General features: G+C 68.3%; 71 protein-coding genes (2 of these 71 running past the window's edge). 42 read left to right on the top strand and 29 right to left on the bottom strand.

The window, feature by feature from the left end; translation table 11 throughout:
• From iolE to FBZ88_RS06570, 4 genes are all read right to left on the bottom strand, one after another.
• A protein-coding gene (gene iolE / locus FBZ88_RS06585; protein WP_145615965.1) for a myo-inosose-2 dehydratase crosses the window boundary here: on the bottom strand, positions 1–286 show its start. Its footprint begins 629 nt before the window's first position; the window shows 286 of its 915 coding nt (coding positions 1–286); its start codon is at positions 284–286; its stop codon lies off the left edge, out of view.
• Between the two features lie 15 nt (positions 287–301).
• Entirely contained in the window at positions 302–2164 is a 1863-nt protein-coding gene (gene iolD / locus FBZ88_RS06580) for a 3D-(3,5/4)-trihydroxycyclohexane-1,2-dione acylhydrolase (decyclizing) (protein ID WP_211102556.1), read from the bottom strand.
• Positions 2161–4116, bottom strand: a complete 1956-nt coding sequence (locus FBZ88_RS06575; RefSeq protein WP_145615964.1) for a bifunctional 5-dehydro-2-deoxygluconokinase/5-dehydro-2-deoxyphosphogluconate aldolase — start codon at positions 4114–4116, stop codon at positions 2161–2163. Before FBZ88_RS06575 ends, iolD begins: the two co-directional genes overlap by 4 nt.
• A gap of 97 nt (positions 4117–4213) precedes the next feature.
• Complete coding sequence (locus FBZ88_RS06570) at positions 4214–5101, bottom strand: MurR/RpiR family transcriptional regulator (RefSeq protein ID WP_145615963.1); 888 nt, start codon at positions 5099–5101, stop codon at positions 4214–4216.
• 186 nt (positions 5102–5287) lie between these two features.
• On the opposite strand from FBZ88_RS06570, the gene iolG reads away from it, so the two are divergent.
• Genes iolG through FBZ88_RS06550 form a run of 4 tightly spaced genes read left to right on the top strand, consistent with a single transcriptional unit; the run spans position 5288 to position 9951 of the window.
• The gene (gene iolG, locus FBZ88_RS06565; RefSeq protein WP_145615962.1) at positions 5288–6283 is read left to right on the top strand and encodes an inositol 2-dehydrogenase; all 996 of its coding nucleotides are present in this window, start codon (positions 5288–5290) and stop codon (positions 6281–6283) included.
• Complete coding sequence (locus FBZ88_RS06560; RefSeq protein ID WP_145615961.1) at positions 6280–7662, top strand: APC family permease; 1383 nt, start codon at positions 6280–6282, stop codon at positions 7660–7662. The genes iolG and FBZ88_RS06560 overlap by 4 nt, the downstream gene beginning before the upstream one ends.
• Entirely contained in the window at positions 7659–8597 is a 939-nt protein-coding gene (locus tag FBZ88_RS06555; protein ID WP_145615960.1) for a carbohydrate kinase family protein, read from the top strand. Before FBZ88_RS06560 ends, FBZ88_RS06555 begins: the two co-directional genes overlap by 4 nt.
• Positions 8575–9951: a family 4 glycosyl hydrolase gene (locus tag FBZ88_RS06550; protein WP_145615959.1), complete on the top strand. Its 1377-nt coding sequence runs from the start codon at positions 8575–8577 to the stop codon at positions 9949–9951. Before FBZ88_RS06555 ends, FBZ88_RS06550 begins: the two co-directional genes overlap by 23 nt.
• A gap of 59 nt (positions 9952–10010) precedes the next feature.
• Here the strand turns inward: FBZ88_RS06550 and galA are convergent, their stop codons facing one another.
• From galA to FBZ88_RS06535, 3 genes are all read right to left on the bottom strand, one after another.
• Positions 10011–12890, bottom strand: coding sequence for a beta-galactosidase GalA (galA, locus tag FBZ88_RS06545; RefSeq protein ID WP_145615958.1), 2880 nt, complete (start codon positions 12888–12890; stop codon positions 10011–10013).
• 109 nt (positions 12891–12999) lie between these two features.
• Positions 13000–14304, bottom strand: coding sequence for an MFS transporter (locus FBZ88_RS06540; RefSeq protein WP_145615957.1), 1305 nt, complete (start codon positions 14302–14304; stop codon positions 13000–13002).
• Positions 14305–14371: 67 nt separating this feature from the next.
• Positions 14372–15487: an ROK family transcriptional regulator gene (locus tag FBZ88_RS06535; RefSeq protein WP_145615956.1), complete on the bottom strand. Its 1116-nt coding sequence runs from the start codon at positions 15485–15487 to the stop codon at positions 14372–14374.
• A 221-nt stretch (positions 15488–15708) separates the two neighbouring features.
• On the opposite strand from FBZ88_RS06535, the gene FBZ88_RS06530 reads away from it, so the two are divergent.
• From FBZ88_RS06530 to FBZ88_RS06520, 3 genes are all read left to right on the top strand, one after another.
• Positions 15709–18492, top strand: a complete 2784-nt coding sequence (locus FBZ88_RS06530) for a TonB-dependent receptor (RefSeq protein WP_246138535.1) — start codon at positions 15709–15711, stop codon at positions 18490–18492.
• A 64-nt stretch (positions 18493–18556) separates the two neighbouring features.
• Positions 18557–20629, top strand: coding sequence for a phosphocholine-specific phospholipase C (locus FBZ88_RS06525; protein ID WP_145615954.1), 2073 nt, complete (start codon positions 18557–18559; stop codon positions 20627–20629).
• Between the two features lie 57 nt (positions 20630–20686).
• Positions 20687–21859 (top strand): ROK family transcriptional regulator, encoded by a 1173-nt coding sequence (locus tag FBZ88_RS06520; RefSeq protein ID WP_145615953.1) that lies wholly within the window; start codon positions 20687–20689, stop codon positions 21857–21859.
• Here the strand turns inward: FBZ88_RS06520 and trhA are convergent, their stop codons facing one another.
• The 3 genes from trhA to FBZ88_RS06505 form a co-directional block, all read right to left on the bottom strand.
• A complete protein-coding gene (gene trhA / locus FBZ88_RS06515) occupies positions 21860–22513 on the bottom strand; it encodes a PAQR family membrane homeostasis protein TrhA (RefSeq protein WP_145615952.1) in 654 nt (217 codons plus the stop codon).
• Between the two features lie 27 nt (positions 22514–22540).
• Positions 22541–22813 carry a translation initiation factor IF-1 gene (gene infA / locus FBZ88_RS06510; protein WP_040849877.1) on the bottom strand — a complete coding sequence of 91 codons (273 nt, stop codon included), beginning with the start codon at positions 22811–22813 and terminating at the stop codon, positions 22541–22543.
• A gap of 75 nt (positions 22814–22888) precedes the next feature.
• Entirely contained in the window at positions 22889–23098 is a 210-nt protein-coding gene (locus FBZ88_RS06505; protein WP_040849878.1) for a cold-shock protein, read from the bottom strand.
• A 330-nt stretch (positions 23099–23428) separates the two neighbouring features.
• Between FBZ88_RS06505 and FBZ88_RS06500 the strand changes: the two genes are divergently transcribed.
• Genes FBZ88_RS06500 through FBZ88_RS06490 form a run of 3 tightly spaced genes read left to right on the top strand, consistent with a single transcriptional unit; the run spans position 23429 to position 26930 of the window.
• Positions 23429–25168, top strand: a complete 1740-nt coding sequence (locus FBZ88_RS06500; protein ID WP_145615951.1) for a TonB-dependent receptor plug domain-containing protein — start codon at positions 23429–23431, stop codon at positions 25166–25168.
• Positions 25126–26076, top strand: coding sequence for a TonB-dependent receptor domain-containing protein (locus FBZ88_RS06495; protein ID WP_186464238.1), 951 nt, complete (start codon positions 25126–25128; stop codon positions 26074–26076). The genes FBZ88_RS06500 and FBZ88_RS06495 overlap by 43 nt, the downstream gene beginning before the upstream one ends.
• Positions 26077–26117: 41 nt before the next feature.
• Positions 26118–26930 carry a DUF1868 domain-containing protein gene (locus FBZ88_RS06490; RefSeq protein ID WP_211102555.1) on the top strand — a complete coding sequence of 271 codons (813 nt, stop codon included), beginning with the start codon at positions 26118–26120 and terminating at the stop codon, positions 26928–26930.
• 58 nt (positions 26931–26988) lie between these two features.
• Here FBZ88_RS06490 and FBZ88_RS06485 read toward each other — a convergent pair whose 3' ends face one another.
• The gene (locus tag FBZ88_RS06485) at positions 26989–27792 is read right to left on the bottom strand and encodes a fructosamine kinase family protein (protein ID WP_145615949.1); all 804 of its coding nucleotides are present in this window, start codon (positions 27790–27792) and stop codon (positions 26989–26991) included.
• 15 nt (positions 27793–27807) lie between these two features.
• Entirely contained in the window at positions 27808–28575 is a 768-nt protein-coding gene (locus FBZ88_RS06480) for a prepilin peptidase (protein ID WP_246138533.1), read from the bottom strand.
• 606 nt (positions 28576–29181) lie between these two features.
• On the opposite strand from FBZ88_RS06480, the gene FBZ88_RS06475 reads away from it, so the two are divergent.
• From FBZ88_RS06475 to FBZ88_RS06405, 13 genes are all read left to right on the top strand, one after another.
• The gene (locus FBZ88_RS06475) at positions 29182–37710 is read left to right on the top strand and encodes a discoidin domain-containing protein (RefSeq protein WP_211102554.1); all 8529 of its coding nucleotides are present in this window, start codon (positions 29182–29184) and stop codon (positions 37708–37710) included.
• A 93-nt stretch (positions 37711–37803) separates the two neighbouring features.
• Positions 37804–38232, top strand: a complete 429-nt coding sequence (gene gspG, locus FBZ88_RS06460) for a type II secretion system major pseudopilin GspG (RefSeq protein WP_145615948.1) — start codon at positions 37804–37806, stop codon at positions 38230–38232.
• A 24-nt stretch (positions 38233–38256) separates the two neighbouring features.
• A complete protein-coding gene (locus tag FBZ88_RS06455; protein ID WP_145615947.1) occupies positions 38257–39456 on the top strand; it encodes a type II secretion system F family protein in 1200 nt (399 codons plus the stop codon).
• Complete coding sequence (locus tag FBZ88_RS06450) at positions 39453–41141, top strand: GspE/PulE family protein (RefSeq protein WP_145615946.1); 1689 nt, start codon at positions 39453–39455, stop codon at positions 41139–41141. The genes FBZ88_RS06455 and FBZ88_RS06450 overlap by 4 nt, the downstream gene beginning before the upstream one ends.
• On the top strand, positions 41134–41976 hold the full coding sequence (locus FBZ88_RS31275) for a hypothetical protein (protein ID WP_145615945.1): 843 nt from the start codon (positions 41134–41136) through the stop codon (positions 41974–41976). The genes FBZ88_RS06450 and FBZ88_RS31275 overlap by 8 nt, the downstream gene beginning before the upstream one ends.
• Positions 41973–42539, top strand: a complete 567-nt coding sequence (locus tag FBZ88_RS06440) for a hypothetical protein (RefSeq protein WP_145615944.1) — start codon at positions 41973–41975, stop codon at positions 42537–42539. Before FBZ88_RS31275 ends, FBZ88_RS06440 begins: the two co-directional genes overlap by 4 nt.
• Positions 42536–43156, top strand: coding sequence for a hypothetical protein (locus FBZ88_RS06435; RefSeq protein WP_145615943.1), 621 nt, complete (start codon positions 42536–42538; stop codon positions 43154–43156). Before FBZ88_RS06440 ends, FBZ88_RS06435 begins: the two co-directional genes overlap by 4 nt.
• Positions 43153–43680: a hypothetical protein gene (locus tag FBZ88_RS06430; protein ID WP_145615942.1), complete on the top strand. Its 528-nt coding sequence runs from the start codon at positions 43153–43155 to the stop codon at positions 43678–43680. The genes FBZ88_RS06435 and FBZ88_RS06430 overlap by 4 nt, the downstream gene beginning before the upstream one ends.
• Positions 43680–46151 (top strand): secretin N-terminal domain-containing protein, encoded by a 2472-nt coding sequence (locus FBZ88_RS06425; protein ID WP_246138532.1) that lies wholly within the window; start codon positions 43680–43682, stop codon positions 46149–46151. Before FBZ88_RS06430 ends, FBZ88_RS06425 begins: the two co-directional genes overlap by 1 nt.
• A complete protein-coding gene (locus FBZ88_RS06420; protein WP_145615941.1) occupies positions 46148–46633 on the top strand; it encodes a type II secretion system protein in 486 nt (161 codons plus the stop codon). The genes FBZ88_RS06425 and FBZ88_RS06420 overlap by 4 nt, the downstream gene beginning before the upstream one ends.
• Positions 46634–46638: 5 nt before the next feature.
• On the top strand, positions 46639–47031 hold the full coding sequence (locus tag FBZ88_RS06415) for a type II secretion system protein (protein ID WP_211102553.1): 393 nt from the start codon (positions 46639–46641) through the stop codon (positions 47029–47031).
• A complete protein-coding gene (locus FBZ88_RS06410; RefSeq protein WP_186464237.1) occupies positions 47031–47609 on the top strand; it encodes a type II secretion system protein in 579 nt (192 codons plus the stop codon). The genes FBZ88_RS06415 and FBZ88_RS06410 overlap by 1 nt, the downstream gene beginning before the upstream one ends.
• 29 nt (positions 47610–47638) lie before the next feature.
• Positions 47639–48391 (top strand): DsbA family protein, encoded by a 753-nt coding sequence (locus tag FBZ88_RS06405; RefSeq protein WP_145615939.1) that lies wholly within the window; start codon positions 47639–47641, stop codon positions 48389–48391.
• 21 nt (positions 48392–48412) lie between these two features.
• Here FBZ88_RS06405 and FBZ88_RS06400 read toward each other — a convergent pair whose 3' ends face one another.
• The 5 genes from FBZ88_RS06400 to groES all read right to left on the bottom strand — a co-directional run bounded on the left by FBZ88_RS06400 (position 48413) and on the right by groES (position 52491).
• A complete protein-coding gene (locus FBZ88_RS06400) occupies positions 48413–48676 on the bottom strand; it encodes an usg protein (protein WP_040844215.1) in 264 nt (87 codons plus the stop codon).
• Positions 48677–48792: 116 nt separating this feature from the next.
• Positions 48793–49698 (bottom strand): DnaJ C-terminal domain-containing protein, encoded by a 906-nt coding sequence (locus tag FBZ88_RS06395; RefSeq protein ID WP_145615938.1) that lies wholly within the window; start codon positions 49696–49698, stop codon positions 48793–48795.
• 124 nt (positions 49699–49822) lie between these two features.
• Positions 49823–50293, bottom strand: a complete 471-nt coding sequence (locus FBZ88_RS06390) for an Hsp20 family protein (RefSeq protein ID WP_211102552.1) — start codon at positions 50291–50293, stop codon at positions 49823–49825.
• Positions 50294–50532: 239 nt separating this feature from the next.
• Positions 50533–52152 (bottom strand): chaperonin GroEL, encoded by a 1620-nt coding sequence (gene groL / locus FBZ88_RS06385; protein ID WP_145615936.1) that lies wholly within the window; start codon positions 52150–52152, stop codon positions 50533–50535.
• 27 nt (positions 52153–52179) lie between these two features.
• The gene (groES, locus tag FBZ88_RS06380) at positions 52180–52491 is read right to left on the bottom strand and encodes a co-chaperone GroES (RefSeq protein WP_145615935.1); all 312 of its coding nucleotides are present in this window, start codon (positions 52489–52491) and stop codon (positions 52180–52182) included.
• 740 nt (positions 52492–53231) lie between these two features.
• Here groES and FBZ88_RS06375 point away from each other — a divergent pair.
• The 4 genes from FBZ88_RS06375 to FBZ88_RS06360 all read left to right on the top strand — a co-directional run bounded on the left by FBZ88_RS06375 (position 53232) and on the right by FBZ88_RS06360 (position 80746).
• Positions 53232–54995, top strand: coding sequence for a ShlB/FhaC/HecB family hemolysin secretion/activation protein (locus FBZ88_RS06375; RefSeq protein ID WP_246138531.1), 1764 nt, complete (start codon positions 53232–53234; stop codon positions 54993–54995).
• A 23-nt stretch (positions 54996–55018) separates the two neighbouring features.
• Positions 55019–79468, top strand: a complete 24450-nt coding sequence (locus FBZ88_RS06370) for a filamentous hemagglutinin N-terminal domain-containing protein (protein ID WP_145615934.1) — start codon at positions 55019–55021, stop codon at positions 79466–79468.
• A gap of 77 nt (positions 79469–79545) precedes the next feature.
• A complete protein-coding gene (locus FBZ88_RS06365) occupies positions 79546–80280 on the top strand; it encodes a SapC family protein (protein ID WP_145615933.1) in 735 nt (244 codons plus the stop codon).
• Between the two features lie 124 nt (positions 80281–80404).
• A complete protein-coding gene (locus tag FBZ88_RS06360) occupies positions 80405–80746 on the top strand; it encodes a cupin domain-containing protein (RefSeq protein WP_145615932.1) in 342 nt (113 codons plus the stop codon).
• Here the strand turns inward: FBZ88_RS06360 and FBZ88_RS06355 are convergent.
• Positions 80732–82135 (bottom strand): aminotransferase-like domain-containing protein, encoded by a 1404-nt coding sequence (locus FBZ88_RS06355; protein WP_186464236.1) that lies wholly within the window; start codon positions 82133–82135, stop codon positions 80732–80734. The two genes, FBZ88_RS06360 and FBZ88_RS06355, sit on opposite strands and share 15 nt — an antisense overlap.
• A gap of 121 nt (positions 82136–82256) precedes the next feature.
• Between FBZ88_RS06355 and hemA the strand changes: the two genes are divergently transcribed.
• The 6 genes from hemA to FBZ88_RS06325 all read left to right on the top strand — a co-directional run bounded on the left by hemA (position 82257) and on the right by FBZ88_RS06325 (position 88794).
• Positions 82257–83477, top strand: a complete 1221-nt coding sequence (gene hemA, locus FBZ88_RS06350) for a 5-aminolevulinate synthase (RefSeq protein ID WP_145615930.1) — start codon at positions 82257–82259, stop codon at positions 83475–83477.
• Positions 83478–83786: 309 nt separating this feature from the next.
• Positions 83787–84716 (top strand): ubiquinol oxidase subunit II, encoded by a 930-nt coding sequence (gene cyoA / locus FBZ88_RS06345; RefSeq protein WP_246138530.1) that lies wholly within the window; start codon positions 83787–83789, stop codon positions 84714–84716.
• Positions 84717–84723: 7 nt separating this feature from the next.
• Positions 84724–86709 (top strand): cytochrome o ubiquinol oxidase subunit I, encoded by a 1986-nt coding sequence (cyoB, locus tag FBZ88_RS06340; RefSeq protein WP_145615928.1) that lies wholly within the window; start codon positions 84724–84726, stop codon positions 86707–86709.
• A 2-nt stretch (positions 86710–86711) separates the two neighbouring features.
• A complete protein-coding gene (gene cyoC, locus FBZ88_RS06335) occupies positions 86712–87332 on the top strand; it encodes a cytochrome o ubiquinol oxidase subunit III (RefSeq protein WP_145615927.1) in 621 nt (206 codons plus the stop codon).
• Positions 87332–87700 carry a cytochrome o ubiquinol oxidase subunit IV gene (cyoD, locus tag FBZ88_RS06330; protein WP_145615926.1) on the top strand — a complete coding sequence of 123 codons (369 nt, stop codon included), beginning with the start codon at positions 87332–87334 and terminating at the stop codon, positions 87698–87700. The genes cyoC and cyoD overlap by 1 nt, the downstream gene beginning before the upstream one ends.
• Positions 87701–87795: 95 nt before the next feature.
• Positions 87796–88794, top strand: coding sequence for a carbon-nitrogen hydrolase family protein (locus FBZ88_RS06325; RefSeq protein WP_145615925.1), 999 nt, complete (start codon positions 87796–87798; stop codon positions 88792–88794).
• A 38-nt stretch (positions 88795–88832) separates the two neighbouring features.
• On the opposite strand, the gene FBZ88_RS06320 is transcribed toward FBZ88_RS06325, so the two are convergent.
• A complete protein-coding gene (locus FBZ88_RS06320; RefSeq protein ID WP_342780146.1) occupies positions 88833–89786 on the bottom strand; it encodes a LysR family transcriptional regulator in 954 nt (317 codons plus the stop codon).
• A 77-nt stretch (positions 89787–89863) separates the two neighbouring features.
• Between FBZ88_RS06320 and FBZ88_RS06315 the strand changes: the two genes are divergently transcribed.
• Complete coding sequence (locus tag FBZ88_RS06315) at positions 89864–90655, top strand: SDR family NAD(P)-dependent oxidoreductase (protein WP_145615924.1); 792 nt, start codon at positions 89864–89866, stop codon at positions 90653–90655.
• 61 nt (positions 90656–90716) lie between these two features.
• Here FBZ88_RS06315 and FBZ88_RS06310 read toward each other — a convergent pair whose 3' ends face one another.
• Together FBZ88_RS06310 and FBZ88_RS06305 are read right to left on the bottom strand one after the other, a co-directional pair.
• Positions 90717–91904 (bottom strand): SGNH/GDSL hydrolase family protein, encoded by a 1188-nt coding sequence (locus FBZ88_RS06310; RefSeq protein WP_211102550.1) that lies wholly within the window; start codon positions 91902–91904, stop codon positions 90717–90719.
• Positions 91905–91982: 78 nt separating this feature from the next.
• Complete coding sequence (locus FBZ88_RS06305; protein ID WP_145615923.1) at positions 91983–92897, bottom strand: SDR family oxidoreductase; 915 nt, start codon at positions 92895–92897, stop codon at positions 91983–91985.
• A 269-nt stretch (positions 92898–93166) separates the two neighbouring features.
• On the opposite strand from FBZ88_RS06305, the gene FBZ88_RS06300 reads away from it, so the two are divergent.
• Both FBZ88_RS06300 and FBZ88_RS06295 read left to right on the top strand, forming a co-directional pair.
• On the top strand, positions 93167–95197 hold the full coding sequence (locus FBZ88_RS06300) for a PAS domain-containing sensor histidine kinase (RefSeq protein ID WP_246138529.1): 2031 nt from the start codon (positions 93167–93169) through the stop codon (positions 95195–95197).
• Between the two features lie 113 nt (positions 95198–95310).
• The gene (locus tag FBZ88_RS06295; protein WP_145615922.1) at positions 95311–95748 is read left to right on the top strand and encodes a response regulator transcription factor; all 438 of its coding nucleotides are present in this window, start codon (positions 95311–95313) and stop codon (positions 95746–95748) included.
• A 50-nt stretch (positions 95749–95798) separates the two neighbouring features.
• On the opposite strand, the gene FBZ88_RS06290 is transcribed toward FBZ88_RS06295, so the two are convergent.
• The 3 genes from FBZ88_RS06290 to FBZ88_RS06280 all read right to left on the bottom strand — a co-directional run bounded on the left by FBZ88_RS06290 (position 95799) and on the right by FBZ88_RS06280 (position 97897).
• Positions 95799–96134, bottom strand: coding sequence for a hypothetical protein (locus FBZ88_RS06290; RefSeq protein WP_145615921.1), 336 nt, complete (start codon positions 96132–96134; stop codon positions 95799–95801).
• Positions 96135–96404: 270 nt separating this feature from the next.
• A complete protein-coding gene (locus FBZ88_RS06285) occupies positions 96405–97298 on the bottom strand; it encodes a manganese catalase family protein (protein ID WP_145615920.1) in 894 nt (297 codons plus the stop codon).
• A 275-nt stretch (positions 97299–97573) separates the two neighbouring features.
• The gene (locus FBZ88_RS06280; protein WP_211102549.1) at positions 97574–97897 is read right to left on the bottom strand and encodes a hypothetical protein; all 324 of its coding nucleotides are present in this window, start codon (positions 97895–97897) and stop codon (positions 97574–97576) included.
• 532 nt (positions 97898–98429) lie between these two features.
• Between FBZ88_RS06280 and FBZ88_RS06275 the strand changes: the two genes are divergently transcribed.
• The 3 genes from FBZ88_RS06275 (at position 98430) to FBZ88_RS06265 (ending at position 103732) form a co-directional block, all read left to right on the top strand.
• Complete coding sequence (locus FBZ88_RS06275; RefSeq protein ID WP_145615919.1) at positions 98430–99929, top strand: ATPase domain-containing protein; 1500 nt, start codon at positions 98430–98432, stop codon at positions 99927–99929.
• Complete coding sequence (locus FBZ88_RS30520; RefSeq protein WP_211102548.1) at positions 99926–102397, top strand: response regulator; 2472 nt, start codon at positions 99926–99928, stop codon at positions 102395–102397. The genes FBZ88_RS06275 and FBZ88_RS30520 overlap by 4 nt, the downstream gene beginning before the upstream one ends.
• Positions 102398–102502: 105 nt before the next feature.
• Positions 102503–103732 (top strand): DUF2252 family protein, encoded by a 1230-nt coding sequence (locus FBZ88_RS06265; protein WP_145615918.1) that lies wholly within the window; start codon positions 102503–102505, stop codon positions 103730–103732.
• A 7-nt stretch (positions 103733–103739) separates the two neighbouring features.
• Here the strand turns inward: FBZ88_RS06265 and FBZ88_RS06260 are convergent, their stop codons facing one another.
• Together FBZ88_RS06260 and FBZ88_RS31460 are read right to left on the bottom strand one after the other, a co-directional pair.
• The gene (locus tag FBZ88_RS06260; RefSeq protein WP_246138528.1) at positions 103740–105629 is read right to left on the bottom strand and encodes a hybrid sensor histidine kinase/response regulator; all 1890 of its coding nucleotides are present in this window, start codon (positions 105627–105629) and stop codon (positions 103740–103742) included.
• A gap of 366 nt (positions 105630–105995) precedes the next feature.
• A complete protein-coding gene (locus FBZ88_RS31460; RefSeq protein WP_145611956.1) occupies positions 105996–106406 on the bottom strand; it encodes a con-10 family general stress protein in 411 nt (136 codons plus the stop codon).
• 368 nt (positions 106407–106774) lie between these two features.
• Here FBZ88_RS31460 and FBZ88_RS06250 point away from each other — a divergent pair, with 368 nt between their 5' ends.
• Entirely contained in the window at positions 106775–107284 is a 510-nt protein-coding gene (locus FBZ88_RS06250; RefSeq protein ID WP_040845317.1) for a YciE/YciF ferroxidase family protein, read from the top strand.
• Positions 107285–107353: 69 nt separating this feature from the next.
• On the opposite strand, the gene FBZ88_RS06245 is transcribed toward FBZ88_RS06250, so the two are convergent.
• Together FBZ88_RS06245 and FBZ88_RS06240 are read right to left on the bottom strand one after the other, a co-directional pair.
• Positions 107354–108424: an alpha/beta hydrolase gene (locus FBZ88_RS06245; protein ID WP_145615916.1), complete on the bottom strand. Its 1071-nt coding sequence runs from the start codon at positions 108422–108424 to the stop codon at positions 107354–107356.
• Between the two features lie 19 nt (positions 108425–108443).
• Positions 108444–110588: an alpha-L-arabinofuranosidase C-terminal domain-containing protein gene (locus tag FBZ88_RS06240; protein WP_246138527.1), complete on the bottom strand. Its 2145-nt coding sequence runs from the start codon at positions 110586–110588 to the stop codon at positions 108444–108446.
• Positions 110589–110847: 259 nt separating this feature from the next.
• On the opposite strand from FBZ88_RS06240, the gene FBZ88_RS06235 reads away from it, so the two are divergent.
• Together FBZ88_RS06235 and FBZ88_RS06230 are read left to right on the top strand one after the other, a co-directional pair.
• Positions 110848–112503, top strand: a complete 1656-nt coding sequence (locus FBZ88_RS06235; protein WP_145615915.1) for a GH39 family glycosyl hydrolase — start codon at positions 110848–110850, stop codon at positions 112501–112503.
• A gap of 61 nt (positions 112504–112564) precedes the next feature.
• Positions 112565–115240: a glycoside hydrolase family 3 C-terminal domain-containing protein gene (locus tag FBZ88_RS06230; protein ID WP_246138526.1), complete on the top strand. Its 2676-nt coding sequence runs from the start codon at positions 112565–112567 to the stop codon at positions 115238–115240.
• Between the two features lie 54 nt (positions 115241–115294).
• Here the strand turns inward: FBZ88_RS06230 and FBZ88_RS06225 are convergent, their stop codons facing one another.
• A protein-coding gene (locus tag FBZ88_RS06225; protein ID WP_246138525.1) for a FadR/GntR family transcriptional regulator crosses the window boundary here: on the bottom strand, positions 115295–115343 show its end. Its footprint extends 785 nt past the window's final position; 49 of the gene's 834 nt are visible here — the last part of the coding sequence; its start codon lies beyond the right edge, outside the window; it ends in the stop codon at positions 115295–115297.

Here is a 115343-nt window from a genome sequence, read left to right as displayed (position 1 = left end):
CCAGGTGCCCTTGCAGGGCGGCGATCTCAGCCGCCGCGTCCTGGACCAGCAGGTTGCCGCTGTACCAACCGCCCACCAGGTCCAGGCCATGAGCGGCCAACAGGGGCTTCAGCGCCTGCGGATCACGGGGGAACTTGCCGCCCAGCTCTATGCCGCTGAACCCGATGGCGCGGGCGTCGGCCAGCACCGTTTCCACCGGCGTAGTCCCGCCCAGTTCGGGCATGTCGTCGTTGATCCAGGCGATAGGACTGACGCCGAAACGGATGGACCCGGAGCTAATGGACATGGGGGGCTGATCTCCCTAACGTTGGTCTTTTGTCTTCTCGTCATACGCCGCGCGGGCCTGGCGGACGGCCGCCCGGTCGGACACCTCAGGCACGGCCACGTCCCACCAGGCGCCGCCGGCGGCGGTGGACGCGGCCGGGTCGGTGTCGATGACGATGACGTGCACGCCCGTGCCCGATCGCGCCTCGGCCAGGGCGGCCTCCAGCCCGGCGATGTTCGCGACCTTGCGCGCCGTGGCGCCCAGGCTGGCGGCATGGGCGGCAAAGTCGATGGCCGGCAGGGCCGCGTGGCGCGTATCGGCCAGCAAATTGTTGAAAGGCGCGCCGCCGGTGGCGCGCTGCAGGCGGTTGATGCAACCGTAGCCGCGGTTATCCAGCACGGTGATGGTCAGCTTCAGGCCCAGCATGACCGCGGTGGCGATTTCGGAATTCATCATGAGATAGCTGCCGTCGCCCACCACGACGTGAACGTCGCGCTCCGGCTCCGCCATCTTCACGCCCAGGCCGCCGGCAATCTCATAGCCCATGCAGGAATAGCCGTATTCCACGTGGTAGCCGCCGGGCCGCCGCACCCGCCACAGCTTGTGCAACTCCCCCGGCAAACCGCCGGCGGCGCAGACGACCACCGCATCCTCGGCAGCCTGACGCCATAGGGCGCCCAGCACTTGGGCGTCCGTGGGCAGGACGTTATCACCCCCTGGGCCCCCCGGGGCGGCCATCGCCGCCTCCCACGCCTGATCCCAGGCCAGCGCCGGGGCCGCCAGGGCCCGCGTCCAGTCCGCCGGCACGCGCCAACCGGCCAGCAGCGGCGCCAGGGCCGCCAGCACGGCGGCGGCATCGCCCACCACACCCACGGCACCCTGCTTGGCCGCGTCGTGGGCCGAAACGTTGACCTGCACCAACGTGCGCGCCGCCCCCCGGAACAGGGCGCGGGAACCGGTGGTGAAATCCTGCAAGCGGGTGCCAATGCCGATGACCATGTCCGCCTCGGCCGCCGCCGCGTTGGCCACGCCGGTGCCGGTGACGCCCACGGCGCCCAGGTTGGACGGGTGGTCCCAGGGCAGCGCCCCCTTGCCCGCCTGCGTCTCCGCCACCGGAACGCCGGTGGCCGCCGCCAGGTCGGCCAGCTGAGCTTCCGCCCCGGCGTACAGCACGCCGCCGCCGGCAATGATCAACGGCCGCCGCGCACTCCGGATGCGCACCACCAGGTCGGCCAGGTCATAGGGGTCAGCCGGCGGGCGGCGGATGCGCCACAGGCGGGGGGCGAAGAAATCCTCGGGATAATCCCAAGCCTCGGCCTGCACATCCTGGCAGAAGGCCAGGGTGACGGGGCCGCAGGCAGCGGGATCGGTCAGGACCGCCATGGCCTTGGGCAGGGCGTCCAGGATCTGCTCGGGCCGCGTCAGCCGGTCGAAATAGCGTGAGACCGGCCGGAAGCAGTCGTTGGCCGACACGGTGCCGTCGCCGAAATCCTCGATCTGCTGCAGTACCGGATCCGGCCGGCGGCTGGCATAGACGTCGCCCGGCAGGAACAGCACGGGCAAGCGGTTGACATGGGCCAGGGCGGCCGCCGTCACCATATTGGTGGCGCCCGGCCCGATGGAGGTGGTGCAGACCATGGCCCGCCGGCGGCGTGCCTGCTTGGCGAAGGCGATGGCGGCGTGGGCCATGGCCTGCTCGTTATGGGCACGATAGGTGGGCAGGGCGTCCTGGCTGGCCTGCAGCGCTTCCCCTAACCCGGCCACGTTGCCATGGCCGAAGATGGCCCAGCAGCCGGCGAAGTAGGGCACCGCCTGCCCGTCCGCGCCCTCGACCCGTTGCGCCGCCAGATAGCGCACAGTCGCCTGGGCCGCCGTCAGGCGCAGCACCCTGCCGCTCACGCCTTTTGCCCTTCAGTCACGGCCGCGCGGGCCTGCCGCCAGGCGTCCACCAGGGTCTTCAGCTTGCCCGCCATCATGGCCACCACCTGTTCATCGTCCAGCCGGTTGGCAAGCCAGCCGCGCGCGACATCATAGAAGATGGTCCGCCCGACGGCGAAGCCCTTGACGATGCCCGAGGGGGCTGCCGCCCGGAAGGAGGCCAGCAGTTCCTCCTCCGGTGCCGAGAGGCCCAGCAGCACCACGCCCCGGCAATAGGCGTCGTTTTCCAGCACCGCCATTTCAATATTGCGCCAGGCTTCGGGGTCGGTCACCGGCTCCAGCTTCCACCAGTCGGGCTTGATGCCCAAGGCGTACAGGCGGCGGATGCCGCGGGCCACCGTCATGGCGTCGACGGGCAGGCCGGCCGGCACGATCATCTCGACGAGCAGTTCATGCCGTGTCTTGCGGCAGGCGTCGAACAGGCGCAGCAACTGCCGCTCTTGCCGGTCGCGCAGGTCGGCGGCGTCGTCCGGGTGATAGAAGACCAGGCACTTGACCACATGGTGCAGGGGCCATTCCGCCAGCTCCGTCGCCACGTCGGCGGAGCTTTCGAACACCAGGGGGCGGGACTTGGGCTCCTCGATGGGGCGGCCGATCCAATAGGGGTCGTCGGCGGAACTGGCCAGGGCCGCGAAGCCATAGCGGCCATCCAGCAGCAGGCCGAAGCGGTCGTCGCCGCCGGCCACGGTCTCCACCGCGCGCAGGGCCAGGGCCTTGAACAGCGGGATGCGGGCCGGATCGGCGCCCAGCTCCGCCACCAGATCCTCGAACTGGCTGCGGTGGTCCACGGCCAGCACCGTCAGCTCATCATAGTGCCGCCGCCGGGTGGTGGCCCAGTGGATGTGTTCCAGCTCGGCGCTGTCGCGCAGGCGGTGGGGCAGGCTGGACTGGGCCAGGAACCATTCCAGTTCCGGCCAGGTGGGCATGGCGGGGGCGCAGCCGTGGCGCGACACGACGATGGCGCCGCAGGCGTTGCCCCAGGCGCAGCAGCGCTCCAGCGGCTCATCCCGCAGCCAGCCGCGCAGGAAGCCCGCCATGAAGGCGTCGCCGGCGCCAAGGACGTTGAACACCTCGACCGGGAAGCCGGCCACCACGACGCCCTCTGCCAGGGTGGCCGGAATGGCACCGGGGAAGGCGGTGCAGCCACCCGCCCCCTGCTTGCAGACGATGACGGCGCCGGTCTGCGCGCGGATGGCGCCCAGCGCCGCCAGCGTGTCGGTCACGCCGCCCAGGATGTGGATTTCCTCCTCCGTGCCGACGATCAGGTCGCACAGCGGCAGCACTTCGCGCAGGCGGGTGGTGACGCCCTCATGCGCGACGAAGCGATCCTCGCCCCGGTCGCGGCCGGCCAGGCCCCAAAGCACCGGGCGGTAGTCGATGTCGAAAACCACCCGGCCGCCGTTTTCCTTCACCAGCCGTGCCGCCGCCACGCTGGCGGCGAAGGCCTGGGGCTGGGATAGGTGGGTGCCGTTGATCAGCACCGCGCCGGTGTGGCGCAGCCAGTCGCGGTCCAGATCCCCAATGTCCAGCGCCATGTCGGCGCAGTTCTCGCGGTAGAAGATCAGGGGGAAATTTTCGCGGTCGCGGATGCCCAGGACCACCAAGGCGGTCAGCCGGTCGGGGTCGGAGATGACGCCGGTGACATCGACCCCTTCCCGCTCCAGCTCTTCCCGGATGAAGCGGCCCATATGGTCCGCCCCCACCCGGGTGATAAGGCCGGTGCGCAGGCCCAGGCGGGCGCCGCCGGCCGCGGTGTTGGTGGGACTGCCGCCCAGGTACTTGGCGAAGGACGCCATGTCCTCCAGCCGGCCGCCGATCTGCTGGCCGTAGAGATCGACGCTGGATCGGCCGATGGCGATCAGATCCAGCGACTTGGGATGGGTTTGGACGGGGGATTGCGCAGAAGACGCCATGCCGGTTCCAGCCTTGGGGGCGCCGGATCAGCGCCCGATAGAATGGAACGTATATTCCACGTTCAATGTTTTTGTAAATAACGTATCGCCAAACCGGTCAGGCTTTCCGGCGGCGGGGCCGCGATACGCCCCTGGCGCTCGCCCGTTCGCGCTCGAACGCCAGGCTGATCACCAGGGTTTGCGCCAGGCACAGCGAGGCCGCCAGCGAGCGGAAGCCGCGCACCTCGGACTCGCGCACCTGCAGGACATGGACCGCCATCTTGGCCATGGGGCTCACCAGGCTGTCGGTAATGGTCAGGACCTTGGCGCCGGCGCCGGCCGCCGCCTCGACGGCATGCACCGTTTCCTCGGCATAGGGGTGGTAGCTGACGGCGATCAGCAGGTCGGATTCCCCAACCGCGCCCATCTGCTGGCTGGTCAGGCCGCCCACGCCATCGACGAAGATGGTGCGCTTGCCCACCTGTTGGAATGAATATGCCAAATAGGACGCCACCGGGAACGCGCGCCGGAAACCCATGATATACAGGGTTTGCGCCTGATCGATCAGCTTCACGGCGCGTGTGAGGTCGGCCTTGGTCATGGTCTGACCCAGGTTTTCCAGCGCCAGCGTGTCGCGTTCCACGAATTCCGCCAGCAGGTCGCCGCCGTCGCCGCCTCCCGCCTGGTGATCCAGGGCGGCGTTGAACTGGCGCACGCGCTCGCCATAGCCTAGGGCGGTGTGGTTGGCCAGCAGGCCGTCGCGCAGCAGGCGCTGCATGGGCATGGCGCCGGAATAGCCCAGCGCCTTGGCGAAGCGGACGATGGCCGAAGGCTGGACGCCCGAGCGTTCCGCCACCACGGCGAGGGTTTCCAGCGCCAGGTCGTCCGGATGATCCAGGACAAAGCGCGCGATCTGCTGCAGCCGCTTGCTGAAGGTGTCGTAGCGTTCCAATATGGCGGCCCGCAGTTCCTCGGCCGTGCGCGGCACGGTGGCACTCCCCGTCATCGCCCCTCCAAAATCCTATGTGGCCCCAAGAATAGACGCTCACCGGGTGAAGGCAACGCCACCCGGCGTTATGGATATTCCATCATACCCCATGGTGTGATATTTTCATTCCATAATGTGATGATGACCGCCCCGCTGGCGCTGAAACCGGCCAGCCGGGCGGCCGGGCCTTGACAGGGAGCCTGCATGTTCGACATCGCCATACTGGGCGCCGGCCGTATCGGCCGCATCCACGCCCGCAACGTCGCAGCCCACCCGGCCCTGCGCCTGAAGTACGTCACCGATCCCAACGCCGCGGCCAGTGACGCCGTGGCGGCCGAAACCGGCGCCGCGGTCACCGACCTGGACACGGTCCTGGCGGACGAGGGCGTGCGCGGCGTGATCATCGCCAGCTCCACCGACCTGCACCTGGACCAGGCCGCCCGCGCCGTCACCGCCGGCAAGGCCGTGCTGTGCGAGAAGCCGCTGGACATGGATCTGGCCCGCGCCCAGGCCGCCGCGCCCGTCCTGGGTGGCGACGTTCCCCTGATGCTGGGTTTCAACCGCCGCTTCGACCCGCACTTCGCCACCCTGAAGGCCCGACTCGAGGCCGGCGCCGTAGGGGCGCTGGAGACCCTGCAGATCACCAGCCATGACCCGGCCCCGCCGCCCGTCAGCTACATCAAGGTGTCCGGCGGGCTGTTCAAGGACATGGCCATCCACGACTTCGACATGGCCCGCTGGCTGTTGGGCGAACCGGTGGTGGAGGTGTACGCCGCCGCCAGCTGCCTGGTGGATCCGGCCATCGGCGAGGCCGGGGACGTCGATACCGCCAAGACCATCCTGCGCACCGCCACGGGCAAGCTGTGCGTCATCAGCAACAGCCGCCGCTCCGGCTACGGCTATGACCAGCGCATCGAGGCCTTCGGCTCGCAGGGTCTGCTGCGCGCCGACAACATCCTGGAAAGCAGCGTTTCCACCTGGGGTGGGGCCGGCGGCAACCCGGGGGCGGCCAGCGACGCCTTCCAGAACTTCTTCCTGGACCGCTATGCCGAGGCCTATCGGCAAGAGGTGGCCCATTTCACCGAGATCCTGGCCGGCACGGCCAAGCCCAGCGTGGGATACGCCGACGGTGTGGCGGCCCTGGCCCTGGCGGAGGCCGCCGCCCAATCCGTCGCCACCGGCCAGGCCGTGCGCCTATGACGACGGCCCCGGCGCCTGCTCCCCAACCGGCCCTGAGGCCCGTCCGCGGCATCGGGCTGGGCGGCGGCCTGGCCGCCAACATCCTGAACATGGTGGGCATCGGCCCCTTCATCACCATTCCCTTGGCCATTTCCGCCATGGGCGGACCGCAAGCCATGCTGGGTTGGCTGGTGGGCGCCGTGCTGTGCGCCTACGACGGCCTGGTGTGGGCGGAGCTGGGGTCCGCCTTCCCCCGCTCCGGCGGGCCCTACCATTATCTGCTGCACGCGTTCGGACCCGCCCGCCTGGGCCGGCTGTTCAGCTTTCTCTATCTGTGGCAGTCGCTGCTGATCGGTCCGCTGTCCATCGCCTCAGGAACCGTGGGTCTGGCGCAGTACGCCAGCTTCCTGGCGCCGGACATGAAGCCCTGGCACATGATGGCCATCGCCGCGGCCGTCTGCCTGGTGAACACCGCCCTGCTGTACCGCGACATCCGTTCCATCCAGCGCCTGTCCATCGCCATCACGGTGGTGGTGGTGGCCGCCTGCCTGTGGATCGTGTTCAGCGGCGCCCTGCATTTCGACGCCAAGCTGGCCTTCGACTTCCCCGAGGGTTCGTTCAAGCCCACGGGCGCCTTCTGGATGGGCATGGGCTCCGCCACGCTGATCGCGGTCTATGATTACGGTGGGTACAACAACGTCTGCATGATCGGCGAGGAGATCAAGAACCCCGGCCGCACCATTCCGCGTGCCGTGCTGCTGTCCATCGCCATCGTCGCCTTGCTGTACCTGGGCCTGAACCTGTCCATCCTGGGCACCCTGCCCTGGCAGACGGCGCAGAAGTCCGGCGCCGTGGTGGCGGATTTCATGCAGGTGATTTATGGCCGCTGGGGCGGGGTGGTGGTTTCCGTCCTCATCCTGATCGCCAGTTGGGGGTCGGCGCTGGTGGTGCTGCTGGGCTTTTCCCGCGTGCCCTACACGGCGGCGGTGGACGGGCGCTTCTTCAGGCCCTTCGCCCGGCTGCACCCCACGGGGCGCTTCCCCACCGTGTCGCTGCTGTTCATGGGCGTGGCGTCCGCCATCGCCTGCTTCTTCTCGCTGGCCGACCTGATCGCCGTGCTGATCGTCATCCAGACCCTGTTCCAGTTCACCGCCCAGTGCGTGGCCGTGGTCATGCTGCGCCGGCAAGGGGCAGCGGCCCCGGGGCAGTTCCGCATGCCGCTGTATCCCCTGCCCGTCATCATCACCATCGCCGGCTGGCTGTATATCGTCGCCACCAGCCAGCCCCGGCACATCGCCATCGGTATCGGCATGCTGGCGCTGGGTGTCGCGATCTATCTGGCGCAATCCCGGCGCGAGGGGGCCTGGCCCTTCCGGGTGCCGGCCTGGCGGGCGCCATGATCGTGACCAAGACCCACGACGTGGCCGTGGTCGGCGAACTGTACATCGACCATGTGCTGAGCGGCTTCACCACCTGGCCCCAGCCGGGGGAGGAGGTGGTGACCGACGCCTACACCCGCGAGGTGGGCGGCGGGGCCGCCAACACCGCCTGTGGCCTGGCCCGCCTGGGCCGCGCGGTGCAGCTGGTGGGCATCGTGGGCGAGGCCGACGCCGCCTGGTTCCGCCAGCGCCTGGCCCCCTATGCCCTGGACACCGGCGGCCTGCGCATCGGCGACGGCGCCACCGGGATCAGCATCAGCGTCTCCACCCGCGAGGACCGGTCCTTCTTCACCCATATCGGCGTCAACCGCGCCCTGCCGGCCCTGCTGTCCGACCCGGCGACGGTGGCCGGCCTGGCCCGCGCCCGCCACGTGCATTTCGCCCTGCCGCTGGATCGTGCGGTGGCCGACGCCCTGCTGCCCCCCCTGCGGGACGCCGGCAGCACCACCTCGCTGGACGTGGGGTTCCAGCCCGGGTGGCTGCCCGACCCGGTAAACCACGCCACCTGCCGCGCCGTCGATCATCTGCTGCCCAATGAGAAGGAGGCGGCGCTGTTCTGCGGCAGCGACGCGGCGGAAGACTATCTGTCCCTGGCCCGCCGCCTGGCCCTGCCCAATCCCGTCCTGAAGCTGGGGCGGCGCGGCGCCCTGGGCCTGGACGGCGACACGACCCTTGGCGCGGCTCCACCGCCCGTGGACGCCGTCGATACCACCGGCGCCGGCGACGCCTTCGACGCGGGCTACATCGACGCGCTGCTGGACGGTGCGCCGGTGCTGGAACGCCTGCGCCGCGCCTGCATATGCGGCGCCCTGTCCACCCGGGTGGCGGGCGCCTTGGGGGGTATCCCCGACCGAACGGAACTATGGAGCACTTATGAGCAATCCTACCGATCGTAAGATCGCGATGATCGGCGGCGGCGGCGTGCGCACCCCGCTGGTCATCTTCGGCATCAACGAGGCGGCGGAAGCCCTGGGCGCCCGCGAGATGGTGCTGTACGACCCGGACCAGGAGCGTCTGAAGGTCATCGCCGCCCTGGGCCGCGCCGTCGTCGCCAAGGAGGGCGGCAGCCTGATCATCCGGGAAACCGCCTCTGTCGAGGACGCGGTGGAGGGCGCCGACTTCGTCCTGAACAGCGTGCGCGTCGGCGGCATCGCCTCGCGCGCGGCCGATGAGCTGGCGGCCATCAAGCACGGCTATCCCGGGCAGGAAACCACCGGCCCGGCCGGCGCCGCCATGGCCCTGCGCACCGTGCCCGTGGCCCTGGACCACGCGCGGGTGGTGGAACGGCTGGCGCCCAGCGCCTGGATCGTCAACTTCACCAATCCCGCCGGCCTGATCACCCAGGCCATCAGCACCCACACCAAGGCGCGGGTGGTGGGCATTTGCGATACCCCCACCGAGCTGCTGCACCGCATCGCCCTGGCGCTGGGCGCCCGGCATGACGAGGTGGTGTGCGATTATGTCGGCCTGAACCATCTGGGCTGGGTGCGCCGCATCCGCCTGCGCGGCGAGGACGTGACCGACCGTGTGCTGGACGACGACAGCATCCTGTCGCAGCTGTACACCGCCCCGCTATTCGACTTCGCCATGATCCGCACCCTGCGGCTGATCCCCACGGAGTACCTGTTCTTCTACTACAGCCGCCGCCGCGCGCTGGAGAACCAGAAGCGCCAGGGCAGCAGCCGGGGCACGGAGGTGGAGCAGTTGAACCACGAGCTGTTCGCCACCCTGAAGGACCGCCTGGGCGCCGACGATGGCGAGGGGGCGGTCGCCGCCTACGCCGCCTATCTCAACCGCCGCTCCGGCTCCTACATGAAGCTGGAGGCCTCGGCCGGCTCCGCCTTCGACAAGGATGCGCCCTTCGACGAGGATCCGTTCCGCGTGGCCAGCGGCTATCACCGCATCGCCCTGGACGTCATGACGGCGCTGTGCGGTGACAAGCCCGCGCGCATCATCGTCAACACCCGCAACGATGGCGCCGTGTCCAACCTGCCGGACGACGACATCGTCGAAACGCCTTGCCAGATCAGCCGCGACAGCATCATTCCGGAACCGCTGGAGCCCCTGCCGGACGAGGTCCACGGCCTGGTGCAGTCGGTCAAGTCCTACGAGCGGGCAGCTATCCGATCCGCCATGAACACCGACCGGCTGACGGCGCGCATGGCCTTCCTGATCCACCCCGCCATCGGGGAGTGGGAGCCGTCGGACCCGCTGCTACACGATCTGCTGGACCGCTGCATCCACTGCTGATCCCAACCGCTGATCAGGCACCGCGAGGGAGAGGATCCAGCGCGGCGCCCGGCCGGCGGTCAGGCTTGGCGCACCGCGACGTTGCGGCTGAAGCCGAACTCGGCCCCGGCGGGCGTGCGGAACAGCACGTCCAGACGCCGTACGCCCGCCCCGGGGGCCAGCGCCACCGTCAACGGCCCCGGCGCCGCCTCCGTCTTGCGGCCCAACAGGCGGCGGCCCTCATAGACGTCGCAGGACCCGACCAGGCTGAGGAAGGCCACGCGGCCGCCCTGGCGGGCCACCTTGGCCTGTGGGGTGAAGCGGACGGAGCAGAGGGTGTAGCCGTCCGCCGTCTGGGGATCGAGCGCCCAGCGCGTGCCGAAATCGTCCCACGCCGTCATGTCCGCGTCGCGGTAGGCAAGCGCCGCTTCCATCGTGGCGGCAGGCGGAGCCGCGTACCAGGTGTCCAGGATCAGGTCGGAGGGGGCGGTCGCCTGCTCCGCCGGGGTCGCCACCGCCTCGACCGTCATGTGGGCACTGGCGGATTTCAGGCCAGACGCCATGGCTGTGAGCTTGAGGGATCCGCTGCTCCCCGCCCGTGTCTGCACGATGACCTGGGCCAAGCCGTTGAACAGGGCGCGGCGGTCGCCCTTCTCGGGGGCGGCGCTGTTGGGGTCGCCGTTGCCCAGGCCGATGATGTCGCCGCCCTCGATAGCGAAGGTGACCATGTCCTGGGCGAGCGGCACCGGCCTGCCCTGGGCGTCGATCGCCTCCACCATGACGGGTGTGGCGTCCAGCCCGTCGCCGCGCAGGCGGTCGCGGTCGGGCGTCAGTCTCAGGGCCACGGCCGGGCCCGTCGTCTCCACCTGGGCGCGGGCGATGACCTTGCCCCCGGCATAGCCCACCGCCTCCAGCCGGCCCGGGGCATAGGCCACCATCCAATGGTTCATCTCATAGGGGTCGACCGCCTGCCGGCCCTGGGAGCGGCCATTCAGGAACAGCTCCACCTCCTCCATGTTGGCGCAGGCCATGACCTTGATGGGCTGGCCCTCCCGCCCCGCCCAGTTCCAGTGCGGCACCAGGGCCAGCACGGGGCGGTCCGTCACCCATTGGGCCTGGTGGATATGGAAGGCGGCCTTGGCGAAGCCGCACAGATCCATGATGCCGTAGAAGGAGGAATTGGACGGCCAGCCCCAGGGCGACGGCTCGCCGTGATAATCGAAGCCCGTCCAGACGAAGCCGCCGGCGATGAAGTCGCGCGTCGCGATCGCCTTCCAGGCGGCGCGGTGGGTGTTCCAGTCCTTCACCGGGTCGTCATAGCTGGCGATGGTACGGCTGTCCTTGTCCGTCACGTAGGCGCCCCGGGTGCTGAAGGCGCTGGTGTCTTCAGACGAGATCAGCGGCACGTCGGGATGGGCGGCGTGGAAGGCATCGTACTTGTCCTGCTGGTAGTTGAAGCCGACCACATCCACCGCCTGCGACACGTTCACCGGGGTGAACAGGCCGCCGTTCATGGCCGCCGTCACCGGGCGGGTGGTGTCCAGCGCCTTCACCGCGTGGGCCATGCGCCGCACCATCTCATACCCGGCGGCCGACCCCTGCATCGGTTCCTCGTTGAACACCGACCAGAGGATGACGGAGGGATGGTTGCGGTCGCGCCGCACCATCCATTCCAACTGGGCCAGGGTATCGGGCGATGGGTTGAACTGCCGGTTCTCGTCCATCACCAGCAGGCCGTATCGGTCGCACAGATCCAGCACCACGGCGGAGGGCGCGTTGTGGGTGCAGCGGATGGCGTTGCAGCCCAGTTCCTTCAGCCGCCGGATACGGTAGTCCCACAGCGCGTCGGGTATGGCGGTGCCGACGCCGGCGTGGTCCTGGTGCACGCACACGCCCTTGATCTTGAGCGGCCGGCCGTTGAGGAAAAAGCCCTTGTCCTTGTCGAACCGGGTGGTGCGAAAGCCGCAGGTGGTGGTGACCGCGTCCAGGCACCGGTCCCCCGCCATCAATCGTGTCTGGACGCGATAAAGGGTGGGTGCCTCCACGCTCCATAGCCGGGGGCTGGCGACGGCCAGGTCCAGCCGGGCGACACCCTGGTCGAGGGCCGGGACGGACACCGGCGCCTGGCCGCTGGCCACCACCCGGCCTTCCGCATCCTCCAGCGTGCTTATCACGGTCATGGCGGCCGTGGTCTTGCCGCTGTTGTAGGCGGTGACCTCCACCGGCAGCGCCCAGCCGTCCCCCTGCGGCACGGGGTGGGCGTAGACGCCGTCGGTGATGATGTGGACGGGATCGCGCTTCACGATGCGAACGGGGCGGTAAAGGCCCCCGCCCTCATACCACCAGCCTTCCATGGCATGGGCGTCCACGCGGATTGCCAGGGTGTTCAGGTCGTCGCCGAAGGTGGCGAAGGGCGTCAGGTCGATGGTGATGCCGTTGTAGCCGCTCCAGTTACGGTCCACGACCGTGCCGTTGAACCAGAGGGTGGCGTGGGTGGCGATGCCATCGATCTGCAGCTCGATATGGCGGCCCTGGTCGGCCGGATCGAAGCGCAGAACGGTACGGTACCAGGCGATGCCGCGCCGGCGGTAGCCCTGGGCCCGGTTGGCCTCGGCCTCGATGGGCTGGAAACTGACGAAATCATGGGGCAGACGCACGTCGGCCCAGTCGGAATCATCAAAGCTGGGGGCGGCCGCCCCCCAGGCCTTGCCCGCCTTGGCATTGTCGTAGGAATCGTCCTGACTGAGGATTTCGGGGAACGGGATGTCGCCCTCGAAGAAGCGCCATCCCTGGTCCAGCGCCAGCACCTCCCGGGAAGAAACGGCAGGGCGTGCCGCTCCGGCCGCCGCCGCGAAGGCCCGCGCAGTGGTGAGGGGACCGTACCCGGCCGCCGTCACGGCCACGCCGCCGCCCGCCTTCAGGACCTGCCGCCGGCTGATGCCCCCATCGCTGACCACCATCGCCCCCTCCCCCGCTGATTTGCTTGGTGGATGCTAACGGGCAGCTTCCGGGGTCGCAATGCCTATTTCATATTTATATTATTTGAAAATTCCATTCCACATAGACGCCTCACGTCAAGCGCAAGCGGGGGGTGAGCATGAGGCAAAGCACGGCTCCCAGGGAGGGCAGGATGGTCATGGGCAGGATCAGGCCCAAGGCGGAAACGACCGTCTGGCGATCACCGGTCCGCCAGACCAGGATCTCGCTGACCACCAGGATGGCGACGGCACACGCCACCTTGATGCACAGGGTCAGCAAGCCGAACACCTGCGTCGGCGCCAGGCGATGGCCGGACGCCGGAGGTGACGCAGCGCATGCCCCGGCCGCCGCCCATAACAGCATGCTCATACCCCCAAGGCCCGTCCCCAGCAGGCAGGCGGCGGCGGCGGTGAGCGGCAGGCTGCGCGCGAAGACCAGGAAGGCCAGCGCCCCGGCGATGGCCGCCGCCGCCGAGCCGCGAAACGCGGCGGAGGGGCTGTGTCGGTCCACCACCAGCGTCCACAGCGGCTGCCCGACCAACCCGCCGATGGCGACGCAGGCCATGACGGTTCCCCGCGCCAGGGAGGAGGTGAGGACGGTGGCGGCGAAATAAGGCTCCAGCCGGGTGAACACCGAGGCGGTCGCCGACAGGACGAACTCCGCTGCCAGCACGGCGGTCAGGGCCATGGGGACGCGGAATTGTGACAGCAAAGGGCGCGTCATCGCCGGCACCGAGGGCTCAAGGTATAGGCCGCGACGGGCAGCCCACCAGAACCAGCCGGCGCTGGCCATGCCCAGCACCCACAACACCAGGGCGAAGGCGGCGAAGGCGCGCGCCTGTTCCAGCCCGCTCCGGGCCAGCAGCAGCGGCGCCGCCACCGCGACGGATAGGGTGGCGAGACCGGCGCCGACGAAGCGCAAGGCCGACAGGGCGGTGCGCGCCCTGTCACCGGCGACCATGCCCAGCACGGCGTTCTGCGGCACGTCATACAAGGCGTAGGTCAGGCGGAACAGCAGCCCCGTGCCCAATGCGTAGAGGATGCGCAAACCCGCGGGCACCAGCCCGGTGGCCAGGAACAGCAGCAGCGATGCCCCCGCGAGGATACTGCCCAGGACGTGCAGACGGGCGGCGGCCGGAACGGTCGCCGCCCGGCGCCGCAGCATGTGTCCCATCACCATGTCGGTGGCGCCGTTGATCGCCAGCGACACCGCCAGCACGGCCCCCATGGCGCGGGGCGGCAGGCCGCAAGCCTCGGTCAGGAAATAGGCGAACAGCAGCTCGCTGCTGTACCAGATCAGGCTCTTGCCATAATGGCCGACGGCGTAGGCGCGCCAGACGGCCACCCGCAGCATCCGCGCCCATTCCGGGCCGCCATTCCCATCCATGCTGGACATCCGGCCCACCCGGCTTTGTTCGGGCGGCACACTAGCCCGCCCGCCATTGCGGCTTTATGACAGGACGTCAGGCGAAGAAGGCCTCCCGCAGGGGCATGACGGCAGCGCCCAGCGCCACCGGGTCGCCCGGCGCCTCGGCCACCACCACGGCGGGAAGCGGCGGCGGATAGCCCCGACGGTTGGTCGGCACCGGCACGACGATACGGTCGGCCAAGGCCTGGGCGATGGAGGGGGGCAGCCGGCCGCCGATGACGATGAGGCCGGGATCCATGCTGTAGGCCAGAAGCCCGCACAGCATGGCGAAGGAGGGCTGCGCTTGTTCCAGCCAATCCGACACGCCCGCCCAGCCCACGTCGATGGCCTGCACCATCTCCTCCACCGTCGCGAAAACGTGACCGTGGTTCTTCAGGCAGGTCTGCAACAGGTCCAGGTTGGCATACGTCACGCCAGCCAGCGTCCAGATGCCGCCGAACTCCCCCGCGTTGCCGTTCTGGCCCCGGAAGGGTTTGCCATCGGCGATGATGCCGCCGCCGAAGCCATTGGTCAGGTGCAGGTAGGCGAAGTTGCGGCAGCGCCGGCCCACGCCGAACAGGCTTTCGCCAATGGCGGCCACCGTGCCGTCGTTGTCCACCCGCACCGGCAGGCGCAGCGCCTCTTCCAGAATGGGTTCGATCTCCACCATCGCCCAATCGTCCAGGTAGGCCGGCGGGTTGAACAACCGCCCCCGCCCCACATAAAAGGCGGAAATGCCCACGCCTACCCCCACCAGGCGCCGGGGATCGATCCCTGTCTCCTCCTCCAATTCCCGGCGAAAGGCCCGCAGGCGCTCCAGCACCACCGGCCGCGCCATGGTGGGCATGGCGGCGCGCCGCTGCCCCCGCACCTTGCCGGTGAAATCCATCAAGGTCATGGACACGGCGTCGCCCAGCAGCGACACGCCCAGGGCATAGGCGAAGTCGGGGTTGAGGGAGACATGGACGCTGGGATGGCCCGGCCGGTCCGCCTGCCGCGCCGCCGTGCGCACCAGCCCGTCCTGGTGGAACCCCTGCAGCAGCCGCGTCACCGTTGGCTGCGACAAATCCAGCGACCGGGTCAGTTCCGCCTGGCTCAAGCCCCCGCTTTTCAACAGCAAATCCAGGATGCGCCGCCCGCCCTCGCTGACGGGCCGGGCGACGGAAACCATGGGAAGGGTTGGTTCTGACTCAGGGAACATCCGCATGGGAACAGGCAGCCGGTGACAGTGACGACTGCACCATAGAGACATAAGCCAACGTCGTCATCAAGGCGTCATACATTCCGCATAGTATGCATGCTGCATACATTTAACGCGCCATAGGCGCCCGCGATTCCATCCGCGGTTCAAGGGCCGGAACAGGCCAGGGGAAAGAAATGAGGTTGGGGACCATGCTCTGTGATAAACGCCGCCGGCGCGTGCTGATGGGGTCCGCGCTATCCTGGGGACTTCTGCACGCGACAACCGGCTGGGCACAGCCGGCCACGGGTGCGGAAACGGCCGCACCCGTCGATACCACCGACAGCCCGGAAGAGATCATCGTCACCGGTGTGCGCCGGTCCAACGCCAAGGCGATCGACACCAAGCTGAACACGCCCGGCGTCACCGACGTCATCAGCGCCGACGACGCCCAGGCCCTGCCGGACCGTACCATCGTCGAGGCGCTGCGGCGCGTGCCCGGCCTGTCCGTCCTGCCGGCCACCGACAACGAACACCCGCGCGACGAGGCGGCGACGCCCGTCATCCGCGGCCTGGGCCCCGCCTACAACAACGTGACCATCGACGGCGTGCCCATCGCCAGTCCCGGCACGCCCAACGGCAACCTGGGCTCCATGGGGCGCGGCGTGCGGCTGGACATCCTGCCCACCTCCATGATCAGCGAACTGCAGGTGACCAAGACCTTCACCGCCGATCTTGACCCCAACGCCGTGGGCGGTGCCATCAACCTGAAGACGCGCAGCGCCTTCGACAATGGCGGCCGTCCCTTCTTCACGGCGGAGGGCGCGCTGGGCATGGCCAACGACCATGGCCAGCCGCGCAGCCAGGATCCGCTGGGCCGGCGCATCAGCGGCACGGGCAGCATGACCTTCGGGCCCGACCATATGTTCGGCGTGGTGGTGTCGGCCAATTACCAGAAGCTGGACAGCTTCACCGACACCCACATGACGACGGACACCGTCCACTACAACTTCTACAACAGCGCCGGCGTCCTGCAGAAAAACAACAACCTGGGCAACGGCATCGCCGTGCCGCAGCAGGACAAGTACTGGTACGTGGAAGACAGCCGGCAGCGCGTGGGCGCCACCACCAAGCTGGAAGCCCAGCCCACGGATACGCTTTATGGCTTCCTGACGCTGGGCCATTACCGCTTCGTCGACACGATGGACCGCAACGAGGTCATCCTCGATCCCCGCAACACCGGCACCGTCTACCATCAGACAGCCACGTCAGGCAGCTATCCCGGCGGCGATGTGGAGGTGGGGTACGAGCACGCCAACATCATCACCACCACCAATCTTGCGCAGGCGGGGCTGGACTGGCGGCCCGCGGCCAACCAGGTGCTGTCCGTTCGGGGCGACATCTCACGCTCCACCTACCGCGAGCCTTTGGACATGGTGAAATACATGACCGGGCTCAGCTATCCGGCCCCGGGCAGTGCCGGCGCCATCACCACCAACGCGGCCAAGCCCGCCTATGGCTTCACCTATGACACCAGCCAGCTGAACCAGCAGTTCGCCATGGCGCCCAGCGCCTACTACAACCTGTCGAACTATAGCGGGCTGTACTGGCGTCAGGGCAAGCGCTCGGCCGATGACGACATCAAGAACGCCCGCGCCGACTACCGCTACAACATGGGGGCCAAGGACCAGGGTCTGGGCTTCGCCGTGGGCGCCAGCTTCACCGACGACCGCCCCGACTACAACGTCTGGCGCAATGACTGGGAGCCGAACAACACCGCCGGCCGCGTGCTGCTGGTGGACGCCGCCGGGCCGGCTGGCGCGCCCATGAAATATTCCAATGGCCTGAACCTGCTGACCATCGACCCAGCCAAGGCCTGGGCCGTGTTCAATGCCAACCCGTCCTGGTTCAACCTGACCGACCAGTCGTCCTTCAATAACCAGGACAACTTCAAGCACACGGAACAGACCGTGGGCGCCTATGCCACCGTCGCCTACGCGCTGGATGACTTCCACGCCCAGGTGGGCCTGCACAACGACAGCACCGACCAGGACACCATCAGCCGGGCCAAGATCTCCGGCGCGTGGACGGACCTGAAGACCAGTTCCAGCTACGACTACCTGCTGCCCTCCGCCCTGGCCAGCTACGACATCACCCAAGACCTGGACGTGCGCGTGGGCGCCAGCCAGACCATCGGCCGGCCCAGCTACGACGCCTACGCTGCCCGCACCTCCATCAGCTTCACCAACGCCTCCGACCTGGGCAATCCCAACGCCACCGGCGTGTCCGTCACCATCGGCAACCCCAACATCAAGCCACGCCTGTCCACCAACGTCGATCTGGCCTTCGACTACAAACTGCCCAACGAGGGCGGCGGCCTGCTGTCGCTGGCCCTGTTCAACAAGGACATCAAGGACGAGATCTTCACGGCCAGTTCCATCGGCTACACCTACCAGGGTGTCACCTACAGCAACGCCGTGGTCTCCACGCCACAGAACGCCAGCAACGCCTCCATCCGGGGCGTGGAGCTGAACGCCATCGTCAACTCACTGGAATGGATCCATCCGTGGCTGCGCGACTTTGGCGTCAGCGGCAACTGGTCCTTCATGGAGGGGGAGCTATCGGTGCTGCAGTCCAGCGGCGCGAGCCGCACCCTGAGCCGCCTGGTGGGCCAGCCCAACCAGACCCGCAACGTCCAGGTGTTCTACAGCGACAGCGATTTCGAAGTCCGCCTGGCCTACAACCGTCAGGGCAAGGCCCTGCGCTCCATCGTGCCCGACATCGCCTGGCAGGATCTGTACTGGGCGCCCCGCGAACAGCTGGACCTGCAGGCCAGCTACAAGGTGCGCGACAGCGTCACCCTGTTCGGCGAGGCCAGCAACCTGACCCACAGCCGCCTCACCAGCCTGGTCGGCCCCAACCAGAACCTGCTGAAGGACAGCTACTCTGTCCCCACGGTGTTCTGGGTGGGCGTGCGGTTCACGCCCGACCTGTGATCGTCCAGACTCCCCGGGGGCGAGACCCCCGGGGATTGTTCCCTTTTTCGACGCGAGATTCCCCGTGCGGCCCACCCGACGCCACCTTCTCTCCGCCGCTGGCGCCGCCGCCCTGCTGGCGCCCATCCACCGCGCCCTGGCCCTGTCCCCACCGGCCGGAAGCGGCAGCCTGGCGGACATCCGCCATGTCGTCATCCTGATGCAGGAAAACCGCTCCTTCGATCACTATTTCGGGACGCTGCGCGGCGTGCGCGGCTTCCACGATCGGGCGACCGCGCCCGGCGGCGACGGCGACATCTGGCGGCAGGCGGACGGCCAGGGCGGCCATGTGCGCCCCTTCCCCCTGGATAGTGCCACGACCGCCGCCCAGAACATCGCCTCCCTGCCCCACTCCTGGGTGGACGGGCATGCCGCCTGGAACGGGGGCCGCAACGACAACTGGGTGCCGGCCAAGGGGGCGCTGACCATGGCGCATTATACCCGCGCCGATATCCCCTTCCACTGCGCCCTGGCCGACGCCTTCACCGTCTGCGACGCCTTCTTCTGTTCCACCCCCAGCGCCACCAATCCCAACCGCATCCATCTGATGACGGGCACCCCCGATCCGTTCGGCCGGGCCGGTGGCCCGGTGCTGAAACAGCCGGCCGAGGGGCCGGACTTCCAGCCGCTGAATGGCCCGCCCTTCTCCTGGACCACCTATCCCGAGCGCCTGGAACAGGCCGGCATCTCCTGGTGCGTCTATCAGGGGGTGGACGCGGACGGCCCCTTCACCATCGACGTCCAGGACATGATCCGGCCCCGGCACCGCCCGGCGGTGGACCAGAACGACGGCGTCAGCTGTTTCAACGCCCTGCGTTTCTTCACGCAGTTCGCCCACGCCCCGGTGGGGTCACCGCTGCACGCCAAGGCGATGACCCGCCGGCCGCCCAGCGTCTTCGCCGCCGATGCCAAGGCGGGCCGCTTGCCCGCCGTCTCCTGGCTGATGCCGCCGCACAACCATTCCGAACATCCGCGCTATGCCCCGTTGGACGGCGCCGCCTACATCGCAACGGTGCTGGAGGCGCTGACCGCCAATCCGGAAACGTGGCGCCACACCGCGCTGTTCGTGCTGTACGACGAGAACGACGGCTTCTTCGATCACGTCCTGCCGCCAGCCCCGCCGGCGGGACCGGGCGGCGGCCTGTCGAACGTGGACCTGGTCGGCGAGATCAACACCAGTGATGGCCAGCCCTTCGGCCTGGGCGCCCGGGTGCCCATGATCGTCGTTTCCCCGTGGACCACGGGCGGTGCCGTCTGCTCTGAAGTGTTCGACCACACCTCGGTCCTGCGCTTCCTGGAAGCGCGGTTCGGCGTGACTGAGCCCAATATCAGCCCTTGGCGCCGGGCGGTGTGCGGCGACCTGACCAGCGCCTTCGACTTCGCGCAAGCGCCGCAGGCGCCAGTGGCGCTGCCGGACACGCGCGGCTATCGCGCCGAGGTGGAGGCGCAGGCCCACCGGCCGGAACCGATACCCCGCCGTCACGACACGCCATTGCCGCAGGAACCCGGCCAGCGCCCGCTGCGGCCCACGCCATATGACTTGGCGGTGGATCTGGTCGCGGTGCCGGGGCGGCCTCCCTCCCTGGTCTTCCACAACCGGGGCCGGGCCGCCGCGGTCTTCCATGTCTTCGATGGCCTCACGCCCGGCGCCGGCCCGGCGCGGCACACGGTGGCCCCGGGCACCAGCCTGCCCACGCCGGTGCCGCTCAAGGCCGGACAGGGCTGCGATGTGCTGGTGCTGGGCCCCAACGGCTTCCTGCGCCACCTGACGGCCGGCCCGGACATGGCTGGCCGCCTGTCGCTGTCGGCGGCCACCACCGCGACCGACATGACCGTGGTGCTGACGGTACGCAATCACGGCGACGGCATAGTGGCGGGCCATCTCGCCGATGGCGCCTATGGGGCGGCGGCCGTGGCGGCGGCGGTGCCGCCGGCGGCGTCACGGACACTTTCCTGGCCTACGGCCGCCAGCGACGGCTGGTACGACACCACGCTGTCCCTGGCGGGGGCCGGCGGGCGGGTGAGCTGGCGCCTGGCCGGCCATGTCGAAACCGGCCTGCCTAGCCGGTCCGATCCGGCGTGGGGGGTGTACAGCTGAAAGATTGGTGCGTCACTCGCGCCATCCTGAGATAAGTGCGCCGACGTGACCCCGCGCATGGATCGCCTGATGGACATCGTGTCGACGCCCGCCACCCCTGGGCAGGGGGCGCTTGAAGCTTTCTGCTCCGCCAATGAGCGGCGCCTGCTTCGGCTCATCCGGGAGAGGGGTCCCATCTCACGCGCCGACCTGGCCCGAGAAACGGGCCTGACCCTGCAATCCGTCGTCCGGCTGGTGGCGGCACTGATGGAGCGGAATTTGGTGGTGGGCGGGCCCAAGGTGCCGTCGGGGCCGGGCCAGCCCAGCCTGCCCATTGAAATCGCGCGCGACGCCGCCTTTTCGCTTGGCGTGTCCATCATGGACGACGCCCTGTCGGTAGTGGCGATCGACCTATCCGGCCGGGTGCGGGCCACACATGAGGAGCTGTTCGACACATCCGACCGCCGGCGGGTGACCACCCACTTGGGCGCCATCCTGAAGGATTTGTCCGGCGCGGCCGGTTTCAACCGGTCCCGCCTGGCGGGCGTGGGCGTCGCCGTGCCCGGTTTCTTCGTGGACAGCAAAGGGGCGGTCAACGCCCCCCTGGTCATGAGCGACTGGGCGCTGACGGATTTGGAGGCCCATCTGGGTGAGGCCCTGGGCCTGCCCGTATGGATCGAAAACGACGGCAGCGCCGCCGCCGCCGGGGAAAGCGTGTACGGCGCCGGGCAGCATCGCCGCAACTTCGCTTATATCCATATCGCGTCTGGCCTGGGCGGTGGCATCGTACTGGACGGTAAGCTTTGGCGCGGGCGCAACGGCAACGCGGGAGAATTCACCGGCAGCCTGCCGCCCGCCGCCCGGGCCAACCGTCCCACCTTGCGCCTGCTGCTGGAGATGGTGAACGCGGATGGGGAAAACACCCAAGGGCGCGCCTTCCCTTCCGTCGGTCCCCTGATCCAGGCCTTCGATCCGGAGTGGCCAGCCGTGGAGACTTGGTTGTCGCGGACGGAGGACAGCCTGTCCGCCATCCTCTCGGCCGCCGCCGCCATCCTCGACCCCGACGCCATCGTCATCGGCGGCCGCATCCCACCGGCGCTGGCCCAGCGCCTCATCGAGCGCGCGCGGTTCTATTCGGTGCCGGTACGGCAGCAGGATCGCCGCTTCCCCAGCGTGATGGCCTCGCGCACGGGCGGCGACAGCGCGGCTCTGGGGGCCGCCACCCTGCCCTTCCTGCACCACTTCTTCTGATCACGGAAACTCGTTTGCGATGGCCACGTAATGGAAGGAGGCGGCCGCCAGCACCATGAGGTGCCACAGGACGTTGTGATACCGCACGCGGCGCGCCAGGTAGACGCCGACGCCCAGCGTATAGGTCAGCGCGCCAGCGCCGATCCATAGCCCAGTGTCCGCCAGCAAGCGGCCGGACAGTGCGGGGATCAGGGGCAGGCCGATCCAGCCCAGGCAGACATAGAGGATGAGGCCCAGCCGTTCATGGCGGCGAGGCCGCCACAGCTTCAACAGGATTCCCGCCATGGCAACGCCCCAGACGATGCCGAGGGCAATGGCGGCCGTTACCCCCGGCAGACGTGTCAGCAAGGGGGTATAGGTGCCGGCGATGGCAGCGTAGATGACGGCATGGTCCAGCCGCCGCAGGTAATCCTTGAGCCGGCCGCCACCCATCAAATTATAGGCCGCGGACGCGGTGAACATTCCCGCCATGGCCAGGGCGTAGATGGCCACGGCCGTCAAGCTGCCGGTGCCGAGGGACCCTGAGCGCGACAGGACCAGCCAGATACCTCCCAACCATCCGGCCGTCACGCCCAGCAGGTGGACGACGGCATCGGCGGCGTACTCACGGCGGCTGTAGACGGGACAGCGGAGATGGTCGGGGCGGGTATCGATGGCGTCCCCCTAAAGGAACAATCCCCGTCAGCGGCGGCGGGGTGGGGGACGGCGAGCGGGGGCGGCGGACCCAGGCCGCTCATCCTTGTGCCGGTAGGTGATGCGCCCCTTGGTCAGGTCATAGGGCGTCATTTCCACCGTGACGCGGTCACCCGCCAGCGACCGGATCCGGCTCTTGCGCATCTTGCCGGCGGTGTAGGCGATGATCTCGTGCCCGTTTTCCAGCTTCACGCGGAAGCGGCCATCGGGCAGCGCCTCTTCGACATAGCCGTCGAATTCGAGAAATTCTTCCTTGGCCATTGCATCCTCCCAAAAAGGAAAAAGGCGGCGGCACGCCTAGGCATGCCGCCGCCGCTCGTCCAGATGAGGAGGAGGTCAGATGGCGCGCAGGTTCTCCGCCGCCGTCTTGCCCTTGCGCGGGTCGCGGACGGAGTCGAAGCTGACCTTCTGGCCTTCGTTCAGGCCGCTGAGGCCAGCGCGCTCAACGGCGGAGATGTGGACGAAAACGTCGGCGGAGCCATCCTCGGGCTGGATGAAGCCAAAGCCCTTGGTGCTGTTGAACCACTTGACGGTACCGGTGGACATGAGATGCCTTTCTGGGATTTTTCCCGTTCGGAGCTGCCCGGCGCGAGAGTGCGGACGGGCATCAAAGTCACGACAGGGAACAGAACCGGCGTCAGCCGGTAGATAGCCCAGTAGCAAAGTCGATGTTGTCAGCATCTACCTCGCAGCGCCGAAGCACAAGCATTAACGCATGCCCTTCAGGACATGGCTGCAACCCGCGCCCTCTCCCGTCGGGGGTATGGCGGCCGGGGCTGCCATACCCAGGCGTCATAGAAATATCATAAAATAGCCCATCGTTAATAACTCACTGTGAGTTATTTAATCCCCGCACTTGATCGGGGGATTTCAATCATGACCGTGCCGTCTTTTTCGACCGCCTGCCGTCTTCTCCTGCTGACGGGCTGCGCGCTGGTGGCGCTGCGTCCAGCGCTGGCCCAGACGACCGGCGCGGAGGGGGAGGAACTGCAGGAGATCACAGTCACGGGCCAGCGCACGTCCAACCTGCGCGCGACGGCGGTGAAGCGCGACGCCGTGCAGGTGCTGGATGCCGTGTCGGCGGACGAAACCGGCACCCTGCCCGACTTCAACGTGGCCGACGCGCTGAAGCGCGTGGCGGGCGTCAACGTATTGATCTATCAGGGTGAGCCGCGCTTCGTCACCATCCGGGGTTTCGACGCCAATTACGACACGGTGACCATCGACGGCTTCACCTTTGCAACACCCGACAGCGGCGGCCGGCAGGTCTACATGGAAACCCTGCCGTCCAACCTGGCGCAGCGGATGGAAGTGTACAAGTCCGGCTCCCCCGACCTGGACGGGCATGCCGTGGGCGGCGTGGTCAACCTGGTGACGCCCAGCGCCTTCGATTTCCCGGATGCTACCACCGTCGTGTCGGCCAAGGGCGGCTACAACCTGCAGCGTGACGATGCCGACGGGCGGACCCCGGCCGGCGAGGGTCAGGTGCGATCGTCCTGGCAATTCGGACGGGACGACCAGTTCGGCCTGCTGGTGTCGGCCAGCTATTGGGAACGGGATATTTTCGTCCCGCAGGAAGAGACGGCATCGGCCACCAACTGGTACCAGGCCAACGGCAAGCCGGCAGCCACGCCTTACGGCGGCAACGGCATCGCCGTGCCGGCCGGCCGCCTCTGGTACAATTACCAGGATGATCGCCGCCGCCTGGGCACCAGCGCCCGCCTGGACTGGAAGCCCAACCCGCAGCTGAGCGCCCATCTGTCGTCCTTCTATTACTACCAGCACGAAACGGCGGTGCGGAACGACCTGAATGCCGCCGTCAATAACGGCGCCACCGATAGCGGCCAAACGGAAACCAGCGGCACCCTGTCGGCGGCCAGCCAGTACGCCCAGCGGGCCAATTTGAACTTCACCCGCAAGCTGTGGGGCGCGAACGGTGGCGGCAGCTACATTTTCGCCGATGACCTCATCGCCGACCTCGGTGCCAGCTGGTCGCGCGCCCTGCTGGACAACCCGCAGATTTTCGACCGCTTCACCCAGAACAACCTGGCCTTCACCTACGACACCAGCGGCGACGCCCCGCTGTTCACCGCCGTGGATGGCCCGAAGGCCCACAACTGGGCGCTTTATAATCAGAACTACCGCCAGTTCCAGGACTATCAGCTGGGCGAGAACGTTTTCGACGTGCAGGCCAGCCTGTCCCGCCACGCGGGTCCGGGCGACCGGGGCCTGGGCTTCAAGGTCGGCGCCAAATGGGTGGGAACGCGGCAGAACAACAGCCTGACGCAGACCACCTACAACGCCGGCGGCTATACCCTGGCCGACACCTTCGCCGGCCAATACACCTGCGGCTATACCTGCAACGACGGTGGCATCCCGTTGATCAACCAGGCCCTGGCCGACCAGGCCTTCTGGCGCAGCTACGCCAAGGTGGCCGCCGTCTACGCCGGATCCGCCACCCAGACCAGCGACACCGCCTCCGCCCTGGGCGGCGATTACCATGTGGATGAAGATATCTACGCCGGCTACGGCCTGCTGGCTACACGGCGGACTGGGGACGGATACAGGCCGGCGTGCGGGTGGAAACCACCCGCTTCGCCTCCGACGGCTATGTGAAGACCAACGGCGTCATCGGCCCGGCCACATCCGACAAGACCTACACCAACCCGTTGCCCTCGGTCACCGCGACCGTCCACACCACCGACGACAGCCAGCTGCGCCTGGCCTACAGCCGCACCCTGGGCCGGCCCCGTTATTCAGACCAGGCGACCCACGGCGGCTCCCTCTCCACCACGGGGGCCATCTACACCCTGTCCCAGGGCAATGCCGACCTGAACCCCCGACTGTCGGACAATGTCGACGTGGCCGAGGAATGGTACCTGGACCACGGCCGGGGCCTGGTCTCGCTGGGCGGCTACTACAAGACCATCCATAACGAGATCTTTACCTTCACCCAAACGGAGACGCTGGCGGTGAACGGTGTCAACGTGCCGGTCAACGTGTCGGAGGCGCGCAATTCCCCCCACGACGCCACGGTCAAGGGCCTGGAGTTCAATGTCATCCACGACTTCGACTTCCTGCCGGAGCCCTATTCCGGCTTCGGCATCGCCGCCAACGGCATGATCTCGTGGACCAGCTTCCCCATCATCTTGGGCGACGGCACGGTGGTGGACCGGCACGAACTGCCGCAGCAGGCCAACCGCATCTTCAACGTCTCGCTTTACTATGAGGGCGATAAGCTGCACGGCCGCATCGCCTGGAACCATACCGGCAAGATGTGGGATGACCGCTATTCCAACCTGACCGGCGCCGCCACCTACTACCAGAACCGCGACTACATGCCGGCCGACCGCCTGGATCTGCAGCTGTCCTACGACGTCAGCAGCATGCTGTCGGTCAGCGTCACCGTGCAGAACCTGACGGGCGAAGACGTGCGGGAGAACGACGGCCGTGACCTGGAACTGGGCCGTCAGTACATCGGCTTCGCCCCCACCGTGCTGCTGGGCGCGGCCTTGCGCTTCTGATGCCATCCCCTGCCATGCCATCCCCGGAAAGAGCTACCAGGATGCCGACTACGGACACCAACCGCCGGACCCTGCTGGGCCTTATGGGCGCGACCGTGCTGATGTCCCCCCACGCCCAAGCCCAACCGGGCGATGGGGCGGCCGGGAGGGGTGTGGCCACGTCAAAACGGCCGCACGACGTGGGCCGCAAATTCTGGCCCGATGGCCGGGTGAAGCCCTTCCCGGGCAACACCATCGTCTGCCACCTACCCCAGCAGGGGGAGAATGCGGAAGCCTTCGGCACCCTGCTGGATATCTACCGCGAGGCGCCGGCCCACGCCTTCAGCCACAAGATCACCCTGCTGCCGCCGTCCAGCTATCACATGACCGTCTTCGGCGGCGCCAACGACGCGGAGCGCAAGCCCGGCCTGTGGCCCGCCACCATACCGCTGGACGCCCCCATCGAGGAATGCGACCGCCTGCTGGGAGACCGCCTGCGCGCCTTCACGCTCGACTGCGCCCTGCCGCTGCGCATGATGGTGGACCCGGCGGAACCCGGCGCGAATGAAGGCCCTCTGACCATGCGGCTGCTGCCGGCCGACGCGGCGGAGGATCGCAAACTGCGGCGCTTGCGCGACCGCCTGTCCGCATGCCTGGAGATCCGGGCGCCGGACCATGACCGCTATCACTTCCACATCACCCTCGCCTACCAGATCGACTGGCTGACGGTGCAGGAGGACCAGGATTACCGCTCGGCGCTGCGGGCGTGGAAAACGCGGCTGCGGCAGGCAAGCCCCCTGATCCTGCTGGGGGCGCCGGAATACTGCGTCATGACGGACATGTTCGCCTTCAACCGGCAGTTCTTCCTGGCCTAGGGTTCTGTTTTGATGCGCGATCCACGCTCCGGACGTGTTCATCTGAAGCGGTCGCACCCTAGACCCCCAACCGGCCCAGGTCAGCGTCGACGGCGGCGGCATAGGCCCGGCCGAACAGGCGCAGATGGACCAGCAGCGGCCACAGCCGGTAAACCGGCAGCCGCTCACGCCATCCCACCTCCAGCCCCAAGGCGTCGAAGAAGGCGGCCGGCGGGTGGTCGAACAGGGTCAGCATGGCCACGTCCACCTCGCGATGGCCGAAATAGCAGGCCGGGTCGATCAGGCCGGAGACCCGCGCGCCCGACACCAGGACGTTGCCGCCCCACAGGTCGCCATGCAGCAGCGCCGCCGGCGGGGGGGCCGGAAGATGGTCGCGCAAGGCGTCGGCCAGACGATGGATACGGGCGCCGAGGCCGGCATCGACATGGGCGATGTGGCAGCGCAGCCGGTGTTCCGCCCAGAAGGCGGGCCAGTCGTCTGTCCTGGGATTGGGCATGGCCACGGCCCCCAGGCTGTGGTCGTGCAGCCAGCCATAGGGTTCATCGCTGGGCGCGTGCAGCCGGTTCAGGCAGGCCGCCAGATCATCCCAGGCCGCCACCAGCGCGCCCTCGGTGGGCAGCTTTTCCATAACCAGCCAGCCGTCGTCCACCGCCAGCACCGCCGGCGCCGGAACGCCGGCGGCGGCAATGGCCCGCAGCATGGCGCCTTCCCGCCCGGCGCCGTCGCCGTGTTTGGCGACCGCCCATTCGCCATCCGACAGCATCAGCTCATAGACAACGGAGAGATCGCCCCCCGCCAAGCGGCGCATGGCCAGCACTCGCCGCCCCAGCAGGCCGGATAAGCGGTCCTTCAAGGCATCCATGTCACCCCTCATCCGTCACAGGTCTGGAAGAGTAAACAGCCAGGCGGCCCAAATACCCAGGGCCAGGCAGGGACCGAAGGGCATGGGGGTGGTTCCGTCCACACGCCGGCCATCCACCCGCCGACCTGCCAGACGCAGCGCCGCCATCGCCAGCAGGCCGGCCAGCGCCGCGATCAGCAACACGTGGGGCACGGCGGCGGGTCCCGTCCAGGCGCCACCGGCGGCCAGCAACTTCGCATCCCCCCGGCCGATGCCGTCACGGCCCCTGATCCGCCAGTACAGCGTTTCCAGAAGGACCAGCCCGGCATAGGCCGCGGCAGCCGCCGCCAGCCGGTCGACCGGAAAATGCCCATCCTGCGCCCATCCTACCAGGATGCCTGCGAGGATCAGCGGCAGGGTCAGCACGTCGGGCAGGATCATGTGGCGCAGGTCGATCCATGCCAAAGCCAACAAGGCCCAACCCAGGCCAGTGCCGGCGCAGAGCGTCAGGGAATCCAAGGGTATCAGGAACGCCAGGCACAGGGGTGGCAGCACGGCCGCCAGTTCGATCGCCGGATGGAAGGCGCCGATGGGCGCCGCGCAATACCGGCAACGCCCTTTGGACCACAGGTAGGACAGGACCGGCACCAGGGAGGCCGGACCCAACGCATGGCCGCACCGGTCGCACGCTGACCGCCCCCACACGACGGACCGCCCTACCGGCAGCCGGGTCACGACCACCCCCAGGAAGCTGCCGACGAAGGGGGCGGCGATCAGCAATGTCCAAAGGGTGATGATGTCCACTTTTCCGTTTCCCAAAGCGTCCCGGGGCCCATGGGACCGGCCGCCATACCCCTCCGATTCGCGAGGGTTTTCAACAACCAATCGGCGATGGTGGCTGAAAATGAGCCGTTAACGCCACTGAAACGGCGCCACACTTTTGAATCTTTCAAAATTTTAAGTACAGGTTCGATGCCACCGGTTACCTGTCCGGATAGGCGGCGTACCCGTCCTTTCGATAGCTTGCACTCGGCCGATGCACATCCTCGCGTTCCAGGTAACAATGTATACCATTGCATCATGTTCAAAGTTGTAAGCGAGAGCTTTCCCCTTTTGTACAGTCACATCAGAATTTTGTAACCATTGCGACCATATGAAATCAGAACATGGCGCAGTAACGTTGGGACGACATCGATAACATTTTAGGAATTAGCCACTTCTTTGACTCGATAGCGCTGGCTTATACAGCCTCCCGAAGAAACGCGCCCGCTCAGGCGGCGCTACTGCAAGAGAAGACGGGGCATGTCTCTCGCAAGTTGGGGGCTTAAAATGACAGCTCGTGCCTTGCTCGCGCCCTTAGGGGCGCTGAGGGTTTTGTTTGTCGGGTTAATTATTAGCGGTATTTTAGGAATGTCCGCCGCATGGGCGGATAACGGCACGGCATTGCCGCCGTCCAACCGCATCTCCATCAACCTGGGCGAAACGCCATGGCGCTTCCTGAAGGATAGCGACCCGGCCAACGCCATGGATCCCGCCTATAACGACACCCCCAGCAACCCCAATCCGAACGAGGTATGGACCTCGGTCGGCGTGCCCCATTCCCCCAGCGACAACGACACCTTCCTGAATCTGAAGTCCGGTGGCGGCCAGGGTCAGCTGACGGGCAACATCACCTGGTACCGCAAGCACTTCTCGCTGGATAACGCCTATAAGACGCGCAAGATCTTCGTGGAGTTCGAGGGCGCGCACATGGGCGCCCGCGTCTTCATCAACGGGCATTTCATCCCGGGCAACAGCCTGGTGAACCCCAACGCCACCCACGTCGTTGGCTTCGTGCCGTTTATCGTCGACATCACCGACTATGTGAAGTTCGACGGCGCCGACAACGTCCTGGCGGTCAAGGTGGCCCGGGGCGACACTTTCTTCACCAACCCCAACTTCTCCGGCGCCTTCCGCTTCGGCCAGGCCGACAGCGGGCTGTTCCGCCCGGTGTGGATGTACATCACCGACCGGGTGCACATCCCCCGCAACACCTACGCCGTGCTGAACACCTGGGGCACCTACGTCTCCACGCTCAGCGCCAGCGACGCGTCGGCCACCGTTCGGGTGCAGACCAACGTCGCCAATGAGTACGCCAACGCCCAGACGGTGACGCTGAACACCCAGATCGTGGACGCGGCCGGCAATGTGGTGGCGTCCGCCCAGGACACCAAGACGCTGGCCTCGGCGCCGCTGCCGGCCGTGCCGGCGCAGAACGCGCCCGAGACGGCCCCGCCGCCCGCCACCTTCGACCAGACGCTGACGGTGGACCACCCCACCCTCTGGTACCCGAACAACAGCCAGTGGGGCCGCCCCTACATGTACACGGTGGTGCACACCGTCAGCGTGGACGGCGTCGTGGTCGACGCCACCACCACGCCGCTGGGCATCCGCACCATCGCCTGGGACCAGAACTTCCCCATCATCAACGGCCACGCCCACTACCTGTGGGGTGCCTCGGGCCGCTACGACTACCCCGCCCTGGGATCGGCCGTGCCGGAGGAACAGCAGTGGCGCGACGTGGCCCTGCTGGCCAACGCCGGCGGCAGCCTGTACCGCCCGGGCCATTCCGCCCAGGGACCGGAGTTCCTGGCCGCCGCCGACGCCTTTGGCGTGATGATGGTCCAGCCCAGCGGCGATGGTGAGAACGGCTTCGCCCATCTGTGCCCGGGCGACACCTATGTCGGCAACTGCACCGCCTCCACCCTCGACATCGAGATGAAGAAGGAGGTGCACCGGGACATGATCGTGCACGACCGCAACAACCCGTCCGTGCTGGCGTGGGAGGCGGACAATGGCGTCACGGACACCGGCTTCGCCCGCGCCCTGAAGTCCCTGTCGGAAACCTGGGACCCGGTCCTGACCCGCGCCCAGTCCGACCGCACGCCCGACGCCGCCAACGGCGACATCCTGGGCTGCTCGGGCGACGGCTGCGATATCGGCGTGAAGCGCGACAACCCCAACGTTCCGGCCTGGGGCTCGGAATACTGGGACAACGGCGTCGGCCGCGACCTCTATGATTTCGAACTGCCCTTCGCCGCGCTATACATGAAGCAGTGGGTGCAGAGCGTGGCCATGAAGTCCTTCGGCATGGCCCACTGGTACCTGGCCGATACGCCCGGCGAGATCGTGACCCAGGTTGACGGCCCCGGCTCGCCCACCGGTTCCGCCAGCGGCCACACCCCGGAAAGCATCCGCGGCAACGGCGCCTCGATGATGGACGCCAACCGCATTCCCCGCCTGCTCTACTATATCTACCAGGCGGCCTGGACCCCGTACGACACCCGGCCGGTCGTGAAGCTGGCCTATCACTGGAACCGCATGGGCCAGGTGCGGGTCAACGCCTTCTCCAACTGCCCGTCCGTGCGCCTGCTGCTGAACGGCCAGCGCCAGGGCGGCGACATGACGCCCAACCCGCTGACCAGCGACGTCAGCCCGGACATGACCCAGAACACCACCCTGCTGCCCACGCAGGTGCATTGGGACGTGATGTGGGCCGCGGGCACCCTGACCGCCCAGTGCCTGGACACCAACGCCCGCGTGGTGCTGGACGCCGCCGGCAACCCCATCCAGGACACCCAGGTCACCGCCGGCACGCCGGACCACATCCGCCTGACCGTCACCCCTGAACTGGTTCGCCCCAGCGGCCAGCCCTTCGCCGTGCAGGCCAACGGCACCGACGCCGCCTTCATCACGGCGGAGGTGGTGGACGCCAACAATGTGCGCGTCCCCAACGTTTCCCCCACCCTGACCTTCGCGGTCAGCGGGCCCGGCACCTACCGCGGCGGCGCCGACCATTACGTCAACGACAGCCAGCCCGACGGCTATCACGCCCCGGGCGACCCCAACCTGACGGCAGAGGGCGGCGTTACCCGCATCGCCGTGCGTGCCCAGTTCACCCCCGGCACCGTGACGGTCACCGCCACAGCCCCCGGCCTGGGCGCCGGCACCGCCAGCTTCCAGACCGTGCCCACCACCGGGCCCAGCCTGGGCGCCAACGGCAACCTGTCCGTCCCGGCCACGCCGGCCGGCCAGCTGTCCATCGTCACCCCGCCGCAGGACCAGACCGTCACCGTCGGCCAGACGGCGACCTTCACGGTGCTGAGCGCGGGGGCGGCGCCCCTTAGCTATCAGTGGCAGCGGGGCGGCGTCGCCATCCCCGGCGCCACCAGCTACAGCTACACCACCCCCGCCACCAGCCTGGGCGACAACGGCGCCGCCTACAGCGTCATCGTCTCCAACGCTTCGGGCGCCAGCGTCACCTCCACGGCGGCCTTGCTGACCGTGGTGCCGCCCACCGTGCCCACCGTGCTGACCCAGCCCAAGGGGGCGACGGTCATCGCCGGCCAGAACGCCAGTTTCAGCGTCCAGGCCAACGGCTCGCCCGTGCTGAAGTACCAGTGGTTCAAGAACAAGACCGCCATCACCGGCGCCACGGGGGCGATCTACAACACGCCCGTGCTGACGCTGGACGACAACGGCGCCAGCTACACGGTGGTGGTCACCAACACGGCGGGCAGCGTCACCTCCGACGCCGCCGTCCTGACCGTGGGGGCCGCCACCCCGCCCACCATCCTGACCCCGCCCGCCAGCCAGGCGGTGCCGGTGAACCAGACGGTGGTGCTGTCGGTCCTGGCCTCGGGCACAGCGCCGCTGCATTACCAGTGGACGCATGACGGCGTGGCCGTCGGCCCCGACGCCGCCAACTTCGTCATCCCGTCGGTGCAGACGGGCGACGCCGGCGCCTACACGGTCACCGTCACCAACGTGGCGGGCACCATCACCTCCAAGCCCGCCGCCACCCTGTCGGTCAGCGGCAGCAACGGCACCAACCTGGCCCAGGGCAAGACGCCGCTGGAAAGCAGCGAGCAGAACGGCGGCCTGACCGCCAAGTACGCCTTCGACGGCAACGCCACCACCCGCTGGTCCTCCGCCCCGCAGATCGACCCGTCCTGGGTGGGCGTGGACTTGGGATCCCTCCAGACCTTCGATGAGGTTGTCCTGGTGTGGGAGAACGCCTACGCCACGGAATACCAAATCCAGGTTTCCAACGACGAGGGCGACAACAAGACCTGGACCACCGTGTACCCGGCGGACGGCAGCATGGCCGTGGGCCACGGCGGCACGGAAACCCTGGCCTTCCCCAGCACCACCGCCCGCTTCGTGCGCATGCTGGGCAACAAGCGCGCCACGGACTACGGCTACAGCCTGTTCGAGTTCCAGGTCTACGACGTGCCGCAATGCGGCACGGCAACGGAGCGCTATACCCTGCAGCCGGCCAAGTCGGGCCCCTACGTCTCGCCCATCGCCGGCATCCCCAACGGGCCTTTCGTGCCCACCGTGGTCGACAACGTCAGCGGCCTGACCTGGCAGCAGTACGTGACCACCTTCACCCAGGCCGGCGCCCAGTTCACCCGGCCGGTGGCCGAGCAGTACTGCGCCTCCGTAGGCATGCGCGTCCCCACCCAGGACGAGGCGCTGACCATCGCCGGCAACAACTACTCGGCCTGCGCCTTCCCCAACCCCTGGACCACCTGGACGGAAACCGACGTGGCGGGTGAGACCGACCGGTCCTACTTCGTCTCCTCGGCCGGCCAGTCGTCCTCGCAGATCACCGACAATTCGCCGGGCTGGGCCCTGTGCGTGGTGGGCAAGGCGCTGGCCGCCCCCACCATCACGGCGCAGCCGGCCAACCAGACGGCGCCGCTGGGTGGCACAGCCACCTTCACCGTCGGCGTCGGCGGCCCCGGCCCCTTCAGCTACCAGTGGCTGGAGAACGGCGCCCCCATCGGCATCACCACGGTTCCCACCTTCACCACCGCACCCCTGCAGGCGACCGATGACGGCGCGTCCTTCAGCGTCATCGTCAGCAACGGCGGCGGCAGCGCCACCAGCGCCACGGCCACCCTCACCCTGAACGGCACCGCCAGCGACGGTAACGGCAACACCGGTAACGGCGGCAACGGCAACACTGGCGGCAACGGGGGCGGCAATAACAATGGCGGGGGCAATAACGGCGGCGGCAACGCCGATCCGCTGGCGCCGCCCACCAAGTCCCCGGCATCGGACCTGGCCGCCGGCAAGAGGGCCACGGCCACCAGTGACCAGGGCGACGGCTATCCGGCGTCGGCCGCGGTGGACGGTGATCTCAACTCACGCTGGTCGTCCGGCTTCAGCGACACGGAATCGATCACGGTCGATCTCGGTGCCCTCCAGACCGTGGACCGCGTGGTCCTGCGCTGGGAAGCCGCCTACGGCGTCGGCTATCTGATCGAGGTGTCGACGGACAACAAGTCCTGGAAGACGGTGCACACCGAAACCCAGGGCAAGGGCGGGGTCGATGACATCCGCTTCGACGCCACCCAGGCGCAGTTCGTGCGGATGAGCGGCACCAAGCGCTCCAGCCAGTACGGCTACAGCCTGTTCGAGTTCGAGGTCTACAACACCGCCACCACGCCGCAGTACGCCCTGACCGCCACGGCCGGGGCCAACGGCACCATCCTGCCCGGCACGGTGTCGGTCCTGGCCGGTGCCACCCAGACCTTCACCTTCCAGCCGGCCAACGGCTTCGCCGCCACCGGCGTGACGGCGGACGGCCAGAGCGTGGGCCAGGTGGCCAGCTACACCTTCACCAACATCCAGGCCACCCACACCGTGGCCGCCACGTTCAGCGTCTCCTCGGCGGCGCTAGACCTGGCCTTGCACCAGCCTGCCACCTCCAGCGAGTTGGAGAACACGGGCTACCCCGCCGGCAACGCAGTCGATGGCGACCCCAACACCCGCTGGTCGTCCGCCGTCGGGCCCACCGCCTGGCTGCAGGTGGATTTGGGCACGCCCAAGGCCTTCAACCGCGTGGTGCTGAGCTGGGAGAACGCCTACGCCGTGGGCTACCAGGTCCAGGTGTCCAACGTGGGCGGCGCCGATGACCAGAACTGGACCACGGTCCATCCCGAAACCAACGGCAAGGGCGGGATCGAGGACATCACCTTCACCGAGGTGACCGCCCAGTATGTGCGCCTGAAACTGACCCAGCGGTCCGGCCCCTATGGCTACAGCCTCTGGTCCTTCCAGGTGTACGACATGCCGACCCCCCCGACGCTGACGGCCCAGCCCGCCAACGTCACGGTGACGGCCGGCCAGACCGCGCAGTTCACCGTGGCCGCCACCGGCACCGCCCCGTTCACCTACCAGTGGTACGTGAACGGCACGCTGGCGGCGACCACCGACGCCCCCTTGTTCACCACCAAGACCCTGACCACCGCCGACAGTGGCACCGCGGTGTCCGTGGTCGTCAGCAACGTGGCCGGCACCGTCACCAGCGCCAGCGCCACGGTGACGGTGACTGCCCCACCCCAGACGGGCACGGGGTCGGGCGGCACGGGGAATGGGAACACCGGGAACGGTGACACGGGCACCGGCGGTACGCCGCCGGTCTCCACCAACGCCAACCTGGCCCTGGGCGTCACCATGACGGCCAGCGGCACGGAGAATGACGGCTACCCCGCCGGCAACGCCGCCGACGGCAGCACCAACTCGCGCTTCTCCTCCAACTTCGACGACCAGGCCTGGCTGCAGGCCGACCTGGGCGCCGTGCGGGCGCTGAACCGCGTGGTCCTGCGGTGGGAAAACGCCTATGGCGTGGGCTACGTGATCCAGACGTCCACGGACGGCAAGTCCTGGAACGACGCCTACACCCAGACCAACGGCAAGGGTGGGGACGAGGATCTGTCCTTCCCCACCGTGAATGCCCGTTATGTCCGCCTGCAGGGGGTGAAGCGCTCCTCCGGTTACGGCTACAGCCTGTTTGAGTTCGAGGTGTACAACACCGCCAGCACGCCCCGCTTCACCGTCACGGCGACGGCGGGCGACAACGGCGCCATCACCCCGGCCGGCGCCACCCAGGTGCTGCAGGGGGCCGACCCGCACTACACCTTCACCGCGGCCGACGGCTTCGTCGTCACCAAGGTGGCGGTGGACGGGCAGGATATCGGCCCTCAGGCCGGCTACACCTTCGCCAACGTCCTTGGGCCGCACAGCCTCGCCGTCACCTTCGGCCCGGCCTCGGCCGGCGTGGACCTGGCGGCCGGCAAGGCGGCCACGGCCAGCGGGACGGAGAATGACGGCTACCCGGCCGGCAACGCGGTGGACGGCAACCCCAACACCCGCTGGTCTTCCGCCTTCGTCGATCCGTCGTGGATCGCCATCGACCTGGGATCCCCCCAGACCTTCAACCGCGTGGTCCTGAACTGGGAGAACGCGCACGGCATCGCCTACCTGATCCAGGTGTCCAACGTGGACGGCACCGACGACAAGGACTGGACCACCGTCTACACCCAGGCCGCCGGCAAGGGCGGGGTGGAGGATCTGGGCTTCACCTCCGTGACCGCCCGCTACGTCCGCCTGCTGGGCACGCAGCGGTCCAGCCCCTACGGCTACAGCCTGTTCAGCTTCCAGGTGTTCAACAACCAGGCGGACCAGGCGCCCACCATCACCAGCCAGCCGCAAAACCAGACCGTGGGCCTGGGCCAGAGCGCCAGCTTCTCGGTCACGGTCAGCGGCACCGGTCCCTTCAGCTACCAGTGGCAGCGCAACGGGGCCGACATCGCCGGTGCCATCAGCGCCAGCTACAACACGCCGGCCACCACCAGCGCCGACAACAACACCCAGTACACCGTCGTCGTGACGGGTCCGCAGGGTACGAAGGTGACCAGCACCCCCGCCATCCTGACGGTAAACGCCAACGGCCTGCCCTACACGGTCTTCCCCGGCTTCGTCGGTGTCGACCTGCAGAACAACACCCACGGTACCTACAGCGACGACCAGGTGTACGTGGCCGTCATCGGCCGCGACCCGGCCACGGGGCAGTTCGCCTGGCTGAAGCCGGACGGCACCCTGACGGCCGCCAGCGCCGCCGACAATGACGGCGCCGGCCACCTGACCAAGAACGGCCAGAACTACAGCAACTACTTCTTCACCCTGGCCCAAGCCAAGCAGCTGAAGTTGCCCAAGATGGACAGCGGGCGCGTGTTCATCGCCCTGGGTGAGCCGCTGTACATCAAGATCCTGATGGATGCGAACAACCAGGTCGGTTACGCGGGGCCCAATCCGCTGAACGGCACGGACCCCAACATCAACGTCTATTACGACTGGTACGAGTTCACCTACAACGCGTCCGGGCTGTGGATCAACACCACCCAGGTGGACCAGTTCGGCCTGCCGCTGCTGGTGGACGTCTACGGCGCCAACAACACCTTCCACAAGCAGACCGGCATCAACCAGAGCCGTGCCGCGCTGTACGACGCCTATATCGCGGAGACGCCGGCGGCCTTCCATTCCGCCCCGCTGTCGCCCTACCGCATCATGGCGCCCTACAACGGCACCTTCGACGTGGGCCAGGCCAACGCCACCTACTTCGACGGCTACGTCGACCAGATCTGGGCCTACTACGCCACCAACACCCTGACCATCGACATGTGGGGCGGCGCCCGCCGCTTTGTCGGTCAGGTCCAAGGGGGCCAGGTCCAGGGCGGCCAGATGGTGTTCAGCGAGGTCGACCTGAAGAACGGCGCCTACGTCGGCGGCAGCTACATCGTGAACAAGCCGACGACGCAGGACGTGCTGCGCGGGGCCGGGGCCCTGCACACCGGCAACGACACCGAACTGGCGCTGGAGGCCCAGCTGTGCGCGGCCTTCAACCGCCACATCATGGACAACGCCGGCGCCTGGGCCACGCCGTCCGTCTGGTACAGCGCGGCGCCGGCCAACTTCTACGCCAAGTTCTGGCACGACCACAGCGTCGGCGGCCTGGCCTACGGCTTCGCCTACGACGACGTGTCGGACCAGAGCTCCACCATCACCACCGACAAGCCGGAGCACGCGGTGTTCGGCATCGGCTGGTGATGGCGGCAACGTCAAGCAACTGAAAGGACGGCGGCGCCTGAAAGGGCGTCGCCGCTTCTTCGCATTTCAGGGCCAGTGATTTAGGGGGCGAGGATGAGGGGATTTGAGAACAGGGCGCGCGAGCGGGGCTTCACCCTGCTGGAACTGCTGGTCGTGGTGCTGATCATCGGCCTGCTGGCCTCGTACGTGGGCCCCAAGTACTTCTCTCAGGTATCGAAGTCCGAGGTGACGACGGCCAAGGCGCAGATCGAGGCCTATGCCAAGGCCGTGGACAATTTCCGCCTGGACGTGGGCCGCTTCCCCACGACGGAGGAAGGGCTGGCGGCCCTGATGATCCGCCCGGCCACCGACGGCGACAAGTGGAACGGCCCCTACCTGCGCAAGGACGTGATTCCGGATCCCTGGGGCCACCCCTACCTTTATCGCTCCCCCGGGGAGAAGGGCGAGTTCGCCATCACCTCCTACGGACGCGACGGCCAGCCGGGCGGCAGCGGCCCCGACGCCGACCTCAGCAACGAGTAGGCGGCCAGGCGGGGATCATTTCGAATGCGGTATGAGGTCCGGGCACTGTCGCCCGATCACCTGATGACCCAGCTGGTCCTGGATGCCCAGGATGAGGACGACGCGCGCCGCCAGGCGGCGACGCGCGGCCTGGCCGTGGCCGAGGTGCGGCCGGCCAAGGGCCTGCGGATGCCTGGCACCCTTGGGGGGGCCACCGCCCGCCAGTGGTCCTTGGTGCTGTTCAGCCAGGAGCTGTTGGCCCTGCTGCGCGCCGGCCTGTCCATCGTCGAGGGGCTGGAGGCGCTGCTGGAGAAGGAGGCGAACGAGACCGCGCGCGCCATCCTGCAGCGCCTGCTGGCCGGCCTGCGTGACGGCAAGCGCCTGTCGGTCGTGCTGGCGGAACAGCCGGCGCACTTTCCGCCCCTCTATGTGGGCATCGTCCGCGCGGCGGAGGGAACCAGCGACCTGCCCCGCTCGCTCGCCCGCTATCTCGACTATCGCCAGCGGGTGGACGGCGTGCGCGGCAAGGTGGTCAGCGCCGCGATCTATCCCTGCATCCTCGCCGTGGTGGGCGGAGCCGTGTCCTTCTTCCTGGTGGGCTATGTCGTTCCCAGCTTCGCCCAGATCTACCAGGGCACCGGCCGTTCCCTGCCCTTCCTGTCGCGCATGCTGATGGATTGGGGCCGCTTCGCCGGGGCGCATTCCGCATCGCTGGCGGCCGGCATCGTCGCCCTGGCCGCCCTGCTCGCCCTCGGTGTCCGGCACACCGTCCGGCGCGGCGGCGTGGGCCGGCTGCTGGCCGTCATCCCCGGCATGGCGGCGCGGGTGCGGATTTACGAGCTGTCGCGCCTCTACCTCACCATGGGCATGCTGCTGGAGGGCGGCATCACCGTGGTCGCGGCCATGGCCTCCATCCAGGGCATGATGTCGGCCGACGTGGCCGCCCGCCTGCGGCTGGCCAGCGACGCCGTGCAGGCCGGCACCCCCCTGTCCGATGCCTTTGAGGCCCAGGGACTGGCCACGCCCATCTCGCTACGCATGCTGCGCGTGGGGGAACGCTCGGGCGAGCTGGGCGCCATGCTCACCCGCTCCGCCGAATTCTACGACGGGGAGATCGGGCGCTGGATCGACCGCTTCACCCGCGTCTTCGAACCGCTGCTCATGGCCGCCATCGGCATCATCGTCGGCGCCATCGTCGTGCTGCTCTACATGCCCATCTTCGACCTGGCGGACAGCCTGCAATGAGCCAAGACGCCCCCATTCTGTCCTTGGATGACGAGACCCTGCTGCGCCAAGCGCGGCAGGCGGCCCTGCGTAGCCGGCGCGGCACCCTGGCGGAGTTCAACGCCCTGGCCGGCGGGGAACCGCGCCAGCGCCTGCACCGCCTGGGCCGGGTGCTGGACCTGCCCGTGCTGGAGACGGCGGCCATGCTGGTCCTGACGCCGGCCCTGGACCTGGTGCCCCTGCCCCGTGCCATGCAGCGCCATTGCGCCCTGCTGCGCGCCGAGGGCGGTGGACTGCTGGCGGCCGTCCCCGATCCTTTCGACGCCGACCTGCTGACCTGGCTGGAAACCCAGGCGGGGGGGGCGGTAGGGGTGGCCCTGGCACTGCCGGCCGACATCCACGCCTATCTGTCCAAGCTGGAAGAGTCCGTGCGCGCTATGGACAGCGTGGTCCAGGCCGGCGACGGCGACCGCCGCGACGGCCGCACCGCCGCCATCCTGTCATTCGCCAGCGTCAGCGAAGCCGCCAGCCCGGCAGTGAAGCTGGTCAACTCCACCCTCTACGACGCGCTGAAGGCCGGCGCGTCGGACATCCACATGGAAAGCACGGCCACCGGCCTGGCCATCAAGTACCGCGTCGATGGCGTGCTGGACCGAGGCACGGCGATCAATGGCACCGAAACGGCGGAGCAGGTCATCAGCCGCCTGAAGGTTCTGGCCGAGTTGGACATCGCCGAACGGCGGGTACCGCAGGACGGCAGCTTTCGGGTGGAGGCGGCGGGCCGTGAGATCGACCTGCGCGTCTCCATCATGCCCAGCATCCATGGCGAGGACGCGGTCATCCGCATCCTGGACAAGCGCGCCATGATGGCGGCCTACGGCGCGCTGAGCCTGGAAACGCTGGGCTTCGACGCCGCCTCGCTGGCCATCCTGCGGGATCTGGCGGAGGAACCGCACGGCATGCTGCTGGTCACCGGCCCCACCGGTTCGGGCAAGACCACGACGCTGTACGCCGCGCTGACGGAAATCCACAACGGGCGCGACAAGATCATCACCATCGAGGACCCGGTGGAATACCAGCTGCCGGGCATCCTCCAGATCCCGGTGAACGAGCGTAAGGGCCTGACCTTCGCCAAGGGCCTGCGCAGCATCCTGCGGCACGACCCCGACAAGATCATGGTGGGCGAGATCCGCGACCGGGAAACGGCGGAGATCGCGGTGCAGTCGGCCCTGACCGGCCATCTGGTGCTGACCACCGTGCACGCCAACAGCGTGTTCGACGTCTTCGGCCGCTTCACCCACATGGGCATCGATCCTTACGCCTTCGTCTCCGCCCTCAACGGCATATGGGCCCAACGCCTGATCCGCATGAACTGCCCCCACTGCGCCGCCGACTACGTGCCCGAGGATGGGGAGTTGCAGCGCCTGGGCCTGACGGGGGAGGCCATCGCCGGCTTCCGCTTCCGCCGCGGCCTGGGCTGTGGTGATTGCCGGGGCACAGGCTACAAGGGCCGCCGCGCCATCGCCGAAATCCTGACGCTGACGGATGAGCTGCGCGAGATGGTGGTGGAGAAAAGCCCCATACGCCTGATCAAGGACACGGCCTACCGCAACGGCACCCGCAGCCTGCGCGACGTGGCCATGGCCCTGGCGCGGGAGGGCGGCACCACCCTGGCCGAGGTCAAGCGGGTAACCCAGCATGCGTAAGCCCACCCTCCCCTCCCTCACCCGTTTCCTCGGCGGCCGGCTGGAGCTGACGCTGACCCGCGCCAGCCTGTCGCTGGCCCTGCGGCGCACGCCTTGGAAGTCCCCCGTTTCCCTGGTGGAGCTGCCGTTGGCCGGCACCTTTCATCCGGACATGCTGGCTCCCGCCCTGGCGGCAGGCCACCTTGCCCACCTGCCACTGGCGGTCACGCTGGGCGACGACCTGGTGCGGCTGTTCATGGTGGCGCCGCCGGGCAACGCGCGCGGCCTGGGTGATATCCGTGCCGTGGCGGCACTGCGCTTCCAGCGCCTCTACGGCGAGGATATCGCCGCGTGGCGCCTGACCTTCGACGCGGCGGTGGATCAACCCTTCCTGGCCTGCGCCATGCCCCAGGCGCTGCACACCGCCCTGCTGGACCTGGCCCGAACGCACCGCTTGGCGCTGACCGCCGTCACCCCGCGCTTCGTCACCGCCTGGAATGCCGAACACCGGCGGCTGGATGGCGCCTGGCTGGGCGTGGCGCAGGCGGGGGCGATCATCACCCTGGGCTGTGTGGACGTTCCGCCTGGCGGGGGTGCCGCCGGTTTGATGGCGGTGCATCGCCTGGCCCTGCCTCCGGGGGTGGACGCGCGCTGGCTGCGCGATCAGCTCCGCACCGTGGCGCTGCGCCATGGCCTGGCGGACCCGGTGGCCGTCAAGCTGGTGGGGCGACCCCTTCCCGGACTGGCCGCCCCCATCGCGGGCACACCCACGCTCAGCTGGCAGGTACCAGCGGCACGGCCCACGGCCGCCCAGGCGTTCTCCTATCTCTTCGGTTGGGGGCAGCGCGCGGGATGAGACGGCAGAGCATCAACTTCGCCCCTCACAGCTACACCCGGCTGAAGCAGGAAACCCCCACCGCCGCCAAGGTGCTGGGCGTCGTCGGCCTGGGCCTGTGCCTCTTGGCGGCACTGGAGGCGCGGGACCGGCTGGACCGCCTGGCGGCCCTGGACCGGGCCGTCGCCCAAGCCGAAGGCGATCTGGCGGCGCGCGCGCGCGGCCGGGCCCCGGTGGCCGACATCCCCATTCCCAAGGCGCAGGCCACGGCGGTGAACGCCGCCGTGCGGCAGCTGAACCTGCCCTGGCGCGCCGTGCTGGACGCGGTGGAGGCCGGCACCCCAAAGACAATCGCCCTGCTGGCGCTGGAGCCCGACGCCCGACGCGGCCTGATCCGTATCGAGGCGGAAGCGGCGGACGGTGAAGCCATGCTGGCCTATGTGAAGCAGTTGAAGCAGCAGCCCCTGCTGGCCGGCGCCGTGCTGCAGAAGCACCGGACGGAGGAAAGTCAGGCGCGCCGCCCCCTGCGCTTCCAGATTGAGGCGGGGATTGCCGCCGGGGATCTCACCGGGGGCACGCCATGAGCCTCCTGTCGGCCTCCGCCCCCACCCTGCTGCTGCGTGCCCGCCTGGCCCTGGGCCGCGCCGGCTGGACTAGCCTGCTGGCCGGAGCCTTGTTCATCGCGGGCGCCGCCGCCTTCCTCATCGGCTTGCCCGCCCTCCAGGCGCGGGTGGACGCCCGTCAGGCCGACTTGGCGCAGGTGACGGCCCGCGCGGCCCGGGCCGCGCGGCAGCCCCAGCCAGCTGCTGCCCCCCCGCCGCGGGCGCAACGCAACCTGCAGGCCTTCTACGACGCGTTGGGCGATGTGCGCTATATCGACCAGGACGTGGCCGTCGTCCTGGATGAGGCCGACCGCCAGGGCCTGACCATCGCCAAGGCGGACTACAAGCTGAGCTATGACAAGGCCGGCCTCTACCACGTCTACACCATGCAGATGCCCGTTACCGGCAGCTACGCCGCCATCCGCGCCTTCTGCCAGCAGGTGCTGCTGTCCCTGCCCTATGCCGCCCTGGAGGAGATCAGCGTCAAGCGCGCCGCCATCGGCGACGCGACGGTGGAGGCGCGATTGCGCCTGGCGCTGTACCTCGACGGTCCGGCGGACTACGCGCCGGGCAAGGCGGTAGACGGGGGTGCGCGATGAAGGCGCGCCAGGCCCTGATGCTGGCGGCCCTGGCCGCGTCCGCTGGCCTCGCCATCTTCGGCGACCGCACGCCCGGCGGCGGCGAGACGGTGGAGCCGGCGCCGCGCCCGCAGCCCGCGGCTGCCCCCAAGTCGGCCGCCGCCCCCGCCAAGCACAAGCACGCCCCCACCATCCTGGCCCTGCTGCCCCGTGAGGAGCTGGTGGGACCGCGCGATGAGGATAGGCCGGCGTCCACCCTGTTCGCAGCACAGACCCTGGACCGCGCGCCAACGGCGGGGGCGGCCCAAGCGCCCGTGGCGGCGGCGTCCGGCACGCCGGGCCTGCCCTTCACCTACCTGGGCAAGAAGTATGAGAACGCGGCCTGGGAGGTGTACCTGGCCATCGGGGACCAGACCTACTTCGTGCGCGAGGGCACGGTCATCGACCAGAAATACGCGGTCAACCAGATCCGGCCGCCGGTGCTGACGATGACCTACCTACCAACCAAGCAACAGCAGACGATGACGATCGGCGGGGAAGAGTGATGGGGGTTGTGAGGGGGTGGCGGTCCGCCGCGCGCAAGGGGGTTTCCCTGCTGCTCAGCGTCGCGCTGACGGCCTGCGCGGGCCATTCCGCCTATCAGGACGGCGTGAACCTGGTGGCCGAGGGCAAGATGGACGACGGCCTGGCCAAGCTGCAGGAGGCCTATCGCCAGGATCCGCGCGACGTGCAGGTGCGCACCGCCTATCTGCAGACGCGGGAACGGGCCCTGACCACGGATGTGGAGCGGGCGGACAAGCTGGCCGCTGCCGGCTCGTATGACGAGGCGCGGGCCCTGTACCGCCACGCCCTGGGCCTGAATGCCAATTACGAGCGTGCGCAGGACGGCTTGGCGGCGCTGGAGGCACGCGCCCGGCAGGCCGGGTGGATGAACGAGGCCGACGCCCTGCTGTCGCGCGGCCAGGTGGACGCCGCCAGCCAGAAGCTGGCCCGCGTGCTGACGGAAGCGCCGGCCGACCCGCGCGCCCTGGCGCTGAAGCATGCCATCGACACCCGCCTGGCGGCCCGCACGCCCCAGGCGCGGCTGGCCCAGGTCTACCGCAAGCCCATCACCATCGAGTTCAAGGACGTCAGCCTGAAGCAGGTGTTCGAGGTGATCGCCCACACCTCGGGCCTGAACTTCCTGTTCGACAAGGATGTGAAGACGGACCAGCGCACCTCCATCTTCCTGAAGAACAGCACCATCGAGGCGGCGGTGCGGCTGGTGCTGCTGACCAACCAGCTTGAACAGCAGGTGCTGGACGGCAACACGGTCCTGATCTACCCCAACACCCAGGCCAAGCAGAAAGACTATCAGGAGCTGAGCGTCCGCACCTTCTACCTGGCCAACGCCGAGGCCAAGACCATCGCCAACACCCTGAAGACCATCATCAAGGTGCGCGACATCGCGGTGGACGAAAAGCTGAACATGGTCATCGTGCGCGACACGCCCGAGGCCATCCGCATGGCGGAAAAGCTGGTGGCGGTGGAGGACGTGCCGGATCCCGAGGTCATGCTGGACGTGGAGGTGCTGGAGATCCAGCGCAGCAAGCTGCAGAACTTCGGCATCCAATGGCCGGCCTCCGCCAGTTTCCAGCCCTCCCCCCTAGGCAGCCTGACGACGGGCGGCGACAGCTCCTCCAGCGGTTCGTCGGCCGGAAGCAGCGGCAGTGCGAGCACCAGTTCCGCCGTGTCGCTCTATGATCTGACGCACCAGACCACACGCAACATCGGCGTCAGCGTGGGCAGCGCCACGGCCAACGCCAACCTGCAGGACTCCGACGCGCGACTGCTGACCAACCCGCGCATCCGCGTGCGCAACCATGAGAAGGCCAAGATCCTGATCGGGCAACGGCTGCCCAACATCACCTCCACCGCCACCTCGACCGGATTCCTGTCCCAGTCGGTGAACTACATCGACGTGGGCCTGACCCTGAATGTGGAACCCACGATCTACCTGGATGACAACGTCGGCATCAAGCTGACGCTGGAGGTCAGCAGCATCATCCGCCAGGTGACGACGCAGACCGGCACCAGCGCGTACGAGATCGGCACCCGCACGGCCAGCACGGCCCTGCGCCTGAAGAACGGGGAAACCGACGTGCTGGCCGGCCTGATCGACAGCCAGGAACGCACCTCGGGCAACAAACTGCCGGGCCTGGGCGACGTGCCCGTGCTGGGCCGCCTGTTCGGCGCCACGACGGACGACGACCAGAAGACGGAAATCGTCCTGTCCATCACCCCGCATCTCGTGCGCAACCTGCAACGCCCCGACGTGAACGACGCCATGTTCAACGCCGGCACCGAGACCAGCATGCACACCGCCCTGCCCGGTTCCGGCGGCGGCAGCGTTTCCACCAGTTCCACCGTCACCACCACCGTGGCACCGGTATCGCCCATGCCACCGGCCGCCCCCAACGCCACCGGCGGCACCGGGTCGTCGTCCACCACCGGCGGCGGCACGGGTGCGGTGAACGACCTGGGCCTCGGCCTCAGCCAGAACGGCGTGGGCGGCACCGCCGGCGGGGCGGAGGAAGGGGCGGTGGGCGCCGTGCCCGGGGCCGGCACCGCCCAGCTGCAACTGCAGGGCACCAACCAGGCGGCGGTGGGCGGCACCGTCACCGTGAACCTGCTGGCGCAGGCCACGCAGGGGGTCACCAGCTTCCCCGTCACCCTGGGCTTCGACGCCGCCAGGCTGCAGGTCACCAACATCGCGGAAGGGCCGTTCCTGAAGCAGAGCGGCGCCAGCACCAGCTTCTCCAGCCGCCTGGGCAACGGCCAGGTCATCATCGCCGACAGCAGCACCGGGGGGGCCGGCGTCACCAGCCAGGGCGTCCTGGCCACGGTGACATTCAAGGCGCTGGCCACCGGGTCCACCAATGTCCAGGTGGCCTCCGCCTCCCCCATCGGGGTGGACGGCGTGCCCATCACCTTGCTGTCGCCCAGCCCCTACACCGTGCAGATCGCCGCCAAATGACGGGACAATGCACCTCAGAGGCAGGGTTCACACTGGTGGAGCTGCTGGTCACCCTGGCCATCGTCGGCCTGCTGGCCACGCTGGTCCTGCCGGTGGCCCAGGTGGCGACCCAGCGCACGCAGGAGACGGAGCTGCGCCGCGCCCTGCGCGACATCCGCACGGCCATCGACGCCTATCACCGCGCCAGCGACGACGGCCGCATCGCCAAGGACGCCGGGACCACCGGCTATCCGCCCGACCTGGACGTGCTGGTGACGGGGGTGGAGGACCAGAAGGACCCGGAGAAGCACAAGATCTATTTCCTGCGCCGGGTGCCGCGCAACCCGCTGGCCAGCGAGCCCGACCTGGCCGATGCCGCCACCTGGGCCAAGCGCAGCTATGCCAGCGAACCCGACGACCCGCAGGAGGGCGACGATGTCTATGACGTCTACGCCGCCAGCCCCCGCGTCGGCCTGAACGGCGTCCCCTACAACAAATGGTGAGGGCCATGACGCGACGCGCGGCGAAGAAACGGGCCGCCGGCTTCACGCTGGTGGAGCTGCTGGTGGTCATGGCCATCATCGGCATGCTGCTGAGCCTAGCCTTGCCCCGCTACTACCATGCCATCGACACATCAAAGGAGCGGGTGCTGGCGGAAAACCTGCGCGTCACCCGCGACGCCATCGACAAGTTCTACGGCGACACCGGCCGCTATCCCGAGGCCTTGGACGAACTGGTGCAGAAGCACTACCTGCGCGCCCTGCCTTTCGATCCGGTGGCCGACAGCGACAGCGCCTGGATCATCGTCCCGCCGGAGGAGCAGTTCACCGGCAACGTCTACGACATCAAAAGCGGGGCGTCGGGTACCAGCCATGACGGCAAGGCCTTCGGGGACATGTGATGCGGGACCGCCGTGACGCCATCCGTCCCGATGAAGCGGGCTTCACCTACCTCGGCCTGCTGATCATCCTGGCCATCATCGGGGTGGTGGCCGCAGCCAGCCTGCAGGCCGGCGCCCTGATGCAACGGCGCACGGCCGAGGAAACCTTGCTCGACATCGGATCGGACTTCCGCACCGCCTTGCGCAGCTATGCCGACAGCACCCCCGCCGGCCTGCCCCGCTGGCCCCGCACCTTGCAGGATCTGGTGCGCGACCCGCGCTATCCCGGTGTGCGCCGTTACCTGCGGAGGGTGCCGCCCGACCCCTTGGGCGGCGACCAGCCCTGGGGCCTGGTCATGAGCCCGGACGGTGCCGGCATCATCGGCATCTACAGCCGGGCGCCGGGGCATCCCATCAAGCAGGACAATTTCCTGGCGGCCTACCAGGACTTCCGCAACCGCGACAGCTATGCCGACTGGGTCTTCACCCAGGCGCCGGCCCGCAATTCCCAGTTGCCCTCGCGCCCCATTCCCCTGGGCCCGGGCGCATCACCGCCACCCAGTCCCAGCGCCGGCGCCGGCCCCTCCGGCACCCGCTGATCCCCTCCCCAGTCCAGGACCAGAAGCCCGTGCGAACCGCCCTTTCCGCCCTGATCACATCCTGCCTGCTGCTGGCCGGCACCGCCGCCCAGGCCGGGCAACAGGCCACTCGTCAGCCGGATGATCTCGACACCCGCATCCACGCCTATCTCCTGGCCCACCCCGAAGTGCTGACGGAAATGCAGCAGGCCCTGGCAGCCAAACAGGCGGCGGAGCGGGATGCCCAGACCCGCGCGACCCTGGCGGCCAACCACGACGCCCTGCTGGCCGACGCCGGAGACACGATCCTGGGCAACCCCAAGGGCGATGTTACCATCGTGGAATTCTTCGATGACGAATGCCCCTACTGCAAGATGATGGCGCCGACGCTGGAGGCGGTGGTGAAGACCGATCCCGGCGTGCGCGTGGTGCTGAAGGAACTGGCCGTCCTGGGCCCCGGCTCGGAAATCGCGGCACGCTACGCCCTTGCGGCCCAGCAGCAGGGCAAATACCTGGTGCTGCACGCCGCCCTGATGGCGGACAAGACGCCGGAACACCAGCTGACCGAGGCGCGCGTGAAGGAAATCGCCGCCGGCGTCGGCCTGGACACCGCCCGGCTGGAGCGCGACGGCCAGTCGGCGGACATCGTCGTCCGGCTGCAGCGCACCCGCGCCCTGGCCCAAACCATCGGCATCCGGGGCACGCCTGGCCTGGTGATCGGCGACACCGTGCATTCCGGCGCCATGACGCCCGACGCCCTGGTCAAGGCCATCGCCGCCGCGCGGGCCGCCAAGGCGCCCTGACCAGGAGACCGCGACGGGCTGTCAGTGCAGCCAGCCCGCGTCCTGCCCGTGGCGGATTTCCGCAGGGCGGACCAGGGCCGCCGAAACCACTGTCACCCGATGGATGCGGCCGTCCAGCCGAGCCTCCCAAAAATCGAGGAACTGGCGGAGTTGCGGGAAACGGGGCGCCTGGTCCAGTTCCTGCCATAGGTAGGCTTGCAGCAAGCCGGGATGGTCCGGCATGCGATAGATGATCTCAGCCGTGGTCAGGCGCCAGCCCAAAAGTTGCTTTTCCAAGTCCGTCATGACGTCCTTCCAACCAGGGTGCGGAGGATGGAATTCTGCCATCACCGGAGTGCCACGCGTCAATATTTATCTAATCTCTCCATATAGTTAGCAGCCGACGGCAGTGGCTGCTGCCATCAGTCCCCCTCCATGGGCTTGCGGGGGTCGTATTCGGCCGGCCGCCAGGTCCGCAGGAAGGATTCCAGCGCCGGGTCCGGCGATGGCGGTAAGGCCAGGCGCACGGTCACGTATTGGTCACCCCGAGCACCCGCTGAGGATATACCGCGTCCCTTCAACCGCAGCCGGGTGCCGTCGTTGGCCCCCTTGGGGATGGTCATCAGGACGGAACCGTCGATAGTTGGAACCCGCACCTTGGCACCGAAAACCGCCTCGTGCAGCGTGACGGGCAGGTCCAGGTACACATCGTCCCGCTCGCGCCTGAACCATGGATGGGGCCGCACCGACACCGTGACCAGCGCGTCGCCAGCAGGTCCGCCGGCGGTACCCGGGGCGCCCCGGCCGCGCAGCCGGACCTTGCCCCCCTCTTCGAGCCCTGGCGGCAAGTCCACGTCCAGCCGCGTCCCGTCGGGCAGGGTCATACGATGGCGGCCGCCTTTCGCCGCCTCAACGAAATCCACGGTGATGCTGACTGATATGTCCTTGCCTTTGCGCGGACCGGCGCCGGCCCGGAAACTGCCGCCGCCGAACATGTCGGCGATAATGTCCTCAAAGCCGCCCGTCCCGCCGGCGTTGGACGTGAACTGGAAGCCGCCGCCGGGCGCGCCGGCATAGTGGCGCCGTGCATGGGCCTGAGGCCGCTCATTGCCGTCGGCGTCGATTTCGCCGCGGTCGAAGCGGGCCCGCTTGGTGGCATCCGACAGCAGATCATAGGCGGCGGTGATCTCCTTGAACGTGCGCTCCGCGTCGGGGCGGTTCTGATTGAGATCGGGATGATGGGCTTTGGCGAGCTTGCGGTACGCCCGGCGGATTTCCTCGGTCGAGGCGGTCCGCGATACGCCCAGGATGTCATAGGGATTGCTCACGAGCGATACCGGTTCAAACAGCCAGTCCTTCGCGGCACCGGCAACGGCAAGGTGAAGTGCTGATATCGGGCCGGTGATACGCCGCCGGCGCGAAGGCCGGCGGCGGCTCCCTTCATCTTCGGCCTCAGGCGGCTTGCTTTTCGCCGGCTTGATGCTCTTCCAGGCGCGGATTGGCGCCGCCGGACAGGATTTCGATGCGCTGGGGCTTCATGGCCTCCGGCAACTCGCGCTTCAGATCAATGGTCAGCAGGCCGTTTTCCAGCGAGGCGCGATCAACGAAAACGAAATCCGCCAGTTCGAAACGGCGCTCGAACGACCGGGCCGACAGGCCATGGTGCAGATACTGCGCCTTTTCCTCAGCGGCTTTGCGACCCTGGACGACGAGCAGGTTGGGATGGGCGGTCAGGGCCAGTTCGTCGGCGGACCAGCCCGCGAGGGCCACAACGATGCGGTAGGCGTTCTCACCGGTTTTCAGGATGTCGGACGGGGGATAGCTGTCCGCCGGTGTGGTGGTGGACAGATGTTCCAGCACCGTGGCCAGACGGTCGAAGCCAACGCCGGAACGAAACAGGGGCGAAAAATCAAAAGCGCTCATAGCCATGTCCTCCATTGAGCAACGAGGTACGAGCGGCCCCGGGACCCACCCGGGAGCCGGTTCGGGCCGGATCCGCAATCGGCATCCGGCACCTGCGAATATAGAGAATGCTGGCAATATATCAATAATAAATTTGATATAGGCAGATCTTTTGGCGATCATTCTTGGAAAACAACAGTAACCACGGCGGCAATCGCCGCCGTGGTTAAGTATACCTAGGCTATCATGTTATGACTTGATCAGTCGAAATCCGCCGGCGCCGGGGTGGCGGGCTTCTTCTCCGGAAGCTGCGCGACCATGGCCTCTGTGGTGATCAGCAGGCCGGCGACGGAGGCCGCGTCCTGCAGGGCGGTCCGCACCACCTTGGCCGGATCGATGATGCCGGCGGCCACCAGGTCGCGGTACTGCCCGGCCTGGGCGTCGAAGCCCCAGTTGTAGTCCGGGTTGTCGGTGACTTTGCCGACGACCACCGACCCGTCGTAGCCGGCGTTGGCCGCGATCTGACGCACCGGTGCCTGCAGGGCCTTGCGGATGATGTCCACACCCATGCGCTGGTCGTCGTTGGCCGGCTTCAGTCCCTCCAGGGCCTTCACCGCGCGGGCCAAGGCCACGCCGCCGCCCGGCAGGATGCCTTCCTCCACCGCCGCGCGGGTGGCGTGCATGGCGTCATCGACGCGGTCCTTGCGCTCCTTCACGTCGACCTCGGTGGCACCGCCCACGCGGATGACGGCGACGCCACCAGCCAGCTTCGCCAGGCGCTCCTGCAGCTTCTCACGGTCGTAGTCCGAGGTGGTCTCCTCGATCTGCGCCCGGATCTGGGCGCACCGCGCCTGGATGGCATCCTTGGCGCCCGCCCCCTCGACGATGGTGGTGTTGTCCTTGCCGATGACCACCTTCTTCGCCCGGCCCAGCATGTCGATGGTGACGGTGTCGAGCTTGATGCCCAGGTCTTCGGAGATGACTTGGCCGCTGGTGAGGATGGCGATATCCTCCAGCATGGCCTTGCGGCGGTCGCCGAAGCCCGGCGCCTTCACCGCCGCCACGCGCAGGCCGCCGCGCAGCTTGTTCACCACCAGGGTGGCCAGCGCCTCGCCCTCGACATCCTCGGAAATAATCAGCAGCGGCCGGCCGCTCTGCACCACCCGCTCCAGCACCGGCAGCAGGGCTTGCAGGCCGGACAGCTTCTTCTCGTGGATGAGGATGTAGGGGTCCTCCAGTTCCACGGTCATCTTGTCGGCGTTTGTGACGAAATAGGGCGAGACATAGCCCCGGTCGAACTGCATGCCCTCGACGATGTCCAGTTCGGTGTCGAAGCTCTTGGCCTCCTCCACCGTGATCACGCCCTCATGGCCCACCTTCTCCATGGCCTTGGCGATCATCTCGCCGATCTCGGCCTCACCGTTGGCCGAGATGGTGCCGACCTGGGCGATCTCCGCGTTGGTGGTGATCTTCTTGGCCTTGCCCTTCAGCTCGGCCACGACGGCCTCCACGGCCAAATCGACGCCGCGCCGCAGGTCCATGGGGTTCATGCCGGCGGCCACGGCCTTGGCGCCCTCGCGTACGATCGCCTGGGCCAGCACGGTGGCGGTGGTGGTGCCGTCACCCGCCAGGTCGTTCTGCTTGGACGCCACCTCGCGCAGCATCTGCGCGCCCATGTTCTCGAACTTGTCGGCCAGCTCGATTTCCTTGGCGACGGTCACGCCGTCCTTGGTGATGCGGGGCGCGCCGAAGCTCTTCTCGATGACGACGTTGCGACCCTTGGGACCCAGCGTGACCTTGACAGCGTCCGCCAGGATGTCGACGCCCCGCAGCAGGCGCGCGCGGGCATCGGCCGAGAACTTCACGTCCTTGGCTGCCATTTCCTTCTCCCGTGATGATGTACTGCCTCAGGCGGCCTTGCGGGCCGCGCTGGTGTCGATGACGCCGAGGATGTCACTCTCCTTCATGATCAGGAGATCCTCGCCGTCGATCTTGACCTCGGTGCCGGACCATTTGCCGAACAGCACGCGGTCGCCGACCCGGACATTCAGGTCGATGACATGGCCCTGTTCGTCCCGGGTGCCGGGACCGACGGCGAGCACCACGCCCTCCTGGGGCTTTTCCTTGGCGGTATCGGGGATGATGATGCCGCCAGCGGTCTTCTGCTCGCTGTCAACGCGGCGCACGACGACGCGGTCGTGCAAGGGGCGGAATCGCATGGGGGTCACTCCTCATTACAAGCGAATGCCATGGATTTCTAAGGCGGCCCGCCCTTCTGGGCCGGGCCGCGGCAAAAATTTATTCAGTCCGGAATCCGTGTCAAGAGGGGTGGCCCAGGGACTAGGCCAAAAATTTCCGGCCCCGGTTCCACGGCCCCAATGGACCGTCGCGGTGGCCGGCCAAGGACGGCAACCCCGGTAACCAATGGGCGTCGTGCCCCCGATCAGACGCTCAGCCAGTTGGTTACCTATGCCTTGGGTATAGGCGCCGCCGTTTTGAACATTCCCCACACCTCACACCACCTTTCAATTATGCATACATTTGTACTTATTTGAAATTAAATTGGTTACCTTTGAGAGATAACGCTGATCATGCGGCCAATATTTGCGCGAATCGCCCTCAACTAAAGCTGATGAATTCTGACATTTTCGCTGTGAACTTCCCATTTTAAAGCCGAAATCACAAATTATCACATATTGTCGCAAATGTTCATTCTTCCAACATTCACTCTTTATTAAGTGCAGGGCTATTGACTATCGTCGTTTTTGTGCGCCATTGTCGCTTCACCCTCAAAAGCAATATATCCGAAAGTAGCTGATCCTCCAGCCTTGCCCCCTTTCGCCTGAGCCGTTGCCGCCCGCCGGTCTCATCCAGGTTCGACACCCTGGGGGCCGGGTTTTCCGTTGTTTGCCGCCGCCATCCCGTCCGCCGTCGCTTAAGCCCCAAGGTACCCCTGGAAATGACCAAGACCGCCCAGCCCCCCCTGTCGCCCTACGCGCGCATGGCCCACAAGCGGGCGGTCCCGGGACGTGGCCGACGTGCTCTGAGAGCGGCGGCCCTGACCACGGCGGCCTTGTTCATCACCCTGCCGGCGCTGGCGCAGCAGGCTCAGCCGCCGCGATTGCCGTCCGGCGCCGAACCGGGTCGCGAGGCGCCCCGGCCGGTCATGCCCACGCCTGGCGCACCCGGCGGGGCCATCACCGTGCCCAAGGCCACGGCGGCCCAGGCACCGCAGGGGGCAGAGCAGTACAGCTTTGCGCTGAAGGGGGTCGCGATCGAAGGCGCTACCGCTTTCCCGGCCGATGAACTGGCGGCCTTCTACGCCAGCCTGGTGGGCAAGACGGTCACCGTGGCCGACATGTTCAAGGTCGCCAACGACATCGAGGTGCGCTACCGCGAGGCCGGCTATATCACCAGCCGCGTCGTGGTGCCGGAGCAGACCATCGAGGACGGCCGCTTCCGCATCCAGGTCATCGAGGGCTTCGTCGCCGATATCCGGTTCGACGACGACATCGGCCCGGCCCGCGCGGCCGTGGCCCGCCTGCTGGAGCCCCTGCGCGGCGTTACCCCCATCAGCGTGGGCGAGATCGAGCGGCGCCTGCTGCTGGCCGACGATCTGCCCGGCCTGACGGTGCGCGCCAGCCTGGAGCCGTCGCCCACCATCCTGGGCGCCTCCATCATCGTGGTGAAGTCGGAGCGCAAGGCGGTCGATGCCTCGCTGGCCTTCGACAACCGCAACACGCCCTATGTCGGCGCCTTTGAATGGGTGGGTTCCGTCTCGGTCAACAGCTTCGGCGAACATGCCGACCGCCTGACCCTGACCAGCAAGGTGTCCACCCCCTTCCGCCGCGAATGGTTCGTCCAGGGCGGCTACCAGGGCATGTTCAGCAGCGACGGGCTGACGGCCGGCCTGACCTCCAGCTTCTCCCGCGCCAGCCCGGGGCAGGAGCTGGACCAGCTGAACGTCCACAGCCGCGTGGCGTCCGAGACGGGCACCGTCACCTATCCCATCATCCGCTCGCGCCTGGAAAACCTGCGCGCCTTCGGGGAATTCGAGTACCGCGACATCCGCACCACGCTGGGCGCTGACCTGTTCAACCAGGACCACCTTCGCATCTTCCGCGCCGGCGTCAGCTACGACAAGACCGACACCTGGGACGGCATCACCGCCGTGCGCGGCACCGTGCACCAGGGCCTGGACATCCTGAACGCGACACCGCGCAAGTCCGACTACGCCTCGCGCCTGGGCGGCAACGCCGACTTCACCAAGTTCACGGTGGACGTGACCCGCGTGCAGCAACTGCCGGCCAACTTCAGCCTCCTTGCCACGGCCACGGCGCAAATGTCGCTGGCGCCCCTGCTGGCCAGCGAGGAGATGGCGCTGGGTGGCCCCAACTTCGGCCGCGCCTATGACGAGGGCGAGATCTCCGGCGACAACGGCTGGGCCGGCTCGCTGGAGCTGCGCTACACGCCCGTGGTGCCCGAGCTGTTCCCCGAAGGGATGCAGTTCTACGCCGTGTTCGACGGCGGCCGGGTGTGGAGCCTGTCCAACTACCGCCCCACGGGTCGCGTCACCGTGGCGTCGGTGGGCGGCGGTGTCCGCATCAACATGGCCAAAGAGCTGTTCACGACCCTCGAGGTCGACCAGCCGCTGGACCGCCAGGTCCAAACCCAGGGCGGAAAGCCGACCCGGGTCTTCTTCAGCATCACGGCGCACTACTGAGATCGGAACGGGGAAATCCAATCATGAACCACGGCAGCTTTTTCCGCCCCCGTTCCGGCGCCAACCGTCCGGGCACGCAGCAACCCCAGGCCCTGCCGGGCATGAAGCGCTATCGCGCCGACCTGCGCGATACGCTGATGGCGTCGGCCGCCGGCCTGGTGAAGGCCGCGCCGAAGACAGCCAACCGCCGCAACCGGCGCGCCGGCCGCACCGCCATCTTCTTCGGCACCACGCTGGGCGCCTATATCGTCTCGTCCCTGCTGTCGGCGGCGCACGCCAACCCCACCGGCGGCACGGTCACGGTGGGCCAGGCCGTCATCGACGCATCCAAGCCCAACACCCTGACCGTCACCCAGGGTACCGACAAGGCCGCCATCAACTGGCAGTCCTTCAGTATCAGCGCCGGTGAAAAGGTCGACTTCCTGCAGCCGTCCAGCAGCAGCGTCATCCTGAACCGGGTCATCGGCAACGACCCGTCCAGCATCTTCGGTTCCCTGACCGCCAACGGCACGGTCATGCTGGTCAACCCCAACGGCGTCATCTTCGGCGCCGGATCGCGGGTGGACGTGGGCAGCCTGGTGGCCACCACCGCCAACATCAGCGACGCCGACTTCCTGGCCGGGCGGTACGCCTTCAACCAGGCCTCGACCAACCCCAACGCGGCCATCGTCAACGCCGGCGACATCACCATCAAGGACAGCGGCCTGGCCGCCCTGGTGGCGCCCAGCGTGCGAAACTCCGGCGTCATCCACGCCAGGCTGGGCCGCGTGGCCCTGGGCGGCGCCCAGACCTTCACCCTGGACTTCCAGGGCGACGGGCTGCTGAGCTTCGACGCCAGTTCCGCCGTCACCGCCCTGCCCCACAACGCCGACGGCACGCCCGCGCAGGCGCTGGTGGTCAATTCCGGCCAGATCGCGGCCGAGGGCGGCACCATCGAGCTGTCGGCCCGCGCCGTGAAGGGCGTGATCGACCACGTCATCAACACCGACGGCGTGCTGGTCGCCACCAGCGTCAGCGCCAAGAACGGCAAAATCGTGCTGTCGGGCGGCGACAGCGGCACCGTCGCCGTCAACGGCACCCTGAATGCCAGCGGCAAGGACGCGGGCCAGACGGGTGGCACCGTCATCGCGACGGGGGCCGACGTGGCCGTGGCGTCGGCCGCCGTGGTTGACGCCAGCGGCGACGCCGGCGGCGGCCACATCGCCATCGGCAGCGATGGCACCGGCACGACGCTGGACACGGCCAAGTCCCTGTCGAAGAGCGTCAGCCTGGCGGCGGGCGCCACCCTGAACGCCGACGCGGTGACCAGCGGCAACGGCGGCCGCGTCAGCCTGCTATCCCAGGACAGCACCCTGTTCTCCGGCGCCATCAGCGCCAAGGGCGGGGCCCGGGGCGGTGACGGCGGCTTCGCCGAGGTGTCCAGCCACAACGGCGTGGCGCTGGCGGGTGACGTCAGCCTGCAGGCACCTAAGGGTAAGACCGGCACCCTGCTGCTGGACCCCACCACGCTGACCATCACCAGCGGCACCAGCGGCAGCGGCAGCCAGGACAGCGCCATCAGCGGCGGTACCCTGGCCTCAACGGCCTCGGACGTGGGCCTCAACACCGTGTCCTCGGGCAAGATCGTCGCCCTGACCGCCACCAGCGACGTCGTGCTGCAGGCCAGCGGCCTGATCACCGTGGGCAACCTCGGCACCGTCAACCTGGGCAGCGGCCACAGCCTGACCCTGCAGTCCACCGCCACCGGCGGCATCACCTTCACCAACCCGTCCACCACCGAGATCGTGGCCAGCGGCGGCGGCAACATCACCCTGCAGTCGCTGGGCATCGGCAGCACGATCACCAACGTCGCCAAGCTGACCAGCGACACCGGCGTCATCACCATCACGGCCAACGGCAATGTCACGCTGGCCAACACCCTCACCGGCAGCGGCGTGGGGATCACGTCGGTGGTGGGTTCCATCACCAACGTCGGCGCCCCGAACCTGATCACCGGCAGCGGCAGCGGCGTCATCCTGTCCGCCCAGGGCGGCAGCATCGGCACGCCCACCTCCACCATCAGCACCCACACCCTGGGCCTGGGCCTGGAAACAGGCGGCAGCCTGTACGTCACCAACGACCAGACTTTGCTCGTCCTGGCGCTGAACGCCACGCACGCCCATCCGGGCGTCATCAACACCTATCAGCTGACCTCCCCCGGCCTGACGTTCGACGCGACCGACACGGGCAGCCTCAACCTCAACACGCTGCAGCAGTCGTCGACCCTGTATGCGCAGGTCAGCACGGACCATGACGCGATCGTTGGCAACGTCAACGTCACCAGCAGCGGCGTCTTCTCCCTGACTTCTACCGGCGGCAACATCCTGGCCGGTGCCGGCAACACCGGCGCCACGCCCATCACCGCGGGGTCCGTCCAGCTGACGGCCCAGGGGACCACCGGCCTCAATGGCGCCGTGGGCAGCAGCGCCTCACCCCTGCAGACCGACACCGGCACCCTGCGCGCCAGCGCCGGCTCGGGCGGCATTTATGTCGGCAACGGCGGCGCGCTGGCACTGCAGAGCGCCGTCGCCAGCGGCACGGTGAACGTCGCCACCGCCGGCACGCTGACCGTTGGCACCGTCACCGGCGGCACCGTGACGCTGGCCAGCACGGGCGGCGCCATCCTGGACGATGCCGACGCCACCACCAGCATCAGCGCCAACAGCCTGAACCTGAGCGCCGCCGCCGGTGTCGGCACGCATGGCGGCCCGCTCACCAGCAACGCCGCGACCGTCCAGGCCACGACGAATACCGGCGGCATTTTCCTGAACCTGACCAACGGCGTCATCACCACCCTGGCCAACGTCAGCGCCGGGGCGGGCGCCGTCGAGGTCGCCACCGCCACCAACACGGTCGCCACCGCGGTTTCCTCCGGCGGTGGCTCGGGCGACGACATCACCATTACGGTGACGGGCGGCGCCCTGGCGGTGAACACCATCAACGCCGGCGCCTCCGGCAACGTCACGCTGACCACCACCCTGGGCGGCAATAATGGCGACGGTATCGTCGCCATGGGCAGCGGGTCGCTGATCACCGGCCGGAACCTGGTGCTGAGCACCTCGTCCTATGGCTATGTCCAGCTGTACACGGCGGTGCAGAAGGTGTCCGGCACGTCCGGCACCGGCATCACCGTCGAGCAGAGGACCGGCGACCTGACGGTGGGCGACCTGGCCACGACCTACGTCCCCAGTTCCACCAGCAACCCGCTGTCCCAGCCGACCTACCCCAAGATCAAGATCCTGGCGGACGACGGCAGCGTCACCGTCGCCGGCACGGTGAAGTCCCTGGGCAGCACCGCCTACACGGGATCGGTGGAGATCCAGGCCAGCGGCGCCATCCTGGCGGACAGTGGCGTCACCACCGCCATCACCTCCGACAGCGTGGAGCTGGAGGCCGGCCAGAACGTCGGCACCGCCGCCTCGCACATCAAAACCAACACGACGGAACTCTATGTCTCCGCGGTGGGCGACATCTATCTGGACAACGCGGTGGCCTTCACCGAACTGTCCATCGACGATCAGCACACCTCGGCCGGCGCGATCAACACGGTGGCCGTCACCGCCCCCTACCTGACCTTCGGCATCAGCGACGACGGGTCCAAGTTCACGCTGACCAACATCGTCGGCACCACCATCGACAGCCTGAGCTTCGCCAGCGACGAAACGCTGGTGCTGGGCCATGTCCAGGGCAGCGCCGACAGCAACGTCAGCCTGCGTTCCTATGATGGCGACATCCTGGACGACGGCAACAGCCAGACTCGCGTCACCGGTCGCTACGTCGCCCTGCAGGCCGACAGCGGCAAGCTGGGCACCTCCGCCAGCCCGCTGAACATCAACGCCCCCCGCCTGGCGCTGACGACCGAGGGCGACCTCTACGCCAGCGACATCGCAGACCTGACGACCCTGTCGCTGACCACCAACCACCGCACCAACGGCAGCGTGAACACCTATCAGCTGACGGCGCCGTCGCTGGTGTTCAACATGACGGACAGCACCAGCGGCACGTCCATCAACACCCTGACCGACGTCACGGGCCTGTCCGCCACCTACGTCAACGACCGTACGACCACCCTGGGCGACATCAACGTCACGCGGTCGGGCTCGCTGAACCTGACGGCCCAGTACGGCAGCATCCTGGATGACGCCAACACCGCGACCCAGGCCCTGGCCGGCAGCATCACCCTGACCGCCACCTGGACGGCCGGCGGCCTGGGCACCGCCGCCAACCCGCTGCAGTTGGCGACCGGCGACCTGAAGGTGGCCGCCAATTCGGGCGGCACCTACGCCCAGATCTCCATGCCCGTCAACTCCACCACCAACGTGGTGAAGCTGAGCACGGGCAACTACAACAGCGGCACCATGATGGTGGAAGCGCTGCAGGGCGACCTGGCGCTGGGCACCATCACCACGACGGGCCAGTCCGTCACCCTGAAGGCCGACGCCGGTTCCATCACCAATCCCAACACCAGCGGCGGCGGCACCCCCAGCTACAGCACGCTAACGGTGGGCAGCGGCGGCACCGTCAGCCTGACCGCGTCGGGCGCCATCGGCGGCAGCACCGCCCCCATCCTGATCAGCGCCTCGGGCGGCACACTGAACGCCACGGCAACGGCCGGCGATGTCTACGTCACCAACGCCGGCGCCCTGAAGCTGGGCGCCATCAGCGCCAGCGGCACGGTGGGTGTCACCGCCACCTCCGGCAGCCTGACCGACGACGGCGACGGCACCACCACCGTCGCCGGCACCACCGTCGCCCTGACCGCCGCGTCCGGCAGCGTCGGCACGTCGGCCAGCCCGCTCAGCGTCGCCACCGCCAACCTTGCCGTCACCACACAGGGCAGCATCCAGGTGGCCGACAGCGCCGCCCTGTCCAATCTGACCCTGGCCAGCACCAGCACCAGCGCCGCCAACAGCTTCTCCGTCGGCGCCGCCAACCTGACCGGCTTCGCGCTGAGCGACAGCGGCAGCCTGTACACCCTGACCCAGCTGACCAGCACCTCCGCGCTGAACTTCACCTTCACCGGCGGCCATGCCCTCACCGTCCTGGGCCCGGTGAACGGCAACGCCGGCACCGCCAACTACGGCATCAGCACCGACGGCGGCGCCGTGATCCTTGCCTCCGCCGCCGGCAACGTCACCATCGGCAGCATCGCCACCGGCGGCGGGGCGGCGACCATCACCAGCGGCGCCGGCGGCGCGCTGACGGTCACCAGCCTGGCCACGGGCGGTGGCGCCGCGACGTTGACCGCGGGCGGCGCCCTGACCGTTACCGGCCTCACCACCACGGGTGGCGCCGCCACGCTGACGTCCGGCACCATGGCCGCCCTGTCGGGTGTGGACACGGGCAACGGCGCGCTTGGCATCACGGTGGGCAGCGGGGACTTCACCGTCGGCGCCCTGACCGCCAGCAGCGTCTCGATCAACGCCAAGGCCGGCAACATCAAGGATGACGGCGACAGTACCACCAAGATCACGGCCGGCACCGTCTCGCTGACCTCCGGCACCGGTTCCATCGGCGTGGCCGGGACCAGCGACAGCGACACGTCCAAGTGGATCGCCCTGTCGGGCACCACCAACCTTGCGCTCAGCGCTCCCACCAACATGTATGTGGTGGATGACCACGCGCTGACCGCCCTGGCGTTGAGCTTCACCGGCAACAACACCGCCGGCGTCTTCAAGCTGACCGCCCCCACCCAGACCTACATCATCTCCAGCGCCAGCGGCACCTTGAGCGTCAACCGCGCGGGCGCCACCTCCGGCGGCACCGGTGATTTGAGCACCTTCAGCCTCTACGCCCGTGAAAGCGTGAACGTCGGCACCGTTTCGGCCACCGACAGCATCTCGGTCACCACCGACAACACCACCGCCAACATCGGCTTCCTCAGCGGCTTCGGCGGCCTCATTTCCGCCAATGGCACCGTCAACCTGACGACCAAGAACGCCAACGCCAGCAACGGCAACATCGGCGCCAGCACCAACTCGGTGTCGATCGAATCCACCACGCTGAACATCGATTCCGTGGGTGCGATCTATGTGGACGACGCCGGTCTCGCCAACCTGTCCATCATCAGCCGGCACGTGTCGTCGTCGGATAACGACAACAACATCAAGGTCACCGGCTTCTTCCTGCAGAGCTCGGGCCTGATCGTCGGCGACGGCGCCACCCAGTCGCTGGCCAACGGCAGCGTCTTCGCCGCAAAGAACGGCTCGCCGGCGCTGAACTTCAGCTACACGACCGACCGGGCGATCGCGGTGATGAACAACATCACCGGTAATTCTGTCTCGCTGACCTCCACTGGCGGGTCCATCACCGGTTCGTCCGGCAAGACCATCACCGCCAGCTCGGTCAGCCTCTCAGCCCTGGCCAAGGACGCGTCCGTCGGCACCTCCAGCCAGGCCGTCGGCGTCAGCACCGCCAACCTGTCCATCGCCTCGGCCGGCAGCATGTATGTCGCCGATAGCGCCGCGCTGTCGTCCCTGACATTGAATTCCACGCTGAAGCAGACCGGCACCCTGTCCGCCGGCTTCGGCATCACCGCCAGCAACCTTACCGACAGCATCACTTACAGCAACAGTGGGCCCTATGGCCTGCAGATCGGCACCTTTACCGCCAACAGCGGCAACGTCGCGCTGAGCGTCACGTCCAACCAGCTGATCACCGTCGGGACCATCAACACCGGCACGGGCACCGGCGCCGCCGTCACGCTGACCACCACCGGTGCCATCCAGGCCGCCACCAGTTCCTCGCGCATCACCACGGGCGCGCTGACGCTGAACGCCACGGGCGTCAGCATCTACAACGACGGCATCGATCCCTTCCTGACCACGGCCAGCAGCCTGGCCGGCACCATCCAGACCATCGACCCCACCAGCCAGACCGTCACCGGCGGCAGCATCAACCTGTCGAACACGGGCGACCTGGCGCTGGGCGACCTGACCGTGGGCAACACGGCCAAGATCACCACCAGCGGCGCCATCACCAGCGGTGGCGGCACCGTGTCCGCCCCCATCGTGACCATCAAGGCCACCGGCGGGTCCATCGGCACCAGCGGCGCCCACTTGAGCATCGACAGCCGGACCCTGTCCCTGGATTCCGGCAATGACATTTATGTCGATGGCCGGTCGGACCTGTACGCCCTGAACGTGACCGACCGTCACGTCACGGCGCGGGCCAACACCCTGGCCATTACCGCCCCGCACCTGGTGTTCACCGTCACCGACACCGGCAGCCAGTTCAATATCGTCAACGTCGCCGACCCCAGCGGCATCGACTTCACCTTCACCGGCGACAAGGACATCCAAATCGGCACCGTGAACGGCCAGGTGGGCCGCACGGTGGGCATCACCTCCACCAACGGCAGCCTGACCGACAACGGTGGCGTGATGCTGACGGGTGACGAGGTCGACCTGGCCGCCACCGGGTCCATCGGCACGGCCGGCGCGCATATCAAGACCACCGCGCTGACGCTGGACGTCCGCACCGGCGCGAACCTCTACGTCGATAACGCTACGGATCTGTCCGCCCTGTCGGTGGAAACCACCCAGGCCGCCGCCACCGGCGGCGTCTTCTCCATCACCTCAGGCGGCGCCTTCGGCTCGGCCACGCCGACCCTGACCTTCTCGGGCGGCGACGACGGTACCTACACCCATTTCGACCTGGTGACCGACAGTACCGGCATCAACTTCAGCGGCACGGCAGAACACAGTCTGAAGATCGGCACCATCGACACGCGCGCCACCGGCATGCTGGCCGGCGGCCTGGTGACGCTGTTCAGCGACCAGAGCATCCTGGCCATCGACGGCACCAACCGGATCACCGCGGCGGAAACGTCGCTGACCACCTGGAACGGCGGCGGATCCGTCGGCAGCGGCGCCACGGCGCTGAACCTGTCCACCCCGCTGCTGGACATGGATACCAGTGGTAGCGTCTACCTGAATTCCGATACCCACATCGACGCGCTGGACCTCTACACCCGCCACCCCACGTCCAACGCCAGCGCCTACAGCATCACCTCCCCCGGCCTGACCTTCGGGATGAGCGACGGCGGCACCGGCGCCAGCCTGACCAACATCGTCGACACCACCGGCCTGGCGCTGACCGTCACCAGCGACGCCACCCTGACCGTGGGCACCGTCAACCTGGGCACGGCCGGCACCCTGGCGCTGCACACCACAAGCGGCGACATCAAGGGCGACGGCAACGGCAGCACCGGTGTGACCGCCGCGACCCTGTCGCTGGTGTCGGACAGCGGCGCCATCGGCACCTCCGGCGCGGGCAACGAGATCGACGCCCAGGTCAACACCCTGACGGCGAACGCCCAGAGCGGCGCCGTCAACCTCGGCTTCTCCGCCTCCGCCGCGCTGAAGGGTCTGACCGCCGGCGGCGACGTCGTGCTGAACAACAGCGTGGGCGACATCGCGCTGGGCACCATCGAGCTGAACGGCCACAACCTGACCGTCGACAACGAGGGTGGCTCCATCCTCAGCGGCACGCTCAACGACACCGCCACGGTGACGCTGATCGCCCAGGGATCCATCGGCAACGTCAGCGCCATCACCACCTCGTCCAACGGCGCCGCCACCACCCTGAACCTGACCGCCCACGCCACCAACGGCGCCACGGGCAGCGTCAATGTCAGCGAAAGCAACGGCAACCTGGTCGCCAGCAGCATCCTGGCCCCGGGGGGCGTGACACTGACCGCCACCGATGGCGGCATCACCGTCGGCACCATCAACGCCGGCACCGCCGCGGTCAGCCTGACGGCCGGTGACGGCGACATCCTGGCCATCAACGGCAGCAACCTGATCACCGGCGGCAGCGTCACGCTGGTGACGGACAGCGGTAGCGGTCATTCCATCGGCGGCGGAACCGGCGGCGTTCTGATTGTGTCGACGCCGGTCCTGTCGCTGACAAATACCAAAGACATCTACCTCAACGACAACACCACGCTGACCAAGCTGACGCTGGACCGCACCGGCGACTACACCGGTGGCGGCACCATCCAGCTGAGCGTCCCCGGCTTCACGGCCGCCTGGGTCGACAGCACCACAACCCTGAACCTTACCTACCTGGCGCAGTCCGGCCTGGATCTGACGTTGCGGACCAACCACAACGTCGCCGTCGGCACGATCAACCTCGGCAGCACCGGCAAGCTGGACCTGGAGGTCGATCCGGCATCGGGCAACGGCGCCATCACGGCGACCAGCGGCAGTTCCTCAATCACCGCTGGCAGCCTGACGCTGCAGGTCTCGTCGGAGAGCAGCATCGACGGCAGCAGCATCGGCAGCTCCGGCACCCTGCTGAAGGTCTCGGCCACCGACTTCACCGCCAGCGCGGGCCAGGGCGGCATCTACATTGCGCCCACGTCCAACATCAACCTGTCGAACGTTACCTCGGGCGGCGCGCTGACCGTCTCCACAACCTCGGCGGTTGACATCACGCTGGGCAGCGTTTCCTACGGCAACGGCCAGGCGCTGACCGTCACCACCGCCGGCGCCATCCTGGGCGGCGGCGGCGTGCTGCAGGGCGGCAGCCCCAGCACCGTCGGCGGCTACGGCGCCATCAACCTGACGGCCGGCACCGGCATCGGCGGCGTGAACGCGCCCTTGCAAATCTCCGCCACCAACAACGCGGTCAATGCCACCGTCACCGGTACCGGCGACATCGTCATCAACAGCCAGGGCCAGATGCTGGGTGGTCTCACCACCGCCACCCATGATGGCCAGATCGTCATCACCTCCGCCGGTTCCCTGCTGCTGAACGGCGCCACCTCCTCCACCGACAACTCCGGCGACGGCATCTCCGTCACCGTCAGCAGCGGCAACCTGACGCTGGGCGGTGCCATCACGGCCGGGGCCACCCAGGGCAACATCACCCTGACCGCCAACAGCGGCAGCATCCTGGCGAGCAACGCGCCCACCGTCAGCAACGAGGTCAGCGCCTTCTCCGTCACCGCTGACGCCGCCACGGGCCTGGGCGGCTCGGGCAAGGGCCTGAACCTGGTCGGCCAGCGGGTGAACGCCCTGACGCAGGGTGGCACCATCTACCTGTCGCCGCAGGCCACCACCACCCTGGCCTACGTCTCTTCCGGCGGCGGCGCCGTCAACATCGTCGGCAACGGCGGCCTTTACCTGGGTAACGTTCTCTCGGGCGGCGGCAACATCACCGTCTCGGGCAATACCGGCACCACGGTCTACGCCGGCAACGTCAACGCCGGCAGCGGCAATGTCACCATCGTCGCCAGCTCCAGCGGCGGAGCCATTCTGGACGACGGTCTGGACCTGACCCGCATCGTCGGCAACACCGTCTCGCTGAGCGGCGCCACCGGCGTCGGCACGTCCACCCGCGCCATCCAGACTACAGCCAACAGCCTGACCCTGGTCGACAACGCCGGCGGCGCCGGCATCTATGTCGACGACAACAACACCAGCGGCGTCACCATCACCAGTTCCACCGCCGCCGGCGGCAACACCGTGATCACCACGGCGGGCCCGACCACGGTGGTCAGCGCCACCGCCACCTCCACCACCGGCGGCGGCAACGACATCACCATCACGGCCGCCACCGGTAACCTGACCATCGGCGCCATCAGCACCAACACCGCCAGCCTGAACGGCGGCACGCTCACCCTGACGGCCACAAACGGCTCCATCCTCGCCCGCTCCGGCAGCGGCACCAACCTGACCGGCTACAACGCCAGCCTGTCGTCCAAGAGCGGCATCGGCACGCTGACCGATTTCGCCAGCGGCGCCGGCGCCCCCATCGTCACCGCCGTGACCAACCTGACGTCGCTGTCGGCCACCGACGCCGGTTCCATCATCAACGTCAAGCAGACGGGCAACCTGACCCTGGGCACCGGCACCAATGTGACCCTGGGCACCAACGGCTCCGTCTACCTGCAGGCCACCGGCAACATCAACGCCAGCAGCGGCCTGCCCAATGTGGGCACGGGCAACCTGGCCCTGCTGGCCGGTGGCACGCTGACCCTGCCCTCGGCCGGCGTCAGCACCCAGGGCGACCTGTACCTGAAGGGTGTCACCGACATCATCGCCACCGGCGCCACCCCGCGCGCCCTGACCATCACCGCCGACAGCCTGAAGTTCATCAGCGGTGCCGCCGGCGGCAGTGTCAGCCTGACCACCACGGTGGGCGCGCTGGACGCCGAGCTGACCGGCACCACCACCGCCGCCAACCTGACGGTCGGCAACACCGGCGCCCTGTCGGGCCTGACGCTCAGCACCGCCAAGGGCAACATCACCTTCACCAACGACGTCGGCTTCACCACGACCTCGGTCACCGCCAGCGGCACCACGCCGACCGTCAGCCTGACGGCCAGCACCGGCGACCTGACCGTGGGCAGCAGCGGCATCAGCGCCGGCGCCACCGGCACGGTCAACCTGACCGCAACCACCGGCGCCCTGGCGGGCGAAGGCGGCAACGCCGTCACCGCGGGCACGCTGAACCTGACCAGCCTGAAGGCGATCGGCAGTGCGTCGCAGGCGCTGAGCGCCACCGCCGCCACCCTGTCGGCCACCGTGACAGGCACGGTCCTGGCCAACGGCGCCGGCGACTACGGCATCTACCTGTCCGCCCCCGGCACCCTGTCGCTGGCGGGCCTGACCACGGCGGACGGCGTCGTCTCCATCACCGGCGGCGGGTCGGGTACCACGCTGACCTCCACCGGCGGCATCACCGCCGGCAACGGTCACGCCATCACGCTGAACAACGGCGGCGGCACGATCAGCGTCAGCGGCACCATGACTGGCGCCAGCCTGGACGCCACGGCCACGACCATCAGCGTCGGCGCCATGACCACCACCGGCACCCAGAACTATACCGGCAACACCACCGTCACCGGCGACCTGACGGCCAGCGCCGTCACCGTCACGGGCAACCTGACCCTGGGTGGCACCGGCGCCCGCACCATCGACACCCACGCCAGCAACGGCGACATCGACATCACCGGCACGGTGACCGGTGCCAGCCATGACCTGACCCTGACGGCTGGCACGGGCGCCATCACCCTGGGCGGGGCCGCCAGCGGCGTGGGGGCCCTATCTGCCACCGGCGCCACCATCGCCACCAACGGCGTCGCCGGCACGGGCAACCAGAGCTACACCGGCGCCACCACCCTGGGCGGCACCTACAGCACCGGCAGCGGCACCTTCACCGTGACGGGCGCCGCCACGCTGGGCGGTGATACATCCGTCACCACCACCAACGCGGCGGTGGGCTTCACCTCCACCGTCGATGGCGGTCACAACTTGACCATCGGCAGCGGCACCGGGGCCGTCACCCTGACCGGCGCCGTCGGCGGCACCACGCGTGTGGGCGCCCTGACCGTCAACTCCACGGGCACCAGCACTTTCACCAGCGCCGTGAAGGCCGGCAGTGTCACCACCAACGCCGGCGGCACCGTCGTCCTGACGGCCGGCACCGTGGACGCCACCGGCATCATCAGCCTGGGCGACGCGTTGGTGCTGGTCACCGACACCACGCTGACGGGCAGCACCGTCACGCTGGGCGGTACCGTCAACGGCGCCCATGGCCTGACCGTGACCGGCAACGCCATGATCAACGGCGGCATCGGCAGCACCACCAATCTCACCAGCGTGTCTGTCAGCGGCACCACCACCCTGGGCGCCAACGTCATCACCAGCGGCACCCAGACCTATACCGGCGCCACCACCCTGGGCGCCAACACCACCCTGACCGGCACCACCATCGGCTTCGGCGGCACGCTGGATGGGGCCAAGACCCTGGCCGTCACCGGTAACGCAGTCTTCGGCGGCGCCGTGGGCGGCACCACGGGCCTGGCCGGCCTGTCGGTCAGCGGCACCAGCAGCCTGTCGGGCGACGTCACCACCACCGGTGCCCAGGCCTACACCGGCGCCGTCACCCTGGTGAACGACACCACCCTGACCGGCACCACCGTCACCCTGACCAACGGCGCCAACGGCACCACCGCCAACACCCAGTCGCTGACCATCACCGGCAACCTAGGCACCAGCGGCGCCTTCGGTGCCACCACCCACCTGAAGAACCTGTCGATCAGCGGCACCGCCAGCCTGACCGGCACCACCACCACCGGCGGCACCCAGACCTACGGCGGGGCCGTCACCCTGGCCGGCGACACCACGCTGGCCGGCACCACCATCACGCTGAACAGCGCGGTCAACGGCGCCCACAGCCTGACCATCACCGGCGACGCCGTCATCACGGGCACCATCGGCGGCACCACCGCCCTGACCAGCCTGTCGGTCAGCGGGGCCAGCACCCTCAGCGCTGCCGCCATCACCACGACCGGCACGCAGACCTACACCGGGGCCGTCACCCTGGCGCGCAGCACCGGCGCCACCGTCCTGAACACCACCAACAGCAACGTCCTGTTCAGCGGCACGGTGGACGGCAATGGCGACGTGGTGTCGGGCAGCGACGGCCTGACCATCAACGCCGGTACCGGCAACGTCACCTTCAGCAGCACCATCGGTGCCACCACCCGCGCCGGTTCCCTGCAGTTCTACAGCGGCGGCGCCACCAGCTTCGGCGGCGCCATCAAGGCGGGCTCCGTCTACACCGACGCCGTCGGCACCCTGGCGCTGAACACCGGCAGTGTCGACACCACCGGGTCCCAGGCCTATGGCGAGGCGCTGACCCTGACCGCCGACACCACGCTGAAGGGCAGCAATATCACCCTGAGCGGCACGGTCGATGGCGCGCACAGCCTGACCATCACCGGCAATGCCACCGTGAGCGGCATCATCGGCGGCACCACCGCCTTGAGCAGCCTGTCGGTCAGCGGTACCGGCACACTGTCGAAGAACATCACCACCACCGGTACCCAGACCTACACCGGGGCCGTCACCCTGGGCGCCAACGACATCCTGACCGGCAGCACCGTCGCCTTCGGCGGCGCGGTCAACGGCGGCCGCACCCTGACCATCACCGGCAACGCCACCTTTGCCGATACCGTCGGCGCCACCAACGCCCTGACCAGCCTGTCGGTCAGCGGCACGTCCGGCCTGAACGGCGGCAGCATCCGGACCACGGGCGGCCAGACCTACACCGGGGCGGCCACCCTGGGCGCCGACACCACCCTGACCAGCACCGGCAACGGCACCGTCGCCTTCGGCGGTACGGTCAACGGCGGCCACAGCCTGACCATCGCCAACGGCAGCACGGGCAACACCACCTTCGGCGGCACCGTGGGCGGCGCTGCTGCCCTGTCCAGCCTGTCCGTCAGTGGCACCAGCAGCCTGTCCGGCGCCATCACCACCACCGGCAACCAGACCTACACCGGCCTGGCCACCCTGTCGGCGGCCACCACCACTCTGGCCGGCGGCACCGTTACCCTGACCGGCGGCGCCGACGGCACCACCGCGGACCAGCAGTCGCTGACCGTCACCGGCAACCTGGTGACCGGCGCCCTGGGCGCCAACCACCGCCTGAACAACGTCTCCGTCAGCGGCGCCGAGACCCTGTCGGGCAACGTCACCACCGCCGGCACCCAGACCTACAGCGGCGACGTCACCCTGGGCGCCAACGCCACCCTGACCGGCACCACCGTCACCTTCAGCGGCACCCTGAATGGCGCTCACGCCCTGGCCGTCGTCGGCAACGCCGACTTCAGCGGCGTCATCGGCGGCACCGCCACCTTGACCAGCCTGTCCGTCAGCGGCACCAGCAGCCTGTCGGGCGACGTCACCACCACCGGCACCCAGACCTACACCGGCGCGGTCACCATCGCCGGTGACACCATCCTGACCGGCACCACCGTCACCCTGACCAACGGCGCCAACGGCACCACCGCCGATCAGCAGTCCCTGTCCATCGTCGGCAACCTGGGCACCAGTGGGGCCTTTGGCGCCATCAAGCGCCTGAAGAACCTGTCCGTCACGGGTACCGCCAGCCTGACCGGCACGACAGCCACCGCCGGTACCCAGACCTACGGCGGGGCCGTCACCCTGGCCGGCGACACCACCCTGGCCGGCACCACCGTGACGCTGAGCGGCGCGGTCAACGCCACCACCGCCGGCGCCCAGGGCCTGACCATCACCGGTGACGCCGTCCTGGGCGCCGTCGGTGGCACCAAGGCCTTGAAGACCCTGTCAATCTCCGGAGCCAGCAGCCTGGGTGGCAACATCACCACCACGGGCATCCAGACCTATACCGGGGCGGCCACCATGACCGCCGCCGCCATCCTGACCACCACCAACAGCGCGGTCAGCTTCAGCGGCACCTTGGATGGCGCCAAGGCCCTGACCATCAGCACCGGTTCCGGCGACGTCACCTTCAGTGGCGCCATCGGCGGCACTACCACCCTCGGCACCCTGACCGTCAACAGCAGCGGCGCCACCGCTTTCAACGGCGCGGTCAAGGCGGTCAACATCGCCACCGACGACGCGGGCACCCTGACCCTGGGCACCGGCTCGCTGGACGCTCAAGGCACCCTCACGCTGGGTGAGGCGTTCAGCCTGACCAGCGACACGGTGCTGAAGGCCAACACCGTCACGCTCGACGGGGCCGTCAACGGCGCCCATGGCCTGACCATCACCGGCAATGGCGTCCTGAACGGCGCCGTGGGCGGCACCACCGCCCTGTCCAGCCTGTCCGTCAGCGGTACCGGCAACCTCGGCGCCAACGTCACCACCACCGGCACCCAGACCTATACCGGCGCCGTCACCCTGGCGGCCAACGACATTCTGGCCGGCAGCACCGTCACCTTCACCAGCACCCTGAACGGGGCCCGTACCCTGGCCGTCACCGGCAACGCCGTGTTCGGTGGCGCGGTCGGTGCCGCCACCACGCTGACCAGCCTGTCGGTCAGCGGCACCTCCGCCCTGAACGGCGGCAGCGTCAAGACCAGCGGTACCCAGGCCTACATTGGCGCCGCCACCCTGGGCGCGGACACCACGCTGACCGGCGGCACCGTCACGTTCACCAGCACCCTGAACGGCGCCCAAGCCCTGGTCGTGACCGGCAACGCCAGCTTCGGCGGCACCGTGGGCGGCACCACCACCCTGTCCAGCCTGTCCGTCAGCGGCACCAGCAGCCTGCCTGGCGCCATCACCACCACCGGCAACCAGACCTACACTGGCCTGGTCACCCTGTCGGCGGCCACCACCACCCTGACCGCCACCACCGTCACCCTGACCGGCGGCGCCGACGGCACCACGGCGGACCAGCAGTCGCTGACCGTTACCGGCAACCTGGTCACCGGCGCCCTGGGTGCTACCCATCGCCTGAACAACGTCTCCGTCAGCGGCGCCGAGACCCTGTCGGGCAACGTCACCACCGCCGGCACCCAGACCTACAGCGGCGACGTCACCCTGGGCGCCAACGCCACCCTGACCGGCAGCACCGTCACCTTCAGCGGCACGCTGAACGGGGCCCACACCCTTGCCATCACCGGTAACGCCGGCTTCAGCGGCGTGGTCGGCGGCACCACCGCCCTGACCGGCCTGTCGGTCAGCGGCACCAGCAGCCTGGCGGGCAACGTCACCACCACGGGCACGCAGACCTACACCGGGGCAGCCACCCTGGGCGCCGACGCCACCCTGGCCACCACCAATGCCGCCATTAAGTTCCTGAGCACCCTGGATGGGGCGCACGCCCTGACCATCGGCAGCGGCACGGGGGCCGTCACCCTGTCGGGCGCGGTCGGCGGCACCACCCGCCTGGGCGACCTGACAATCAATAGCGGTGGCGTCACCACCTTCGGTGCCGCCGTCAAGGCCGCCAGCGTCACCACCAATGCGGCCGGCAGCCTGATCCTGAACGGCGGCAGCGTCGACACCACCGGCGCCCAGACCTACAACGACGCCACCGCCCTGGGCGCCGACACCACCCTGACGGCGACCACGGTCACCCTCAACGGCGCGGTCGACGGGCCCCAGGTGCTGGCCATCACCGGCAACGCCGTGCTGAACGCCGCCGTGGGCGGCAACAGCTTCCTGACCAGCGTGTCGGTCAGCGGCACCACCGCGCTGAACGGCGGCACCGTCGGCAGCTCGGGCGCGCAGACCTACACCGGCAACGCCACCTTGGGCGCCAACACCACCCTGAACGCCAGCACGGTCAGCTTCGGCGGCACCCTGGACGGCGCCAAGACCCTGAGCATCACGGGTAACGCCGTCTTCGGCGGCGCCGTGGGCGGCACCGCCGCCCTGTCCAGCGTATCGGTCAGCGACAGCACCGCGTTCAACGGCGGCGGCGTCACCACCGCCGGCACCCAGCACTACAGCGGCGACGCTACCCTGGGCGCCGACACCACCCTGACCACCACTGATAGCCTGCTCATCCTCGGCGCGGTGGACGGGGCGCACGCCCTGACCATCAGCACCGGCACGGGCAACGTCATCCTGGGCACCTTCGGCGGCACCACCCGCCTGGGCGCCCTGACCATCACCAGCAGCGGCATCACCACGCTGAGCACCGTCAAGGCCACCAGCCTGACCACCGACGCCGGCGGCGCCACCGACCTGTTCGGCAGCGTCGACACCACCAGCGTCCAGACCTACAACGATGCCGTCGTCGTGGGCGTGGACGCCACCCTGAAGGCCACGACCGTCACCCTGAACGGCACGGTCGATGGCACGCACACCCTGACCGTCACCGGCGACGCCGTGCTGAACGGCGCGGTGGGCGCGACCCATGCCCTGACCAGCCTGTCGGTCAGCGGCGCCACCGCCCTGAACGGTGGCAGCGTCAAGACCACGGGCGGCCAGACCTACACCGGCGCCGCCACCCTGGGTGCCGATACCGCCCTGACCACCACCAACGGCGCGGTCACCTTCGCCGGCACGCTGGACGGGGCCCAGGCCCTGACCATCACCGCCGGCAGCGGCACCGTCACCCTCACCGGGGCCGTGGGCGGCACCACCCGCCTGGGGGCCCTGACGGTCAACAACAGCGGCACCCTGGCGATCAACGCCGCCGTCAAGGCCGCCAGCCTGACCACCGACCTGGGCGGCGGCGTCACCCTGGCCGGTGGCAGCGTCGACACCACGGGCGCCCAGGCCTATGGCGAGGCCATGACCCTGGCCGCCGACACCACCCTGAAGGCCACCAGTGTCACCCTGAACGGCACGGTCGACGGCGCACACAGCCTGACCGTCACCGGCGACGCCGCCTTCAACGAGACCGTCGGCGCCACCACCGCGCTGACCAGCCTCTCGGTCAGCGGCGACACCATCGTGAACGGCGGCGTCATCAAGACCACCGGTACCCAGGGCTATACCGGCACCGTCCTGCTGGGTGGCAACGCCACCCTGACCGGCAGCACCGTCACCTTCACCGGCACCCTGGACGGGCTGGCCAGCCTGGCCGTCACCGGCAACGCCGTCTTCGGCGGCGCCGTCGGCGGCACCACCACTTTGACCGGCCTGTCGGTCACCGGCACCACCGCGCTGAACGGCGGCGCCATCACCACCACGGGGGCGCAGAGCTACACCGGGGCCGCCGCCGTGGGCGCCGACACCACCCTGGTCACCACCAACGGCGCCGTCAGCTTCGGCGGCACGCTGGACGGCGCCCACGCCCTGACGCTGACCACCGGCACCGGCACCGTCACCCTGACGGGCGTGGTGGGCGGCACCACCCGCCTGGGCGCCCTGACGGTCAACAGCGGCGGCGCCACCACCTTCACCAGCGCCGTCAAAGCCGCCAGCGTCACCACCAACGCCGCCGGCACCCTGGCCATCAACGGCGGCAGCGTCGATACCACCGGCGCCCAGACCTACGGCGAGGCCCTGCCGCTCAGCACCGACACCGTGCTGAAGGGCACCACCGTCACCCTCAACGGCACGGTAAACAACAACCAGGCCCTGACCATCACCGGCAACGCCGTGCTGAACGGCGCCGTTGGCGGCATCAGTTTCCTGAGCAGCCTGTCCGTCAGCGGCACGACCGCCATCAACGGCGGCAGCGTCGGCACCTGGGGCGCGCAAACCTACTCCGGCGCCACCACCCTGGGCGCCAACACCACCCTGACGGCCAGCAGTGCCGGCTTCGGCGGCACCCTGGACGGCGCCAAGACCCTGGTCATCACCGGTGACGCCAGCTTCGGCGGTTCGGTGGGCGGCACCACCGCCTTGGCCAGCCTGTCGGTCGGCGGCGCCAGCGCGCTGAACGGCGGCGGCATCACCACCACCGGCACCCAGACCTACAGCGGCGACATCACCCTGGGCGCCGACACCACCCTGGCCACCACCAACAACGCCGTCATCGTCTCGGGCGTGGTGGATGGCGCCCACGCCCTGACCATCAGCACCGGCACGGGCAACGTCATCCTGGGCAACGTCGTGGGCGGCACCACCCGCCTGGGCGCCCTGACCATCAACGGCAGCGGCATCGCCACCCTGGGCGCGGCGGTCAAGGCCACCAGCCTGACCACCGACGCCGGTGGCGCCACCGACCTGTTCGGCAGCATCGACACCACCGGCGCCCAGACCTACAACGATGCCGTCGTCGTGGGCGTGGACGCCACCCTGAAGGCCACGACCGTCACGCTGAACGGCACGGTCGATGGCACGCACACCCTGACCGTCACCGGCGACGCCGTGCTGAACGGCGCGGTGGGCGCCACCCATGCCCTGACCAGCCTGTCGGTCAGCGGCGCCACCGCCCTGAACGGCGGCAGCGTCAAGTCCACGGGCAGCCAGACCTACACCGGTGCCGCCACCCTGGGTGCCGATACCGCCCTGACCACCACCAACGGCGCGGTCACCTTCGCCGGCACGCTGGACGGGGCCCACGCCCTGACCATCACCGCCGGCAGCGGCACCGTCACCCTCACCGGGGCCGTGGGCGGCACCACCCGCCTGGGCACCCTGACGGTCAACAACAGCGGCACCCTGGCGATCGACGACGCCGTCAAGGCCGCCAGCCTGACCACCGACCTGGGCGGCGGCGTCACCCTGGCCGGTGGCAGCGTCGACACCACGGGCGCCCAGGCCTATGGCGAGGCCGTGACCCTGGCCGCCGACACCACCCTGAAGGCCACCAGCGTCACCCTGAACGGCACGGTCGACGGCGCGCACGCCCTGACCGTCACCGGCGACGCCGCCTTCAGCGAGACCGTCGGCGCCACCACCGCGCTCACCTCCGTCTCGGTCAGCGGCGACACCATCGTGAACGGCGGCGTCATCAAGACCACCGGTACCCAGGGCTATACCGGCACCGTCCTGCTGGGTGGCAACGCCACCCTGACCGGCAGCACCGTCACCTTCACCGGCACCCTGGACGGGCTGGCCAGCCTGGCCGTCACCGGCAACGCCGTCTTCGGCGGCGCCGTCGGCGGCACCACCACCCTGACCGGCCTGTCGGTCACCGGCACCACCGCGCTGAACGGCGGCGCCATCACCACCACGGGGGCGCAGAGCTACACCGGGGCCGCCGCCGTGGGCGCCGACACCACCCTGGTCACCACCAACGGCGCCGTCAGCTTCGGCGGCACGCTGGATGGCGCCCACGCCCTGACGCTGACCACCGGCACCGGTAACGTCACGCTGACCGGCGTGGTCGGCGGCACCACCCGCCTGGGCGACCTGACGGTCAGCAGCGGCGGCGCCACCACCTTCACCAGCGCCGTCAAAGCCGCCAGCGTCACCACCAACGCCGCCGGCACCCTGGCCATCAACGGCGGCAGCGTCGATACCACCGGCGCCCAGACCTACGGCGAGGCCCTGCCGCTCAGCACCGACACCGTGCTGAAGGGCACCACCGTCACCCTCAACGGCACAGTTGACGGCGCGCATGCCCTGACCATCACCGGCGACGCGGTGCTGAACGCGGGTCTCGGCCTCACCACCAAGCTGACCACCCTGACGGTCAGCGGCGCCACCCTGCTGAACGGCCACAACGTCCGCACCACCGGCGTGCAAAACTACCAGGGCGCCGTCGTCCTGGGCGGGGCCGCCACGCTGGCCGGCGACACCGTCACCTTCGGCGGCACGCTGGACGGCGCCTACATCCTGGCCGTCAATGCCAACGGCGTGTTCAACGGTGTCGTGGGCGGCACCACCGCCCTGTCCCGCCTGTCGGTCAACATCGGCACCGCCACCCTGAACGGCGGCGCCGTCACCACCAGCGGTGCGCAGAGCTACAACGTCGCCGCCGTCCTGGGGGCCGACACCACGTTGGTCACGACCGATGGCGGCTCCATCGGCTTCGGCACGCTGGATGGGGCCCATGCCCTGACCATCAACGCCGGCAGCGGCAACGTCTTCCTCACCAAGGCCGTGGGCGGCACCACCCGCCTGGGCGCCCTGACCGTCACCGGCAGCGGCACCACCACCGTCACCAGCACGGTCGCCGCCGCCAGCGTCACCACCGGAACGGGAACCGCCCTGGTGCTCAACGGCGGCAGCATCGACACCACGGGCGCCCAGACCTACGGCGGAACCGTCACCCTGGGCGCCGATACCGTCCTGACCGGCAGCACCGTCACCCTGTCCGGCGCGCTGGACGCCCAGACGGCCGGCGGCCAGTCCCTGGCCATCGTCGGCAACGCCGTGATGGACCAGGCGGTGGGCGGCACCACGGCGCTGAACACCGTCCGTGTCAGCGGCACCACCCTGTTCGGCGACCCGTCGGTCACCACCACCGGCGACCAGACCTATGCCGGCGCCGTCACCTTGGGCGCCGACACCACCCTGACCAGCGCGGCCGGCACCATCACCCTGGCAGCCGGCGCCGATGGCGTCGCTGCCGGTGGCCAGTCGCTGATCCTGGTGGGCAACACCGTGCTGACCGGCGCCTTCGGCGGCACCACGGCCTTGAACGCCCTGTCGGTCACCGGCACCGCGGCCCTGAACGGCAGCGTGACCACGGCCGGCGCGCAGACCTACGACGGCGCCGTCACCCTGGCAGGCGACACCCACCTGGCCAGCGGCGGGGCGGTCACCTTCACCGGCACCCTGGACGGCGCCCAGGCGCTGACCATCACCGCCGGCACCGCCGATGTCACCTTCACCGGTGCGGTGGGTGGAATCACCCGCCTGGGCAACCTCAGCGTCACCACGGGCGGGGCCACCACCTTCACCGGCGCGGTCACGGCGGCCAGCGTCACCACCGACGCCGCCGGTACACTGGCCATCAACGGCGGCAGCGTCGACACCACCGGCATTCAGAGCTATGGCGAGCGGGCGGTCATGGGCGGCACCACCGTCCTGAGCGGCAGCTTGGTCACCCTGGCCGCCGGCGCCGACACGACGGCCAGCCTGGAGGGGACGCCCGCGCTGACCATTCAGGGGGACGCCAGCCTGTCGGGCGATATCGGCGCCAACGCCGCCTTCGCCAGCCTGACCGTGACCGGCGCCACCACGCTGAACGGCGGCACCGTCCGCGCCGGCCAGCAGACCTACACCGGCCTGGTAAGCGTGGCCGGCGGCAGCGTGCTGTCGGCCGGTACCGGCATCACCCTGGCCACCGGCGCCACAGGTGCCGGCAACCTGACCGTCAGCACCTCGGGCGGCGACATCGCCCTGGGGACCCTGGCCCTGACCGGCACCACCACGGTCACCAGCAGCGGCGGCCGGGTGCAGGCGGGCACCGTCGCCACCACGGCCTTGTCCATCACCACCAGCGGCGGCGACATCGCGTTCACCGGCCCCGCCACCTTCGCGGGCGACAGCACCCTCAGCACCGGTCACGGCGCCGTGACCTTCGCCGCGCTGAACAACGGCGGCACGCTGGTGGTCAACGCCGCCGGCGGCGACGTCACCTTCGCCGATGCCATCGGCGGCGTGGGCGGCACGCTGGGCACCCTGACGGTCAACACCAGCGGCGCCACCACCTTCGGCGGTGCCGTGCAGGCGACGTCGGTGACCACTGACGCCCCGGGCTCGCTGTTCCTCAACGGCGGCAGTGTCACCACCGCCGGCGCGCAGACCTTTGGCGAGCGCGCGGTGCTGGGGGCGGACACGGTGCTGACCGGCACCACCGTCACCCTGTCGCAGGGAGCGGACGCCAAAACCGCCGGCGGCCAGGGCCTGACCGTGGCCGGCACGCTGGTCGCCGACGGCGCCCTGGGCGGACGTACCGCCCTGCGCCAGGTGTCGGTGACCGGCCCGGCCACGCTGACCAACGCGTCCGTCACCACCACCGGCGACCAGGCCTACAGCGGCGCCCTGACCCTGGGTACCGACACGGTGCTGACCGGTGGCACCCTGACCCTGACGGGCGGCATCGACGGCGCCCAGGCGCTGACCCTGGCGGGCAACGCCATCCTCAACGGCGCCATCGGCGCCAACCAGGCGCTGAAGAGCCTGTCGGTCAGCGGCAGCAGCAGCCTGAACGGCGGCAGCATCGTCACCACCGGCGCGCAGACCTACGCCGGCGCCGTGTCGGTGGCCGCCGACCAGAGCCTGACCAGCACCGGCGCCTCGCTGGTGTTCGGCGGCACGGTGGACAGCGCCAGCCGGGCCGCCCTGAACCTGGTGGCGGGCGACGCCATCCAGGTATCGGGTGCCGTCGGCGGCACCGGTCCGCTGGGTGCGCTGACCCTGTCGGCCAAGGGCAAGGCCACCTTCGCCCAGGCGGTGAGGGTCAGCAGCCTGATCGAAACGGCGGCGGGCGACGTCACCACCTTCCACGGCACCCTGGTGGCGGACGGTGGCGGGGGCCTGCAACTGGCGGGCAACGGCTTCGTCTTCGACCAGGCGGTCTCGGCCACCGGCGGCGCCATCGTGCTGAACGACACCAAGGCCGACGGGGCGATCCGCTTCGCCAGTGCCGCCAACGTGTCGGCGGCGGCGGGCTTCACCCAGTTGGGCGGCGCCAGCTTCCTGCTGCCGGCCACCATCACCGTCACCAGCGGCCCCATCACCTTCGCCACGGTGGCGACGCTGCCGGCCGGCACCGCCAGTATCACCGCCAACGGCGACATCACCATGGTGGGCCTGCAGGGCCCGGCCACGGCCCTGACCATGGCGTCGGGCACGGGGGCGCAACGCATCGGCATCGCCAACGGCCTGCCCACGCAGACCATCGTCGTCGCCAGCCTGAAGGTACCCACCGCCGCCTCCGCCAAGATGTACGGCACGGTGGCGTCCAAGCAGCAGTCGCTGGCGGCCGGCGCCATCGACAGCCCGCTGAAGGGGGCGCCGTGGTTCATCAACGACACGCCCTGGGGCCCGACCGACACGGTCAGCACCGTGGCGGCGACGGTGGTGGCCAAGGTGCCGGTGCCCAGCACGCCGGGCGTCACCGCGCTGTTCACCGGCACGGTGTCCAACACCGGCATCACGCCGGACGCCCTGTCGGCCTACGTCTCGCCGCAGGTCCTGTCGGCTGGCGGCAACAGCGTGGTGGGCGCCAACGCCCAACCGTCGGTGCTGACCACCTCCGGCACCACCCCGACCCCGGTGGGGGCCAACACCCCGTCCACGCCGCTGAGCACGACCGGTACCACCGAAGAAAACACCCCCCGCTGAGGTCCGGGCGGCGCGGGCGATCCCGCACCACCACCCTCTCGGCGGCATGAGCAACCTGATTTGGATTTGGAACAGAGATGAGCACGCAGACCCTTCCCGCCTTCTACCAGCGCCCCCGCCCCCTGGCCGCGGAGCGTGACGGCGACCTGTCGCTGGCGCCCGCCGCCGGCTACCAGTTCGCCGCCGGCTCCAACTCCGTACCCGTGATTGCGGCGGAGTTCACGCTGGCCTGCAAGCACTACCCCATCCTGTTCCTGGACGGCGCCCCGCCCCAGGCCGTGGCGCTGCTGGGCTTGCGCAATGGCGAGAACCTGTTCGTGGACGCCGACGGCGCCTGGGAATCCGGCGCCTACATCCCGGCCTATGTCCGCCGCTACCCCTTCATCTTCCTGGAGAACCGCGAGAAGGCGGAGTTCACCCTGTGCATCGATGAGGCGGCCTCCAGCCTCAGCCACGGCGGCCCCAACAAGCTGTTCGAGGGCGGCCAGCCCACCGAGGTGACCCGCAACGCCCTGGCCTTCTGCAGCGACTACCAGGGCCACTACAACGCCACCACCGAGTTCGTGGAGGCCCTGATCAAGGCCGACCTGCTGGTGGAGAACCGCGCCGACGTCACCCTGAAGGACGGCCAGAAGCTGAGCCTGGCCGGCTTCAAGGTCATCGATGAAGCCAAGTTCAACCAGCTGCCGGCCGAGGACTTCCAGCGCTGGCGCGAGCGCGGCTGGCTGGCCCTGGCCTATGCCCATTTCATCTCGGTCAGCAACTGGGCCGGCCTGGTGGATCGCACCTCGCAGCGCCCGGCGACCAACTGAGTCATGGCCTTGGAAAAAGGCGGCCTGGGGTGACCCGTGGCCGCCTTTTTCATGTCCGCCGTTGCCGCCCGGCCGACATGCCACCAGAATGCGCACAGATGGCACCATGAGGAGAATCGATGGCATGGAGACGATCGGCAACCTGTTGACCGCCCTGCCCCCGGCCCTGGACGCGGAATGCTTCACAGACATTCTGCGCCGGCCCGGCTGTCGTATAGAGCGCATCGTGTCCCAAGGGCAGGTGACGCCGGTCGACCGGCCTTACGTGCAGGCGCATGACGAATGGGTGCTGGTCCTGGCCGGCGCCGCGCGGGTGGAGATGGACGGCACGGAAACGGCCCTGGCGCCCGGCGACCATCTGTTCATCCCGGCGAACGCCCGCCACCGGGTGACCTTCACCGATCCCGGTCAGCCCACCGTCTGGCTGGCCATCCATATCGGCGAGGCCACGTCAGACCACCAGTGATGACATGGCCGGCGGCTGGCCCAGCAGGTCGGCCACGATGCGCAGGCTTTGCGCCAAGTCGTCGCGGGATGCGGAGGCGCCCAGGCCCAGGCGCACGGCCTCCGGCGGGGTGCCCAGGGCGAAGGCGTCGCTGGCGACCACGCCGATGCCCACGGTGCGCAGGCGCGCGGCGAACTCACCCCGCGTCCACGGTGGCGACAGGCGCAGCCACAAATGGAAGCCCTCCGGGTCGGCGCTGACCGCCTCACCCGGCAGGATGCCGGCCGCCAGGGCCTGGCGCGCCGCCGCCTCGTGCCGGATGGCCTCCAGTACGCGTGCGGCCGTGCCGTCCTCGATCCAGCGCGTGGCCAGGGCCGCCGTGAGGGGGGATGCCATGGAGGCGGTGGCGCGCAAGGCGCCGGCCAACCGCGCCGCCGCCCGGGTGTCCGGCGCCACCAGATAGGCGATACGCAGGGCCGGGGCCAGGCACTTGGCCAGGCCCGCGACATGATAGGTGATGTCCGGCGCCAGGGCGGCGAAGGGCGGCACCGGCGCGCGCGGCAGGGCGCCGTAGGCGTCGTCCTCGACGATGGCGACGCCATGGGCGCGAGCGATGCCGGCCAGGGCCAGCCGCCGCCCCTCGGATATCGTCAGGGTGGTCGGGTTCTGGATGGTGGGGCTGGTATAGAAGGCCCGCGGCCGGTGGGTGGCGCACAGGGACTGGAACGCCTCGGGCAGCGGCCCCTCCGCATCGCCGGGCACGGCGACGGGCCGCAGGCGCAGGTGGGCGGCCAGCGACAGGAAGCCGGGATAGCTTAAAGACTCCGCCAGCACCACGTCGCCCGGCGCCGCGATGGCGCCCAGTGTGGCCAGCAGGGCGCCTTGCGCCCCAGGGCAGACCAGCGCGCGTTCCACCGCCACGCCCGGCAGGCGGGGGGACAGCCAGGCGACACCGGCGGTGCGGTCGCGCACGCTGCCCCCCGGTTCCTGGTAACGCATCAGCAGGTCCAGCCCGCCCGGCGTCTCCAGTTCCACCAAGGCGGCCCACATATCCGCCGACAGGGCCGCGTCGTCGAAACGCGGCGGCAGGTTCATGCTCATGTCCACCATGCCGCCGCCGCTGGCGGCCGGCACCGCGCGGATGGGCGGCGGCTGGGTGGCGCTGCGGGACCGAACGTAGGTGCCCTGCCCCACCCGGCCCTCCACCAGGCCCCGGCGCCGCGCCTCGCTATAGGCGCGGCTGACGGTGGTGAAGTCTATGCCCAGCTGATCGGCGAGGGCGCGCTGCGGCGGCAGCCGCGTGCCCTCGGGCAAGCGGCCGGTGGCGATGTCGGCGGCGATGGCGGCGGCGATGGCCAGATAGACCGGCCCCGCCGCCTTGCTGACAACAGGCCTCCAATGCGCGGTCATCCCCTCTCCATCCCTTGCCGATGCCCTACAATCCATATATATGGATATTGCATGTTTCTACCAAGGCGCAAGCGCCCTGTCCGTAGTTTATAGGGACGCCCGCCGGGAAATGGATGGAAAAATGGACCTGAACGCCAGATTCCAGGCGCTGATCAGCGATATGAAGCTGGAAGGCCGCTACCGCACCTTCATCGAGCTTGAGCGTATCGCCGGCGCCTTTCCCACCGCCCTGTGGCATGCACCGGACGGCCGGCAGCGCCGCGTCACCGTGTGGTGCAGCAATGACTATCTGGGCATGGGCCAGAACCCCGAGGTGCTGGCGGCCATGCACCACAGCCTGGACCTGTCAGGCGCCGGCACCGGCGGGACACGCAACATCTCCGGCACCAACCGCCAGCACGTGGCGCTGGAGGCGGCGCTGGCCGATCTGCACGACAAGGAATCGGCGCTGATTTTCACCTCCGGCTGGATCAGCAACCTGGCGGCCCTGGGCACGCTGGGCCGGGTCCTGCCGGGCTGCGCCATCTTTTCCGATGCGCTCAACCACAACTCCATGATCGAGGGCATCCGCCGTTCCGGCGCCGAACGTTTCATCTTCCGCCACAACGACGCGGCCCACCTGGATGAGCTGATGAGCCAGGTGGCGCCCGACCGGCCCAAGATCGTGGCGTTCGAGAGCGTCTACAGCATGGACGGCGACATCGCCCCAATCGCCACCTTGTGCGATGTGGCGGACAAGCATGGCGCCATCACCTACTTGGATGAGGTGCACGCCGTGGGATTGTATGGCGCCCGCGGCGCTGGCGTGGCGGAGCGGGACGGCGTGGCCCACCGCCTGACCCTGATCGAAGGCACGCTGGCCAAGGCCTTCGGCGTCATGGGCGGTTATGTCGCCGGGCCGGCGCTGATCATGGACGTGATCCGCAGCATGGCCGACAGCTTCATCTTCACCACCTCGCTGTGTCCGCACCTGGCGGCCGGCGCCCTAGCCGCCGTCCAGCATGTCGCTTCCCATCCGGAGGAGCGGGCAGCCCAGGCGCGCAACGTGGCGAAGCTGCGGGGCCTGCTGCAGCAAGCCGGCATCCCGGCCATGGACAGCCCCAGCCACATCCTGCCGGTGATGGTGGGCGACGCCCATTTGTGCAAGCGCACCAGTGACTTGCTGCTGGCCGAGCACAACATCTACGTCCAGCCCATCAACTACCCCACCGTGCCCCGGGGCACCGAGCGGCTGCGCATCACCGCCACCCCCTTCCATACCGAGGCACACATGCGGGCGCTGGTGGACGCCTTGGCCACCATCCGCCGCGACTTGGGCTGGATGCCCGGCCGCGCCGCTTAACCCCCCGCGCCACCCTGACACCCTCGCCCGTCTCTGCCGGTGGCGAGGCGGCATTTTGGCTGTGCTGCGAGATCCATACAAGTGCCGTTGCCAGCCGCCGGGGCCGGTTTTCTCGGTAGGGCAGTCCCTGCATTTTCGCTGGTTGCCCGCCTGCATAATACAGACATACAAAACATACATACAAACACATCAGCGTCCACGGTCAGCCACCCGCATTCCCGGCGTGGGTTCGCGCTTGGCCATTCTATGGAGACGAGGTTAATGAGACGGATGGGGACCGCCCCCGGCGATGGCGCCGGGAGAATGGGCTTGAAGATAGTCAAGCTGACGCGCCACTTTTGGCCGCTGGCGGCACTGGCCCTGTCGGGCTGCGGCGATATCGAGCTGCTGAACCCCAAGGGCGGCATCGGGGAACAGGAAAAGACCCTGATCCTGCTGGCGCTGGGGCTGATGCTGCTGGTCGTCATCCCGGTGATGGTCCTGACGTTGGTGTTCGCCTGGCGCTACCGTGAGGGCAACCCCAAGGCCACCTACGCGCCGAAATGGTCCCATTCCAACCGGATCGAGGTGGTGGTGTGGTCCATCCCCTGCTGCATCATCGTCTTTCTCGCCCTGCTGATCTGGCGCACGACGCATGAGCTGGACCCCTACCGCCCGCTGGAGGCCAAGGTGGAACCGGTGCGGGTGGAGGTAGTGGCCCTGAACTGGAAGTGGCTGTTCATCTATCCCGACTATGGCGTCGCCTCGGTCAACCGGCTGGAGCTGCCGGTGGACACGCCCGTCAACTTCACGCTGACGGCACAGTCGATGATGAATTCCTTCTTCATCCCCCAGCTGGGCAGCCAGATCTACGCCATGGCCGGGATGCGCACCCAGTTGCACCTGATCGCCAACCAGCCGGGCACTTACGCCGGCCTGTCCTCGGCCTTCAGCGGCGAAGGCTTCTCCGACATGCATTTCGATGCCGTGGCCGTGGACCGCGCAGGCTTCGACGCCTGGATCGCGCAGGCCAAAGCGGCCACCGCCACGCTGGACGCCGGCGTCTACCAGGCGCTGGAGGTCCCCAGCATGAAGCATCCGGTGACGCTCTACCGTGCCGTGGAACCAGGCCTGTTCGACCACATCGTCGACCAGTTCATGCCGGCGATGGCCCCCAACGACAAGCTGGCGCTGTGCACCGCCCCCCGGGCGACAACCCGGGACCAGTCCACACCCAAGCCTTCATCCGTCACGGAGTAAGCCCGCGATGTTCGGAAAACTGACCCTGTCGGCCATCCCCTGGGATGAGCCCATCATAATGGGGACGGGCGCCGCCGTCGCCCTGGGCGGCCTGGCCCTGCTGGGCCTGATCACCTATTTCGGCAAATGGCGCTATCTGTGGGATGAGTGGATCACCACCGTCGATCACAAGAAGATCGGCGTCATGTACTTCGTCCTGGGCTTGGTCATGCTGCTGCGCGGCTTCGCCGACGCCATCATGATGCGGGCGCAGCAGGCCATCGCCAACAACGACGCGGCAGGCTACCTGCCCCCGCACCATTACGACCAGATCTTCACCGCCCACGGCGTGATCATGATCTTCTTCGTGGCAACACCCTTCATCCTGGGCCTGATGAACGTGGTGGTGCCGCTGCAGCTGGGCGCCCGCGACGTCGCCTTCCCCTTCGTGAACTCGCTGGGGTTCTGGCTGTCGGCGGCCGGCGCCGTGCTGGTCATGCTGTCCATGTTCGTGGGCGACTTCGCGGCTACTGGCTGGGTCGCCTATCCGCCCTTGTCGGAACTGGGCTACAGCCCTTCGGTCGGCGTCGATTATTACATCTGGTCGCTGCAGATCTCAGGCCTGGGCACGACGCTGGCGGGGGTGAACTTCATCGTCACCATCCTGCGCATGCGGGCCCCCGGCATGACCCTGATGAAGATGCCCGTCTTCGTCTGGACCTCGCTCATCACCAATATCCTGATCGTCGCCGTCTTTCCCGTGCTGACCGCCACGCTGGCGCTGCTGACGGCCGACCGCTACCTCGGCATGCATTTCTTCACGAATGAGCTGGGCGGCAATGCGATGATGTACATCAACCTCATCTGGGTGTGGGGCCACCCGGAGGTGTACATCCTGATCCTGCCGGCCTTCGGCGCCTATTCCGAGATCATCGCCACCTTCTCGCGCAAGCCGCTGTTCGGCTACACCTCGATGGTCTATGCCACGTCTTCCATCGGTATCCTGTCCTTCTTCGTCTGGCTGCACCACTTCTTCACCATGGGGTCGGGCGCCAATGTGAATGCCTTCTTCGGCATCATGACGTCCGTCATCTCCATCCCCACGGGCGTGAAGCTGTTCAACTGGCTGTTCACCATGTACCGGGGGCGCGTGCGCTTCCATTCCGCCACGCTGTGGACCATCGGCTTCATGGTCACCTTCGCCGTGGGCGGCATGACCGGCGTGCTGCTGGCCGTGCCCGGCGCCGACTTCGTGCTGCACAACAGCCTATTTCTGGTGGCCCATTTCCACAACGTCATCATCGGCGGCGTGGTCTTCGGCTGCCTGGCCGGCATGACCTTCTGGTTCCCCAAGGTCTTCGGCTTCACCCTGGATGAGTTCTGGGGGAAGGTCTCGTTCTGGTGCTGGCTCATCGGCTACTGGCTGGCCTTCACGCCCCTGTACATCCTGGGCTTCAAGGGCATGACCCGGCGTATGAACCACTATGACGTGCCCGGCTGGCACCCCTATCTGGTGGTGGCCCTGGTGGGGGCGTGCATCATCGGCGCCGGCATCCTGGCCCTGCTCATCCAGCTGGTGGTCAGCATCCGAGACCGGGAGAAGAACCGCGACCTGACGGGCGACCCATGGAATGCCCGCAGCCTGGAATGGTCCACCGCCTCCCCCGCGCCGTTCTACAACTTCGCCCACGTGCCGCAGATCACCTCGCTGGAGCAGCATTGGGAAGATAAGGAGATGGGCCGCGCGGGCGTGCAGGTCATGGGGTATGAGGACATCCACATGCCGCGCAACACCGCCGCCGGCGCCGTCATCGCCGCCTTCGGCCTGGTCATGTGCTTCGCCCTGATCTGGCACATCTGGGGCCTGGCGCTGTTCGGCTTTGCCGGCATGGTCGCGACCTTCATCCAGCGCACCTATGACCGCGACGTGGACTACTACGTCCCCGCGACCGAGGTCGCCCGCATCGAGAACGCGCGCTACGCGCTGCTGAAGCAATCGGCAAAGGTGGCCTGATCATGAGCACCGCCCTGGCAACCCATACCCACGCCTCCACCCACGTGGCCCATGACCATGGCCACGATGACGGCAGCAAAACCGTCCTGGGCTTCTGGCTGTACCTGATGAGCGACTGCCTCATCTTCTCCTGCCTGTTCGCCACCTTCGCCGTGCTGGCCGGCAACGTCGCCGACGCGCCCACGGGCAAGGAGCTGTTCGACCTGCCATACGTGGCGGGGGAAACGGTGCTGCTGCTGGTCAGCAGCTTCACCTTCGGCCTGGCCATGCTGAACATGCACGCCGGCCGGCGCGGCCGGGTCATCGCCTGGCTGGGCGTCACCTTCCTGGTGGGCGCCGGCTTCATCGGCATGGAGGTGCATGAGTTCGCCAACCTGATCGGTGAGAACGCCGGCCCGGGACGCAGCGCCTTCCTGTCCGCCTACTTCACCCTGGTGGGTACGCACGGCCTGCACGTCACCGCCGGCCTGGTCTGGCTGGCGGTCATGATGCACCAGACGGCCACGTTCGGGCTGGACGGCATCGTGCGCCGCCGCCTGGCCTGCCTCAGCCTGTTCTGGCACTTCCTGGATCTGATTTGGATTTGCGTCTTCACCTTCGTCTACCTGCGGGGGGTCCTCTGATGTCCGCGACCACGCACACCAACACCGCCGGCGCCACCCACGGCACGCTGGCCTCCTACGTCACCGGCTTCGTGCTGTGCCTCATCCTGACGGGCCTGTCCTTCGGCGCCGTCATGGGCGGGGTGCTGCCGCCGGAGAAGATCATGGGCGCCATCAGCGGCCTGGCCGTCGTCCAGTTGCTGGTGCAACTGATCGTCTTCCTGCATCTGGGCCTGGCGCCGGAACAGCGCAACTACACCGTCATCGGCGCCCTGACGGTGCTGTTGATCGCCACCATCGTCATCGGGTCGCTGTGGGTGATGCACAACGCCAAGGTCAACATGATGCCGACCCAGATGTCCGTGGAACGGGCCCTATCCAAAGACTGATGGGCCCAAGGATCGACACCTGACGGGGCGGTCGTTCGCGGCCGCCCCGGTCTGTTACCCTTCACCTCCCGAGCCCGCCGGAAAGATCCTGCCCCATGAACAATCCCATCGTGCGCGCCGCCGTGGTGCAGGCCGCCCCCCTCATGTTCGACACGCCCGCCACGGTCGCCAAGCTGGTGGACCTGGCGGAACACGCGGCGGCGCAGGGGGCGGAGATCGTGGTCTTTCCTGAGGCCTTCGTCGGCGGCTATCCCAAGGGCCTGAACTTCGGCGCCCACCTCGGCATGCGCAGCCCGGAGGGGCGGGAGGATTTCCGCCGCTATTACGAGTCCGCCATCACCATCCCGGGACCGGAGTTCCAGGAAATCAGTGAGGTGGCGCGGCGCGACCGCCTGCACCTGGTGGTGGGGGTGATCGAGCGCGAGGGCGGCACCCTTTACTGCACCGCCCTGATGTTCGGACCCGATGGCCGCCTACTCGGCAAGCACCGCAAGCTGATGCCCACCGCCTTGGAACGCCTGGTGTGGGGCTTCGGCGACGGATCCACCATCACCGTGGTGGACAGCGCCATCGGCCGCTTCGGCAGCGTCATCTGCTGGGAGAACTACATGCCCCTGCTGCGCATGGCCATGTACGCCAAGGGCATCGAGTTCTATTGCGCCCCCACGGTGGACGACCGCGAGACCTGGCTGCCCACCATGCGCACCATCGCCCTGGAGGGACGCTGCTTCGTGCTGTCGTCCTGCCAGTACCTGACCCGCGCGGACTGCCCCGCCGACTATGCCGCCGTGCAGGGCGACGACCCGTCCACCGTCCTGATCCGCGGCGGTTCCTGCATCATCGACCCGCTGGGCAACGTGCTGGTCCCGCCCTGCTTCGATGGCGAAATGACCCACCTGGCCGACCTGGACCGCCGCCTGATCGCCCGCGGTAAATACGACCTGGACGTGGCCGGCCACTACGCCCGCCCCGACATCTTCAGCCTGACGGTGGACGTACGTCAGAAAAACCCCGTGACCTTCACGGCGCCCCCGCCGATGGGCGTTGACCCAACGGCGGGGGAGCAGCTGGTGATTGGCGCCAGAAAGGATTGAGGGGGTAAAGGCGCTAGCGAAAGAGAGCGGGGGGGCCATCAGCCCCCTACGAAGGACGGCGACGACGCCACAACCGCGACCATATGGTCGATGAAAGCGCGCACCCGGCGAGGCACCTGTCCACCGCCGACATATACGGCGTTGACCGTTTCCAGATCGCCGGGATTATAGGCCTCCAGCACCGGCACCAGGTCGCCGCGCCCGACGGCCTCAACCACGTGCCAGTAGCTGAGGCGGGCCAAACCCACACCAGCCAGGGCCATTTGTCGCAGGGTCTCGCCATTGTTCACCAGCAGGCTGCCGGCCACCGGCACCTCCACCTCGCGGCCGTCCTCCCGGAAGGGCCAGCCTACGCGGCTGCGGCGGAAATTGAAGTCCAGGCAGTTGTGCTGGGCGAGGTCGGCCGGCGTTCGCGGCGTGCCGTGGCGGGCCAGGTAACCGGGTGCCGCGCAAATCACCCGGCGGCTCTGCCCCAGCTTGCGCGCCACCAGGGCGCTGTCGGGCAGCGTGCCCACGCGGAAGGCCAGGTCGGCCTTCTGCGCCAGCAGGTTCACCACGTCGTCGGTGAAGCTGAGATCGATGGTCAGGTCGGGATGGCGCGCCAGGAAGGCCGGAAGGGCGGGCGCCAGCACATGCGTGCCGAAGGGTACGGAGGCGTTGATGACGAGACGGCCACGCACGGTGCCCGATCCCACCGCCTGGTCGGCGTCGTCCAGCGCCCGCAGCGCCCGCTCGGCCGCCTGCAGGTACCCCCGCCCCTCATCCGTCAGGGTCAGCGCCCGCGTGGTGCGGTTCAGCAGGCGGGCGCCCAGCCGCGCCTCCAGCCGGGCGATCAGCTTGCTGACAGCGGAAGGCGTCAGGTCCAGGGTGCGGGCGGCGGCGGAAAAGCCCCCTTCCCGCACCACACGGACGAACACCTCCATCTCGCCGGAGCGTTCCATCTGCACGCGCGCCATCTGTGCCTGCCATTCATAGATATTGTTCTTCCACACTCCATACTCCCACCGCCGACCGGTGCCTAGATTTGGCGTCGAAACGTCATCGGGACGTGATGGAAGGAGTATGGGTCATGGACCTGAAGATCGCGGGCAAGACCGCCCTGATCACCGGATCGACGGCCGGCATCGGACTGGAAATCGCCCGCAAGCTGGCGATGGAGGGGGCAGCCGTCATCGTTGTGGGCCGCGACGGCCGGAAGCTGGACCAGGCGGTCGCCGGCATCCGCGCCTCGGGCGGCGTCGATGTGAGCGGCGTGCGCGCCGACATCACCACGGCCGACGGCGCGGCCGACCTGCTGCACCAGGTGCCGTCGGTGGACATCCTGGTCAACAACCTGGGCATCTATGAAAGCAAGTCCTTCGCCGACATCAGCGATGCGGACTGGCAGCGCTATTTCGACGTCAACGTCATGAGCGGGGTGCGCCTGACGCGCCACTATTTCCCGCAGATGCTGGCCCGCAACGAGGGCCGGATCATCTTTGTCTCCAGCGAGACGGGCCTGGCGGTGGATCCGGCCATGATCCACTACGCCATGACCAAGACGGCGCAGCTGTCCATCGCGCGCGGCCTGGCCGGGCAGACCAAGGGTACGCGGGTAACCGTCAATTCGGTGATGCCCGGCCCCACCCGGTCGGAGGGCATCGTGGATTTCCTGCGCAGCGTGTCCAGCAAGCCGGACGCCACGGTGGCCGAAGCTGAGGTCGAGTTCTTCGCCACCGCCCGATCCGGGTCACTGCTGCAGCGCATGATCGAACCGGAGGAGATCGCCAGCATGGTGGCCTTCCTGGCCAGTCCCCTATCGGCCGCCACCAATGGCGCCGCCATCCGGCTGGAAGGCGGGCTGATCAACACCCTGGCGTAAGGCCCGCGCCTCCGGGCCGTTGTGGGAGTTCTGAAATCAGAACTCCCACAAACGTTTCATCTCACTTCGCTTGCCACACCTCGGGATGGGCATCCATGTAGTCGCCCAATGCCTTGGCGATCTTGGCATCGTCCGCCAGGCCGGGATGGGAATGACAGCCGCTGAACGCGATGTCGTGCATGGGCAGGAAGGCCAGGCGGCTCTCGCCCGCCGCGTGCAGCTTGTCCGCCACCTTGGCCACTTCCGCCGCGATCTCGCCATCGGCCATATCGGTCGCCCACAGCAGGAAATAGGCCTGAGGGTTATGGGCGCGCAGGGCTTTCACGAAGTCGACATAGGTCGCCTCGTAATCGGCGTGCAGGGCGTCGCGGGTGGCCCACTTCTCCCCCGCGTGCAAGGGCGTGGTGAAGTCGTTGGTGCCCAGGGCGATGACGATGACCTGGGGATGCCAGGCCGGATCATCATAGCGGGCGGCATGGTCGAACAGGGTGTAAGGGTAGGCCTGCGGCAGGGTGTCGGCGGCGAAGCCGTTGTAGTTGCGGACGATGCCCCGTCCGGAGATGGCGTTCACCTGGTAATCGGCACCATAGCGGCCGGCCAGGCGCGGCGCGATGCCTTGCGAGGTATCGGTTGTGTCCCACACCTCGGCCGTCGTGCATGTCTGCTGGAACGCCGCCTGATCCGCGATGTTGCCATAGCCCACGGTGTGGCTGTCGCCGATGAACTCGATCTGCCGCGCCCGCGCCGGAATGGGCAGCGGCTTGGTGCCCGCCGGGGCGTAGAAGCCGCCGAAGGCGCTTGGGCCTGCCTGGGTTTCGCTGGCGGTGTCGACACGCAGGGTGTGCGCGCCCGCCTTCAGTCCCGTGACGCGATAGACGCCCGGCTTGGGCTTCACCAGCGCCGCCGGCGCGCCGCCATCGATGCTGATGCGCAGGCTGACGTCGCCAGGGCCGACGCGGAACAAGGCCGAAGTCCCCATGAAGCGGGTCTCGACATAGGTGCCCGGCCACTGCCGGCGGAAACCGCCGTCGGTTCCCTCGGCCAACACCCGGCCGCCGATGTGCCCTGGCAGGGCTGTGGCGCCGACGGGCAGGTCGGCCACGGGCTCCACCTTGGGGGCCCCGCCACGGGCCGCCCCACCATGAGCCGTCCCAGTGGGGGCCGCCGTATCCCTGGCCAGGACCGGGCCGGCGGCCAGGGTGGCCATAAGCGACAGAACGAACGCCGACAGAACGTTTAGGGACTTCACGCTTTCCTCCCAGCATCAGACTTATATGCCAAATGGCGGGAGAGTAACGGTATCGGTTGCCGGCTGCCAGTGCTGGAACTAGAGCGCCCCCGGCTGGCCATAGGGGTGCGGCCTCAGGATGTCTTCAAGCCCGATGCGGCGCAGCAGTTCGGCCCGCACCCGGTCGGCCACGCCGTTCACCACCTCGCAGCCATCGCTGGCGGGATCGACGTGGGTGCGAAAGGGGCGTTGGCCATACGGCATCTCCACTACCCGAGCCAGGGCGTCGGCGACCAGGCGGGCGTCGGCGTCCGGCGGTTCCAACTTGGCCAGGCCGGCCTCCGCCACCTCGGCCATGCCCTTGTCGGGCCCCTGCTCATAAGCCAGCACGGTGGCCAAGTCCGCCGGCCGGCCCGCGTGGGCGAAATGATTGGTGCCCTTGGTGAAGGCACCCGGCACCAGGATGTTGGTCTCGATGCCCCAGCGCGCCAGTTCCCCGGCATAGCTGACGGCGAGGCTGTCCATGGCGGCCTTGGCCGCGAAATAGGGTGCCAAATAGGGGGGTGTACCGCCACGGGCGCTGCTGGACGACACCCAGATCACCAGGCCCCGCCGCTGGCGCCGCATCTGCGGCAGCACGGCGCGGTTCACCCGCTGGGTACTGATGACGTTGATGTCATACAGTTCCGCGAACTGTTCCGGTGTGAAGGCCTCCGCCGGGCCCAGGGACATGTGGCCGGCATTGTGCACCAGGACATCGATCCGGCCGTGTATGGCGACGACGGTGCTCACGGCCCGGTCCACCGATGCCTGCGATTGCACATCCATCTCTATCGTCCGCAGGTCGGACCGATGGTCCTCCGCCCAGGCCGCCGCCTCGACCACCGCCCGCGCGTTGCGGGTGGTGGTGTCGCGCATGCCGGCGTAGACGGTGTGGCCGTTCAGGGCCAGGGCGCGCACGGCCAGGGCGCCGAAGCCGCTGGACGCGCCGGTAACGAGGATGACCTTGGACATTGGCGGGACGCTCTTCCTGGGTTGGACGCCGGTTGGGTCGAATACCCGGGGGCCGGCGGAACGAGGGGAAGGCTAGGGCGCTGGCCTCCCGCCCGACAGCCACACCTAGGTTTGCCCATACCTTGGTTTAGCCCCGCGCCTTCCATGAGCAATCGCGCGCGGATTTCGTTGCACAAATGCGATACTATTTACCAACCGCTAGACCCTTGATTATCCTGGGCATGACGCAACACCGCAGGCCCGGCCTGGACAATAAACACGGGCGGACCATGGGCCCCTCTCCTTCGCACCCCCATCGGGCGGCGCCGCGCCGGCGGTCACGGCCCCTGGCGGCGTTGGCCGGCCATGGCCGCGCGCAATGCCTGGCGGCGACCGTGCTGGCGCTGCTGATCTTTTCCGCCGACGCCTTCAGCCCGCTGCAGGGCGCGGTGGCGGTATTGCACACGGCCGTCGTGCTGCTGGTCGCCATCTCCCACGGCCGCCGGGCGGTGATGCTCACCGGCCTGGCCTGCGCCGCGCTGACCGGCGGCGCCTTCCTGGTCGGCCATATGGATGACCTGTCGGAAGGGGCGGCCATGCGCCTGGCCGTCAGCCTGACGGCCATCCTCATCACCACACTGCTGTCGCTCAGCAATCGCAGCGCCCGCACCGCCATGGCGGAGCAGGCCCGCATCCTGGAACTGACGCACGATACCGTGGTCATCCACGACGCCGACGGCATCATCCGCTATTGGAACGATGGCGCGGAACATCTGTACGGCTGGACCCGGGAGGAGGCGCTGGGCCAACCCTGTCAGCAGCTGCTGCAGACGGCTTACCCGGCGGGCGAGGTGCACCAAGCCCTTGCCCTGGCCGGCCACTGGTCCGGCGAGCTGACAAGGGTGCGCCGCGACGGCCGCCGCATCGTGCTGGCCAGCCGCTGGCTGGCGCGCTTCGACGGCCAGGGCGGCAACATCGGCATTATCGAAACCAGCGCCGACCTGACGGAACAGCGGCGGGCGGACGCGGAGCGCCAGAGGTCCGAGGGACGCTATCGCGCCATCTTCAACGCCGCCGGCTTCGCCATCTGGGAGTCGGACTGGACGGACGCCTTTCGCGTTCTTGAAAGGGCGCGCGACCTGGGTGGCGGCGACCTCAAGGCCGGCCTGGCCCTGCACCCCGACCTGATCCGGCAGGCAGGCCAGGCAACCCGCATCCGCGCCATCAACGCCGCCGCCGTCCGCCTGTTCGAGGCCGAGGGGGCGGAACAGCTGCTGGCGGGCAGCATCGTCGCCATGTACACGCCCAGCAGCGAGGCCGCCCTGGTCCAGGTGTTCGCCGCCCTGTCGGCAGGTGAGCGCATGGTGGAGGCGGAGGGCCAATTCCGCACGTTGTCGGGCGGCATGGTGGACGTGGTGCTGCGCGTCACCGTCCCGCCGGAGGATGAGGACTGGTCGCGCATCCTGGTCATGGCACTGGACGTGACAGAGCGCAACCAGGTCCAGGCCAAGCTGGCGCAGCTCAGGACCGAACTGGCGCATGTGTCGCGCATGAGCACGCTGGGGCAGCTGGCGGCATCCATCGCGCATGAGGTCAACCAGCCGCTGTCGGCCATCATCACCTATGGCAAGACGGGCCGCCGCTGGCTGGCGCGGGGACCAGAACACGCGCATGAGGTGGAGGACTGCCTGCAGCATGTGGTGACCAACGGCACCCGCGCCGCCGACGTCATCGCCCGCATCCGCGCCCTGGCCCGCAAGGCGCCGCCCAAGACCGACACCCTGGTGGTGGAGGCGCTGGTGGCGGAAACCGTGGCCCTGGTGGGCCGCGAGGTACAGGCCAAGGCCATCGCCGTCCGCGTCCTGTGCCCATCCGACCTGCCACCGGTGCGGGGTGACAAGGTGCAGGTGCAACAGGTGCTGATGAACCTGCTGATGAACGCCATCCAGGCTACCGCCGCGCAGGGGAACCCGCTTGTGGACGGCGACGCGGCCCGGGACATCACCATCCTGGCGGAGCGGGTGGACGATCTGGTCAGGGTTTCCGTACGCGACAGCGGCGGCGGCATCCAGGATGTGGAACCCGCGACCTTGTTCGAGCCCTTCTTCACCACCAAGGCCGATGGCATGGGCATGGGCCTGTCCATCTGCCGCTCCATCATCGAGGCGCACGGGGGCCAGATCACCGCCGCCAACAACGACGCTATCGCCCCCGGAAGCGGCCGCCGGGGCGCCACCTTTGCCTTCACCCTGCCGGCAGCGCCGGAGGAGCGGGCGGCCGGCGAGGGCGTCGGGGAAAGTGGCGGCATGCACGCCGCGTGATCGCCGTGCCCAGGCGCCTTCCAGCAACAAACACCCAAATTAACATCTATGTATGATGGGCCCCTGCCCGCCCGCTGGGGTACAGGGATGCGTTCAAGGAGGCGCGCGGCACCATGGGCGCGCATCCCCACAAGCTGCCATCCGGCGGGTGCGTGTCCGAAGGCGGAGTAAGGGTCCTGAGCAATCCCATTATCGCGATCGTCGACGATGACGCGGAAGTCCGCGGCAGCCTGCTGAGCCTCATGCGCTCTGCCGGGTTCGATGCCCGGGGATTCGACGGGGCAGTGGCGTTTCTGGACTCCCCCGCGCGGGACCGGGCCGCCTGCCTGGTCACCGACCTGCATATGCCGGTCATGGACGGGCTGGCCCTGCAGGCGGCGCTGCGCGACGCCGGCAACGACCTGCCCATCATCATCATGACGGCCTTCGCCGACCCCGCCCTGAGCCAGCGGGCGCTGGAGGCCGGTGCAGCGGCCTTCCTGTGCAAACCCCTGGATCCGGAGGATCTGCTGACCCGGGTTGAAGCGGCGGTGGCGGGGCGGGACCCATAGTCCATCCAACCCGGCGCTTCCCGCGGAGAACGGGCGGACGGGCCCCAGTGTCAGGGTGTCCGGCCGGCGAGACGATTTATGAAGTCACGCTCGGGCCGTGTGTCCACCTCGGGCGCGGTGATGCTGGGCGGACGGTCGTGCTTGCCCGCCAAACCGGCGATGAACCGCCGCGCCGCGTCCTCCCCCGGCTGAGCCTCGGGCCCGGGCTGAGCTTCAAGGTAGCCGGGATCGTGCGGCACTCCGGCGTCCCGCTCACCCGCCAATGACGCGATGAAGGCTTTCGCCGGATCGTCCTGCCGCGCCGCGAGCGCCGGGCTGGACATAATTCCAATCAGGATCAAGGCGCCGATGGGCGCCCGAAACACTCTCTGAACAGAGGCGGACATCTTTAGTCTCCGGCAATGCGCCGCGCCGCCGTCCTGAAAGGGACACAGGCGAGGAGCCATTCGTGAACCCGCACCGCCGTGGGCGGGGCGCAGCATCAAGCCACCCCGCTAAAATATGTGATGAGTGATGGATTTGCTATATCGTCACTAATCACGATTCCAAATGTCAGCCATGCCGGCATAGAAAAAGCCACGCCGGCGACAAACCGGCGTGGCATGAAGGGGGCTGCCATGGCCCCCGGAAGAGACCATGCTAATGCCCGCGCGGTATCAGACGTCCGCCATCTCTGCCGCGAGCTTGCCGGATCCGAGGTCGGCGCCGGTCACAGGGTCGCTTTCGGGGTTGGACATGGTGCGGGCCGCCAGGGCCTGGGCGGCTTCCTTCTGCGCGTCGGTCAAGGTGACGGACGGCAGGCCGTCGCCACCGTCCAGCGGCAGGCTACCCTCCACATCGTCCAGCCGTTGCCAGGTCCCGCCGGCGTTCCAAGGGCCTTCGGTATCCCCTTCGCCTCGGGACGTGTTGACGTAAAGGTCGGCGAACTCGGCCTTGCCCGGCAGCTTGCCCGGCGGGAAGTTGGGTTCGATGGCGTAGAGCGCCTTCTCGAATGATTTCTGGTGCGCGATCTCCCGCGTCATGAGGAAACCCAGGGCATCCTTGATACCGGGATCGTCGGTGACGTTGATCAGCCTTTCGTAGACGATCTTGGCCCGGCTCTCCGCCGCGATGTTGGAGCGCAAGTCGCAGGTGGGATCACCGATGCTGTCGATGTAGGCCGCCGTCCACGGCACGCCGGAGGAATTGGTCAGCGACGGCCCGCCGCCGTACAGCAGCGACTGGGTATGGCTGTCGCCCCCCTGGTTCAGCGCGGCATAGAGGTCGGCCTCCGCCAGGTTGGCCTCGGCGAGGTCGCCCTTGATGCCCTTGTTCAGCATGGCGACGATGCTGCCGATGATCTCCAGGTGGCTCAGTTCCTCCGTGGCGATGTCGAACAGCATGTCCTTACGGCCGGGGTCGGTCTCACTCAGCGCCTGGGTGAAATAGCGCATGGCGGCCGCCAGCTCGCCCTGCGGCCCGCCGAACTGTTCCAGCATCAGGCTGGCCAGGACGGGATTGGGTTCGGCGACCCGCACCGTGTATTGCAGGCGCTTGTTATGCATGAACATCGTCTTCGTCCCTCTGATTCATGTCGGTGACCCATGGGCGACACCGCGCCCGTAGAAGCGACATTTAAAGGGCGAAAATCTGGAATTGTTCCAATAAAACGAGATAATCAAAGTAATTGCCGAGACCAAGCTTCGCTTATTCGCAGTACTTTATGATTGATTTATTGTACTCTCATGCATCCCCGCCCGTGCACGACAAGCTGCGGAAACACCTCGCGGGAACCGGGCTCAAGCCCAGCGTCTCAGACGCTGACTGAAGGGCCGGCCACGGGTGTTCATTCCGCGGCCAGACCCTCCGCCTGCAAGCGCCACATGCGAGCGAACAGGCCGTTGCACCGGCGCAGGTCCGCGGCGGACCCGTCCTCAACGATGCGACCGTCCTCCATGACCAGGATGCGGTCGAAGGCGGCAACGGTGGACAGCCGGTGCGCCACGGCGATCACCGTGCGCCCGGCCATGAGCTCCACCAGGGAACGCTGGATTTTCAGTTCGGATTCCGTGTCCAGGGCGGAGGTCGCCTCATCCAGGATGAGAATGGGGGAATTCTTCAGGAAGGCATCCAGGTCCTCAGGGCGCCGCGCCTCGTTGCAGTCGATCATCCCGGTCAGCGGCGGCCGAGCCAGAGCGGACTGGCCGCGCCGGCAAATTCCCAACCAAGATCAACGCAGCCGGCCCGGGTGCAGGTTCGTGGGTTGTCCGCGATCAGCGCGCCCATGGCCGGTCAGCTTGCCTGTCTATTGGAAGAATTCTCCACGGCCGTGTCAAGAAACCGGCGCTCCGTTGGCCCCTCCCCGGCAGTAGCTCCAATCGCAGGGGGAATCCCAGTAGAATTCCCGACACCGCCTGCCCTGAATATTCCGGCTTACGTCCTTATGGCCGATTCCCGTTCTGAAGATTCAATGTTTTTCTTTCCGCGAGTGGGTGTTCCCACCAACCTTCCCTCCCCGGGAAGTTGCTTTCATAAATTACGATATTTTTCGCCTCTCCCATCCTTAAGACCGGTTCGCCGGAAACGCCGCCGCATATCAAACGCGACGGCCGTGGGGTTCCCTGGAACCATCGGCGGGATCTTCGGGTTGTAAGTCGCAGCCTTGGAGCATCCGCAACCTGCAATTCGGAACGAGGGCCGCCTTGGTTGAAACGAAGACCCTATCGCCCAGGGCCGCCACCGGTATTCCCGGCCTGGACGATGTTCTGGCCGGCGGGCTGACGCGCCGTCACGTGTTCCTGCTGGAAGGCGAACCTGGTTCGGGAAAGACGACCATCGCCCTGCAGTTCCTGCTTGAGGGCGCCGCCAAGGGGGAGCGCACCCTTTATGTCACCATGTCGGAGACGGAGGCCGAACTCCGCGAGGGTGCCGCCGCGCGGGGATGGGATTTGCCGCCCAGCATCCAGATATTGGAACTGGTGCCGCCCGAGGCGCTTCTGGACGCCGATCAACGCCAGACCTTGATCCACGCATCGGAGTTGGAGCTGGGCGAGAGCATGGAACGCCTGGTCAAAGAGGTCGAACGCATCAAGCCTGACCGCATTGCCTTGGACAGCCTGTCGGAACTGCGCCTTCTGGCCCAAAGCTCCCTGCGGTATCGCCGCCAGGTGCTGACGCTGAAGCATTACTTCGCCAGCTTGGGTGCCACCGTCCTGATGCTGGACGACCTGACCACCGACACCTGGGACAGGACGGTTCATAGCGTCGCCCACGGCGTCGTTCATCTTGAACAGCTGGCCCCCGCCTACGGCGCCGAGCGCCGGCGTCTGAGGGTGCTCAAATACCGGGGAACGGCGTTCAGGGGCGGCTTCCACGACTTCGTCATCAGCGCCGAGGGTGTCCGCGTCTTCCCCCGCCTGGTCGCCATTGAACACAAGACACGCTTCCCGCGCGACGAGCTGAAGAGCGGCAACCCCCCTCTTGACCAGCTTCTGGGGGGCGGGGTGGAAGCGGGTTCCAGCACGCTGGTCATCGGTCCGGCGGGAACCGGGAAGTCGCTGCTTGCCTTGACGTTCGTCGCCGCCGCCGTCGCGCGCGGCGAAAAGGCGGCGATCTTCGCATTCGATGAAGAGATCGGCCTTCTCTTCAAGCGAATGAAGGCCTTCGGCATCGACCTGGAGGCGCTGCGCAAAAGGGGTGACGTGTTCGTCGAACAGGTGGATGCGGCCGAACTGTCGCCCGGCGAATTCTCACACCGGGTCCGCGCCGCCATCGACGAACAGGGGATCAAGACTGTCGTCATCGACAGCCTGACGGGCTATGAGGCGGCCATGCCGGAGGAACGGGCGCTGGTCCTGCACCTTCACGAAGTCCTGCTGTACCTCAATCGCCAGGGGGTCGCGACATTCGTCACGGTGGCGCAGCACGGGCTGTTCGGCAGCATGCAGAGCCCGGTGGAGATCACCTACCTTGCCGACACCGTGATCCTGCTGCGCTATTTCGAGGCCGATGGCGATGTCCGCAGGGCGATGTCCGTCGTGAAGAAGCGGACCGGCGCGCATGAAAGCACCATTCGGGAATATCGCATCGCGGACGATGGCCTTCAATTGGGCGAACCCCTGCGCAATCTGCAGGGTGTGCTGCGGGGCAACCCGCTCTATACCGGCGCGCAAACCGCCCTGTTTGACGGAAACCGGGCGTGACCCCCGGGCTGCATTCCCTTCGCACCCTGATCCTGACGCCGATGGGGCGTGATGCGAAAATCGCGTCCGGCATCCTGGACGACGCGGGTCTCCCGGCATTCATCTGCGCCGACCCGGGCGAATTGCATCAGCAACTCCTCGCCGGGGCCGGCATGGTGCTGGTGACCGAGGAGGCGTTGCTGAAAGCTGACCCCGGCCCCCTGTTCCGCTGGGTGGCGGAGCAGCCGTCCTGGTCCGATCTGCCCTTCATCGTACTGACCCTGCGCTCCGCCCCCGCCAACGGGCCCGTAGCCCAGGTCATGGCCGACGGATTGGGCAATGTCACCTTCGTGGAGCGCCCGTTCCATCCGACCTCGCTGGTCAGCGTGATCCGGTCCGCCGCCCGGGGGCGCCGGCGGCAGTATGAGGCCCGCAGCCGCATCGAGGAGCTGCGCGAAAACCGCGATCTGCTGGCCCGCCAAACCCACATGCTGGAACTCCTAAATCAAACAGCCATGCGGATCGCGGCCAGCCTTGACCTGCGGATGGTGGGACAACGCGTCGTCGACGCCGGCGTGGAATTGACCGGCGCCGCCTATGGCGCCTTCCACGCCACCACCAGCGAGGCCGGGGAGTCCCGCCAATCCTATGCCTGGTCGGGCACGCAGACGGACATCTTCGCGGCGTTTCCCATGCCAGGGGATCTCATCCGCCGCGACGACATCGCCCGGGATCCCGTGCATGACGGGAGCGATACGGAGGAGGACGCGCCCCGGATGGCCAGCTACCTGGCGGTGCCCGTCCTCTCGCGCTCGGGCGACAGGCTCGGCGGCCTGTTCTTCGGCCATCCGGACGCCAGCGTTTTCGATGACCGGGCGGCCCTGATGGCGAGCGGCTTGGCCGCCCAGGCGGGCGTCGCCATGGACAACGCGCGCCTGTTGCAGGACGTGCAGCAGGCCAACGCGACGCTGGAGGCGCGGGTCGAGGAGCGCACGCGCGAGCGCGACCGGATGTGGCGGCTGTCAAACGACCTGATGGCGGTCCTGGACGCCGAGGGCGCGCTGCTGGCCGTGAACCATGCCTGGACAGCCGCGCTGGGATGGCCGGAAGAGCACCTGCGGGTCACCAACCTGTTCGATCTGGTCCACCCCGAGGATGCCGGCGGCATCAAGCACCAGATGCGGCGGCTGAAACGCGGCGATCCGATATCGAACTTCGAAGGGCGACTGCGCGCGGAGGACGGAAGCTTCCGCAGGATCGCCTGGACCGCATCACCCGATGACGGGCTGCTCTACACCGTCGGGCGTGACATCACGGCCCAGCGTGAAATCGAAGAGCAACTGCGCCAGTCGCAGAAGATGGAGGCCGTGGGCCAGCTCACCGGCGGCATCGCCCATGACTTCAACAACCTGTTGCAGGGCATCACCGGCTCACTGGATCTCGTCAACCGCCGGCTGACGCAAGGACGGACCAGCGATGTGGAGCGCTTCACCGCCGCGGCCATGGCCTCGGCCCAACGCGCGGGCGCCCTGACCCACCGCCTGCTGGCATTCTCCCGCCGCCAGCCGCTGAAGCCGACGCCGGTGGATGCCAACAGCCTCATCGCCTCCATGGCCGATCTGCTGCGCCGAAGCCTCGGAGAGCGCGTCGACCTAGAACTCGTGCCTGCGGATGGCCTGTGGCCGACGCTGTGCGACCCCAATCAGCTTGAGAACGCCATCCTGAACCTGTGCATCAACGCGCGTGACGCCATGCCGGAGGGCGGAAAGCTTTTCATCGGCACCCGCAACGCCCATCTGGACGGCCAGCACGCCGGTGGGGCCGGTGACATGCGGCCGGGGCGCTATGTCTGCATCTCCGTGACCGACACGGGCATGGGCATGTCGCCGGAGACGATCCGCCGGGCCTTCGATCCCTTTTTCACCACCAAGCCGCTGGGCCAGGGCACGGGATTGGGCCTATCCATGATCTACGGCTTTATGCGCCAGTCCGAAGGGTACGCCCGGATCGAGAGCGAATTGGGCAAAGGCACGACGGTCAAGCTCTACCTTCCACACCATGGCGGGCAGGCGGATGCCTCCGAGGCGAACCTGGCGACGCTGCCGGCAGACAATCGCGCGCGCTCTGACGAGGTTGTCCTGGTCGTCGAGGACGAGCCGGTGGTGCGCAAGCTGATCGTCGAACTGTTGGGCGATCTGGGATATCGGGTGCTGGAGGCGGACGATGGGCCGTCGGGCCTGGCCATCCTGCAATCGGACCAGCAGGTTGACCTGCTGATCACCGATGTCGGGCTTCCGGGCCTTAATGGCCGGCAGATCGCCGACGCCGCCCGCCCGGCGCGGCCCGGCCTCAAGGTCCTGTTCATGACCGGCTACGCCGAAAACGCCATGCCTTCGCAGGACTTCCTGGCACAGGACATGGAGTTGATCACCAAGCCGTTCCCCATGGATGTCCTGGCCCAGCGCCTTACCAAGATGATGGCGCGATAAAGCGGCGTCTCAGGAACCAGTGCCTACCGGACGCGGTTCAACATGGTTAGGGTCCGGGCGCCTTCGTGGCGTCCGGCGCGTTGACCGATGGGGAAGCGACACCGCATGACCAGACCTGAGGATAGGGCGGAGCGGCTACGGAAGATCCGCAACGTGAAGATGGCCAAGTCCGCCCATGCCTACGTCGGGGGCAGCACCGTCAAGTTCTACGAATGGCTGGAGTCCGGGCCGGGCGATCTTCCCCAGGGCCCCCCCGTCTGGATATGTGGGGACTGCCATGTGGGCAACCTGGGGCCGGTGGCCGACTATAAGGAGCGGGTGGCCATCCAGATCCGCGATCTGGACCAGACCGTCATCGGCAACCCCGCCCACGACCTGATCCGGCTGGGCCTGTCATTGGCCTCGGTCGCACGCGGCGCCGACCTGCCGGGCGTCGTCACCGCCCACATCCTGGAAAACCTGGTGGCCGGCTATGAGCTGGCCTTGGCGGGTAACTTCGATGACGACCGCGAAAAGGCCCTGATGCCCGGCAGCATCCGGAATTTGCTGGACCGCTCCGTCCGCCGGCGGTGGCGCCATCTGGCATGGGAGCGGTTCGAAACGGTCAAGCCCGAGGTACCGCTGGGCAAGCGGTTCTGGGCCCTGACCGACGCCGAACGCGTCTCCCTGCACGCCCTTTTCCAGGAAGAGGCGGTCCGGGACCTGGTCACCGGCCTGCAATCTCGCGACCGTGGTGACGTGGTCCGTCTGGTAGACGCCGCCTATTGGCGGAAGGGCTGCAGCTCCCTGGGTCGCTTGCGCTTCGCCGCCATGGCTCAGATCGGTGACGGCAAGGGCGCCTCTTTCTGCCTGATCGACCTCAAGGAGGGCGTAACAGCGGCCGCCCCCCGATCGCCGGAGGCGAGCATGCCCCGGGACAACGCGCTCCGGGTCGTGACCGGCGCCCGGGCGCTGTCACCCAAGCTGGGCCGCCGCATGGTGGCGACGCGGCTACTGGACAAGGCCATGGTGCTGCGCGAACTGATGCCGCAAGACCTGAAGCTGGAAGTGGACCGCCTGACGTCCGCCAAGGCCAAACCCCTGGCCGCCTACCTCGGCGGCGTCGTAGGCACCGCCCATGGTCGGCAGATGGACCCTCAGGACCGATCCGCCTGGATGAAGGACCTGGCCCGCGCACGCTCCGCCAGGCTGGATGCACCCGGTTGGCTGTGGACCAGCGTCGTGGACCTGCTCGGCATCCACGAACGCGCCTATCTGGAACACTGCCGGCTGCACGCCCTGCCCCGCTTCCGCACCGCGGACGCGGCCGCTTGTGAGCTGAAGCGCGTGGGATGAGGGCCGGTCAGGCGGGCTCGATCGCGTTGCCGATGGCCAGGGCCAATTCCTCGATGCGGTAAGGCTTAGCGAGCACCTGGTATCCGTCCTGGGCGGCGGGCTCCTCGCTGTACCCGGTGGACAGGATGACCGGCAGGCTGGGACGCAGGCGCCTGACCTCCCGCGCCAAGTCCAGCCCGTTTATCGCGCCCGGCATGACGATGTCGCTGAACAGCAGATCGAAGTCCCGCCCGGCCAGGATGAGGTCCAGCGCGTCCTGGCCATTGGCGACATGGGTCACGTCGTAGCCCAAATCTTCCAGCGCCGATCCGATGATCGGCGCCAGGATAGGATCGTCCTCCGCCACCAGGAGCCGGGCGGTGCCGCGCGGGGCGGCGATCTGCGATGAAACCAGCGGCGCCCTGGGCGCGTCCGCCGCCCGGGGCAAAATCAAGGACACGGTCGTGCCGGCACCCACGGCGCTGTCGATCCAGGCGGCGCCGCCCGACTGGTGGGCGAAACCGTAAACCTGGGACAAGCCCAATCCGGTGCCCTTGCCCGTCGCCTTGGTGGTGAAGAATGGGTCGAAGGCTCGGGCCACCACCTCGGGCGGCATGCCGCCACCGGTGTCGGACAGATAAACCCGCACCGCGTCGGTCCGCCCCTCCCATCCGCTGACGTTTTCCGCACCCAGCACCAGAGTGCCGCCCGCCGGCATGGCGTCGCGGGCGTTGGCCGCCAGGTTCAGCAGCGCCACCTCCAACTGGACCGGGTCGGTCTGCACCGGCCACACACCGCTGGGCAATGCCAGCGTCACCTCGATATCGCTGCGGACCACCTGCTTGATCAGCCCGATGCAGCTGAGCAGGGCATTCCGCAGGTCCACCGGCTCCACATCCATCTGGCGCTGGCGCGAAAAGGTCATGAGCTGCTGTATCAGCTTGGTGCCCCGGTCCACCGCCTGCATCCCGGCCTCCACCAGGCGCGCGTTGCGTCGTTTGTCGCCGCCGCGGGCGATCATCTGCAGGCACCCCGAAATGGCCTGCAGCAGATTGTTGAAGTCGTGGGCCATGCCGCCGGTCAGCTGGCCGATGGCCTCCATCTTCTGGGCGTGGCGCAGCCGTTCCTCCAGCTCCCGGCGTTCGGTGTTGTCGCGGGTGATCTTGGCGAAGCCCACCAGCTTGCCGGTGTCGTCCCGGATGGCGTCGATGATCACATGCGCCCAGAACCGGGTGCCGTCCTTGCGGACACGCCACCCCTCCTTCTCGTAACGGCCCTCAGCTTCCGCGATGGCCAGCGCGCGGGTAGGCAACCCAGCGGCCAGATCCTCCTCGGTATAGAAGCGCGAGAAATGTTCGCCGACAATTTCCTCGCTGCGATACCCCTTGATCCGCTCGGCCCCGGCATTCCAGTTGGTCACGTGGCCGGTGGGGTCCAGCATGTAGATCGCATAGTCCGTGACGCTTTGGACCAGCAGGCGGAAGCGCGCCTCGCTTTCCCGCAGGGCTTGCTGGGCCTCGCGCCGCTCCGTGATGTCCCGGGTGACCTTGGCGAAGCCGATCAGGGCGCCGGTTTCATCCCTGACGGGATCGATCACGACGCTGGCCCAGAACCGCGTTCCGTCCTTGCGCACGCGCCAGCCCTCAGCCTCGAACCGGCCCTCGCTGGTGGCGATGGCCAGGGCCCGCTGCGGCACGCCGGCGTCGCGATCTTCCTGGGTGTAGAAGCGGGAAAAGTGCTGGCCCAGTATCTCACTGGCCTCATAGCCCTTGAAGCGCCGGGCGCCGGGGTTCCAACTGCTGACCACGCCGGTCGCGTCCAACATGTAGATCGCGTAGTCGTCGATGGCGTCCACGAGAAGCTGAAACCGCCGGCTGTCGCCCCCTTGCGCTTCACCGGTCGCGATATCCGTTTCCAACGGCAAACCCTCAATCATGCGATGGCCGGAAACAGGGCCACCGATGTCCAGTCCATAGGCCATTTAGATCACGGCATGGGCGAGAAATTCATTAATAAATGTTGGATATTTATTTGGTTATAAGGATGAAAAACTGAATTTTATTAAGTTCTTAGTCATCAGAATCCACCCAGCCGTGCCGTGTTTTAATACCTCGGATGAGCTGGTCCACGCCGCCGACCTGGCTGGAACCTTTAGTCCGCCGGAAGGGGGCAAAGGCCGCCGACACAGGAAAACAGCGGGGCTATCCGACAAGGACAGCCACCGCTGCTCTCAACCTGGGGTCAACCACGCATCAAAGTGTTCCCAGTTTCACGCCGGTCCATCTTAACGATGCCCGTGGGACGCTTCGCCGCCCTTGCGGCCCGCCTCCGACGCGCGTTCCGGATTGTTGGCGAAGTTGCCGCCACCGCCCCGGTTGCCACCGCCCGACGCCTCGCCACCCTTACGGCCGGCCTCGGCCGCCCGTTCGCGGTCATGGGCGAAGTTGCCGCCGGAGGCCTCACCGCCCTTGCGACCGGCTTCGGCGGCCAGTTCCCGGTCCTGCGAGAAACTGCGCTTCTCGTCCGGAACGCTGGCGCCGCCCTTGCGGCCGGCTTCCGCGGCCAGCTCGTGATCCTGCGAGAAGCTGCGCTTCTCATCCGGAACGCTGGAGCCGCCCTTGCTGGCGATATCCCGCTGCTTGTCCTCATCCATCGAGGCGAAGCCGCGATTGGAAGTTCCATTGTCCTTGCTCATGACGTCCTCTCCATTCTGGGGAAGCACCGCCGTCTCCATAATGGTGTACCAGGCGCCTCTGGCCCGGATGTCTTATCTTTCTGGCGGTGTGTCATATAAAGGCCAAGCGTCCGGGAAGGTTCCAGATTTTGCTTATTAAAACCATTTAATGAAGTATAGATAAGTCAAAGCTGCGCTTAGATTCCAGATAAACATATGTTTCCACTTGTACGTGATCGGAAATCCCGGTCCACTCCCACGCTTTCACGGCGACCCATCGATGAAGATTTCATTCCACATGGAACGGGAAGCCAGTGTCCGCGCTTTTCCGCCAGCAAACCCTGGGGCGGGGCCATACCGGACCGTCCCATCAGACCGGAGAGGACGCCATGGCGCAAAAGACCCTGCAAACCATGTTCATCGAAGAATTGCGAGACATCTACAGCGCGGAACGCCAGATCGTCCGCGCCCTGCCGAAGCTGGCCAAGGCGGCGTCGGCCGACGATTTGAGGCAGGCGCTGGAGACCCACCTGGAGGAAACCCGGGGCCAGGTGGAGCGGCTGGACAAGGTGTTCGAGACGCTGGACACCAGCAGCCGCAGCCGCGGCAAGAAGTGCGAGGCCATGGAGGGCATGCTGTCGGAGGCCAATGAGCTGCTCGACCTGGGCCTGTCGCCAGAGGCCTTGGACAGCGCCATCATCGCCGCGGCCCAAAAGGTCGAGCATTATGAAATCGCCAGCTACGGCTCCGCCATCGCCTGGGCCCTGGCGCTTGGGTACAACGAGGCCGCCGACATCCTGTCCGAAACGCTGGAAGAGGAAAAGAACGCGGACCAGATCCTGAACAAGGCGTCGCGCACCGTGAACGACACGGCGGCGGAACAGGTTCGCGCGGCCTGACACGGCCGGGGACGCTGACACGGCCAGAGCAAAGGTCCCGGTCGAGGTCGACCGGGACCCGCTGGCCCATCAGGGCGCCTCTCCGAAATCCAGGTTGCGGCTGAAGAAGGGAATGACCTGTTCCTGGATACGGAACGCCACATGGCTGGTGTGGGTGCCCGGGTAAATCTCAAAGCTGTTGGCGATGCGGTAGCTGTCCAGCGCCTCATGCAGCTTGCCGGCATCGACCTTGAGCCCATCCTGGTCGCCCACGTCGATGGCGATGGCGCGATACCGGCGCAACGCCCCGACATATTGGTCCATGAAGGCCAGCGGGGCGTTGGCCGCCCATTTGGCCAACACCTCCGGCCGCTGCTGCCCGTCCTTCACAGGCAGATCCAAGTACAGCGGCGGGTTCTGCGGGTTGGGGGACCAGGCGGCGGCGGTGGCCAGCTGCGCCCGCGCCATGAACGGCAGCGTGCCGGAGTCCGCCGGCGCCTTCACCGCCTCCAGGGTCTCCCAGGTCTTGGGATCGATGGGACCCAGGGCCCGGGGCGAGAGGCAGCAGGGGCTCAGCATGTAGAGCGCGCCGAAGACGTCGGCATGCTTCATGCCGATGCGGGAGGTGCCGTAGCCACCCATGGAATGGCCGGCCAAGCCCCGGCTCTCGCGCTTGGCGATGGTGCGGTAGTGCCCGTCGATATAAGCCACAAGGTCGCGGGAGATGAAGGTCTCGAAATCGCCCGTGGTCACCGAGCTGGAATACATGGAGCCATTGTGGACCGTCTTGCTGTCCGGCAGGACGACGATCATTTCCCGCGCGCCCTGGGCGTAGGCGCCCTCGATCGTCTGGGGCACATGGATTTCCGCCATCCACTGGGCGGCACCGATGGAATAGCCGTGCAGGGCGTAGACCACGGGGTAACGCTTCTTCGGATTGGCGGCATAGCCGGGGGGCAGAACCACGTAGACGTCGCGGTCCACGGCATCGCCCTCCAGGTTACCTTCCAGCGTGGGGGCATGCACGGTGATGTGCTCCACCGTCACCGCGCGGGCGCCGGGCACGGGGGCGGGAGCCTCCGTCGCCACCTGGGCGCGGACGGGGCCTGCGCCTGCCCCCACCGCCAGCGCGATGGCCAGGCAATACGCCGCTTTTCTCATTCGTTCCTCCCTGAGAATATCATTGGCCGGCGACACGGGCGGAGCCGCCCATGCGGATCGGAAACTCATAGATCGAGGTGGAAAGCGCCGGTACCGTCAGCGGCCCGCGCAAGGACGGGGCCGGCGCCTCGATGATGGTGACCTGTGGGGCGGCGCCCACCTTGTTCTGCGCGTCCAGGTCCGGCCCGCTCAGCCGCCAGACGCGGCCGGCACCGTCGGCCTTCGCCCCCTGGACCGCCAGCGACAGCGGTTGCGGCTGGAAGGTGGCGTTGACCACGGCAACCCGCAGCGAGCGCCGGTCGGGGCTGAGACCGGCGACAATGTCCAGCGGATAGGTCGGGCTGCCCGACTTCACCTGGGGATGATCGTAGCCCACCGCGAACTTAGGGTCCGGCGGCGGCGCGTCGCCTGTCACCGCCACGGGGATGACACCGGCGCCAAACCGCTCCCCATACAGTTTGAAGACCTGGCCGGTCGCGTTCAGGGTGGCCCCCGCCGGGGTCGCGTCCAGGGTGGAGATACCGAAGGTGAAGGCGCTCATGCGGATGAAGTCCGAATGGCGCAGCATCTCCTGCATCACCATGGAATAGGCCAGCGCCAGCTTCAGGGTGGGTTTGTTGCCGGCCCCGATGTAGGCGTACTCGTCGATGGACAGGAAAATGGGCTTCTGCGCCATCGCCGGGAAGCGCCGCTGGTAGATGGCCCATTCCTCCGCCTTCATGCGTACCTGGTTGGCGGGGGCGCGGGCGAATTCCATCAGTTCATCCGCCGGCGGGGCATCGGGGCGCTTCTCCACCGTGTCGTACCAATGCTCGCTCAGGCCGTCGAAGTCGCCCCAGGCCTTGGCCAGCAGCCCGCCGGTCCAGTCATTCTCGGTCCCGAACTTGGCCTGTATGCTCTCCAGGCTGGCGTTCTCCTTGGCGTCACGCGGATGCATCTGGTCCGGCATGGCGCCGGAACCGATCAGGGTGATGGTCGGATCCACCGCCCGCATCGCGGCGGCGAACTCGCGATGTTTGATCATGAAGTAGTCCAGCGAGGTGCGGCCGATCTGCCACCAGCCGTAAGGCTCGTTCCCGATGTTCCAATAGCGCACGCCATAGGGCTCGGGATGGCCGTTGGCCGCGCGCTTGGCGCCCCATTCGCTGGTCGCCGGGCCGTTCAGATACTCCACCTCCTCCGCGGCCGAATGGGCGTCGCCCAGACCGGCGTTGACCGTCACATAGGGGTCCACCCCCAGCAGGCGGGTCAGCGCCATATACTCGTCCATGCCAAGGTCATTGGGCTGCATGGCGCTCCAGGCGTAGTCGTAGACGGGCGGCCGCCGGTCACGCGGGCCCAGGGCCTGGTGCCAATCCCAATTCGACAGGAAGTTACCGCCCGGCAGGCGCCAGAAGCCGGAGTGCAGCGACTTCAGCACGGCGATGGTGTCGGCCCGCCAGCCGTCCACATTGTCCGCCGGCATGAGGGTGACGGTGCCCACGCGGAAGAAGCCCGTGCCGGTGCCTGTCACCTCGAACCGCGCGTCCGCCGTGTCGGCCCCCGGCTTGAAGGCGAAATCCAGGCTCTGCCACTCCGCCGTTAGCGGCGGCAGGGTGACCGTCTGGCGATCGCCCGCACCCGGCCCCCATACCAGCGCCACCGTCAGCACCGTGCCCGGGGTGCCGTTGGCCACGATATGTCCGACATATTCGCGCCCCTGCGCGACGCCCAGCCCGCCCTGGCCGAAACCATGGGTTGCGGCCGCGTCCACCGCCACGCGCACGCTCTGCGCACCGACATAGGGCTGGGCCCGGTCCATGGTCACCGCTGCCTCATCGCCGATGGGGCGCCATTTGCGATTGACCAGGGCCGGCTTGCCCTCCACCGACAAGGGCTGCGGCGGGTCCTTTCCCTCGGCGACGACGGGGAAGTAGAATTTCCGGTCGTCCAGCAGTTCCGCCCACAGCGCACGGTTCATGAGGCCGCCGATGGGTTCGATGAACATGCCGTAGGCGTAGGGCGTGACGGCGGCGCTGGCCCGCGTGGCGTCGATCCGCGCGACGACGGGCCGCGCGATGACGGGGCGCGTGGTCCCAGGTTCCGCCGCCGCGTGCGCGGCACTACCCAACAATATTGTCGAAAGCGCGAGGACCGCCCCCAGGCGGCTGTGCGTGGCTGCCATTGTTCCCTCCCAGGTGGGCCCTGCCCTGACGGGTCGCCCGGTTTTTGCCCCCCGTCCGTGACGGCGGGAGGTGTGCATGTTGCGCAATGTGAGCGCTAACATGATTTAATTGTCTGAGTATTTGATTTGGAGTCAAGATGTGTCAGGGTGGCGCCACAAAAAACGGGCAGCCACAAAAAAGCGGGAGGAACGGGTGGCGTCGGGTGATTGGCGGAGCGAGGACGGCCGGAGGGGCCGGGCGGCCTGGCGGGGGAGGCGGATGCGCACCGTGGCGGCCGGCCTGCTGGCGCTGAGCCTTTCGTCCGGGCCGGGGCTGGGCCAGCCCATGCCGACACCGGTGTCCATCACCGTGGACCTGGCCCATCCGGTGGGCCCCGCCCATCCCCTCTACGCCTGGTTCGGCTATGACGAGGCCAACTACACCACCATGCGGGACGGCCGGGCCCTGCTGACCGAGCTGCACGACCTGGCGCCGGTGCCGGTGCACATCCGCACCCACCACCTGCTGAGTTCCGGCGACGGCGTGGCGGCCCTGAAATGGAGTTCGACCAACGTCTATTCCGAGGACCCGGCCGGCAACCCCATCTACGACTTCCGCATCCTGGACGGGATTTTCGACGCCTACCGCGACGCCGGCGTGGTGCCCATGGTGGAACTGGGTTTCACCCCCAAGGCCCTGGCCAGCGGCACCGGACCCTATGAGGACGTCTATCCCGACGCCGCCATCGGCGGCACCGTGCACAGCCCGCCGAAGGATTACGCCAAGTGGCGGGCGCTGATCCGCACCGTGGTGGCCCACCTGGCGGACCGCTATGGCCGACAGGCCGTGGCCGGCTGGTATTTCGAGGTGTGGAACGAGCCGGACATCCCCTACTGGCACGGCACGCCCGCCCAGTATTTCCAGCTGTACGACGCCACCGTCGCCGCGGTGCGGTCCGTGCTGCCAAAGGCCAAGGTGGGCGGCCCCGCCACCACCGGGCCCGGCGGGGCCAGCGGCGCCCAGTTCCTGAAGGACTTCCTGGACCACGTCGCCACCACGCGGGCGCCGCTGGACTTCATCTCCTTCCACGCCAAGGGTCAGCCGACCATCCAGGACGGGCAGGTCACCATGGGCCTGGCGCAGGAACTGACAGACGTGGACATGGGCTTCGCCCTGATCGCCGGCCACCCGGAATTCCGTTCCCTGCCCATCATCCTGTCGGAGGCCGACCCCGAGGGCTGCGCCGCCTGCTCCATGACGGTCAACCCCGCCAACGCCTATCGCAACGGCGCCCTTTATCCCGCCTATACCGCCGCCGCCTACAAGCGCCTGTTCGAGCTGGCCGACCGGCACGGCGTCAACCTGCTCGCCATGCTGAGCTGGTCGTTCGAGTTCGAGGGCCGGGCCTATTTCGAAGGCTTCCGTGACCTGTCGACCAATGGCGTCGATAAGCCCATCCTGAATTTCTTCCGGATGGCGGCGATGCTGCGCGGCACCCGCGTCGCCACCACCGGCCCCCACTCCCACACAGCGGCCGACATCATCGCCCACGGCGTGCGCGACGCGCCGGACATCGATGCCCTGGCCACCGCCGACGCGCGCGGCGCCGCCGTGATGGTGTGGAACTATCATGACGAAGCGAAGCCGGCCGGCGGTACGCCCGTGGCGCTCACCCTCACTGGCCTGCCCAAAACGCCGGCGCGGGTGCGGCTCAGCCACTACCGCATCGATGACCGCCACTCCAACGCCTATACCGCCTGGCAGGCCATGGGGTCGCCGCAGAACCCGACCCCGGCGCAACTGGCGGAGCTGAAGGGGCAGGCCGGTCTGCAACTCATGGAATCGCCCCGTTGGCTGGCGCCCTCGGGCGGCACCGCCACCCTCACCCTGGATATGCCGCGCCAGTCGGTCTCGCTACTGGCGCTGGATTGGTAACGACGGCCCCGGCCGACCATGAAAACACCTGAGAAAAGAACAAGGAATGGGAAGGAAAAGAATGCGTTATCGTCCCCTGACACGCGCGCTGCTGCTCGGCGCCGCCTTCTTCGCCGCCAGCACCCAGGTGCGCGCGGACCAGCCCACCTCCCCCGCCGTCGGCGAGGCGTGGCAAAAGGCGCAAGGCCTGGTCGCCCGCATGACCCTGGATGAGAAGCTGGGCCAGCTGGTCAACGTGGCGCCCGCCATCCCCCGCCTGGACATCCCCGCCTACAACTGGTGGACGGAATCGCTGCACGGTGCCATCGGCGCCGTCCCCACCACCAACTTCCCGGAGCCCATCGGCCTGGCCGCCACCTTTGACGCGCCGCTGGTGCACGACGTGGCGGGGACCGTCAGCGTGGAGGTGCGCGCCCTGCACACGCTGGGCCGCGCCACCGGCCACCTGGGCCGCATCGGCACCGGGCTGGACACCTGGTCGCCCAACATCAACATCTACCGCGATCCGCGCTGGGGCCGCGGCCAGGAGACCTATGGCGAGGATCCCTATCTGACGGCGCGCCTGGCGGTGGCCTTCGTCGGCGGCATGCAGGGGCCCAACCCCGACCTGCCGGACGTGGTGGCCACACCCAAGCATTTCGCCGTGCACAGCGGCCCGGAATCGACCCGCCATGCCGCCAACGTCTACGTCTCGCCGCACGACCTTGAGGACACCTACCTGCCCGCCTTCCGCGCCGCCATCGTGGAGGCGCGCGCCGGGTCCATCATGTGCGCCTATAACCGCATCGACGGGCAGCCGGCCTGCGCCAGCGACCTTCTGCTGAAGGACCATCTGCGCGGTGCGTGGCACTTCACCGGCTATGTCGTGTCGGACTGCGACGCCGTGAAGGACATCGCCGACAATCATAAATACGCGCCCGACCAGGCCGCCGCGGTGGCCGCCGCCCTGAAGGCCGGGGTGGACAACGAGTGCAACGTCGCCACGCTGTTCGGCGGGGGCGGCGGGCTGGCGGCGCGCTACAAGGAGGCGTACACACGCGGCCTGATCGGCACGGCCGACATCGACCTGGCGCTGGTGCGCCTGTTCTCCGCCCGCTACCGCAACGGCGACCTGCCCGGCCTGGACCGTCCCAAGCAGGACGTGCCCGTCCAGGCCATCGGCACGGCGGAGCACCAGCAGCTGGCGCGCAAGGTGGCCGGTGAAAGCATGGTGCTGCTGAAGAACGACGGCGTGCTGCCCCTGAAGCCCGGCGTCAAGGTGGCGGTGATCGGCCCGCATGGCGATTCCACCCGCGTGCTGCGCGGCAACTATTCCTCCGCCCTGTCGGCCCCGCCCGTGTCGGTGCTGGACGGCCTGCGCCAGGTGATGCCCGGCGCCCGCATCACCCACGTCCCCTTCAATGAGACCGTCATGGACGGTGACCCGGTGCCCACGTCCGCCCTGGTGACGCCCGACGGCAAGCCGGGCGTGCGGGCGCAATATTTCAATGCCAACGGTCCGGTGAAGGCCCCGGCGCCGGACGCGCCCTTCGGCTCCATGCCGCCGCTGGAGGTGACGTCCAAGCCCGTGCTGACGCGGGTCGAGGCTGGCGTAGGCGGCAGCGGCCATGACCAGAAGACGGTGGCGGAGAATTACCGCGTGGTCTGGACGGGCTTCCTGGTGCCGCCCGAATCCGGCACCTATCGCCTGGGCATGACCGGGTTCTCCGGCGGGGAGTTCGAGTTCGACGGCCGCCGCGTGGACCTGGGCACGCCGCTGTGGGGTGACCTGCCCAAGCTGGAAACCGTGACCCTGGAAAAGGGCAAGCGCTATCCCATCCGCGTCGCCACCGACGTGCACAGCATGGGCGGGGTGGAATTCCTGTGGAAGCGGGTAGCACCCGCCGCCGACGGTGACCTAACCGCGGCCGTGGCCGATGCCGACGTCATCGTCGCCGCCGTGGGCCTGAGCGCCGATCTGGAGGGCGAAGAGATGAAGCGCCAGATCGAGGGTTTCGCCGGCGGCGACAAGACCTCCCTCGACCTGCCGTCGGAGCAGCGCCGCCTGTTGCAGGCGGCCAAGGCCACGGGCAAGCCGGTGGTGGTGGTCCTGCTGAACGGCAGCCCGCTGGACCTGTCATGGGCCAAGGACAACGCCGCCGCCATCGTGGAGGCCTGGTACCCCGGTCAGGCGGGGGGCCTGGCCGTCGCCGACGTGCTGTCGGGCAAGACCAACCCGGCCGGCCGCCTGCCGCTGACCTTCTACCGCAGCGTGGCCGACCTGCCGCCCTTCGACGATTACGCCATGACGGGCCGCACCTATCGCTACTTCACCGGCCAGGCGGTCTACCCCTTCGGCTATGGCCTGTCCTACACCCGCTTCGACTACGGCCCCGTGACCGTGGAGCCGACGCACGGCGGCGCCGAGAACGGCGTGCGCGTGACGGCCACGGTGACCAACACCGGCGATCGCGCGGGCGACGAGGTGGCGCAGCTGTACCTGAAGCCGCCCGCGTTCGAGGGGGCGCCGCGCCTGGCGCTGCGTGGCTTCCAGCGCCTGTCCCTGGCGCCGGGCGAAAGCCGCACGGTATCGTTCGAGCTGTCGCCCCGCGACCTCAGCTTCGTCACCCGCGACGGCGACCGCCAGGTCATGGCCGGCACCTACCAGGTCAGCGTCGGTTCCGGCCAGCCGGACAGCGGCGTGCCCGTGAAGCAGGGGCAGTTCGCCACCACGGCGGCGCTGTCCATCGAGCGGTAAGCCCCAAGCCCCAAGTCCCAAGTCCGCGCGCGGCCCAGTCTACGCCTTGCCAGGCTATGCCTTGAAAGACTGGGCCGTGTCGCGCAGCGCCTCGGTGATCAGC

Origin of the sequence: Nitrospirillum bahiense (assembly GCF_007828025.1) — a bacterium.
Classification (GTDB): Bacteria; Pseudomonadota; Alphaproteobacteria; order Azospirillales; family Azospirillaceae; genus Nitrospirillum; species Nitrospirillum amazonense.
Note: the sequence above shows the minus strand (reverse complement) of the source record. Positions and strands in the feature narration are given on the sequence as shown.

Excerpts from the sequence above, each read along its gene's own strand:
- FBZ88_RS06575 (WP_145615964.1), bottom strand. The coding sequence starts at position 4,116 with ATGGCGTCTTCTGCGCAATCCCCCGTCCAAACCCATCCCAAGTCGCTG.
- FBZ88_RS06570 (WP_145615963.1), bottom strand. The coding sequence starts at position 5,101 with ATGACGGGGAGTGCCACCGTGCCGCGCACGGCCGAGGAACTGCGGGCC.
- iolG (WP_145615962.1), top strand. The coding sequence starts at position 5,288 with ATGTTCGACATCGCCATACTGGGCGCCGGCCGTATCGGCCGCATCCAC.
- FBZ88_RS06560 (WP_145615961.1), top strand. The coding sequence starts at position 6,280 with ATGACGACGGCCCCGGCGCCTGCTCCCCAACCGGCCCTGAGGCCCGTC.
- FBZ88_RS06555 (WP_145615960.1), top strand. The coding sequence starts at position 7,659 with ATGATCGTGACCAAGACCCACGACGTGGCCGTGGTCGGCGAACTGTAC.
- FBZ88_RS06550 (WP_145615959.1), top strand. The coding sequence starts at position 8,575 with ATGAGCAATCCTACCGATCGTAAGATCGCGATGATCGGCGGCGGCGGC.
- galA (WP_145615958.1), bottom strand. The coding sequence starts at position 12,890 with ATGGTGGTCAGCGATGGGGGCATCAGCCGGCGGCAGGTCCTGAAGGCG.
- FBZ88_RS06540 (WP_145615957.1), bottom strand. The coding sequence starts at position 14,304 with ATGTCCAGCATGGATGGGAATGGCGGCCCGGAATGGGCGCGGATGCTG.
- FBZ88_RS06535 (WP_145615956.1), bottom strand. The coding sequence starts at position 15,487 with ATGGTTTCCGTCGCCCGGCCCGTCAGCGAGGGCGGGCGGCGCATCCTG.
- FBZ88_RS06530 (WP_246138535.1), top strand. The coding sequence starts at position 15,709 with ATGCTCTGTGATAAACGCCGCCGGCGCGTGCTGATGGGGTCCGCGCTA.
- FBZ88_RS06520 (WP_145615953.1), top strand. The coding sequence starts at position 20,687 with ATGGATCGCCTGATGGACATCGTGTCGACGCCCGCCACCCCTGGGCAG.
- infA (WP_040849877.1), bottom strand. The coding sequence starts at position 22,813 with ATGGCCAAGGAAGAATTTCTCGAATTCGACGGCTATGTCGAAGAGGCG.
- FBZ88_RS06505 (WP_040849878.1), bottom strand. The coding sequence starts at position 23,098 with ATGTCCACCGGTACCGTCAAGTGGTTCAACAGCACCAAGGGCTTTGGC.
- FBZ88_RS06500 (WP_145615951.1), top strand. The coding sequence starts at position 23,429 with ATGACCGTGCCGTCTTTTTCGACCGCCTGCCGTCTTCTCCTGCTGACG.
- FBZ88_RS06490 (WP_211102555.1), top strand. The coding sequence starts at position 26,118 with ATGCCGACTACGGACACCAACCGCCGGACCCTGCTGGGCCTTATGGGC.
- FBZ88_RS06485 (WP_145615949.1), bottom strand. The coding sequence starts at position 27,792 with ATGGATGCCTTGAAGGACCGCTTATCCGGCCTGCTGGGGCGGCGAGTG.
- FBZ88_RS06475 (WP_211102554.1), top strand. The coding sequence starts at position 29,182 with ATGTCCGCCGCATGGGCGGATAACGGCACGGCATTGCCGCCGTCCAAC.
- gspG (WP_145615948.1), top strand. The coding sequence starts at position 37,804 with ATGAGGGGATTTGAGAACAGGGCGCGCGAGCGGGGCTTCACCCTGCTG.
- FBZ88_RS06455 (WP_145615947.1), top strand. The coding sequence starts at position 38,257 with ATGCGGTATGAGGTCCGGGCACTGTCGCCCGATCACCTGATGACCCAG.
- FBZ88_RS06450 (WP_145615946.1), top strand. The coding sequence starts at position 39,453 with ATGAGCCAAGACGCCCCCATTCTGTCCTTGGATGACGAGACCCTGCTG.
- FBZ88_RS31275 (WP_145615945.1), top strand. The coding sequence starts at position 41,134 with ATGCGTAAGCCCACCCTCCCCTCCCTCACCCGTTTCCTCGGCGGCCGG.
- FBZ88_RS06440 (WP_145615944.1), top strand. The coding sequence starts at position 41,973 with ATGAGACGGCAGAGCATCAACTTCGCCCCTCACAGCTACACCCGGCTG.
- FBZ88_RS06435 (WP_145615943.1), top strand. The coding sequence starts at position 42,536 with ATGAGCCTCCTGTCGGCCTCCGCCCCCACCCTGCTGCTGCGTGCCCGC.
- FBZ88_RS06430 (WP_145615942.1), top strand. The coding sequence starts at position 43,153 with ATGAAGGCGCGCCAGGCCCTGATGCTGGCGGCCCTGGCCGCGTCCGCT.
- FBZ88_RS06425 (WP_246138532.1), top strand. The coding sequence starts at position 43,680 with ATGGGGGTTGTGAGGGGGTGGCGGTCCGCCGCGCGCAAGGGGGTTTCC.
- FBZ88_RS06420 (WP_145615941.1), top strand. The coding sequence starts at position 46,148 with ATGACGGGACAATGCACCTCAGAGGCAGGGTTCACACTGGTGGAGCTG.
- FBZ88_RS06415 (WP_211102553.1), top strand. The coding sequence starts at position 46,639 with ATGACGCGACGCGCGGCGAAGAAACGGGCCGCCGGCTTCACGCTGGTG.
- FBZ88_RS06410 (WP_186464237.1), top strand. The coding sequence starts at position 47,031 with ATGCGGGACCGCCGTGACGCCATCCGTCCCGATGAAGCGGGCTTCACC.
- FBZ88_RS06400 (WP_040844215.1), bottom strand. The coding sequence starts at position 48,676 with ATGACGGACTTGGAAAAGCAACTTTTGGGCTGGCGCCTGACCACGGCT.
- FBZ88_RS06390 (WP_211102552.1), bottom strand. The coding sequence starts at position 50,293 with ATGAGCGCTTTTGATTTTTCGCCCCTGTTTCGTTCCGGCGTTGGCTTC.
- groL (WP_145615936.1), bottom strand. The coding sequence starts at position 52,152 with ATGGCAGCCAAGGACGTGAAGTTCTCGGCCGATGCCCGCGCGCGCCTG.
- groES (WP_145615935.1), bottom strand. The coding sequence starts at position 52,491 with ATGCGATTCCGCCCCTTGCACGACCGCGTCGTCGTGCGCCGCGTTGAC.
- FBZ88_RS06375 (WP_246138531.1), top strand. The coding sequence starts at position 53,232 with ATGACCAAGACCGCCCAGCCCCCCCTGTCGCCCTACGCGCGCATGGCC.
- FBZ88_RS06370 (WP_145615934.1), top strand. The coding sequence starts at position 55,019 with ATGAACCACGGCAGCTTTTTCCGCCCCCGTTCCGGCGCCAACCGTCCG.
- FBZ88_RS06365 (WP_145615933.1), top strand. The coding sequence starts at position 79,546 with ATGAGCACGCAGACCCTTCCCGCCTTCTACCAGCGCCCCCGCCCCCTG.
- FBZ88_RS06360 (WP_145615932.1), top strand. The coding sequence starts at position 80,405 with ATGGAGACGATCGGCAACCTGTTGACCGCCCTGCCCCCGGCCCTGGAC.
- FBZ88_RS06355 (WP_186464236.1), bottom strand. The coding sequence starts at position 82,135 with ATGACCGCGCATTGGAGGCCTGTTGTCAGCAAGGCGGCGGGGCCGGTC.
- hemA (WP_145615930.1), top strand. The coding sequence starts at position 82,257 with ATGGACCTGAACGCCAGATTCCAGGCGCTGATCAGCGATATGAAGCTG.
- cyoB (WP_145615928.1), top strand. The coding sequence starts at position 84,724 with ATGTTCGGAAAACTGACCCTGTCGGCCATCCCCTGGGATGAGCCCATC.
- cyoC (WP_145615927.1), top strand. The coding sequence starts at position 86,712 with ATGAGCACCGCCCTGGCAACCCATACCCACGCCTCCACCCACGTGGCC.
- cyoD (WP_145615926.1), top strand. The coding sequence starts at position 87,332 with ATGTCCGCGACCACGCACACCAACACCGCCGGCGCCACCCACGGCACG.
- FBZ88_RS06325 (WP_145615925.1), top strand. The coding sequence starts at position 87,796 with ATGAACAATCCCATCGTGCGCGCCGCCGTGGTGCAGGCCGCCCCCCTC.
- FBZ88_RS06315 (WP_145615924.1), top strand. The coding sequence starts at position 89,864 with ATGGACCTGAAGATCGCGGGCAAGACCGCCCTGATCACCGGATCGACG.
- FBZ88_RS06305 (WP_145615923.1), bottom strand. The coding sequence starts at position 92,897 with ATGTCCAAGGTCATCCTCGTTACCGGCGCGTCCAGCGGCTTCGGCGCC.
- FBZ88_RS06300 (WP_246138529.1), top strand. The coding sequence starts at position 93,167 with ATGGGCCCCTCTCCTTCGCACCCCCATCGGGCGGCGCCGCGCCGGCGG.
- FBZ88_RS06295 (WP_145615922.1), top strand. The coding sequence starts at position 95,311 with ATGGGCGCGCATCCCCACAAGCTGCCATCCGGCGGGTGCGTGTCCGAA.
- FBZ88_RS06290 (WP_145615921.1), bottom strand. The coding sequence starts at position 96,134 with ATGTCCGCCTCTGTTCAGAGAGTGTTTCGGGCGCCCATCGGCGCCTTG.
- FBZ88_RS06285 (WP_145615920.1), bottom strand. The coding sequence starts at position 97,298 with ATGTTCATGCATAACAAGCGCCTGCAATACACGGTGCGGGTCGCCGAA.
- FBZ88_RS06280 (WP_211102549.1), bottom strand. The coding sequence starts at position 97,897 with ATGATCGACTGCAACGAGGCGCGGCGCCCTGAGGACCTGGATGCCTTC.
- FBZ88_RS06265 (WP_145615918.1), top strand. The coding sequence starts at position 102,503 with ATGACCAGACCTGAGGATAGGGCGGAGCGGCTACGGAAGATCCGCAAC.
- FBZ88_RS31460 (WP_145611956.1), bottom strand. The coding sequence starts at position 106,406 with ATGAGCAAGGACAATGGAACTTCCAATCGCGGCTTCGCCTCGATGGAT.
- FBZ88_RS06250 (WP_040845317.1), top strand. The coding sequence starts at position 106,775 with ATGGCGCAAAAGACCCTGCAAACCATGTTCATCGAAGAATTGCGAGAC.
- FBZ88_RS06245 (WP_145615916.1), bottom strand. The coding sequence starts at position 108,424 with ATGAGAAAAGCGGCGTATTGCCTGGCCATCGCGCTGGCGGTGGGGGCA.
- FBZ88_RS06240 (WP_246138527.1), bottom strand. The coding sequence starts at position 110,588 with ATGGCAGCCACGCACAGCCGCCTGGGGGCGGTCCTCGCGCTTTCGACA.
- FBZ88_RS06235 (WP_145615915.1), top strand. The coding sequence starts at position 110,848 with ATGCGCACCGTGGCGGCCGGCCTGCTGGCGCTGAGCCTTTCGTCCGGG.
- FBZ88_RS06230 (WP_246138526.1), top strand. The coding sequence starts at position 112,565 with ATGCGTTATCGTCCCCTGACACGCGCGCTGCTGCTCGGCGCCGCCTTC.